The organism is Dactylosporangium siamense, assembly GCF_016862795.1.
Taxonomy (GTDB): Bacteria; Actinomycetota; Actinomycetes; order Mycobacteriales; family Micromonosporaceae; genus Dactylosporangium; species Dactylosporangium siamense.
This window is the reverse complement of record NZ_BONQ01000071.1, coordinates 1-115,343: the sequence shown is the minus strand read 5'-3', so window position 1 is coordinate 115,343 and position 115,343 is coordinate 1. Positions and strand designations below refer to the sequence as shown.

Here is a 115,343-nt window from a genome sequence, read left to right as displayed (position 1 = left end):
TCAAGGGCAGCGACTTCCTGCTGGAGGGCGGCAAGCACGCGGTGCGGCTGGCGTTCTCCGCGGTGCTGACCGACCAGGTCGACGAGGGCGTGAGCCGCCTGGCGGCCGCGATCGAAGCGGTCCGGAAGGGCTGAGTTGAGGCTGTAAGAAAAGCGACACCAAACCGTGATGGTGCGGTGGGTTCCGCAGTCGGCTCCGGATGGCCCAAAATCCAGCCCGGCGCGCTTTGCTGAATCGCGCTGCAGACATCACCCCCCGCCCCCCAACGGCACCGGGTGGGTCGACCGCGCCCCCACCCCCCACCTGCGGTCGACTCACCCGGTGCCTACTTTTGCCATGTAACAAGGGGGTCGCGATGACCGACGAGCAACTGGCTGGCTCACTGTCCAGGGCGCTGGCCCGTCCGGTGCGAGCGATGTCGCGCATGCTGAGTCCGGCCATGCCGGCCACGACGACCGCGGTCCAGCAGGACACGGCCAGTTCGATCGTCGACTGCGCGCTGTACGTCGACGGGGTCCGCCAACCGGGTGACTGGCACTACGCCGAGGCGCTCACCGCGGCCCGCAAGCATCGGCACGCGTTCGTCTGGGTCGGGCTGAAGGAGCCGGGCGGGCGGGAGATGGCCGCGATCGCGGAGACGTTCCAGCTGCACGAGCTGGCCGTCGAGGACGCCGTCAACTCCTCGCAGCGGCCGAAGGTCGAGCGGTACAGCGACATGACCTTCATGACCATGCGGACCGCGCGATACGTGGAGCACGACGAGCTCACCGAGAGCAGCGAGGTCGTGGAGACCGGCGACGTGCTGATGTTCATCGGCGAGCACTTCATCATCACGGTCCGCCACGGCGACGCCTGCCGGTTGACGCCGGTGCGCACGGACCTGGAACGGCGCCGGGAGGTCCTCGCGAGGGGGCCGTGGGCGGTCGCCTACGCCGTTGCCGACACCGTCGTCGACGTGATGGTGGAGGTGGTCGCGGCCATCGAGGAGGACGTCGCGATCATCGAGGACCAGGTGTTCAGCCCCGCCAAACGAAACAAGGCCAAGGGCAAGGGCACGGACCGGATTCAGCGGGTGTACCAGCTCAAGCGCGAACTGATGGAGTTCAAGCGCGCCGTGCTACCGCTGCAGCGTCCCCTGGCCGGTCTGGTCAGCGGCCAGCTCGCGGACGTGCCGGAGGAGATCCGCCGCTACTTCCGTGACGTGAACGACCACCTGGTCCGCACGGTCGAGCAGGTCTTGTACCTCGACGACGTGATCAACTCGGTGCTGCAGGCGCGGCTGGCACAGGTGAGCGTCGACCAGAACAACGACATGCGCAAGATCGCGGCCTGGGCCGGTATCGCCGCGGTGTGGACGTCGGTCGCCGGCGTATACGGGATGAACTTCGACTTCATGCCCGAGACCAAGTGGGTCTTCGGCTATCCCGGCGTGATGACGCTGATGGTGGTGGCATCGGCGCTGCTGTACCGGGCGTTCAGAAGATCCGGCTGGCTGTAGGGACGCACCAGCGAAACGCGGACGGGCCGTCCCCCGTGGCTGGGGAGGCCCGTCCGCGCGCTCGTGCGTCAGGAGCGGCTGTTCTTCGACGCGGCCTGCGGCATCGGGTGCTTTTCGTACTCACCGCTGCCCGAGGGGCCGGTGTTGGTGCTCTTGCTGCCGATCAGGTCCGAGGCGCGGTCCTTGGCCGCCTCGCCCATCGTCTTCGCCTTGTCGATCCCGGCGTCCATCGTGGACTTCGCCGAGTCGAGCATCGAGCCGGTGTCGCTGGTGGTGCGGGTCGAGCCGTATTCGTCCCAGGCCTGGTTGGCCCGGCGGCGCCGCATGAGCGCGGTGGCCGCACCCACGGCCGCGCCCGCCATCAACAGCCCACCGACGGCCATCGGCCAGCGGCGGCGGCTCTCGTTCTTCGTCATCTTCGCTTTCCCCTTGCGCCCTATCTTCTCGGCCTGCTTGCTCGCCTGGCGCGAACGGTCGCGGGCGATGATGAGGATCGTCCCCGCAGCACCGCCGGCCTTTGCGAGGCCAGGCTTGACCGCATTCCGGGCGTTTTCGACGCGCGGCGCCAATGCCCCCGAGGCGCCATCGGCGGCATGCGCCGCGGCCATCCGCAGGTGGCCCAGGCTTTCGCCGAGCTCCTCCTGCATGAGCCGGCGGTGCGTCTTCACCTCACGACGTCCAAACACTTGCTCCACCTCCATGGCCGCGAAACCTCGTTCTCCCCGGGTTACCCAGGCAGAACATTCCGAACCGGTCCGCTGCTGGTCATCCTGCCGCGAACCGACGGCCCGCACACCCGGATCCGCCAGAATCCGCGTCCGATACGGTGATGACGGAATGTCACCAAAGAAAGGGAGAACTGGTGGCCGAGCAACTGTTCGCGACGCTGCACACCAACGTCGGCGCCATCCGGCTGGAGCTGTTCCCCAACCACGCCCCGAAGACCGTTCGCAACTTCGTGGAGCTCGCCGAGGGCAGCAAGGAATACACCGACCCGCGCACGGGCGAGCCGGGCAAGGGCCCGTACTACAACGGCGTCATCTTCCACCGCGTGATCGACGGCTTCATGATCCAGGGTGGTGACCCGACGGGCACCGGCACCGGCGGTCCGGGCTTCAACTTCAACGACGAGATCCACCCCGAGCTCCACTTCAACCGGCCGTTCCTGCTGGCCATGGCCAATGCGGGCATCCGCTTCGGTCAGGGCACCAACGGCTCGCAGTTCTTCATCACGCTCGGCCCGACGCCGCACCTGAACGGCAAGCACACGATCTTCGGTGAGGTCGCCGACGACGACTCGAAGAAGGTCGTCGCCACGATCGGCAGCACCCAGACGGGCCAGATGGACCGTCCCCGCCAGGACATCGTGATCGAGCGGGTGGACATCGAACGGGTCTCATGAAGGGCTGGCTAATCTTGTCAGCATGACTCAGCCGCCGGCGAACGTGGTCCCTCACTGCTACCGGCACCCTGACCGCGAGACGTATGTCCGGTGCACCCGCTGCGACCGGCCGATCTGCCCGAATTGCATGAATGAGGCGTCGGTCGGCTTCCAGTGTCCGGAGTGCGTCCGCGAGGGTGCCAGAACGCAGCGCCCGATCCGGACCGCGTTCGGCGGCGGCCGCGAAGGAGTCACCGGCACGGTGACGATCACGCTGATCGTGATCAACGTGCTGGTGTTCATCGCCTCGGTCATCAGCTCCGGCAGCGCCGAGTCCGTCGCCGGCGGCGGGCTGGGCGGGCTGCTCGGTGGCAGCACGCCACTGCACGAGTGGGGCGCGCTGATCACCTATGGCTACGAGCGGGTGGACGCCGAGCACATCTCCTTCGACGGGGGCGGGATCGCCGGCGGTGAGTACTACCGCCTCGTGACCTCGATGTTCCTGCACTACGGCGTGTTCCACCTGCTGATGAACATGTGGGCGCTGTGGGTGCTGGGCCGGCCGCTGGAGGCCGCGCTGGGCCGGTCCCGGTTCCTCGGCCTGTACATGGTGGCCGGGCTGGGCGGCAGCGTCGCGACCTACCTGCTGGCCTCACCGGAGAGCCTGACCGCCGGTGCCTCGGGCGCGATCTACGGCCTGTTCGGCGCCCTGATCGTGGTCCTGCGCAAGATGCGCCGCAGCATCGCCGGTGTCGTGCCGGTCCTGGTGATCAACCTGGTGCTGACGTTCAGCGTGCCGGGCATCTCGATCACCGGGCACCTTGGCGGCCTCGTGACCGGCGCCGTGGTCGCCGCGGGGCTGGCCTACGCGCCGCAGAAACACCGCACCCTGATCCAGGTCGCCACGCTGGTCGCGGTCGTGGTGGTGCTCGTCATCGCGACGATGGTGCACACCGCGGGCCTGCCGTCGCTCGACGAGTACCTGAGCACCCGCCCGGACTGAACGACCGTTGAAGGCGCCACCCCCCGGATGGCGCCTTCGACGGAAGACGGAAGCAGGAGCAGCTACAGGGTCAGTGACCAGGTGTCGATCCGGCCGGAGTCCCCGGTGGCGGCGTCCCGGACCCGCAGGGTCCAGGTGCCGTTGGCGTCCTCGGCGGACAGGTTGACGGTGAACGTCTGGATGATGTTGTCGGCGCTGCCACCGGACCGGTTCGCCAGGACGTAGGCCGTGCCGTCGGGGGCGACCAGTTCGACGACCAGGTCGCTCTTGTACGTGTGGTAGATCGCGACCGGCACCGCGCTGGAGGCCGACGCCTTGCGGTTGCAGCCGGCGATCTTGATGATGCTCGTGACGGTCGTGTTGTCCGGGACGGCGACGTCGGTGCCGTTGGTGCCGCTGCAGCTGACCGTCCCGACGGTCAGGGAGAAGCTGGTGGCCCGGGTGGCGTTCGGGCCGGTGCCCGTGATGGTGATCGGGTACACGCCCGCCGGCGTCGCGGCCGTCGTCTTGATCGTCACGGTGGAGGTGCCGCCGGCCGAGGTGATCGACGTCGGGCTGAAGGTCGCCGTCACACCGGCCGGCAGCCCCGACGCGGTCAGCGCCACGGTCTGCGCCGCACCGTTGGTCACCGTGGCGGTGATCTTGGTGGTCACGGTGCCGCCGACGGTGGTGATCGAACCCGAGGCGGGGCCGGCGGCGAGGGCGAAGTCGTTGACGGCCGGGCAGGCGGCGTCGCTGCCGGCCACGTTCACCGAGGTCCACGCGGCCTGGACGGCCTTGTACTCGGCCGAGCAGTTGCCGTACAGGTAGGCCGCCGCGGTCAGGGTGTACGCGCGGGCCGTGTTGTCGGGTCTGGTGGCGTTGACATACGTGGTGCTGGAGGTGAAGTTGACGTCCAGCGCCCGGTACCAGATCTTCTCCGCCTTGGCCCGGCCGATGCCGACGACGGCCGGCGCCGAGCCACAGACCTGCGACGTGCCGTAGGCGGTCGCGCCGGTGCCCTCGGCGAGGTTGAAGAAGAAGTGGTTGGCGACCCCGGAGCTGTAGTGCACGTCGACGCTCTTCGTGCTGGTCGACCAGCAGCTGTGGGACGAGCCGTCCAGTCCCGGGTTGTACATGTAGCGCAGCGGGGTGCCGTTGCCGTTGATGTTGACCTTCTCGCCGATCTGGTAGTCGCCGGGGTCGGCGGCGTTGCCGGCGGAGAACTCGACCATGGTGCCGAAGATGTCCGAGGTGGCCTCGTTGAGGCCGCCGGACTCGCCGGAGTACGTCAGGTTCGAGAGCGACTCGGTGACGCCGTGGGTCATCTCGTGGGCGGCGACGTCGAGGGCGACGAGGGGCCGGGCGTTGCCGGCGCCGTCACCATAGGTCATCTGCGCGCCGTCCCAGAACGCGTTGGCGTACGCGTTGCCGTAGTGCACCCGCGACGGCACGCCCATGCCGTTGCCGAAGATGCCGCTCCGGCCGTGGACGTTCTTGTAGTAATCGAACGTCTTGGCGGCGCCGTAGTGCGCGTCGACCGCGGCCGACTGGCGGTTGGCGGTGGTGCCGGTGCCCCACGCATTGTCGGCGTCGGTGAATGTCGTGCAGGTGGAGGTGCCGTTGTTCATGTCGCAGGTACGGCCGTTGCCGCGCGACTGGTCGACCATCTGGTACGTCGAGCCGGACAGGGCCGTCTCGACGGGCACCGTGCCGCCGTAGAGGCTCGCGCCGGTGCCGGCGACCGTCTCGATCTCGTCGAACGCGCCGACGTGGGCGCCGCTGACCGCGTCGGTGATGACGTGCAGCTTCGACGGGGTCTGCCCATCGGGCTGCCAGCCCTGGACCACGGTCTCCCAGGCGAGCCGGCCGGCACCCGAGGACGCGTCGACGAACAGCTCCGCCGCACCGACCGACGTCACGGTGCCGGTGAACCGCGCCCGGGCGGCCGTCGCGGCCTGGCCGGCGCCGATCTTCGGGGTGACGCTCAGCGTCAGCGGCGACGCCAGCGCGCTCGCCGAGCCGCCCCGGGCGCCACCCGGGGTCTTGTGCACGACGAAGTCGCCGCCGGCGACCCGGAGCCCGTGGTAGGTCCGCAGGTACCGGGTGTGCGTGCCGCCGTCGGCGTCCTTGACGACCCGCTGGACGGCATAGGCGTCGGCGGCCGAGGCGCGGATGTCCGACGCACTGGCGCCGACGGCATCGGCCTTGGCCGCCGACCCGCCCGGTGCCGCCACGCTGGATGACGCCGACACCACCACGAACGCCGCCGCCGAAGCGGCGACGCTGACAGCTGCGAGGGTTTTCCTCACTGAATGCTCCTCAACCGGGGGATATGGCCGACATGCTCCTGCGCGGCCACGTTCTCGCAGCTAGAGCCTTCGCCAGCGGGCAGACCGGCGGTAGTGGGGGATGCCCTAGGTTTGCTTTGTTGATCACCCCGAGGTGCGCTGCATACAATCGAGCGGGGGCGATGACGTGACGCTGTTCGGCCGCGATGAGCAATTGGCGATCGTCCGTTCCGCGGTCGATCGGGCCGGCGCGGGATTCCAGGTCATGGTGCTGACCGGACCCGCCGGTATCGGCAAGACCGCGCTGTGGGAGTCCGGCGTCGCCGACGCGGAGGCCGCCGGGCACGCGGTCCTGCAGACCCGTGCCTGCGAGGCGGAGGCGCGGCTGTCCCACGGTGGCCTGAGCGACCTGCTCGAGCACGTGGGCGAGGACGTGCTGGCGGGGCTGGCTCCCCCGCAGCGCCGGGCCGTGGACGCCGCGCTGCTGCGGGACGACAGCGGTCCCGTCGACTCCAGGGCGCTCGGCGCCGGCTTCCTGGCGATCGTCCGCGCGCTGGCCGCCGCCGGTGCCGTGCTGATCGCCGTCGACGACGACCAGTGGCTGGACGCCGCCAGCATCGAGGCGGTGATGTACGCCGTGCGCCGGCTCCGCAACGAGCGGGTCACCGTCCTGCTGACCCGCCGCAGGGACTGGCCGGACGCACCCTACGGCGCGGAGGGTCTGGCGCCGCACCTTGCCGACCTGCGGGTGCGGGTGTCGACGGTGGAGGTGCCGCCACTGCCGCCGGACGCGATCCAGCGCCTGATCGACCGCCCGGTCCCGGCGCGGCTCGCCGGTCGCGTCTACGACCTCTCCGCCGGCAACCCGTACTTCGCGCTGGAGATCGCCGAGGCGCTGCGGCGCGCGGATCAGCCGGTCGGACCCGGCGACGACCTGCCGGTGCCCTCGTCGTTGCAGGCACTGGTCAGCGCGCGACTGGCGGCGGCCGCCCCGGGCACCCGGCGGGCCATCCTGGTGACGGCGCTGGTGAGCAACCCGCGGGTCGGGCTGATCCGGGACGTGCTGACCCGCGACGACGCCGGCGGCGAGCTGGAGGAGTCCGTGGCCGACGGGTTGCTGGTCATCCGGGGCGAGCACGTGCGGCTCGCGCACCCGCTGATCGGTGCGGTGGCCCGGGCCGAGGCGCCGGGCGCGGTGCGCCGGCACCTGCACCGGATCCTCGCCGACCTGGTCGTCGACGCCGAGGAGCGGGTGCGGCACCGGGCGCTCGGCACGCTCCCGCCCGACGCCGCCATCGCCGACGAGCTCGCCCTCGTCGCGGAGAAGACCATCCACCGCGGCGGTCCGCGGGCCGCGGCTGAGCTGGCCGAACAGGCCTGGCGGTTCACGCCGCCGGCCGATCCCGGCGGCGACGAGCGGCTGCTCGCCGCCGCCGATCTGCACCTGCAGTCCGGCCTGGTCGACGCCGGCGCCGCGCTGCTCAGGCCGCACGTGGCGGCGCTGCCGCCGGGCCCGTTGCGAGGGCGGGCCCGGCTCCGGCTCGCGCAGATGAGCGGCGTGGTGGTGCTGACCCAACCGGAGTACGAGGCGATCCTGGCGGACGCCGATCCGCAGTTGCGGGCCGAGACGCTTGCGTATCGGGTGAACTGCGAGGTCTTCGAAGGCTTCGTCCCGGTGTCACAGGGCGCGTTGTGGGCCACGGAGGCGATCGAGGTCAGCGAGGGTCTCGATCCGGCCACCCGCGCCCGGGTCGTCAGCGAGGCGGCCTTCATGGACGCGATGCTCGGCGTCGATCCCGCCCCCCGACTCGCGCTGGTGGGGGTGGACGCGTTGCCGGATCTCGCCTGGTACGACCACCGCGGCCGGATAGACGCGTTGCGGGCGATGTGGCGCGGCGAGATGGCGAGCGCCCAGCGCCTCCTGGGCACACTCCAGCGGCTGGCCCGGGAACGCGGGGAAGAGATCTCGACGGTCGTCTTCACGCTCCACCTGTTCGAGGCCGCGATCCGCGTCGGGGACTGGATCGCCGCCGCCGGACTCCGGCACGACCTCGGCGAGCTCGATCCGGCAATCGTCCCCGCCGAGGTCATGCACCGGGTGGCCGCCGCGGTCGCCGCGGGCACCGGCGACCGGCCCGCCGCCACCGAGGCGCTGCGCTGGTTCGACGAGGTGAGCGGCGGCCAGGTCACCGGGCCGACGTTCTGGCACCAGATGGAGACCCGGCGGGTGGCCGGGCAGGCGGCGCTGTTCGACGGTGACGCGGACACGGCGGCCGCCCTGCTGTCCCGGGTGGTGGCCGACGCGCACGAGCGTGACTACCGCGATCCGGGGGTGTTCCCGGCCGCGCCGGATCTGGTCGAGGCGCTGGTGAAGGCGGGCCGGCCGGCCGAGGCGCAGGCGGTGCTGGACCGGCTGACCGAGACCGCGCAGGCGCAGGACCACCCGTGGGCCCGCGCCGGTGCGGCCCGCGCCCGTGGCATCCTCCTGACCGCGGCGACCCCGGCCGACCCGAAAGCAACGACCGACCCGAAAGCAACGGCCGACGAGCCGGCCGAGGTCGCGCTGGTCGAGGCGGGCGACCGGTACCGCGCCCTCGGCCTGCCGTTCGACGAGGTCAGGACGATCGCCGCGCTCGCCACCCTCCGCCGCCGGCAGCGCCGGTTCCGCGAGGCCCGGACCCTGCTGCAGGACGCCGCCGAGCGGTTCGAGCGCCTGGGTGCGGCCGGCCTCGCCCGCGCGGCCAGGGCCGAGATCGGCCGCTTCGGCGGTCGCCAGCAGGAGCGCGCCGCGACGGCCGGCGGGCTCACCGCCACCGAGCAGCAGGTGGTCGACCTGGTCGTGGCCGGCTGCACCAACCGTCAGGCCGCCGACCGGCTGTTCATCAGCATCAGTGCGGTCGAGGCGCACCTGACCAGGGTGTACGCGAAGCTCGGTGTCACGTCGCGCACCCAGCTGGTCCGCACCCAGGCCACCGCGGAACAGGTCTAGGCGCGCCAGACGCGGCCCTGCAGGAGCGCGTCGGCGCCGACCCAGACGAAGTTCATCATCCGCGTCGCGGTGTGGTCGGGGTCCTCGTCCTCGTGGTCGGCGAGCCAGTCGGCGAGGGACTCCGCGGCGCCGACGTAGGCGTAGGCCATCGCGGTGAAGTCGCCCGGCCGGCCCGGCACCTCCGCGGCCGTCGCGGCGCTGCCCAGCAGGCCGGCCACCACCTCGACGATCCTGGCCCGCATCCCGGCCAGCTCGCCCGCGAAATGCGGCTCGCTGCGGGCCTGCCGGTACAGCACGCGCCACCCGTCGCGGTGGTCGCCGACGAAGGTGAAGAACGCCCGCAGGCCGTGCCACAGCTGCTCGTCGGGCTTGGCGGTGGGCAGCACACCCGCCGCCACCGCCTCCATGAGCCGGGTGGCCTCGCGGTGCAGGCAGGCGATGAACAGCTCGTCCTTGGTGCCGAGGTACGCGTACACCATCGGCTTGGAGATGCCGGCGACCTCCGCGATCTCGTCCATGGACGCGGCGTGGAAGCCACGATGGGAGAAGACCCGCACCGCGGCGTCCAGCATCTGCTGCTCGCGCACCACCCGCGGAAGTCGTTTCAGCACCTTGTCACCTTACCTACTCGTGCGTAAGGTTACGCGTCAGTAGCTTATTTCCGTGAAGACTGAAGGGCATACCGACATGGCCGACCTCGACGCCCTGGGCGACTTCAACAACGTCGACCCGAAGCAGTTCGCGCAGCTGGTGAAGGGCGCCTCCGACGCGCAGCTGGCCGAGCTCATGGCGGGCCCGCAGCGCAAGGCGATCCTGGACACGATCTTCTCCCGCTTCCCGGAGCTGTTCCGCGCCGACCGCGCCGGCGCGACCAACGCGATCATCCACTGGACGATCACCGGCGCGCCCGACGGCGGCGCCGAGACCTACGAACTGGTCATCGCCGACGGCACCTGCGTGCTCTCGCCGAGCCCCGACCAGGAGCCGAAGCTCGCGATCACCGTCGGTCCCGTGGACTTCCTCAAGGTCGTCTCCGGTGCCGGCAACCCCATGATGATGTTCATGACCGGCAAGCTCAAGGCCAAGGGCGACCTGGGCCTGGCCGCCAACATCGCCAACCTGTTCGACATCCCGAAGGCATAACGAGCGATGCCCGAGTTCTCGCTCGATCTGAACGAGGAGCAGCGGGATCTCCGCGACTGGGTGCACGGCTTCGCCAAGGACGTCGTGCGCCCGGCCGCCGCGGAGTGGGACGCCCGCGAGGAGACCCCCTGGCCGGTGATCCAGGAGGCGGCGAAGATCGGCCTCTACGGCTTCGAGTTCCTCGCCAACACCTGGGCCGACCCGACCGGACTGTCGCTGTGCCTGTCCAACGAGGAGCTCTTCTGGGGCGACGCCGGCATCGGCCTGGCGATCTTCGGCACCAGCCTCGCGGTCGCCGCGATCTACGCCACCGGCACCCCCGACCAGATGCTCGAATGGGTCCCGCAGTGCTTCGGCGACGCGGCCGAGCCCAAGGTCGCCGCGTTCTGCACCACTGAACCGGAGGCCGGCTCCGATGTAGGCTCGATGAAGACCCGGGCGCGCTACGACGAGGCGACCGACGAGTGGGTCATCAGCGGCCAGAAGGCCTATGCCACCAACGGCGGCATCGCCAACGTGCACGTGGTGACCGCGAGCATCGAGCCCGAGCTGGGATCCCGTGGACAGGCCGCGTTCGTCGTGCCACCCGGCACACCCGGGCTGAACGGCAGCAGGAAGCTCAAGAAGCTCGGCCTGCGCGCCTCGCACACCGCCGACGTGTTCCTGGACGACGTGCGGGTGCCGGGCCGGTGCCTGCTCGGTGGCAAGGAGGCACTCGATGCCCGGCTGGCCCGCGCCCGGGAGGGTCGCAAGGCCCAGGGGCAGGCCGCGATGCGCACGTTCGAGCTGTCCCGGCCGGCGGTCGGGGCGCAGGCGCTCGGCGTGGCCCGCGCCGCGTACGAGTACGCCCTCGAATACGCCAAAGGCAGGGTGCAGTTCGGCCGGCCGATCATCGAGAACCAGGCGATCGCGTTCGCCCTCGCGGACATGCGCATGGAGATCGACGCCGCCCGCCTGCTGGTGTGGCGGGCCGCCTGGATGGGGCGCAATAACCGCCCGTTCGAGGCCGGCGAGGGTTCGATGAGCAAGCTCAAGGCCGGTGAGGTCGCCGTGGCGGTGACCGAGAAGGCCGTGCAGATCCTGGGCGGGGCCGGTTTCCTGCGGGAGCACCCGGTCGAGCGCTGGTTCCGCGACGCCAAGATCTACACGATCTTCGAGGGCACCAGCGAGATCCAGCGACTGGTGGTCGCCCGCGCGATTTCCGGCACCTACATCCGCTGACTTACGGCGGCGGCCCTCCGCCAGGGGCCGCCGCCGTTTCAAAGGGGAGACATGGACACGCCGTTCGTCCTGCGCACGATGGCCAGCCGGAAGCTGCTCAACCCCGGCAGCCCCGCACGCATCGTCCGCCAGCTCAACGCCCTGCGCCGCTGGGGCTTCGGCCTCTACGGAGAGATGCGCTCGACGGCGGCGCGCGACCCCGACCGGATCGCGGTCGTCGACGAGGACCGCCGGATCACCTACGCCGAACTCGACCTGCGGGTCCGCCGGCTCGCCAACGCCCTGCGGGCCGAGCACGGCGTGCGCGCCGGCGACCGGGTCGGCCTGCTGTGCAACAACTCCGCCGGCATGGTCGAGGCGATGCTCGCCCTGATCGCGCTCGGCGCGCAGGCCGTCCTCGTCAACACCGGCCTCGGCAACACCCAGCTCGAGGCGGTGGCGCACGACCAGTCCCTGACCCTGCTCGTGCACGACGACGACCTGCTCGGCATGCTCGCCGCCGTGCCGCCGCACCTGCCCCGGCTGGCGATGTCGAAGACCGCGGGGCTGATCCACCGGGCGCCGTCCGCCGAGCTCGAGCCGCCGGCCACGGCCGGCTCCGTGGTCGTGCTGACGTCCGGCACGACCGGCGCGCCCAAGGGTGCCCGCCGGCGCAACCCGTCGGGGCTCGGACCGCTCGCCTCGGTCGTGTCCCGCATCCCGCTCTACGCCGCCGAGCGGATGTTCGTGGCCGCGCCGCTGTTCCACACCTGGGGGCTGGCCGCGCTCCAGCTGTGCCTGGCGTTGCGGGGCACGATCGTGGTCGCCCGCCGCTTCACCCCACAGTCCACTGTGGACGCGGTGAACGCCATGGGGTGCACGTCGTTGTTCGCGGTGCCGGTGATGCTGCAACGGCTGCTCGAGGCGCCCGCGGCCATGCCGACGCTGCGGGTCGCGGCGACGTCGGGCTCGGCGCTCACCGGGCCGCTCGCCTCGCGGTTCATGGAGGTGTACGGGCCGGTCCCGTACAACCTCTACGGCTCCACCGAGGCGTCCTGGGCGTCGATCGCCACGCCGGAGGAGCTCCGGGCCGCGCCCGGCACCGCGGGCCGCCCACCACGCGGCACCCGGGTCGCGATCCTGTCCGACAGCGGCACCGAACTCCCGACCGGCGTCATCGGGCGGATCTTCGTCGGCAACGACATGCTCTTCGAGGGGTACACCAACGGCACCGGCCGCGAGTCGCACGGCGACCTGCTGGGCACCGGCGATCTGGGCCACCTGTCCGCCGACGGCCTGCTCTTCGTCGACGGCCGCGAGGACGACATGGTCATCTCCGGCGGCGAGAACGTGTATCCGGCCTCGGTCGAGGACGTGATCGCCGAGCTGCCACAGGTCCGTGAGGTGGCGGTGGCCGGGGTGCCGGACGAGGAGTGGGGCCAGCGCCTGGCGGCGTGGATCGCCCTGCACGACGGCGAGTACGTCGACCCGGACGCGGTGCGGGAGTACGTCCGGCACCGGCTGGCCCGGTTCTCCGTGCCGCGCGACGTGTACTTCGTCGCCGCGCTCCCCCGCAACGCGACCGGCAAGGTCGTCCGCCGCCAGCTCCACACCGACTGAGGCTCAGGGGTACATCGTCAGCGCCGGATCGAGGACGATGTCGATGAGCTGCTGTTCGGTGAGCGGGGTCGGCTGACCCGGGGTCCGCGAGCGGGTCAGCGCCAGCAGCAGCACGCCGTCAGGCCGCACCGCCCACACGTCGATGCCATATTCAGTGCTGCTGCGGATCAGCAGCTCGGCGCCGCCGATCGTGGCGGACCGGCAATGCGCCTCCGGGATCGCGCACTGCTCCCGGGCGAAGGGCCGGTACTGGGCGGGCGTCTCCTCGGACGCCTCGATCTTCACCGACATGACCCCGTTCTGGACGTTGAACCCCGCGTTGTACGCAATCGCCGGAGGCCCCGACCGCTCGACGTTCGCCGGCAGCGGGCTGCCGTCCCGAGCGTTGGTGAACGTCGCACCCGGCACCAGCCCCGGCAGCAGCGCCGTGAGCACGTCGCTGAGCCGGGCGATCGCGGCACCGCAGGATTCCGTGACCGGCACCACCGGCCTCGGCTGGACGGTTTCCTTGCCGCCGGGTGGCACGTTCACCGTCGGCGATGGCGTGACGCAGGCGGCCGGCGACCGGGTCGCTCTTGTCGCCGTCGACGGCGGGGCCAGGCCCGGGCTCTGGCCGGAGGGCTTCTGCGGCAGCAACTGCGGCAGTGCGACCATCCCGGCCGCCAGCGCGGCGGCGACCGCGACCCCGGTGACCGCGTGCAGGCGGCGGGTCCGCCGGCGCTCGCCGGTGATCAGCTGGTCGACGTCGATGCCGGTGGGTGGCGGATTCGCGGTGGCGGCGAGCATGGCCTGGGTCAGATCCACAGCGGGTCTCCCTCCTCGAGGCCGGCCCGCAGCGACTCCAACGCCCGGGCGGCCTGGCTCTTCACGGTGCCCTCGCTGCAGCCGAGCGCCTGTGCGGTCTCCTCGACGGACAGGTCGCAGAAGTACCGCAGGACCAGCACGGCCCGGCGGCGCGGGGGCAGCCCGGCGAGGAGGGAGAGCACGTCGAGCCGCCGGTCGGCGTCGGCAGCCGCGGCGGTCCGGTCCGGCAGCCGGTCGGTGGACGACTCGCGCCGCCACGGGCGCCGCCGCTCGTCCAGCCAGGCGGACATGAGCATGCGTCGCACGTATGCGTCGCGGTGCTCCATCGCCGCCGCGCGCTTCCAGTGCCGCAGCAGCTTGACCAGCACCGTCGACGTCAGGTCGTCGGCCAGGTGCCAGTCGCCGCACAGCAGGTAGGCGGTGCGGCGCAGGCGGTCCAGGTTGCCCGCGACGTAGTCGCGGTAGGCCTGCTCGGTCGACATCCGTGCTCCCTCCCCGTTCGGGTTCACCGGGTGAACGGAGGCGGAGTCACGCGGGGTTGCCTACTTCGCGGGAATCACGACCCTGTCCTGCAGGGCGGCCAGGGCGATGTCGGTGCGGTGCTGCTCGCCGTCGAACGTGACGCCGTCGACGATGCGATACGCCGCTGCGCGCGCCTCGGCCAGGGTGTCGCCGGTGGCGGTGCAGGTCAGCACCCGGCCGCCGCCGGTCACCAGGGCGCCGTCGGCGCGGCGGGCGGTGCCGGCGTGGATGACGCCGGGGACACCGTCGGCGCCGGTGATGACGTCACCCTTGCGGGCCGACTCCGGGTAGCCGGCGCTGGCCATGACCACGCACACGGCCGAGCCCGGGCGCCACGCCAGCGGCGGGTCCTCGGCGAGCCGGCCGACCGCCGCGGCGTGCAGGATCCCGGCGAGGGGCGTCTCGAGGCGGGCCAGGACGACCTGGGTCTCCGGATCACCGAAGCGGCAGTTGTACTCGATGACCTTCGGACCGTCGGCGGTCAGCGCCAGGCCGACATAGAGCACCCCGGAGAACGGCGTGCCGCGGTGGCGCATCTCGGCCAGGGTCGGCTGGACAACGGTCGCCATCACCTCGTCGACCAGGCCCTCCGGAGCCCACGCGAGCGGCGAATACGCGCCCATGCCGCCGGTGTTGGGGCCGGCGTCGCCGTCGCCGATGCGCTTGAAGTCCTGGGCCGGCTGCAGCGGCACCGCGGCGGTGCCGTCGGTGACGACGAACAGGGACACCTCGGGACCGGCGAGGTACTCCTCGACGACGACCCGCTCGCAGGCGGCGCCGTGCGCGAGGGCCTCGTCGCGGCTGTCGGTGACGACGACACCCTTCCCGGCGGCCAGGCCGTCGTCCTTCACCACGTAGGGCGGGCCGAACGCGTCGAGCGCGCCGGCCACCTCCGCCGCGGAGGTGCAGACGAACGAGCGGGCGGTGGGCACGCCCGCCGCCCGCATCACGTCCTTCGCGAACGCCTTCGAGCCCTCCAGCTGCGCCGCGGCCTGCGACGGGCCGAAGCACGCGATGCCCTTCGCGCGGACCGCGTCGGCGACCCCGGCGACCAGCGGCGCCTCCGGGCCGACCACGACGAGGTCGGCCGCCAACTCCACGGCGAGGGCCGCCACCGCGTCCGGGTCGAGCGCGTCGACCTCGGCATTCGTCGCGATGGCGGCCGTGCCCGGGTTGCCCGGGGCCACGATCAGGTCGGTCACGGCGGGGTCGGCGGCCAGAGCTGCGGCGATCGCGTGTTCACGACCGCCGGAGCCGAGCAGGATTACGCGCACGCGACAGATTAAAGCAGGCTGTGACGGACCACGTTCTCGTCCCGGCCAGGGCCCACCCCGACGATCGACACGCGGGTGCCCGCGAGTTCCTCGATCCGCTCGATGTAGCGCTGCGCGTTGGCCGGCAGGTCACCGAACGCCCGCGCCTTCGAGATGTCCTCCCACCAGCCGGGAAGCTCCTCGTAGATCGGGGTCGCGTGGTGGAACTCGGTCTGCGTCATCGGCATCTCGTCGGTGCGCTTGCCGTCGACCTCGTACGCCACGCAGATCGGCACCGTCTCCAGGCCGGAGAGCACGTCGAGCTTGGTGACGACCAGGTCCGTGATGCCGTTGAGCCTGGTGGCGTATTTGGCGACGACCGCGTCGTACCAGCCGGTGCGCCGCTCGCGGCCGGTCGTGGTGCCGTACTCCCGGCCGACCTTGCGCAGGTGCACGCCGAAGTCGTCGAACAGCTCCGTCGGGAACGGGCCCGAGCCGACGCGGGTGGTGTATGCCTTGGTCACGCCGATCACCTGGGTGATCGCGGTCGGCGGCACGCCCGCACCGACGCAGGCGCCGCCGGCGGTCGGGTTGGACGAGGTCACGAACGGATACGTGCCGTGGTCCATGTCGAGCATCGTCGCCTGGGCGCCCTCGAGCAGGACCGTGCGGCCCTCCTCCAGGCCCTTCCACAGCACCTGACGGGTGTCGGTGATGTAGGGCCGCAGGCGCTCCGCGTAGGTGAGGTACTCCTCGACCGTCGCGTCGACGTCGATCTCCTTGCGGTTGTACACCTTGAAGAGGACCTGGTTGCGCTCGCGCAGCACGATCTCGAGCTTCTTGCGCAGGATGCCCGGGTCGAGCAGGTCCTGGACCCGGATGCCCATGCGGGCGACCTTGTCGCCATAAGCGGGACCGATGCCGCGGCCGGTCGTGCCGATCCGCGACGAGCCCAGGTAGCGCTCGACGACCCGGTCCAGGGCCCGGTGATGCGGCATGATGAGGTGTGCGTCACCCGATATCATCAGGCGGGACACATCGACGCCGCGCTCGGCCAGCCCGTCGATCTCGATCAGCAGGACCTTCGGGTCGATCACGACCCCGTTGCCGATCACGATCGCCGCGTTGGGCCACAGGGCCCCCGACGGCATGAGGTGCAGCGCGAACTTCTGTCCATCCGGCGTCACCACGGTGTGACCCGCGTTATTGCCGCCGGAATAGCGCACGACGTAGTCGACGTCGCCGCCAATCATGTCGGTAACCTTGCCCTTGCCCTCGTCGCCCCACTGTGCGCCGATGAGCACGATCGCTGGCATCGTCTGTTGCCCTCTCCAAAGGGTCGGGCGCCCCAGCGGGTCGCCCGGGGTGCCAGGCTAACAACCGCGTGAAAGGCAGGTTGACAACGGTGGTCGACGTGGTGGTGCTCGCGCTCGGCGAAGGCACGTCCTGTGCCTGCGAAAACGGGCACCTCGCTGCGCAGCCCAGTGAGGCGTCCCTTGCCGATTCGTCTCCGCGCGCGTGCGGCACGCGTACTCCCATTCTTGCCTGTCGCGACGCGCTTCGCACCGCAAGCGCTCAGGTCGAGACCGTCGTCGCGCACACGGACGCCGAGATCGACGCCGCGCTGAAGGCCCTGCCCGACGTGCGGCTGATCGTGGCCACCGCCGCCGACGGGCAGCTCCGGGCGGTCATGCGGCGCCTGGTCAGGATGTACGCGCCGGCGCCCAGCAAGCGGTCGCTCGCCGAGGGGACGATCCCGGACGACCGGACCCTGCCGGACCTGCCACCGATCGGTGTCCTGCCGCTGGGCCCCGACTCGACCGACCTCGTCACCCGGCTCGGCCTGCCCCGCAGCCCGGCCGACGTCGCCGCGGCCGTCCTCGGCGGCAACGTCCGCCGCCTCGACCTGCTCCGCAACGACGCCGGCTCGGTCACCCTCGACGGCGTGCTGGTCGGCGGGGTCGACGCGAGCGGCTCGGCCAGCACGTTCCTGGCCCGGGTGGAGGTCGACGACGCCGTCCTCGCCGACGGCACCGAGCCCGTCCTCATGTCCGTGGTCGCCAACGCCTCGCGGTATGCGACCGTCGACGGCCTGCCGCTCGTGCTGTCCCCCGACATGAGCGACGGTGTCCTGGACGTGGCCGTCGCGGTGCCGCGGGCCTCCCGGTCGCTGTTCCGCCGCCCCCGGGTCGAGATCGAGGTCCGGCGCGCGCACGGCCGCGCGGTCGCGATCACGCCCCGCACCGATGTCCCCTTCATCGACGACGGCGCCGAGGGCACCCTCACCAGGAAGCGGTCCTGGTGGATGGAACGCGCCGCTTGGGCTGTCCACGTGCCCTGATGGCGCCGCCTACGCATACTGTGCGGACTCGCATACGGTGGGGAGCAGCGGGAGGGGACCAACTGTGAGCGACGCACTCTGGCCGCCGGACGAGATCATCTCGGGGCGGCGCACCGAACGGCCCGTCAGCGCGGGCCCGGCGCAGTCCGCGAACAACGCCGACGGCACCGAGGTCCTGCACGTCCAGGAGCCGACCACCGGCCCGCCGACCAACGCGGGCGCCGTCGCCGGCCCGCCCGACGCCACCGGCCCCGACCTGCCGGGTGACCCGCCGGTGGATGGGGCCGAGCATGTCGGCTCGCCGTGGTCGCAGCCGCCCGGCCGGCCCGGTCTCGTCTGGTCCGGCCCACCGGCGGCGCAGCAACCCCACGGTGACGTCGGACCTCCCGGGCCGTGGCTCGAGTCACCGCCGGCGTATGGCGACCAGCACGGCGGCGGGATCCAGCACGGCCAGCCGGTCCCGCACGTGCCGGTGTCCGGCGCCCCGGTCCGATCGCCGGCCTCCGGGACCGCTGCTGCGGTGCCGCTCTCCGGCTCGACCGCCGTCCCGGTCGCCGGTGCCGCGGCCGTTCCCGTCCCGGGCGGGCCCGATCGGGACGGGACCTCCCTGCCCGGGGCGGCCGCGCCGCCGACCAACGGTGTGCCCGTGCCCCGGCCGCCGGTCATGCACCCCCCGCAGCCGGCGCCGCCCACACTGCCGCCACCGCCGGCACCCCCGCACGCCGCGCCGAACACCTACGGTCCGCCGTCCGCGTACCCGCCGTACTCCGCGCAGCCGGCGCCGCCGACGCACGCGGCACCGCCCGCGCACCCGACGCCACCGGCGTACCCCGGACCGGCGCCGACGACCGGATACTTCCCGCCGCCGGTCCAGCCCGCGCAGCCGGCCTATCCGACCTATCCCGGTGCGCCCGGCCCGCCGGTGCCCGGGGTGCCGCCGGCCGAGACACTGCCGGAGTTGACCTGGTCGGACGGCAGCACGCCGACCGCGGAGGAGTTCGCCCGGCGCCGGCAGAACCGGCCGGCCGACCCGAGCGCCGCGCGTGGCGTGCGTGGCGCGGTGTCCAAGGGCACGTTCGGCATGCTGTCGTTCGGCCCGGGGCGGCGGGAGCAGGAGTACCGGCTCGACGTCGACCTCGTGCGGCGCAACTTCGGCGGCCTGCGGCAGGTGACCGTGGTCAACCCGAAGGGCGGCGCCGGCAAGACCGTCGCGGTGCTGCTGCTGGCGATGACGTTCGGGCAGAAGCGCGGCGGATACGTGCTGGCCTGGGACAACAACGAGACCCAGGGCACCCTCGGCATGCGCGCGCAGCAGGACTTCCACTCCCGCACGGTGCGCGACCTGCTGCGGGACCTGAACCATTTCAAGGGCGCGCAGGGCCGGGTCGGTGACCTGTCGCAGTACGTGCGGGCGCAGGGCGAGGGCATGTTCGACGTGCTCGCCAGCGACGAGTCCGCGACGGCCGGCGAGATGCTCACGGCGCTGTCGTTCGGGGAGATCCGGGACGTGGTCAGCCGGTTCTACAAGCTGATCGTGGTCGACACCGGCAACAACGTCCGCGCGGAGAACTGGCAGGCCGCGATCGACGCGACGGACCAGCTGGTGGTGACGATGTCGGCCCGCAACGACTCCGCGGAGACGGCGTCGAGGATGCTGGACCACCTGGAGCAGCACGGCCGGCAGCGGCTGGTCCGGCAGGCGGTGACCGTGGTGTCGATGCCACCGAGCCGCCGGCACCTCGACGTCCCGGCGATCACCCAGCACTTCGCGGCGCGGACCAGGACGGTGCTGCTGGCGCCCTACGAACGCGTCATCGACTCGGGCGAGCCGATCCGCTACGCGGGACTGTCGTCCGCGAGCCGCGACGCCTGGTTGAAGGTCGCCGCGGCCATCTCGGAAGGACTCTGAGTCAGCGGAGGGCGGCCGTGGCGGCCGGGTCGCTGTCGTTGAGGAACTGGGCGCAGCGCTCGGCCTCCTCGAACTCCCCGATCGACTCGGCGGCCAGGCCGAGCGCGCTCAGGGCCCGCAGGAAGCCACGGTTGGGCTCGTGCGACCACGGCACGGGACCGGCGCCGCGCCAGCCGCTGCGGCGCAGCTGGTCGAGGCCCCGGTGGTAGCCGGTGCGGGCATAGGCATAGGCCGTCACCGGCTCGCCGTCGGCGAGGGCGATCTCGGCGAGCTCGGCCCAGGCGGCGCTGAACGAAGGATGGGCCGCGGCGACATCCTTGACGTCCTTCTCGGAACCGGCGGCGGCGGCGAGCTTCGCGGCGGCCTCGGGCTCGGCGGGAAGCAACGTCGGTGATGGCTGTGGCAGCAGGTTCTGCATGCAGCCATTCAACCAGGTTGGCTGAACGGTGGAGGGTACGTCCCGCGACCGGGGGGTGTGCCCGGTTCATGCAGGTACTAGAAAGGGAAGTCCGGAGCCTCCCCAGGACCCGGTTACGCGATGGCCCGATCTTCATGGTCGGGTCATCGCCCTTTCCTCCGGCTGGCAAGATGACTGGGTGCCCACACCGCCCCCGCCAGACGTGGTAGCGCTGCACGATCACTCGCCGGACGAGATCGAGTCGCCGGAGGAGCTGCTGTTCCATCTGCGCACCGGTTCGCTGGCCACCAAGATCGTGCAGGGCCTCGACCTGTCCACCGTCGACCTGTCCGCCGTGGACGTGCAGGACACCCTGTTCATCGGGTGTCACTTCGCGGCCCTGGACGCGGTTGTCGACCTGTTGCTGCGCCGGGCCGTGGTGGTCCCCGAGTTCGCCGGCGTGCCCTATCCGACGCACCCGTCGCAGCTGTACGTGCCGGACGACCTCTCCGCCGGGTTCGACTCCGACGGGTTCGCCGGCATGTTCGACACGCTGGTCTATGAGCACTTCCGCTCGACCGGGGGAGCCACGCCGGAGATCCGTGAGGCGATAGTGCAACGGATGCACGACTCCGGCATCGACAACGCGCTGGCCAACGTGACCGCCGGCTGGATCGGCGCCCGGGGACCGGCCGCCGCGATCGGCATCATGGGCGGCCACGCCGTGCCGCGCGGCGCACCCGACTACCGCAACGCCGCCGAGCTGGCCTGGCGGCTGGCCCGCGCCGACCGCCTGGTCGTGACCGGGGGCGGCCCGGGCGTGATGGAGGCGGCCAACCTGGGCGCGTTCCTCGCCGACCGGCCGCTGGACGTCCTCACCGACGCGATCGACCGGCTGTCGGTGGCGCCCGACTTCCACGACCACGACCCGTTCACGCGGGCGGCGCTGGACGTCCGTGCCGCGTTCGCCCGGCCGGTCCCGCCGACCCCGGACTCGGTCGAGCCCGCCGACCAGGTCGCGGTCGACCCGGTGACCTGGGCCCGGCGGGGTGGCCTGGCGATCCCGACCTGGCTGTATGGCCACGAGCCGGCCAACCTCTTCGCCGCGAAGATCGCGAAGTACTTCTCCAACGCCATCCGCGAGGACACGATCCTGCGCCTGTCGCGGGGCGGGATCGTCTTCGCGCCGGGCATGGCGGGCACGGTCCAGGAGATCTTCCAGGCCGCGACGAAGACGTTCTACGCCACCGACGGCGGGAGCGGCCCGTTCGTGTTCCTCGGGGTCCAGCACTGGACCGAGCGCCTGCCGATCCGTGGCCTGCTGGAGCCGCTGCTGGCCGCATCCCCGCTCGGCGACCTGCGCGAGCTGCTGCACATCACCGACGACGTGGCCGAGGCCGCCGAGCTGCTGACCGCCTGAGGCAGACGGAAAAGGCCCGGCTCCATGAGCCGGGCCTTTTCCGACGGAACTACTTGGACAGCGTGGTGCCGGTCGAGCGGAGGTGCTCGCAGGCCTCGACGACGCGCGCGGCCAGGCCGGCCTCGCCCGCCTTGCCCCAGGCGCGCGGGTCGTAGGCCTTCTTGTTGCCGACCTCGCCGTCGATCTTCAGCACACCGTCGTAGTTGTTGAACATGTGGGCCGCGACGGGGCGGGTGAACGCGTACTGCGTGTCGGTGTCGATGTTCATCTTGACCACGCCGTAGTCGAGGGCCTCGCGGATCTCCTCGAGCAGCGAGCCGGAGCCGCCGTGGAAGACGAGGGACAGCGGCTTGTCCTTGCCGTACTTGGCGGCGACCGCGTCCTGGATGGTCTTGAGGATCTCGGGTCGCAGCTTCACGTTGCCCGGCTTGTAGACACCGTGCACGTTGCCGAAGGTCAGGGCGGCCATGTAGCGGCCCTTCTCGCCCAGTCCGAGGGCGTCGACCATGGCCAGGCCGTCCTCGACGGTGGTGTAGAGCTTCTCGTCGATCGCGCCGACGACGCCGTCCTCTTCGCCGCCGACGACGCCGACCTCGATCTCCAGCACGATCTTGGCGGCGGCGGTGAGGGCCAGCAGCTCCTCGGCGATCTGCAGGTTCTCACCCAGCGGCACGGCCGAGCCGTCCCACATGTGGGACTGGAACAGCGGCTCCTCGCCCTTGGCGACGCGCTCCGCCGAGATGGCGAGCAGCGGCCGGACGAACTTCTCGAGGTTGTTCTTCGGGCAGTGGTCGGTGTGCAGGGCCACGTTGATCGAGTACTTCTTCGCGACCTCGCGGGCGAACGCGGCGAAGGCGGCCGAGCCGGTCACCATGTCCTTCACGGTCGGGCCCGAGAGGTACTCGGCACCGCCGGTGGAGACCTGGATGATGCCGTCGCTCTCGGCCTCGGCGAAGCCGCGCAGCGCCGCGTTCAGCGTCTGCGACGACGACACGTTGATCGCCGGGTAGGCGAACGCGCCGGCCTTGGCGCGATCGAGCATCTCGGCGTAGACATCGGGAGAGGCGATGGGCATGACGGCGCTCCTTGGCTGTTTGGATCGTGCGGTGTTTGGAGCCGGGCGTGCGCGGCTCGTCGAGGACCGCGCTGTCCTGCAACGGAGTATCTCGCAGCGCTCGCGGCACGTGTACGGCGGGAGGGTGGGCACGAGGTGAATTGCCCGGCTCAGCAGCGTTACGGCCGATTCGGTCGTACGGTGGGAGAGACCTGAGGGAGGACCCGTATGACTCAGCCCGACGAGGATCTGCTGACGTTCGACGACCGGCTCGACCCCGACGTGCGTGACCCGGAAGCCTCTCCCGCCGACGCCGCGGAGCAGGCACTCCCAGCCAACCCGCAGGACCTCGGGCAGGTGGTCAACCGCACCCACCCGTGGGATGCGAACGAATACGACGCGGTCGAACAGGACCGCGAGGTGGCGATCGACGACGAGTACCGCTGACCGGGGCGCCTCAGCCCACGTACTGCGGGTGGGCCGCGGCCCAGGCCGGCACGGTCCCGTCGTGGAGCGCGCCCACCAGGCCGTCCCCGGAAGGCAGGAGCGTGCGGTCGTGGCCGACCGGCAGTTTCAGCCCGGGCACCCGCGAGTGGTCGAAGCCGGCCAGCATCCCGGCCAGCATCGGCAGTGACATGTCATCGAGGTGCAGGTCGATGGCGCTTCCCGCGACCGGCAGCGCCTTGGCGAGCTTCACCGGATCGGCGAGCTGCCGGGCCAGGGCGGCGAGGTACTGCCGCACGTGCGCGTCGCGGTCCTCGACGCCGTTGGCGAGCGACTGGCGCTGCCGGACGTAGTCCAGGGCCTGCCAGCCGGCGAAGTGCCGGCAGCCCGGCTCGTAGATCACGGGCTGCATCCCGGACCGCAGCGGCACCACACCCTCGGTCGACTGGTCGTAGCCGAGGTGGATGGAGACGGTCTGCTGATCGACGCACAGGTCGACGCCGCCGACGGCCTCGGTGACCCGCTGCATGCCGGCGAAGTCGACGACCGCGCCACCGTCGATCTGGACGCCGAGGAGGTTGCCCACGATGCGGGAGGTCAGCTCGTATCCCCCGAAGACGAACGCGGTCCCGACCTGCTGCGTGCCGAAGCCGGGCACCTCGACGAGCAGGTCACGGGGGATCGACAGCTGATACACGGTGCGGGTGTCGGCGTCGACGTGCAGCACCAGGATCGCGTCGGCACGCACGGTGTCGCCCGCCGCCTCCGGCCGCCGGTCGGTGCCGAGCAGCAGGAAGTTGCCGACGTCGGGGCTGCCCGCCGCCAGCAGCGACTCGGTGTGGACCGGCGGCACCACCCGGTCCGGCAGCGCCAGCGGCATGGAGCCGGCGAGCGCCAGCACGAAGGCGACCGCGCCGGACAGCGTCCAGCGGCGGCGGGTCCGGCGCTTGCGGACCCCGGCGGCGATCGCCGGCCGCAGTGCCGCGGCGACGGGCACATCCTGTTCGTGGCGGGCGAACGCGGCGGACAGCGCGGCCGAGAACGCCGAAGGCTCGGGTGCGCTGCTCATCGGACGTCGCCGATCAGCTCCGGGACGACCTCCGCGCGGAGCGTCACGAGGGCCCGGGAGATCAGTGAGCGGACCGTGCCGATCGCGCAGTCGAGGACCTCGGCGATCTCCACGTCGCTGAGGCTCTCGTAGTACCGGAGCACCAATGCGGCCCGTTGCCGCCTGGGCAGCCGGGCGAGCCAGAGCCACATCTGGTCGCGATCCGCGGACACCTCGGCGTGGTCGGCGACCGGCGGTGGGCCGAGCTGGTCCGGGAGTTCGGCCCGCAGCACCACCCGACGCAGCCATGAGCCGCGATGCAGGTCGATGTAGGCATTGGTGAGCATGCGCTTGACGTAGTGCTCGGGCACGCTGGCGGCGGCGATCCGGCGCCACTTCACCTGCGCCCGGATCATCGTCTCCTGCACGAGATCCTGTGCGGTGTGCGGATCTCCGGTGAGCATGACCGCATAGCGCAGCAGCGCCTGCAACCGCGCCTCGACGAACTCCTCGAACGTCAACCCAGACCCCCTCCCCTGACCCTAATGACGAGTCAAGGGAGGGAACTGTTGCGACGCTCAGGGAATCAACGGTGGGTGATTGGGATCCAACAGTCCGCGGTCGCGCAGCGCCTCGTACAGCGGCGTGGTCTGCGGGTAGTGACCCCAGTGGTGGTCGCCGTCGGTGCCGTTGTCGTGGCCGTGCCCGCCGCCGATGGTGCCGACGCCGCCGAGCAGCTGCTGCTGGACCGGGTTGAGCCCGGACCACCAGGGTCGGTCCGGCAGGCCGGCGACGTCGTCGCGGATCGCGATCCAGCGATACGTGTACCCCAGAAACACGCACTTGCGCGTGATCTCGGAGAGGTTGTCCGACCGCGCGTGCCAGATCCGCCGGTCGAAGAACACGACGTCACCGGCGTCGACGGCGACCTGCCGCGCGCCGTCCGGCGTCGGCCACGGCACGTCGCGGGTCGGCGGGCCGGGCAGCCAGTTGGTGCGGTGGCTGCCGGGGACCAGGGTCAGGTTGCCCCGGCCGGGCGCCGAGACGTCGGACAGCCAGTAGGCGAGCTTCACCGACAGCCGGGGCCGCGGGTCGGTCTCCAGCTCGCGGTTCTGCCGTCCGCCGTCCTGGTGCCAGTGCCACCAGTTCGGCTTCGGCGCGGCCAGCGGCGGGTGCACGTCGAGGTGCGAGTGGTAGATGTGCACGTTCCACCCGAGGATCGACCACACCAGCGGAAACGTCGCCGGGTGGTCGATCAGGTCGACCAGGTCCGGGTAGTTCGTGACCGGGCTGAGCAGGTGCAGTGAGCCGTCGGCGGCGCGCGGGTGCTGCTGGTGCGCGGTCTCGAGCACCGACGCGTAGTGGCGCACCTCGTCCGGGCCGAGCACGCCCTTGAGCACCAGGTAGCCGTCCGCGTCGAACTGTTCGCGCTGCTCGCGGGTCATCGGCGTCCAGGTCGCGGTGCCGTTGTCCGGCGCTGCCGCAATCGCTGACATCCCCGTCTCCAGTTCCGGCGCCGTGCGCAGGCGCCCTCACCGCACCAGACGTGATCCGCCTCCACGACCGTGGTCGACCGTTCGTGTCGCAATTTCTGGACATTCCGCGTGCAACGGTCGAACCCGCCACGGCCGTCTAGAGAGAGATACGGAACGCCGGATAGCCGACGACCCTGTCCTTCGGCCCGCCGGTGTCCGCGGACGTGTCGAGGGCGAGCCGCTCCACCCGCGGTGCCCGGTGCCGGGCCCAGGCGAGCAGCCCTCGCAGCGCGTGCCGGCCGCAGGCGTCGCCGTCGCCGATCCGCTCCGGGGCCAGCTCGCCGATGGCCGCGGCGGTCGCGGCGTCACGCCGCCGGGCCTGTGCCTCGTCGAGGTAGTGCGACAGGTCGGTGCTGCACAACACCACCGTGCCGGGTCCGGCGACCGCGTCGAGCAGCGTGGCGGTCGCCGCCGGATCGCCCGGCCCGACCAGGATCGGCAGCATTTTCCGGATGTGTACGGCCAGCAGCAGCGGCACCTGCACCTCGATGGAGTGCTCCGGCGCGTGCGGCCCGTCGTCGGCGACGGCGAGCCCCCGGTCGACGAGCAGCTGGGCGCCGTCCAGGTCGATGTCGATCGGGCCGAGCGGGCTGGCCCAGGCCTTCGTGGTGGGCACGGCGGCGCCGCGCAGCGGGACGTGGTGGGCGGGGCCGAGCACCACGGCCCGTTCGCAGGGCTCGGCCCGGTCGCGCAGCTCGCGGTACACGTGCGCGGCGGTGGGGCCGGACCAGCGGTAGCCGGCGTGCGGCACGACATAGGCCGCCGCCGTGGTGGCCGGCGGAGGCGCTGGGGCGCCGTCGAGCAGCGTGTCGATCAGCGTGGCGAGCTCGTCGCGGTCCGCCGGGTAGAACGTGCCCGCGACCGCCGCCGGGCGCGTCATGAGAGCGCCACCGGCAGCCGCCGGCGGCCCCAGTCACCGGCCGGGCCGTCGAACACGCCGGGCAGCTGCGCTCCACAGTGGACGCAGTGGCCGTCGTCGGTCAGGTGGTAGGCGCGCAGGTCGTACCAGTCGCGGACGACGACCGGCGCGGCGCAGCCCGGGCAGCGCGTGGTCTGGCCGTCCGGGTCGTGGACGTTGCCGGTGTAGACATACCGCAGGCCGGCGTCCAGCGCGATCCGCCGGGCCCGGGACAGCGTCTCCGGTGGCGTCCGCGGGATGTCGCGCATCTTGAAGTCGGGGTGGAACGCGGAGAAGTGCAGCGGGACGTCGGTGCCGAGGTGCTCCAGCAGCCAGTCGCACTGGCGGTGCAGCTCGTCGTCGCCGTCGTTCTGGCCCGGGATGAGCAGCGTCGTGATCTCCAGCCACACGTCCGTGCCGCGCAGGTAGTCCAAGGTGGACAGGACGGCGTCGAGGCGGGCGAACGTCACCTTCTCGTAGAACTTCTCGCTGAAGGCCTTGAGGTCGATGTTCGCGGCGTCGATGTGCCGGTAGAACTCCTCGCGCGGCGCGGGGTTCATGTAGCCGGCGGACACCGCGACCGCCTTGATCCCGACCGCGCGGCAGGCGTCGGCGACGTCCATCGCGTATTCCATGAAGATGACCGGGTCGTTGTAGGTGAACGCGACCGACCGGCAGCCGAGCCGTTTCGCGGTCTCGGCGAGCTGCTCCGGGCCGGCCGCCGCGGCGAGGGTGTCGATCTCGCGGCTCTTGGAGATGTCCCAGTTCTGGCAGAAGCGGCAGCCGAGGTTGCAGCCGGCGGTGCCGAACGACAGCACCGGCGAGCCGGGCAGGAAGTGGTTGAGCGGCTTCTTCTCGACCGGGTCGACGCAGAACCCGGAGGAGCGGCCATACGTGGTGAGGACGATCTCGTCGCCCTCGCGCTCGCGGACGAAGCAGAAACCGCGCTGGCCCTCGTGCAGCCGGCAGGCCCTCGGGCAGACGTCACACTGCACCCGGCCGTCAGCCAACCGGTGCCAGTGCACGGTCGGCACCGTCGCCATACAGCCGACTGTACGCCGGGCAAAACCGCCTGACCCACCGATAATCCGGACGCGACCATGACGGCGTGCTGCTCACCATCACCACCACCCACCGTCCGGCGACCGACCTCGGTTACCTGCTCGTGAAGCATCCCGACCGGCTGCAGTCGTTCGAGGTCAGCGGCGGCACGGCGCATGTCTTCTATCCGGAGGCGACCGCCGACCGCTGCACCGCGGCGCTCCTGCTGGAAGCGGATCCGGGTGCGGCGCGGACCTCGAAGCAGCCGGACACCTTCACGCTGCGGCAGCACGTCAACGACCGGCCGTACGCCGCGTCGAGCCTGCTGGCCGCGGCGCTGGGCCGGGTGCTGCGCACCGCGCTGCGCGGCGACTCCCGCGACCGGCCGGCGCTCGCCGCCGGGCCGATCCCCCTCGAGCTGCGGATCCCGGCGCTGCGGTGCAAGGGCGACGCGGCGGCGTTCTTCGGGCCGCTCGGCTGGACCGTCGAGGCGACCCCCATCCCGCTGGACGCGGCGCATCCCGAGTGGGGTGCCAGCCGGTACGTCGACCTGACGCTGCGCGGGACCCTGCGGCTGGCGGACGCGCTCAACCACGTCTACGTGCTGCTGCCGGTCCTCGACGACGCGAAGCACTACTGGGTGTCCTCCGACGAGGTGGAGAAGCTGCTGCGGGCGGGGACCGGTTGGCTGGCCGAGCATCCGGAGAAGGCGGTCATCGCCCGGCGGTACCTCGCGCACCGCACGTCGCTGACGAACGAGGCCCTGTCCCGGCTCTCGGAGGCGGTCGACACCGACTCCGTCATCGAGCCCGCACCCCGGCCCGAGTCACTGGCCGCCCTGCGGCGCACCGCGGTCGTCCGGCAGCTGGCCGAGGCCGGCGCGGGCCGCGTCCTGGACCTCGGCTGCGGCCCCGGCGCGCTGCTCGCCGAGCTGATGCGGGACCGGCGCTTCACCGAGATCGTGGGCGCCGACGTCTCCACCGTGGCACTGGACATGGCGGCCCGCCGGCTGCGGCTGGACCGGCTCCCCGAGCGGCAGCAGGCCCGGATCCGGCTGTTGCAGACCGCGCTGACCTACCGCGACGACCGGCTGCGCGGCTTCGACGCGGCGGTCCTCATGGAGGTCATCGAGCACGTCGACCCGCCGCGGCTGCCCGCCGTCGCGGCGAGCGTCTTCGGCCACGCGGCGCCGGCGACCGTCGTCGTGACCACCCCCAACGTCGAATACAACGTCCGCTATCCGGGCCTGCACGAGCACGGCCGGCTGCGCCATCACGACCACCGCTTCGAGTGGGACCGGGCGCAGTTCGGCGCCTGGTGCGACGAGGTGGCGGCGCGGTACGGCTACACCGTGACGCGGCACGGCATCGGCGAGGAAGACCCGGAAGTCGGCACATCCACCCAGATGGCGGTGTTCAAGAAGTGACCACGGTGACGATCCCGGACCTCTGCCTGGTGGCGCTGGTCGGCATCTCCGGCTCCGGCAAGTCGACCTTCGCCCGGCGGCAGTTCGCCCCGACGCAGGTCCTGTCCTCCGACGCGTTCCGCGCGCTGGTCGCCGACGACGAGAACGACCAGTCCGCGTCGGCGGAGGCGTTCGACGCGCTGCACTACATCGCCGGCAAGCGGCTGCGGGCCGGCCGGCTCACCGTCGTCGACGCGACCAACGTGCAGGCGCACGCGCGCAAGGCCCTGGTCGACCTGGCCCGGGCGCACGACGTGCTGCCCGTCGCGATCGTCCTGGACGTGCCGGAGAGCGAGTGCTGGGCGCGCACCGAGCTGCGCCCCGACCGCGACTTCGGCCGGCCGGTCCTGTCCCGCCAGCACCGCGACCTGCGCCGCTCGCTCAGGTCGCTCGGCCGGGAGGGTTTCCGCCAGGTGCACGTCCTGCGGGACGTGGCCGAGGTCTCGTCGGCGGTCGTGGCGTATCAGAAGCTCTACAACGACAAGAAGGACCTGACCGGCCCGTTCGACGTCATCGGTGACGTGCACGGCTGCCGCGAGGAGCTGGAGCTGCTGCTGGACCGGCTCGGCTACCTGCTCTCGCGGGACGCGGCCGGACGGCCCGTCGACGCGCATCACCCGGACGGCCGCACCGCGGTGTTCGTCGGTGACCTGGTCGACCGCGGCCCCGACTCCCCCGGCGTGCTGCGCCTGGTAATGGGCATGGTCGCGGCCGGGCACGCGCTGTGCGTGTCGGGCAACCACGAGGCGAAGCTGCTGCGCAAGCTGCGCGGTGGCACGGTGCGGGTCGCGCACGGCCTGCAGGAGACCCTGGACCAGCTCGACGCGGCCGACCCTTCCCTGGTCGAGGCGGTGCCCGCCTTCCTGGACGGGCTGATCAGCCACTACGTGCTGGACGGCGGGCGGCTGGTCGTCGCGCACGCCGGGCTCAAGGAGGCCTACCACGGGCGGGCGTCCGGCCGGGTGCGCTCGTTCGCGCTGTACGGCGACACGACCGGCGAGACCGACGAGTTCGGGCTGCCGGTGCGCTACCCATGGGCGGAGGAGTACAAGGGCGCGGCCACGGTCGTCTACGGGCACACCCCCACCCCGACGGCGGAGTGGGTCAACAACACGATCTGCGTCGACACGGGCTGCGTGTTCGGCGGCTCGCTGACCGCGCTGCGGTATCCGTCCCGTGAGCTGGTCTCGGTGCCGGCCATCCGGGCGCATTACGAGCCGGTGCGGCCTCTGGTCGTAGCGACTCCGCAGGAACGAGGACTCGACCTCGCCGACGTCATCGGTCGGCGGAGCCTGGTCACCCCCGCGGGGCGGGTGACGGTCGCGGCCGAGAACGCCGCGGCGGCGCTGGAGGTCATGAGCCGGTTCGCGGTCGACCCCCGCTGGCTGGTGTGGTTGCCGCCGACGATGGCGCCCGCGTCGACGTCGAAGGTCGAGGGCTACCTGGAGCACCCGGTCGAGGCGCTCGCCGACTACGCCGCGGCCGGCGTGCCGCGCGTGGTGTGCGAGGAGAAGCACATGGGATCGCGGGCGGTCCTGGTCGTGTGCCGGTCCGCTGCGGCGGGTCTGCGGCGGTTCGGCCTCGAGGCCGCAGGGGTGATCTACACCCGGACGGGCCGGCCGTTCTTCGCCGACCTGTCGCTTGAGACGTCGATCCTGGATCGGGTCCGGGCGGCGGCGGACGCGGCTGGGCTGTGGGATGAGCTCGGCACCGACTGGCTGCTCCTGGACGCGGAGCTGCTGCCGTGGTCCGCGAAGGCCGAACCGCTGATCCGGGAGCAGTACGCGAGCGTCGCCGCGGCCGCCGGTGCCGCGCTGCCGGCCGCCCATTCGGTGCTGTCGGCGGCTTTGCAGCGAGGCATCGACGTGGCCTCGCTCGCGGCCCGGTTCGCCGGCCGCGTGTCGTCGATCGAGGCGTTCACCGATGTGTACCGGCGGTACTGCTGGCCGACCGACGGCCTCGACGGGCTGCGGCTGGCGCCGTTCCACGTGCTGGCCGCCGACGGCGCCTCGTATCTGCGCCAGGACCACGAGTGGCACCTGGCGCTGGTGGACCGGCTGGTCACCGCCGATCCGTCGCTGTTCGCCACGACCCGGCGGCTGGTGGTCGACCCGGCGTCCCCCTCGGATGTCGCGTCGGCGGTGCGGTGGTGGCTGGAGCTGACCGGTGCCGGCGGGGAGGGCATGGTGCTCAAGCCGGCGGTCGACGCCGGCCCACGGGTCCAGCCGGCGCTGAAGTGCCGCGGCCGGGACTACCTGCGGATCATCTACGGCCCGGACTACCTCTCCCGGCTGGACCAGTTGCGGGGCCGTGGGCTGCAGCGCAAGCGCAACCTCGCGCTCCGTGAGCACGGGCTGGGCCTCGCCGCGCTGGACCTGCTCGCCGCCAGCGGCTCCGGGCGAGCTGTGCATCAGCTGGTATTCGCCCTTCTGGCCTGTGAAAGCGAGCCGGTCGATCCCCGTTTGTAGCCGGGCTCACGTACCCTAGGTCGCCATGGAAGAAAAGACTCGCGCCGTCGGCGAGCTGCTCGCCTTCAACCCGCTCGACGCGAAGGGCCTGCTGAACACGTTCGGTGTGATCGGCGTCTGGATCATCATGTTCGTGGAGACGGGCCTGCTCGTGGGCTTCTTCTTCCCCGGTGACTCCCTGCTGTTCCTGGCCGGTGTCGGAGCGTCATCCGTCGCGCAGGAGCTGCTCGGCACGAAGCTGAGCCTGACTCAGCTGCTCATCGGCGCGCCACTGTGTGCGATCGCCGGTGCGCAGCTGGGTCACTACCTCGGTGCCCGGTATGGCCGCCGGATGTTCGACCGGCCCAACTCGAAGCTCTTCAAGAAGGAGTACGTCGAGAAGGCCGAGTACTACTTCGTGAAGTTCGGCCCGGCGAAGGCCGTGGTGCTCGCCCGGTTCATCCCGATCGTCCGCACCTTCCTGAACCCGGTGGCCGGCACCATCGGCATGTCGGCCAAGCAGTTCTTCCTGTGGAACGTGGTCGGCGGCATCCTGTGGACCGACGGCATCCTGCTCGCCGGCTGGGCTCTGGCCAAGCAGATCAGCGACCTGATCCCGCCGGAGAAGATCGACACGTACCTGCTGCCCGCGGTCCTGCTGATCGTGCTGATCTCGGCGATGCCGATCTTCATCGAGATCTTCCGCGGCTGGCGCGAGCGGCGCCGGAACAAGGGGCTGGCCCCCGTGGCGGCCGAGGACGGCCGCGCCGGCGCCCACCGCGCCGCCGACTGACCTCGTTTCGACATCGGACCCGGCCGCCCCTGGCGGCCGGGTCTTTTCACGTCCTCAGCCGGTCCGGGTTGGTGACGGCCTGCCTCAGCTGGTCCGGATCAGGGCCTGCAGGAAGATGTTGCCGATCTGCTCGGGGTCGGTGACCACGAACGACCGGCCACCGGTGGCGGCGGCGATCTCGGCCAGCTCCTGCTGCCGCACGTCGGGCCCGACGCCCAGCAGCACCACGCGCACCGGCCGGGTCGGGTCGGTCGCCCGCTCCAGCTCCAACTTCAGTGTCTCCAGGCTCATCCCGGGCTTGGAGTTGGAGCCGTCGGTGAAGACGACGACGGTGTTCGAGCGGCCCTCCTTGTAGCCCTCTTTCAGCGTCTTGTACGCCGCCAGCACCGTCTCGTACAGGCCGCAGACGTCCGTCCCGACCGCCTTCGCCCCGGCGACGGCCCCGGTCAGCCTGGCCCGCTGCCCCTGGCTGAGCGGGTTGAGGGGGACGACCTCCTGGTAGTCCTTCCCGCCGGGCAGGCCGGACGCGTAGGCCCACAGGCCGAGCTCGCTGTCGTCGGTGAAGAGGCCGAGCCCGTCGGTGGCCGTCTTGCGCAGCACCTGCAGGCGCGCGGGCGAGCCGGCGCCGGCCATCGGACGGTTCATCGAGGAGGTGACGTCGACCAGTGTCAGGACCCGGGACGGTGCGGTGGTGGCGTTCCAGTACCCGAGGATGTCGTTGATCTTCTGCGCTTCGGCGAGGGGCTTGACCGTGACCGGGGCGGTGCCGGCGCCCCGCCCGGCCGGGTAGCCCGCGCTGGTCGAACCGTCGGCGGCGCGGAAGCCCAGCTTCGCGAACAGGTCCCGGTTGCCGTCCGCCGTGAGGGCGGCGCGGAACAGGCCGGCCGCTTCAAGGTTGGCCCTCGGTTTGCCGCTGATCGTGGCGTACGGGTAATCGAGCGTCACCGCCGGATCGATCGGAAGCACGGTGAGCGGCACGGCCGGCCCGGTGGCGTTGTAGGCGATGACCGCCTGCTCGCTCATCGGCGCGACCTGGGCGGGGCCGGTGCTCTTGTTCAGGGCGGCCTGGTCCGCCGCGACCGCGATGGACCGGTAGGCCTTGACCACGTCGACGAGCTTCTTGGGCTCGGTGACGATCGAGTCGTAGAGCAGGCCGGCGCCGGCGAGGCCGGCGGTGCTGCGGCGGGGGTCGATCGCGGCGAGCTGGGCCTGCTTGCCGGCGACCTTGGCGAGCAGCGCGGCGATCTGCGGTGCGCCGGCCGTGCCGGCATTCGCGTTGAGGGCGGCGGCGAGCTGGTCGGGCACGGCCAGGGCGACCGGGCTGGCGGCGACGGACGTGGCGTCGGGCTCGAACGCCTGCCGGCTGACCGCCTGCATCCGCACGATCCACGCGGTCGAGTCGGGGATCCAGACGGTCGGCACGTCGGCGTCGGCGGGCGAGGGCAGGACGGTGGCGGCCACGTTGATCGCGCCGCCGGCCCGCGCGGCGAGCTGGTTGGCGACGTCGGCCGGCTCGGCGGCGCGCACCTGCACCTGGACGCAGTCGCCGCTGACCTGAGGCTTGGTGGCGCTCCAGCGGGCGGCGGCGTCGCGGACGGCGGGCGCGATGTCCGGCGCGGCCGCCACGACGAGCTTGACGCCGCCGGCGCAGTCGCCGTCACCACCGGCCACGGCACGCACGGCGACGACTGTCCCGCCGATCAGGCCCAGCACTCCGACGATTGCCAACGGTGCCCGTAGCGAGCGTCCCCGGCGTTGCGCCACGTGCCCTCACCCTGCCCTTCGTCCGCGCGATCGGACGCCATCGTCCGCGCGATCGGACGAGTGTAGGCGCAGGTCAAGCGGTTGCGGCGGGGCGGTCGAGCCAGTCGGTCGGCACCGGCTGCAGCGTGCGACCCAGGGTTAACGCTCGGTAAGTCAGCTGCGCCGCCTCTTCGAGATAGAAGGCGCGTTTGTGTGCGAGCTCGACCGAGTCGGCGATCACGGAGCAGCCGTGATGGGAGAGGATCACGCAGTTGACGCCGCCGGCGCACGCGGCCGCGGCGAGTTCACCGACCCGGGCATCGCCGGGCGGGCTGAACGGCGTGGTCACGACCTGCCGCAGGTAGAAGGCATGGTCGGTGGTGACGAGCCGGACGGGCTCGCCGATGGCGTCGAGCAGGAGCACCGTCTGTGGGTGCAGGTGCACGATCGCGTTCGCGTCGGGCCGGACGCGGTAGGTCGCGAGGTGGAGCCCGATTTCAGAAGATGGCGCGGCCGTTGTGTCAAGCACCGCGCCATCGCTGATTCGGACCCGAACAAACGAGTCCCGGGAGAGTCCGTCGAGCCAGGTGCCGGCGGCTGTCACCCAGCACTCATCGGAGCCGGGTGCTCGGGCGGACAGGTTGCCGCCCGAGCCCACGACGAGCCCAGCCTGCACGACCGCCTGCCCCAGGAGGGCAAGCTGGTCGCGCAGATCGTCGGGCCGATGCAGCAAGGCCCTACCGAGGAGCCTTCTTGGTCGCCCGCTTGCGCGGCGGCGTCAGAAGGTCGGCGATGGTGCCGATGGCGGCGGGCACCAGGCGGTAGAACGCCCAGACACCCCGCTTCTCGCGCTCCAGCAGCCCAGCCTCGGTCAGGATTCGCAGGTGGTGGCTCACCGTGGGCTGCGAGAGCCCGAGCGGGGCCGTCAGGTCACACACACACGCCTCGCCGTCCGGCGCCGACTGGATCAGGCTCAGGAGCCGGAGTCGGGCAGGGTCGGCAAGTGCCTTCAGGACGCCGGCAAGACGCTCGGCATCGGCGCGGTCAATCGGCTCGCCAGCAAGCGGCGAGATCTGGGGCAGGGTCATCTCAGCCAGCGCAGTTCCCACGTATTCCATCCTTCCACCAACACCATCGACCCGCCTGCATATACGCAGGTCCGAATCGACAATTTTTCAGCCCTATTGGCCGAGGTCGGCCAACGAAAATGCTGAGCGATAGCTCAGCCCCGCGGCGCGGACCGCCTTTTCCGCCCCACGGTCGACGATAACCGCGACACCGACAACTTCAGCGCCGGCCTCGCGCAACGCCTCTACGGCAGTCAGAACGCTTCCTCCTGTCGTGGAGGTGTCTTCGACCGCCAACACCCGCCGGCCTTTGACGTCGGGTCCTTCGACCCGTCGCTGCAGACCGTGAGCCTTGTCACTCTTCCGCACGACGAACGCGTCGAGCTTGCGACCCGTCCCCCGTGCGGCGGCAGCGTGCAACATCGCGGTGGCCACCGGATCGGCGCCGAGGGTCAGCCCTCCCACAGCGTCGAAATCCCAGTCGGCGACCAGATCGAGCAGCACCCGGCCGACGAGCGGTGCACCAGCATGGTGCAACGTCAAGCGACGTAGGTCCACGTACCAGTCGGCTAGTTGTCCGGACGACAGCGTGACTTGCCCTCGGACCACAGCCAGGTCGAGCACGAGTTTCAGCAGGTCGTCACGGTCGGTCATGACCGAAGCGTACGCGCTAAATCTCCCGAGCGAATCGATGACCCGCACTCTTGCAGAAATATAGGTCCGTCAAGGGGACGAGGAGGAATACGAAGGTGATCGCAGCGATCACCACGAGTGACGCGAGGGGTGACGGTGACATGGGTCAACGAAGCACACATGAGGGAGATTCGCGTTGGTTTCGCCGAATCTGTACCCCTCGGCCGACCTGTCACATAGGCCCTGACCTGCGCAAATGCCTGGATGCAGGGTCGGCTGCGCAAGGACTCAGCCCTTCGCCGTCGATTTCCAACCGTTCGGCGACCCCGTGACCTCAATCATGTTCGATGCTCGTCCTACTCAATGATCACCGCGGCCGATGCGGGTCCTGGTGTTCCTGGCGACCCGCCGCACCAGCGCCTGCGGCGCGTGCCGCACCCCGAAGACCACCATCTTGTACTTCCAGTCGGGCACGCTGACCAGCTTGCCCTTCTTCAGATCGCGCAGGCCGTCGCGCACCACGCGGCCGGCGTCCAGCCACAGCCACGACGGGGTCTTGGACGCGTCGATGCCGGCCCGCTCGTGAAACTCGGTGCGCGTGAACCCGGGGCACAGCGCCATCACGCGGACCCCGGTCGAGCGGACCAGCAGCCCGGTCGACTCGCTGAAGTTGGTCACCCAGGCCTTGGTGGCCGGATACGTGGAGCCGGGCATCATGGCGGCGAACCCGGTCACGGACGACACGTTGATGATGCCTCCCCTGCCGCGGGCAGACATGGCGGGCAGGGCCGCGAGCGTGAGCCGCATGACCGCGTTGACGTTGAGTCGCAGCAGGAGCTCCTCCCGCTCCACGGTGGAGCGGGGGAACGGCGTGTTGAGGCTCATCCCGGCGTTGTTGACCAGCAGGTCCACGGCGGTGGCCAGCCGGGCCGCGACCAGGTCGCAGCCCTCCGGCGTCGACAGGTCCGCGGGCAGCACCTCGGCGCCGCCCAGCTCGGCCGCCATCGCCTCGAGGCGGGCCTGGTCGCGGGCCACCAGCACCAGGTCGTAGCCCTGGGCGGAGAGCTCGCGGGCGAACGCGGCCCCGATGCCCGCGGTAGCGCCGGTGACGAGTGCGACTGGCTGGTCGGTCATGCCCGGCACCATACGCGGCAGGGCCCCGGTTGCCCGGGGCCCTGCGTCGTTCAGTGCAACTGGTTCACATCGTTGGCGGCTGGTTCGGGCCGCCCGCCGGCGGCCAGTTCGGGTCGCCGCCCGCGCCCGGCGCCGGCGGCTCCCACTGCGCCTCGACCTTGCGGAAGTACGGGTGCGACGGCGGCAGCGCCAGCGCCACGATCGCGCCCAGGATCGCCAGGATCAGCAGCACGCCCAGGATCGTGGTGACCGGCTGATACCAGCCCGGCACCTCGGAGTAGAGCAGCTCGTTGTACTGATCCCAGGTCGGAAGCTTCGGGTCGTCCTTGCGGAGCGTCTCCCACGAGCTCTTGACCAGGACGCTGGAGCCGAACGCGGCGACGGTGCAGCACGCCGCGATGCCACCGAGGACCCAGGTGAGGATCCGGGCGACCTGCTTGCCCTTGCCGACGTAGACCGCCAGCAGGCCCAGCAGCACGATGATGAGCACGCCGACGATGACCGTGATGGTGCCGGTCGCGCCCTGGCCCAGACCTGCGCCCTCTTGCGAGGTGCCGGCGACGGCCTTCTTCGCGCCGTCGGTGAGGGCCCCGGCGTAGGCCAGTGAAATGATGATGTTGATAAGTTCGATGCCGGCCGCGGCGTAGAGCAGGTAGACGGCCAGGTTGACGGTGGACGGTCGGGCGCGCGGCCCAGACGCTGGGTCGGCGAATGCCATCGGATCTCCTCCCAGGAAACCTTGAGGATCAACCGTATCGATGTGGCGCCGTTCCCGCAGCTACAGTCCTCAGGTGTTGAGACGATCTTGCGCATATCGGGTGAGCGTGGTGGTGCCCATCATGCAGCCGCTGAACGTCGTGACCTCGGCATCCTGCCGGGCGAGGCGCTGCCAGGCGGCCCGGCCCGCCTCGGCGTCGACGTGGGTGAGCAGCTCGGCCGCATAGAGCCGGCCGGCGGGTTTGGCGCGGTCGAGGAGCGCCTCCAGCTTGGGCCTCAGCTCGGCGCCGTGCTGGCGCAGACCCTCCTCGACCGCGAAATAGGCCTTGGTGGCCGGCAGGAGCGTGCCGGCGATGCCGACCCCGCCGAACGCCAGCGTGTCGGCGTCGGCGAGTTGGCGCAGTTCCTCATCGAACGCACCGTTCTTCTTCCACAGCATCGCCCTCGTCCTTATCCGGCGCTGACCGTGAGCGCCTTCTTCTCGTCCGCCAGGTCCACGACGACGCGGTCGCCGTCGCGGATCGTGCCGGCCAGCAACGCCTTGGCGAGCTGGTCGCCGATGGAGGTCTGCACCAGGCGCCGCAGGGGGCGGGCGCCATACACCGAGTCATACCCAAGACTGGCGAGCCAGTCACGTGCCGGATCGGTGACCTCCAATACCAGCCGCCGGTCCGCCAGGCGACGGGCCAGGGCATGCAGCTGGATGTCGACGATCGCCCGCAGGTCGGCGGGCGACAGCGCGTCGAACACGACCATGTCGTCGAGCCGGTTGACGAACTCCGGCTTGAAGTGCTGCCGCACCGAGGCGACCACGGCGTCGCGCCGCTGCTCGCTGGTCAGCGTCGGATCGTCGGCGAGCACCTCGGAGCCCAGGTTGGAGGTCAGGATGAGGATGGCGTTGCGGAAGTCGACCGTGCGGCCCTGCCCGTCGGTGAGCCGGCCGTCGTCGAGCACCGCGAGCAGCACGTCGAACACGTCGGGGTGGGCCTTCTCGACCTCGTCGAGCAGCACCACCGAATAGGGGCGGCGGCGGACCGCCTCGGTGAGCTGGCCGCCCTCTTCGTAGCCCACGTATCCGGGCGGCGCGCCGACGAGCCGGGCGACCGTGTGCTTCTCGCCATACTCACTCATGTCGATGCGTACCATAGCGCGCTCGTCGTCGAAGAGGAACTCCGCGAGGGCCTTGGCCAGCTCGGTCTTGCCGACACCGGTCGGGCCGAGGAACAGGAAGCTGCCCGTCGGGCGGTCGGGGTCGGCGATCCCGGCGCGGGCGCGGCGCACCGCGTCGGAGACGGCCTGCACCGCGGCCTCCTGCCCGACGACCCGGCTGCGCAGCGACTCCTCCATCCGCAGCAGCTTCGCCGTCTCGCCCTCCATCAGGCGGCCGGCGGGGATCCCGGTCCAGGAGGCGACCACCGCGGCGATGTCGTCGGCGGAGACCTCCTCCTTCAGCATCGACCCGGCGGACTGCAGCTCCTCCAGCTCCACCTCGGCCGTGCGCTGCTCCTGCTCCAGGTCGCGAATCCGCCCGTAGCGCAGCTCGGAGGCCTTGGCCAGGTCGAGGTCGCGCTCGGCCCGGTCGGCCTCGCCGCGCAGCTGCTCCAGCTGCTCCTTGATCGTGGAGACCGCGGAGATGTGCTGCTTCTCGTTCTGCCAGCGCTCGGTCAGCGCGGTCAGGTGCTCGCGGCGGTCGGCCAGCTCGGCCCGCAACCGCTGCAGCCGCTCAGCGGAGGCGGCGTCGGGCTCCTTCGCCAGCGCCATCTCCTCGATCTCCAGCCGGCGCACGATCCGCTCGACCTCGTCCACCTCGACCGGCCGTGAGTCGATCTCCATCCGCAGCCGGGACGCCGACTCGTCGACCAGGTCGATCGCCTTGTCCGGCAGGAAGCGGTCGGCGATGTACCGGTCGGACAGCGTCGCCGCCGCGACCAGGGCCGCGTCGGTGATCCGCACGCCGTGGTGCACCTCGTAGCGCTCCTTGAGCCCGCGCAGGATGCCGATCGTGTCCTCGATCGACGGCTCACCGACCACGACCGGCTGGAACCGGCGCTCCAGCGCCGGGTCCTTCTCGATGTGCTCGCGATACTCGTCCAGCGTGGTCGCGCCGACCATCCGCAGCTCGCCGCGGGCCAGCATCGGCTTGAGCATGTTGCCGGCGTCCATCGAGCCTTCGCCCTTGCCGGCGCCGACGATGGTGTGCAGCTCGTCGAGGAAGGTGATGACCTGGCCGTCGGAGCTCTTGATCTCCTCCAGGACGGACTTCAGGCGCTCCTCGAACTGGCCGCGATACTGCGCGCCCGCGACCATCGCCGCCAGGTCCAGGCTGACCAGGCGCTTGTCGCGCAGCGACTCGGGCACGTCGCCGGCCACGATCCGCTGGGCGAGGCCCTCGACGATCGCGGTCTTGCCGACCCCGGGCTCACCGATGAGCACCGGGTTGTTCTTGGTGCGGCGCGACAGCACCTGGATCACCCGGCGGATCTCGGAGTCCCGGCCGATGACCGGGTCGATCTTGCCGTCGCGGGCGGCCTGGGTGAGGTCGACGCCGTACTTCTCCAGGGCCTGGAAGGTCTGCTCGGGATCGGCCGTCGTGACCCGCCGGTCTCCGCCTCGGACCTGCGGGAACGCGGCGACGAGGGTCTGCTCGGTGGCCCCGGAGTCCTTGAGCCGGGTGGCGACCGCGCCGCCGACCCGGGCCAGGCCGGCCAGCAGGTGCTCGGTCGAGGTGTATTCGTCGCCGAGCGGGCGGGCGATCTGCTCCGCGGCCGCGATCGCGTTGGCGAACTCGCGCGCCACGTTGGGCTCCACGACGCTGGATCCCTTGGCGCTGGGCAGCCGGTCGACGGCGTGCAGCGCGGCGCGGCGGATCTCGGCGGGGTTGGCACCCACGGCGCGCAGCAGGCCCGCGGCGGTCGATCCGCCCGTGTCCAGCAGCGACAGCAGCAGGTGCCATGGTTCGACGGTTGCGTGTCCGCGCTGGCTCGCCGCGTCAACGGCGGCCTTGATGACCTCGCGACTCTTGGTGGTCAGGCGTTCGGCGTTCATCGGCTCCTCGTTCCGGTTCGTACCCGTGCAACAGATACGACAGTTCCGAGGTTGAGTCTATTCCACTCAAGTCTTATCGCGCAGTGACAGCGACCTTCGACCAGTCACAAATCTTGTCTTTCACCTCGCACAGCCACACCTCACCCGACTGCTGCGCCGGGTAGCCGAGGATCGCGGTGTCCGACAGCCGGCGGAGCCGGAAGACCAGCCGGCCGCCCTGGTCCCGGGTGCGCTTCTCGTTGTCGACGGTCCAGACGCCCTGGCCGCTGGCGACCAGCAGGATGCCGCCGGGCAGCACCTCAGCGCTGTACACCTCGGCGATCTCTCGCATCGCGTCCGCCTCGACCCAGGTGCCGGCGACGCTGCGGCGGGCCGCGTACTGGTTGCCCGCGAGCCACACGTCGGACCCGTCGGGAGCGACGACCACGTGCGGCTCCACACCACTCTGCTGCGGCAGCCGGGCCGCGCCCTCGGCCCGCCAGGTGCGACCGTGATCGGGGCTGCTCCAGACGCTGACCGTGATCATCGGGGCCACGGTGCTGGAGGTCTCGACGGCCTGCGCCGTCAGCCACAGCTTGCCGTCGGCCTGCGCGACCAGGCTGGTGAAGCGCTGGTTGCCGGCGGGATGGGCCGGCAGCGCGACCCGCTTGCCGTCGTCGGTGATCTCGATCGGCTGCCTGGCCGCACAGTCGACCGTGCCGTCGAGGCACCCGATGCTGAAGCGCGGCTCGGTGAGGTTGACCTCCGGCGGTGCCGGGATGAGCGGGTGCTGCTGGAAGGTGCGGCCGGTGTCGCGGGAGACATACCAGCCGCCGGGCACCGTGCGCAGCAGCAGCACGTCGCCCCGGCCCAACCGCATCTCGACCTCGGTGGCGTCGTCGAAGGGCACCTTGCGGGCCACCCACGACTGGCCTCCGTCGAGCGTGACCACCAGGCCCACCTGGCAGGCCAGGCCGTTGACGCACGTGCTGAACAGGGCATAGCCGGTGTCGGCGTCGGCGAACTCGACCCCGCGCGGCGAGGTGCCCTTCGGCACCTGGACCACCGACTGCCGGTTGTGCGGATCCTCCGAACCGGCCGGCGCCGGCGCCTCCTCCTGATAGGAGACGTCCGGTGCGGGATCCTCGACCGGATCCTTGTCGGGCATGCAGGACCCGGCGGTCAGCGTCATGGTGAGCACCGCGGCCAGCGCCGCGGCCAGGACTGCCCGCTTCACCAACGCCACCGCCAGAACTTCCGCTGGTAGCGCACCTTGACGTTGCTGCTCTTGACCGCGCCGCTGATGTGGAACGTGATGCCCTGGCCCGACGGCTCGACCCGGGACCGCACGTTGCTGGCGTGGGCGTCGACGCCGTCGAGGTCGGCGGTGGACCCGGCGGGCAGGATCAGCTCGACCGAGCTGGACTGCGCCTCGAGCACGATGTCCACCACGTTGGTCCCGAAGATCGCCTCGGTGAAGTCGAGCTTCACCGAACCGACCTGGGTCGAGATCGACAGCCGCCGGGGAACCGTCCAGCGCCCGTGCCGCTTCAGCGACGACGTGCGGTTGCGGATCTCTTTGAAGTCGGGCGCCTTGTACTGCTGCACGGGCAGGTCGCTCACATACGGCTCGATCTCGCCGAACGTGCGGGAGCGCAGCACGCCGTCGACGCGCTCCTCGAACTCCGCGAGGGTGAGGCGGCCCTCCGACACGGCCGTGTTCAGCTGGGCCACCACCTGCTCGCGCTCCGCGTCGGAGATGCGCATGCCGCGATGGTCCGTGCTCACGACGACACTGTAGACCCAGCCGGAACCCATTGATATAGCCCATATCGCGGGCGACTAATCACCATAAAGGCGTTCGTATGGCAGTATCCGGAGAGTAACCGGTCCCTTCGGCTCTTCCGCTGTTGCCAGGTGGCGGGCTAAGTTGGCGCCGACTCCAGGACCTCTGGCGATCACATACCCGCTGGCCACGGGAGCTGACGGTGAGCGTGCAACAAGCGGGATTCCGAGGCTTTGCCAACCCGGTCGACCCTACTCCAGCAGAGCTGCGTGCGTGGGCCTACCACCCTGACGCGTCAGTGCTGCAGACCATGCCGCCGGACTGGGACCTCCTGGTCGCCGGCGACCGGCTGATCGGCACGCTGTTCGACCTGGCGATGGACCCGGCCTGTCCGGCCCGCCGGTTCGCGCTGCACTGCCTGTACATCTACGCCGCCGACGGGATCCGCACGCACTTCCGTGCCCACCCCAAGCGGCGCCTCCGCAAGTTCGTCGAACAGGCGGAGGAGCAGGGCGACGACCAGCTGACGACCTGGGCGCACAACGCCAGGATGCTGCTGGCCCGGCCCGAACTGTTCGAGTATCACGACTGGTGTGAAGGCGGTCTGGTCCGCGCACCGCGCCGGATCAGCTGAAAGGGCGCCGTCAGCGACGGCGCCCTTTCATTGACCACACCCTGCGAACATCCGGTCAGCCCTCCGGATGACCACACCATTCCCTGCCCAGCTGATGCCCGGCCGCGGGGAACGGCAAACACACTATTTCTGGCTGGGCCGCCAGACCACCAGCGCGGTCTGGTGCTGGTGCGTCGGCACCAGGTCCCGGCGGGGAAAGCCGGTCGCCTCCAGGTGCGCCAGCCGGGTCCGGGTGCGGATCAGCTCGTCCTCCAGGTCGGCGACCCGCTGGCGCAGGTCGCTGACGAACCCTTCGAGCTCGATGATCCGCTTGATGCCGGCGAGGTTGACGCCCTCTTCCTGACTGAGCCGCTGCACCTCCCGCAGGAGCGCCACGTCGCGCTCGCTGTAGCGGCGGCCGCCGCCGGAAGTGCGGCCGGGCTGCACCAGCCCCATGCGGTCATACTGCCGCAGGGTCTGCGGGTGCATCCCGGCCAGCCGGGCAGCGATCGAGATGATCAGCACCTTGGCGTCGGAGACCGCCTCGAAGCGGATGAAGACCTCGTGCTCCTCATCATCGTTCATAGCTGCTGCGCTCCCGTGCGATCGCCTCGAGCCGCTCCCTCGGAGCCGGCGGCGCCGCGGCCGCGTAGTCGGACAGTGCCTGCCGGGCGGCGTCGGAGAGCTCCGCCGGCACATGGACGTCGATCGTGACGAGCAGGTCGCCGACCTTCCCGTCGCGCCGGGCGACCCCCTTGCCGCGCACCCGCAGCGTCCGCCCGCTCGGGGTGCCCGGGGGCACCCGCAGCGTGACGGCCGCGTCGAGGGTCGGCACCCGCAGGTCGGCGCCGAGCGCCGCCTCCGCGAAGGTCACCGGCACCGTCAGGGTCAGATCGTCGCCGGTCCGGCCGAAGACCGAGTCGGGACGCACCCTGATCAACACGAACAGATCGCCGGCCGCACCGCCACGCGTGCCCGGCTCACCGCGACCGGTCAACCGGATCCGCTGACCCTCGGCGACCCCCGGGGGGATGCGCACGTTGATCGTGCGGGTCTTGGTCACGCCGCCGCTGCCCACGCACTCCGGGCACTTCTCGTCGACGATCGTGCCCACGCCCTGGCACTCGCGGCACGGCTCGGTGAAGCTGAACGAGCCCTGGTTGCTGCTGACGACACCCTGACCCCGGCAGTTTGGGCAGGTCCGCGGCGTGGAGCCGGGAGCCGCGCCGTTGCCGTGGCAGGTCTCGCAGGTGCCGGGCGTGCGCAGCGTGATCGGCAGCGTGGCGCCCTGCACCGCGTCGGCGAAGTTGAGGACGACCTCGGTCTCGACGTCGCGGCCGCGGCCACGGCGTCCGGGCGGCGCACCCGTGGGTCCGCCGGCTCCACCGCCACCGGAAAAGATCGAGCTGAACAGGTCCGAGAAGCCCGCGCCGCCGAAGCGGCGGTCACCACCGACACCGGCGCCCTGCCCGGCCGCTCCGCCCTGCGCGCCGTTGGCGAACAGGTCGGAGAAGTCGAAGCCGGGACCGCCCGGGCCGTGGTTGCCGGCCCGTGCGTTGCGCCGGAACGCGCCCGCGCCGAAGAGCGACCGCATCTCGTCGTATTCCTTGCGCCGGCCCGTGTCGGAGAGCACGTCATACGCCTCCGACACCGCCTTGAACTGCTCCTCGGCCGCCGCGTTGTTGGGGTTGCGGTCGGGGTGCAGCTCGCGCGCGAGCTTGCGGTAGGCCTTCTTGATCTCGTCGGTGGAAGCGGATTTGGTGACGCCCAGAACCGCGTAGAAGTCCTTTTCCAACCAGTCCTTCGAACTCATTGCGCCACCTCCTCCAGGCGTCTCTTACTCCGGGTCGGCAACGGCGACCAGGGCCGGTCGCAGCAGCCGCTCGCCGAGGAGGTAGCCGCGCCGCATCACGTCGATGCAGGTCGGCTCGGTCACCTCGGCCGAGGTCAGGTGGGCCACCGCCTCATGGCGGGTCGGGTCGAACGGGTCACCCTTCGACCCGAACACGGTCAGCCCGAACTTCGTCAGCGCCGCGGTCAACTGCTCCGCCACCGCGCCGAACGGGCCGACCAGGTCGCCGTGATCCCGGGCCCGGTCCAGGTCGTCGAGCACGGGCAGCAGGGCGCCGAGCACGTTGCCCGAGGCCTGCTCGACCACCAGCGCCCGGTCACGGTCGACCCGCTTGCGGTAGTTGGCGTATTCGGCGGTGACCCGCTGCAGGTCCCGGGTGCGCTCGTCCAGGTCGGTGCGCAGCGCGGCCAGCTCGGCGCCGAGGCCGTGCTGGTGCGCGTCGTCGGTGGTGCCCTGAGCGGCGGCCTCGCCCGGTGCCCCGGACGGAGGTGCGTGGACCGTGAACGCCTCGTCCACGATCTCGCCCTCGACCGGCGTCTCGTCGGTTTCCTCCGCCGACGACCCTGCCGCCGACCCAGTCGCCTCGTCCTTTTCGGCTACGGTCTCGGTCTCCTCGACCTCCACGCCGGCCTCCTCCGCGGTGTGTCCGGCGTCAGGTGCCCCCTCGGGCGAGCCTTCCGGCTTGCCGTTGGCCGACACCTTCCGCTTGTCCTTGATCACAACGCGCTCCGCCGGCCCTTCCGGGCCGGCGGCGCGGGCTTCGTCGGTCACTTCTTGTTGTCCTCGTCGATGATCTCGGCGTCGACGACGTCATCCGGGCCGTTGCCCTGGGCGCCGGCCTGCGTGCCGGCCGAGTCGCCGCCACCGAACCCGGCACCAGGGGTCTCGCCGCCGGCGCTCTGCTGACGCTGCTGCTCATAGAGCGCGCTGCCGGCCGCCTGCGAGACCTGGGCCAGCTTCTCGTGCGCCGACTTGATCCGCTCGGTGTCGTTGCCGCCGAGCGCGCTGCGCAGGTCGCCCAGTGCCTCGTTCATCTGGTCCTTGGCGTCGGCCGGGATCTTGTCGCCGCTCTCGGCGAGGAACTTCTCGGTCTGCCACTGCAGGGCCTCGGCCAGGTTGCGGGTCTCGGCCTCCTCGCGGCGACGCTTGTCGTCGTCGGCGTGGTCCTGCGCGTCGCGCATCATCCGCTCGATGTCGTCCTTCGGCAGCGCCGAGCCGCCGGTGATCGTCATCGACTGCTCCTTGCCCGTGCCGAGGTCCTTGGCGGACACGTGCACGATGCCGTTGGCGTCGATGTCGAAGGTGACCTCGATCTGCGGCACGCCACGCGGCGCCGGCGGCAGGCCGGTCAGCTCGAAGGTGCCGAGGCGCTTGTTGTAGGCCGCCATCTCCCGCTCACCCTGGAAGACCTGGATGAGCACCGACGGCTGGTTGTCGTCGGCGGTGGTGTAGACCTCGGAGCGCTTGGTCGGGATGGTCGTGTTGCGCTCGACCAGCTTGTGCATGATGCCGCCCTTGGTCTCGATGCCCAGCGACAGCGGGGTGACATCGAGCAGCAGGACGTCCTTGACCTCACCCTTGAGGACACCGGCCTGCAGGGCGGCGCCGACGGCGACGACCTCGTCCGGGTTGACGCCCTTGTTGGGGTCCCGGCCGGTGAGCTGCTTGACCAGCTCGGTCACGGCGGGCATACGGGTCGAGCCACCGACCAGGATCACGTGGTCCAGCGTCGAGACGCTGAGGCCGGCGTCCTTGATCGCGCTCTCGAACGGGCCCTTGGTGCGGTCGAGCAGGTCCTGCGTCATCCGCTGGAACTCGGCGCGCGACAGCTGGGTGTCCAGGTGCAGCGGGCCGTCGGGGCCGGCGGTGATGTAGGGCAGGTTGATCGAGGTGGTGGTCGCCGCCGACAGCTCGATCTTGGCCTTCTCGGAGGCCTCACGCAGCCGCTGCATCGCCATCTTGTCGGCGGACAGGTCGATGCCGTGCTGGCCGCGGAAGGTCTTGACCAGGTGGTCGATGACCCGCTCGTCCCAGTCGTCGCCACCGAGGTGGTTGTCACCGGAGGTCGACTTGACCTCGACGACACCCTCGGCGAGCTCCAGGACCGACACGTCGAACGTGCCGCCGCCGAGGTCGAAGACCAGGACGGTCTGCTCCTTCGGGCCCTTGTCCAGGCCATAGGCCAGAGCGGCCGCGGTGGGCTCGTTGACGATCCGCAGCACGTTGAAGCCGGCGATCTCGCCGGCCTCCTTCGTGGCGGTGCGCTGCGAGTCGTTGAAATATGCCGGCACGGTGATGACCGCGTCGGTGATCTGCTCGCCGAGGTAGGCCTCGGCGTCGCGCTTGAGCTTCATGAGCACCCGCGCGGAGATCTCCTGCGGGGTGTACTTCTTGCTGTCGATGTCGATGGCCCAGTTGGTGCCCATCTCACGCTTGACGGAGCGGATGGTCCGGTCCGGGTTGGTGACGGCCTGCCGCTTGGCGACCTCACCGACCAACACCTCGCCGTTTCGCGCGAACGCGACGAGGGACGGCGTCGTGCGCGCACCTTCGGCGTTGGCGATGACGCTGGGCTCGCCGCCCTCAAGGACACTGACCACCGAGTTGGTGGTTCCGAGGTCGATGCCGACCGCACGTGCCATAGCTGCTTGACCTCCAGGATGCAGTCGGTGCGAACGCCCCGGCTGCGAAGTTGAGTGACTGTCACTCAATAGTGCCACGCAACGCTCGATCGTCAAGTCGAACCTTGAGTGAGTCCGGCGCAACTTGTCACACCCACCGGTCCGCTGTGGGAGGTCCTGGGTGAGATTGCGCTGGGTGACATCGATGCTTACGGGCATTGCATGGCGCTGGACAGCGACATCGTGCACGCTTTACCCGTGACCACACAGGGCGAGTCGGTGTCCGCCCGGTCGACGGCCGCCAGCCCTTCGGCGGATGACCCGTCCACCGGTCGGCCTCCACGCGCCCGGGAGCCGGAACGGTCCCCCGTCGCCGACCTCGTCCAGGCCCTCGTCGATCTCCGCGACCTCGGCAAGGCGACCCGTTATGCCCTGCCGCTGCCCAGCGCCGAGCGGGCCACCGAGGTCGCCGCGGCCATGGTCGGCCAGCTCGACGACTATCTGCTGCCCAGGCTCGACCGGCTCGACGCGCCACTGCTGGTCGTCGTCGGCGGCTCGACCGGCGCGGGCAAGTCGACGCTGGTCAACAGCCTGATCCGCACGCCGGTCAGCCCGGCGGGCGTGCTGCGGCCAACCACACGCGCTCCCGTCCTGGTCTGCCATCCCACCGACATGTCCTGGTTCTCCAAGGCCAACGTGCTGCCCTCGCTGACCCGCACCAGTGGCGCCAGCAGCGATGCCCGGACCCTGCAGGTGGTGTCCGCCCCGGCGCTCAGCGCCGGGCTCGCCCTGCTCGACGCGCCCGACATCGACTCCGTCGTGGACGCCAACCGGCAGCTCGCCTCGCAGCTGCTCGCCGCCGCCGACCTGTGGCTCTTCGTCACGACCGCCGCCCGCTACGCCGACGCCGTCCCCTGGGGGATGCTGCGCACCGCCCGCAACCGGGGCACCGCCATCGCGTTGGTGCTCGACCGGGTGCCCGGCGGGGGCGCGGCCGACGAGATCGGCCCGCACCTGACGTCGATGCTGCAGGAGCAGGACCTCGGCGGGGTGCCGCTGTTCATCCTCCCCGAGGCCCGCCTCGACAGTCAGGGCCTGCTCAGCGAGGCGCAGGTCGCGCCGCTGCGGGACTGGTTCGGCAAGCTGGCCCGCTCCGCGGAGGCCCGCGCCGCCGTGGTCCGCCAGACCGTCGGCGGCGCCGTCGACGCACTCACCATGGACGTGGGCGTGCTGGCCTCGGCCGCCGAGGACCAGGTCACCGCCGGCAAGGCGCTCGACGACGCGGTCCGCGGGTCGTATCGGGCCGCCACCTCGTCGGTGGAGCAGGGCATCCACGACGGCGCGCTGCTGCGGGGCGAGGTGCTCGCCCGGTGGCAGGAGCTGGTCGGCACCGGCGACATCATGCGCGCGCTGCAGGCCCGCGTCGGGCGGGCCCGCGACCGGATCATCGCGGCGCTGACCGGCCGCCCGGCGCCCGGCGAGCGGTTCCAGGAGGCGATCGGCTCCGGGCTGGCGATCCTGCTCAAGGGCGCCGCGACCGACGCCGCCGAGCGGGCCGGCGTCGCCTGGAAGGCCCATCCGGCGGGGGCCGCGCTGCTGGACGCCGCGCCCAACCTGACCCGGCCCTCCGACGACCTGGACGATCGGATCGCCCGGCTCACCCGCGACTGGCAGCGCTCGGTCCTCGACCTGGTGCGCACCGAGGCCGGCGACAAGCGGGTGCTCGCCCGGGCCAGCGCCTATGCGGTCAACGCGACCGGCCTGCTGGTGATGGTCTCGGTCTTCGCCGCCACCGCGTTCATCCCGACCGGCCTGGAGATCGTGGTCGCCGGCGGCACCACCGTCACCGCGCAGAAGGTGCTCGAGGCGATCTTCGGCGACCAGGCGGTCCGGTCCCTCGCCGAGCGGGCCAGGCAGGATCTGCTGGAGCGGGTCGGCGCCCTGTTCGACGAGGAAGCCGGCCGCTACCGCAGCGCGCTGGCCGGCGCCGGGATCGACGACGACTTCGCCGGTCGCCTGCGCGCCGCCAGCACCGCAGTGCAACTCGCCCGCGCCGATGTCCGGCTGGAGTCCAAAAAGTGAGCCTGGTGGACAAGATCAAGCAGGCGATCCCGCGGCAGGGCGGCGCGGTGGACGCCGACCGCCTCGCCGACCGGGTCGACGGGCTGCGCCGCTTCGTGCAGGCGACCGAGGACCATGTGCCGGACGCCCAGCTGGTCACCGCCCGCACGGTGATCGACCGGGCCGGGGAGCGGCTCGCCCTGTCGCGGGCGCACACCGTCGTCGCGCTGGCCGGTGCCACCGGCAGCGGCAAGTCCAGCCTGTTCAACGCGTTGTGCCGGTTCCAGCTGTCCCGGGTCGGGGTGCGCCGCCCGACGACCGGCGTCGCGCACGCCTGCGTCTGGGGCCCGCAGGGCGCCGGTCCGCTGCTCGACTGGCTCGGCGTGCCGCCCAACCGGCGCTTCACCCGGGAGAGCGCGCTCGACGGCAACGACGAGGCCGGCCTGCGCGGGCTGGTCCTGCTCGACCTGCCCGACTTCGACTCGATCGAGGCCCGCCACCGGCTCGAGGTCGACCGGCTGCTGCGCCTCGTCGACCTGGTGGTGTGGGTCCTCGATCCGCAGAAGTACGCCGACCGCGTCGTGCACCAGCAATACCTCACGCAGTTCCAGCGGCACCGGGACGTGACCGTCGTGGTGCTCAACCAGGCCGACCGGCTCAACCGGACCGACAGCGAGCGGCTCGTCGCCGACCTGCGCCGGCTGCTGGAGGCCGACGGGCTGGGCGGGGTCCCGGCGTTTCCGACCTCCGCGAAGGGCCAGCCGGGCCTCGACCTGCTGCGTGCCACGCTGGAGCGCACCGTCGAGCGGCGCCAGGCGGCGCTGCAGCGGCTGGCCGGCGACGTGAGCGGCGCGGTCGGCGACCTCGAGCCGCTGGTGGCCGCCGAGGTCCGCGGCGAGAAGATCCAGCCGGCCGCCGTCCATCGGCTCGCCGACTCGCTCGCGGTCGCGGCCGGGGTGCCGATCGTCGTCACCGCGACCGAGCGGACCTACCGGCACCGCGCGACCGGCGTCCTCGGCTGGCCCGTCGCCCGCTGGGCCCGCAAACTCCGGCCGGATCCGTTGCGCCGGCTGCACCTTGATCAGCCTGCCGGCGGTACACCTGCCGCATCGTCGTTGCCGGAGTCGACGGCTGCCCAGAAAGCCGCGGTCGCCCTGGCCTCGCGTGAGGTCGCCGAGCAGGCCGGTGCGGGGCTGCCGGAGCCGTGGCCCGCAGCGGTCACCGCGGCGTCCCGGGCCCGCCTGGACGACGTGCCCGACGCGCTCGACGTCGCGGTCGCGTCGGCCGACCTCGGCATGGACCGCAAACCGTTCTGGTGGCGGCTGGTCGGCGGCCTGCAGTGGCTCGCCGCCGCCGCCGCCCTGGCCGGGCTGCTGTGGCTGGGGGTGCGGGCGGTGTTCGCGTTCCTGGGCCTGCCGGGCGTCGACACCCCGCAGGTCGGACGGCTGCCGCTGCCGACCACGCTGCTCGCCGGCGGGCTGCTGTTCGGCCTGCTGCTGTCGATCGTCGTCCGCCCGATCGTCGGGCTGGCCGCCCGCCGGGCCAGGGCACGCGCCGAGCGCCGGCTGCGGGCCGCGATCGCTGAGGTGGCGGACGTCCACATCGTCGCGCCCATGCGAGGGGTGCTGCGCTCGTACGATGACGCGCGTGACGCGCTGCGAACCGCCGCCCGCTGAGTGGGCGCGCTGATGGACCTGCAGTACCTGAAGGAGCATCCCGCGCAGCTGCCGGTGTTCATCAAGCACCAGCGGATCCGGGAGACCCCGGTGCCGGGCGGGTCGATCTGCACCGCCCAGCGGCTCACCCTCGACGACGGCAGCTCGATCTTCTGCAAGTCCCTCGCGGACCCGCCGGTGGGATTCTTCGCCGCCGAGGCCGCCGGGCTGCGCTGGCTGCGGGAGTCCGGCGCGGTGCCGGTGCCGGACGTCATCGCCGAGCTGCCGGAGCTGCTCGCCCTCGAGTGGATCGAGCACGGCGAGGCCACCCCGGAGGGCGCCGAGCGGCTCGGTCAGCGGCTGGCGGCCCTGCACCGGGCGGGTGCGCCGGCGTTCGGGGCGCCCTGGACCGGGTTCATCGGCACGGCGGCGCTGCCCAACGACGCCTCGGACGGCCCCTGGGCGCCCTGGTTCGCCGAGCGTCGGTTGCTGCCGTTCCTGCGCATCTCGATCGACAACGGCGCCCTGACCGGTGCGGACGTCGCCGGCGTCGAGCGCGTGATCGCCGACATCGAGGGGTACGGCGGCGCCGAGCCTCCCTGCCGCATCCACGGTGACCTGTGGCCGGGCAACGTGCTGTGGGACCGCTCCGGCGACGGCTGGCTCGTCGACCCGGCCGCGCACGGCGGGCACCGCGAGACCGACCTGGCGCTGCTCGGCCTGTGGGGCGGCGCTCCGCACTACGACCGGTTCCTGGCCGCTTACGGCGAGGCGTGGCCGCTCGCGGACGGCTGGCAGGACCGCGTCCCGCTGCACCGGCTCTACCTTCTGCTGGTGCACACGGCGCTGTTCGGGGCCGCATACCGTGAGTCGGTCCGCTCCATGCTTCGAGCCCTCTGAACTGTCATACCGCTGGGGTACCGTTTCGGGCATGACGCTTTCGGAGCCGCCCGGTGCCGGTCTCGCCGACCGTCACGGCCGCGTGGCGACCGACCTGCGGGTGTCCCTGACCGACCGGTGCAACCTGCGCTGCACGTATTGCATGCCCGCCGAGGGGCTCGACTGGCTGCCGAGCCCGACGCTGCTCACCGACGACGAGGTCGTGCGGCTGATCGAGGTCGCGGTCACCCAGCTCGGCGTGACCGAGGTCCGCTTCACCGGTGGCGAGCCGCTGCTGCGCCGGGGACTGCCCGGGATCGTGCGGGCCGTCGCCGCGCTGGAGCCGCGCCCGAGCACCATGCTGACGACCAACGGCGTCGGCCTGGCCCGGCTCGCCGGGACGCTCGCCGAAGCGGGGCTCGACCGGGTCAACGTCTCGCTGGACACCGTCGACCCGGCCAGGTTCCAGGCGTTGACCCGCCGCGACCGGCACGCCGACGTGCTCGCCGGGCTCGCCGCCTCCGCCGCGGCCGGCCTGGTGCCGGTGAAGATGAATGCGGTGCTGCTGCGCGGGGTCAACGACGACGAGGCGGTGCCGCTGCTGCGGTTCGCCCTCGAGCACGGTTATGAGCTGCGGTTCATCGAGCAGATGCCGCTGGACGCCGGCCACACCTGGCGGCGCGAGGAGATGGTGACCGGCAAGGAGATCCTCGGCCGGTTGCAGGAGGCGTTCGACCTGCGCCCGGATCCGGCGCTGCGCGGCGGTGCGCCCGCCGAGACCTGGCTGGTCGAGGGGCATTCCGGCATCGGTGGCGGGCCCGCCCGGGTGGGCGTGATCGCGAGCGTGTCGCAGCCGTTCTGCGGCGCCTGTGACCGCACCCGGCTGACCGCCGACGGATCGGTGCGCTCGTGCCTGTTCAGCCAGGAGGAGACCGATCTGCGCGGCGCGTTGCGGGCCGGGGCCACCGACGGTGAGCTGGCCGACCTCTGGCGCAAGGCGATGTGGGCGAAGCCGGCCGGGCACGGCATCGACGACCCGAAGTTTCTGCAGCCTGCCCGTCCCATGTCGGCGATCGGGGGATGACCGCGGTGCTGCTCGTGCGCTACTTCGCCGGGGCCCGCGCGGCCGCCGGCGTGCCCGAGGAGAAGATCGAGGCGGCGACGCTGGGCGAGCTCGAGGCCGCCCTGACGGCCGGGCGGCCGAAGCTCGCCTCGGTGCTCACGGCCTGTTCGTTCCTCGTCGACGGCACGTCCTGGCGCGACCGCGACGCGGCGCTGCCGGCGACGGCGACGATCGACGTCCTTCCACCATTCGCGGGCGGCTGAGCACGTGTCCACTGCGCTTTTCCTGATCATCGCGCTGCTCGTCGTGCTGCTCGTCGTGGGCGGAATCCACTGGTATCTGTGGAAACGGCTCGTCAAGGACGTGGTGACCACGCGGCGCGGCCGCAGGGTCGGCGCCCTGGTCGTGGTGCTGCTCGGGGTGCTGATCCCGGTGACGCTGGTCGGTTCGCGGGTGCTGCCGCTGCACGCGCAGCCGGTGCTGGCGTGGCCCGGGTTCCTGTGGTTGGCCCTGATGTTCTACCTGCTGGTGACGCTGGCGCTGCTGGAGCTGCCGCGACTGGCGCTGCGCGGCTGGACCCGGCGGACGCCGGTGCAGCCTGTGGATAACTCTGTGGACAACGGCGTGCTGCCTGTGGACACAGGGACCCGACCTGTGCAGGGGGTTGTGGACGAGGCCGCCGGCGCTGTGGAAAACCGGGCGGCCGGCACGGCGGATCCTGTGGACGGCGCGGTGGCCGTGGACGGCGGGAGCGCCGTCGCGGCGGCCCGGTCCTCGTCGGAGCCGCCCCCGGCCGCGGTGGAGGGCCGGTTCGATCCGTCCCGCCGGCTGCTGCTCGGGCGGTCCCTCGCCGCGACGGCGGGGGCGCTGTCCGTGGCGGCCGTCGGCATCGGCACATGGCAGGCGAAGAGCGCGCCGGTGTTGAAGCGGGTGCCGATCCGGCTGGCGAAGCTCCCCGCGAGCATGGCCGGCTTCAAGATCGCCCTGGTGTCCGACATCCACCTCGGGCCGCTGCTGGGCAGGTCGCACACCGAGCGGATCGTCCGGATGATCAACTCGGTCGACGCGGACCTGGTGGCGATCGTCGGCGACCTGGTCGACGGTTCGGTCGCCGAGCTCGGCCCGGCCGCCGAGCCGTTGCAGGACCTGCGGGCGCGCCATGGCAGCTTCTTCGTCACCGGCAACCATGAGTACTTCTCCGGCTACCAGGAGTGGATCGACGAGGTGAACTCGCTGGGTGTCCGGGTCCTGCGCAACGAGCGCGTCGACGTCCAGGGCCTGGACCTCGCCGGGGTCAACGACGTGACCGGCGAGGACGTCGGCGACGGACCCGACTTCGTCAAGGCGCTCGACGGTCGTGACGCGTCCCGGCCGGTCGTGCTGCTCGCCCACCAGCCGGTGCAGGCGCACGACGCGGCGAAACACGGCGTCGACCTGCAGCTGTCCGGGCACACCCACGGCGGCCAGATGGTGCCGTTCAACCTGTTGGTCGGCCTGGAGGCGCCGGTGGTGGCCGGTCTCGGCACGGTCGACGGCACCCAGGTCTACGTGACGCGGGGCGCCGGTTTCTGGGGGCCGCCGGTGCGATTCGGTGCGCCGCCTGACATCTCGATCATTGAGCTGCGCGGCGCGTAGCAGGCGACGGCCGGTGGGCGTGTGACAGGATGCGGCGTGCCTCCGAACGTCGCCGACCACTCGTTCGTCGCTGATCTGCACATCCACTCGAAGTACTCCCGGGCGTGCAGTCGCGACCTCAGCATCGAGACGCTCACCTGGTGGGCCCGGCGCAAGGGCATCACGCTCCTCGGCACCGGCGACTTCACCCACCCGGCCTGGCACGACCACCTGCGTGAGGCGCTCGTCCCGGCGGAGCCGGGCCTGTTCCGCCTGCACCCGGACCGCGAGGCGGACATCCTGCGCCGCCTGCCCGGCCGGCTGTCCGACGGCGCCGAGGGTTCGCCGGTCCGGTTCATGCTGTCGGTGGAGATCTCCACGATCTACAAGCGCGACGACCGGACCCGCAAGGTGCACCATCTGATCTACCAGCCGGACTTCGAGGCCGCCGCCCGGTTCAACACCGCGCTGGGGCGGATCGGCAACCTCGGCTCCGACGGCCGGCCGATCCTCGGCCTCGACTCGCGCGACCTGCTCGAGATCACGCTGACGGCCAGCCCCGACGGATTCCTGGTCCCAGCGCACATCTGGACGCCGTGGTTCTCCGCGCTGGGCTCCAAGTCGGGCTTCGACGCGATCGCCGACTGTTACGCCGACCTGGCCGAGCACATCTTCGCGGTCGAGACCGGCCTGTCGTCCGACCCGGCGATGAACTGGCGGGTGTCGTCGCTGGACCGCTACCGGCTGGTCTCCAACTCCGACGCGCACTCCCCGCCGGCCCTGGCCCGCGAGGCGACCCTGCTGACCAGCGAGCTGGACTACTTCAAGGTCCGCGACGCGCTGCGCACCGGTGACGGGCTCGCCGGCACGATCGAGTTCTTCCCCGAGGAGGGCAAGTACCACGGCGACGGGCACCGCGCCTGCGACGTGAACTGGCTCCCGGCCCAGACCCGCGACGCCGAGGGCCTGTGCCCGGTCTGCGGCAAGGCGCTCACCGTCGGCGTGCTGCACCGGGTCGAGGAGCTCGCCGACCGCGCCGACGGCTACGTGCCGCCCGGCGCGCCCCAGGTCACCCACCTGATCCAGCTGCACGAGATCCTCGGCGAGATCCACGGTGTCGGCCCGAAGTCCAAGACCGTCGACGCGGCGCTGACCTCGCTGGTCGCCGAGCTGGGCTCGGAGCTGGCGATCCTGCGTGAGGTCCCGGTCGAGGAGATCACCCGCGCCGGTGGCGAGCTGCTCGGCGAGGGCATCGCCCGGTTGCGCCGCGGCGAGGTGCACCGCACGCCCGGCTACGACGGCGAATACGGGATCATCAAGCTCTTCGCACCGGAGGAGCTGCGCTCCCGCGGGGTGCAGGAGGACGTGCTGTTCGACGTACCGATGCCGCAGTTGCCGAAACAGCGCAAGGCGGAGTCGGCGCCCAAGCCCGCCGCGAAACGCCGGCGTCCCGCGCCCGCCTCGTCGCCCGAGCCACCCCCACCGATCTCCGCGCCCGCCTCGCCGCATGAGCCGCTCGAGCCGATGCTGGCGGGGATGGAGGAGGTCGGCACGGGCCTGCTCGACCGCCTCGACGCGCTGCAGCGGGTGGCGGCGTCCGCGCCCGGCGGCCCGCTGCTGATCGTGGCCGGCCCCGGCACCGGCAAGACCCGCACGCTCACGCACCGCATCGCGTACCTGTGTGCCGAGCTGGACGTGTACCCGGAGGAGTGCCTGGCGATCACGTTCACTCGGCGGGCCGCGGAGGAGCTGCGGGAGCGGCTGGAGGGCCTGCTCGGGCCGGTGACCGAGGCGGTGACGGTGTCGACGTTCCACGCGCTGGGGCTGTCGATCCTGCGGGAGAACGCCGCCGCGGTCGGGCTGACCCCGAAGTTCCGCATCGCCGAGGAGGCCGACCTGCTGGCGGCCCTCGATCCGCTGTCGGAGCGCGAGGCCCGGCGGGCCCTCGCTGCGATGGAGCCGTCGACCCGCGAGGCCCTGGCGAAGGCGTTGCGGGCGCGGGACATGGTGTCGCTCGACGAGCTGCTGACGCTCAGCGTGCAGCTGCTCACCGAGTCGCCGGCGCTGGTCGACCGCTACCGGGACCGCTGGCAATGGATCTTCGTCGACGAGTATCAGGACGTCGACCCGGTGCAGTACGACCTGCTGCGCCTGCTGTGCCCACCGGGCGGCAACCTCTGCGCGATCGGCGACCCGGACCAGGCGATCTACTCGTTCCGCGGCGCCGAGGTCTCGTTCTTCCTGCGCTTCGCCGTGGACTTCTCCACGCCGGACATCGACGCCCGGGTCGTGCGGCTCACCCGCAACTACCGCTCGTCGGCGCCGATCCTCGCCGCGGCCGTGCAGGCCATCGCGCCGACGACCCTGGTGCCGGGGCGGCGCCTCGACCCGGCCCGGCTGGACCTGGAAGCGCCGATGGTCGGGCTGTATCCGGCCATGTCCGTCGCCGACGAGGCCGACTTCGTGGTCCGCACCGTCGACGAGCTGGTCGGCGGCCTGTCGCACCGTTCGCACGACAACCGGGTCGACTCCCGGGCGGCGATCGGGGCCATGTCGTTCTCCGACATCGCGGTGCTGTACCGCACGGATGCACAGTCGGCGCCGATCGTCGACGCGCTGTCGCGGGCGGGCGTGCCGGTGCAGAAGCGCTCGCACGACCGGCTGCTGGACCGGCCCGGCGTCGCCGCCATCGCGCGTGAGCTGCGCTTCGCGACCGGTCTCGGCGGGTCTATCGCGGCCCGGGTGCGGCTGGCCGGCCAGGTCGTCGCGGGGCGCTGCGGCCAGCTCGACAGCGATGTGATCGGGCTGACCGAGGCCGACGTGTGGACCGCGGTCGAGCTGATGACGCCGCCGGCGTTGCGGGCGGGAAGCGATCTGGACGAGTTCCTGGGCGCCCTCGCGACCGGCGCCGAGGTCGACGGCTGGGACCCGCGTGCGGACCGGGTGACGCTGCTGACCCTGCACGCGTCGAAGGGGCTCGAGTTTCCGGTCGTGTTCCTGGTCGGCTGCGAGGACGGGCTGCTGCCGCTGCGGATGCCCGGCTCGCAGGGCCGGCCCGGCTCGCAGGGCCGCTCCGAGGACGACATCGCCGAGGAACGCCGGTTGTTCTTCGTCGGGCTGACCCGCGCGCAGGACCGGCTCTTCCTTTCGCACAGCCGGACGCGCTTCCGGCACGGGTCGGAGCGCGACATGGCACCGACGCCGTTCCTGTCCTCCATCGACCCCGGGCTGTTGGAGCGGCGCGGTCCCGCGGCCCCCCGCAAGCCCAAGGATCGGCAGCTCCGCCTTATCTGAACCCCGACCTGTCGTGAATCCGTGAGGTGGAAGTGTCGGGGGGTGGCGCTACCGTGGCAACATCGACGCAACTAGGCTGCCTGGAGCTTCGCGGAGCAGGAGGATCATATGTCGGGTTACGGACCGCCGGGCCCGTATCAGGGCCAACCGCAGGACCCCTGGCAGGGCGGCCAGCAGGATCCCTATGGCCAGCCGGACCCGTATGGTCCGCCGCCCGGGCAGTACGGACCGCCTGACCCCTACGGTCAGCAGCCGGATCCTTACGGCCAGCCACCGCAGTGGGGTCAGCAGCCACAGTCCGGTGGACCCTACGGGGGCAACTACCCGCAGACCGGGACCTACCAGCAGCCCGCCTACGGCCAGCCGCCCGGTCCCGCCCAAGGCGGCACGCAGCAGTGGGGCCCGCCGGTCGCGCCGCCCCGCCGCAGGGGTGCCGGCGGCACGGTGGCGCTGGTCGTCATCATCGTGCTGGTCCTGTGCGGCGCCGGTGGCTTCGGCATCTGGTATGTCACGAAGGACAAGAAGTCGTCCCCGACGACCACCTCACCGACGACGAAGACCAGCACCTCCGCCAAGCCCTCAGGCAGTGCGGCGCCGAGTGGCGCGTCCTCATCGGCGCCCGGTGGCGTGCAGGCCGGCGACGCCAAGACGGTGAAGGTCGGCGAGTGCCTGGTCAACCAGGGCACCCCGCAGGCGCCCAAGATGGTGAAGGCCACCTGTGCGCCGGCAACGTTCGAGGTGCTCAAGCGCATCCCGAACACGACGGACAAGTCCAAGTGCAACGGCGTGACCGGTTACACGCACGACTACTTCTACGACAGCACCCTCGACAGCGAGGACTTCGTGCTGTGCCTCAAGCTGAGGAACTAACCGCTCCCGGACGCGTTCGTGGGCCATGGTGGGGTACCCCGCCGTGGCCCACGTTCGTTTGCACGGTAGGTTGACTCGAACGTTTGTTTGACCCCCCTTGCGCGGCGCCCCCGAGGGCGTGTAGTACATTAGTTCGAGCGTGGCGGACAGGTGTTCGATGGCCTGATCTATGCCTCTCTTGCGTGTGCCCTAGACTTTGCTAGATAAGGCACGACACGCCACAAGGGCTCTCTATGCGGTTCTAGCGTTCTGGCTAGAGACGCCGATACTCTGCGATCGTGGATCCTGTTCGGAACCCGTATGCGCCCGGCGCCGGGCAGCGGCCCCCTGAGCTGGCCGGCCGCGACCGTGAGCTCCAGGCATTCGAAGTTGTCCTCGAGCGCGTCGCCCGTGGACGCCCCGAGCGCTCACTGATGCTCACCGGCCTGCGTGGCGTGGGCAAGACCGTGCTGCTCAACACGCTGCGCTCGCAGGCGATCTCGCGCCTGTGGGGCACCGGCAAGATCGAGGCGCGGCCCGACCAGTCGCTGCGCCGGCCGTTGTCGGCGGCGCTGCACATGGCCATCCGCGAGCTCGCCCCGCACCACCGGGCGCCCGACCGGATCGACGAGTTCCTCGGGGTGCTGAAGGCGTTCGCGGTCCGGGAGGACCCCAACAAGCCGCCGGCGAAGCTCCGGGACCGGTGGCAGCCCGGGATCGACGTCCCGGCGACCACCGGCCGCGCCGACTCCGGCGACATCGAGATCGACCTTGTCGAGCTCTTCACCGACGCCGCCAGCGTCGCCACCGATGTCGGCACCGGCGTGGCGATCTTCATCGACGAGATGCAGGACCTGTCGGCCGACGACATCTCGGCGATGTGCGCGGCGTGCCACGAGCTGTCGCAGACGGGTGCGCCGCTGATCGTGGTCGGCGCCGGACTGCCGCACCTCCCGGCCCTGCTCACCGCGTCGAAGTCCTACTCCGAGCGGCTCTTCCGCTACCAGCGCATCGACCGGCTCGACCGGATCGCGGCCGACCTCGCCCTCACCGCACCCGCGTTGCGGGAAGAGGTCGAATACGAGGCCAAGGCGCTCGACGCGCTCTACGAGGCCTCGGGCGGCTACCCGTACTTCGTGCAGGCCTACGGCAAGGCGACCTGGGACCACGCGCCTCACTCGCCCATCACCGCCGCGGACGTCCGGGTGGCGGCCCCGGAGGCCGAGGCGGAGCTGGCCGTCGGCTTCTTCGGCTCCCGCTACGAGCGGGCCACCCCGGCCGAGCGCGAATACATGCGCTCGATGGCGACGCTCCTGCCCGCCGTCGACGTGTCCGAGGCGGTGCCGACGGCGGAGATCGCCCGCTCGCTCGGCCGCCGCCCGGCGAGCCTGTCACCGGCCCGCGACGCCCTGATCAAGAAGGGCCTCATCTACTCGGGCGAGCGGGGCACTGTCGCTTTCACGGTGCCGCACTTCGCCCGCTACATCCGCTCGCAGCCGTCCGACTAGGTCTTCTTGCCCGCTTCCCCGCTTCGGCGCCGCTCGCCCTCTCGGTCTTCGGCCGCTCGCCTCTTCCCTTCTTCTTCCCTCTTCTTTCCCGCTCGCACGCTCGGCCTTCGACCCGCTCGGTCTTCGACCCTCCCGCTCGTCGGGTGCCGTGTTCTCCCGCTCGTCGGGTGCCGTGTTCTCCCGGTCGTCGGCGCTGTGCTCTCCCGGTCGTCGGCGCTTTGCGTTCGATCTAGGCTTTTGCTCGTTCGATGACGCCTCGCAGGTCCCGGCGTTCGATGGCGGCGGCCATCAGGTCGGGGAAGACGTCGGGCGTGCAGGCGAACGCCGGCACCCCCAGCGCCGCGAGCGCCGCCGCGTTCTCGTGGTCGTAGTCCGGGGCGCCCTCGTCGGACAGCGCCAGCAACGCGATCACCTGCACGCCGGCGGAGGTCATCGCGGCCACCCGCCGGAGCATCTCCTCGCGCACGCCGCCCTCGTACAGATCGCTGATCAGCACGAAGATCGTGTCGCGTGGGCGGGTGATGAGCTGCTGGCCGTACGCGATGGCGCGGTTGATGTCCGTCCCACCGCCGAGCTGGGTGCCGAACAGCACGTCGACCGGGTCCGCGAGCTGGTCGGTCAGGTCAACCACGGCGGTGTCGAACACCACGAGCGACGTCTTCAGCGACCGCATCGAGGCGAGCACCGCGGCGAACACCCCCGAGTACACGACGGACGCGGCCATCGAGCCGGACTGGTCGACGCACAGCACGACGTCACGCTGCACCGACTGGGCCCGGCGGCCGTACCCGACCAGTCGCTCCGGGACGATCGTGCGGTGCTCGGCCTGGTAGTGCTTGAGGTTCGCCCGGATGGTCCGGTTCCAGTCGATGTCGTGGTGGCGGGGCCGGTTGATCCGCGCGGCCCGGTTGAGTGCCCCGGCCAGCGCGGTCCTGGTCGGCTGCGCGATGCGCCGCTCCAACTCGGTGACGACCTTCGCGACGACCTTGCGTGCGGCCCGCTTGCTCTTGTCCGGCATGACCCGGTTGAGCGACAGCAGCGTCCCGACGAGATGCACGTCCGGTTCGACGGCGTCGAGCATCTCCGGCTCCAACAGCAGCCGGGTCAGGTCGAGCCGCTCGATCGCGTCCGCCTGCATCACCTGGACGACCGTCGACGGGAAGTACTGCCGGATGTCACCGAGCCAGCGAGCGACCCGTGGCGCCGAGGCGCCGAGCCCGGCACCGCGTTGGCTGCCGGTGCCTTCGCCACTGTCGTACAGTGCGCCGAGCGCCGCGTCGATCGACACGTCGGCGCCGGTGAGGCTGTGACCGGTGCCTTCGCCGCCGGATGCCCCACCCAGCGCCAGCCGCCACCGGCGGAGGCGCTCGTCGTGCTGGTCTTCGGCGTGGTCGTCGTGGCTTTGACCCGGGCTATTGCCGTGGCCTTTGCTCTGGCCGTTGTCATGACTCAGGCTCTGGCCGTGGCTCGCGCCGTGGCTCGGGCTCGCGTCGTGGCTCTGGCTCGCGCCGTGGCTCGGGCTCGCGTCGTGGCTCGGGCTCGCGTCGTGGCTCGGGCTCGCGTCGTGGCTCGGGCTCGCGTCGTGGCTCTGGCTCGCGCCGTGGCTCTGGCCGTTGTCATGACTCGGGCTCTGGCCGTGGCTCGCGCCGTGGCCGTGGTCGTGGCTTTCGCTCTGGTCGCGGCTCTGGTCATGCATGGTGCGGCTCCTTGCCCAGCAGCTGTGCCACAACCGGAAGCAGCAGCGCGCCGCGGTCCGGGTCGACCTGGTCGTCGTGCTCGCCGGCTCGGGGGCGTCCGCCGGAGCCCAGGTGCGCGGCCCGTTCGCCGATCATGCGGCGCTGCGGTGCGGGGTACCCGCTGAACGTCCGCCGGAGCAGCGGCAGCACCTCGACGAACCCATCCGCCGGAATGCCGGTCAACCAGGCGTCGACCAGTGCCAGCAACCGCTCGTCGTGGACCAGCAGCAGCCCGTCGCCGGCGAGGAACCCTTCGATCCACGCGGCGGCCTTGGCAACCGGCACGCCGACGGTCAGCACCAGCGCCATCCTTGCGCCGATCTCGTCGGCGTCCACGGTGCCCGCATCGAGCAGCAACCGGCTCATCCGCCCGGTGAGCAGCCCGTGCAGGTCGTCACGGGTGGACAGACCGCCGAGCAGCGCCTGCCACCGCTGGCTGGCGTCGACGTCGTCGATCAACGCCAGCGCGCCCTGCACCCCGTCGATCCGGTCGCGCATCACCGCCGCCGCCGCGTCGTCGAGCCCACCGACCGCCGCCGGCAGGCCGACACAGACCCGCGTGATCATGCCGTGCGTCACCGAGCGCAGCGCTGACAGGTCGGTGCCGCGCACATCGCCGTACCGCAGCGTGCGAGCGAGCGCGGGCAACGCGTCCATCAGGTGCGCGACGTCGGCGTCGAGCGCCATCCGCTCGTCGAGCGCGTCGAGCACTCCCGGCAGCGCGTCCGGCAGGTCCGCCAGCAGGCACCGCTCAACCAGCGCCGTCACGTCGGCAAGGGTCTCGGCCTCGGCGGCCTGCTCAGCGACCCGGGCGGTGGCCGCCTCACGGACCGTGGTCCCGTACACGCCGGCCTCGACCAGATCGACCGCGAACTCCGGCTGCCACGCGATCTGCCACGACTCCCAGAACGTGCCGCGCCCTTTCCGGTTGGCCAGCACCTGACCCCAGTCCACCCCCAACAACCGGAGCCGGTGCAGCAACTGGCTGCGCTGCAGGTCCAGGTCGCGCCGCAGGTCCAGGTCGATCTCGCGGCTGCTCACCGCCGGCTGGAGCCGCAGCCGGCGCTGGCTGCTGGCCACGTCCCGCGCGATCGGCACCCCGGGGGTCTGGTCCGGCACCCGCCCGAGCCGGTCACCGACCACCAGCCGCCGGTTGATCAGGCTGAGGCGCAGGTCGTCGCCGTCGCAGAGCACCGCGTGCGCCGCGTCGGTGACCTCGGCCAGCCCGGCGAGCGGCCGCCCGCGCATCGTCGCGAGCGCCTCGGCCAGCCGGGTCGCCTCGATGACGTGCGCGCTGGACACCGGCACGCCGTCCTTGCGCAGCACACCCGCGGCCCGCACCAGCCACCGCGCCACCACGTGCTCGTCCACCGCCGTGAACAGATGGTGATACCAGCCGGGCGAGCGGACGCCTGCGCCGTACCCCTGCCAGGACGCCAGCCGCGCATGCGTCCACGGCACCCAGGTCATCGCGACCTTGACCTTCGGCAGCCCCTTGAGCACCGCGGCATCGGACGACGCACTGGGCAGCGGCGCGGTCAACGCCGGCACGTGCCACGCCCCGCACACGACGGCCACCCGGTCGAACTCCTTCGTCGCCGCCCGGAGCGCCTGCCGCATGTGCGCCTCGCGCCGCTCCTCGTCGACCCGCTCGGCCTCGGGCGGCGCCGGCGCATGGGCCCTGACCACGGCCATTGCCTCGGCGATCGCCGCGAAAGGTGCGACCGCCGCCGCCAGCCGCTCCTCGTCGATGTCGGGCTCCGCGGCGAACAACGACCCCGGCCCACCCAGCCCTTCGGCGGCAACTCCCCCGGCACTGCCCCCACCCGCGGTCGCCCCGCCGCCAGCACCTCCGACCCCGGCCGCACCAGCCCCGGCCGGGCCAGCGCCTCCAGCACCAGCCCCACCGTCAGTGGCCATGCCTGCGGTTACCCCGCCCGCGCCAGCACCTCCGACACCAGCCATACCCGCGCCAGCCCCGCCCGCGGTGGTCCCGCCCGCACCGACGCCTCCGGCACCGGCACCGGCACCGGCCCCACCGTCACGGGCCCCGCCCGCGGTGGTCCCGCCCGTGGCTGTCCGGCCCGTCGACCTGTCCGTGGTGCGGCCGAGGTCGTGGGAGACGGGAATCCCGGTGGTGTCGGTGACTGTGGTCGTCCATGCCGGCTGGGTCTCCTGCCGGTGCTCGACGACGTCCTCCCACCACCGCTCTGGATCGTCATACCCGGCCGCCTCGGCCAGGGCGCCGATCGGGTCGATGCGCACCGTGTCGTCGGCCGGAGTCGGGGCGGCCGGGGTGCCGGAGGCCAGCCGGACCGCTGCCGGCAGGTCGATGAAACGCACCGGGATCTCACACGCGACCGCCCAGCGGATCGCCTGCCACTCGGGGGAGAACTCGGCGAACGGCCAGAACGACGCGCGGAGCTTCGGGTCGGGGTTGTCGGCTGGGTACGCCAGCAGCGCCACCGGAGCACGCATGTCCTCGTCGCCGGCGAACGGCACCAGCGGGTCGGCCTCAGGGGGGCCCTCGATGAGGATCACGTCGGGCTGGAACGCGGCGAGGGCACGGCGGACCGCCCTCGCCGACCCGGGCCCGTGGTGGCGCACCCCGAGCAGCAGCGGCTCACTCACCGCGACGGGCCGCCCGGTAGAAGTCGCGCCAGCCTTCTCGCTCTCTGATGACGGTTTCCAGGTACTCCTGCCAGACGACCTGATCGGAGACCGGGTCCTTGACGACCGCGCCCAGGATGCCGGCGGCGACGTCGCCGGCACGGAGCACCCCGTCGCCGAAGTGTGCGGCGAGTGCGAGGCCGTTGGTGACGACGGAGATCGCCTCGGCCGTCGACAGCGTGCCGCTCGGTGACTTCAGTTTGGTGCGCCCGTCCTCGGTGGCGCCGTTGCGCAGCTCGCGGAACACGGTCACGACCCGGCGGATCTCGTCGACCGCGGGCGGCAACTCGGGCAGCTCGAGCGCCTTGCCGAGAGCGGCAACCCGGCGGGACACGATGTCGACCTCTTCCTCGACCCCGCCCGGCACGGGCAGGACGACGGTGTTGAACCGGCGGCGCAGCGCGGAGGAGAGCTCGTTGACGCCGCGATCGCGGTCGTTGGCGGTGGCGATGACGTTGAACCCCTTGCGGGCCTGCACCTCCTCGCCGAGCTCGGGGACCGGCAGGGTCTTCTCCGACAGGATCGTGATCAGGCTGTCCTGCACGTCGGACGGCACGCGGGTCAGCTCCTCGATCCGCGCGATCCTGCCGTCGGCCATGGCGCGCAGCACCGGGCTGGGCACGAGCGCGGCCCGGCTGGGGCCGTCCGACAGCAGGCGGGCGTAGTTCCAGCCGTAGCGGATCGCCTCTTCGGGGGTGCCGGCGGTGCCCTGGACCAGCAGCGTCGAGTCCCCGCTGACCGCCGCCGCCAGGTGCTCGGACACCCAGGTCTTGGCGGTGCCGGGGACGCCGAGCAGCAGCAGCGCCCGGTCGGTGGCGAGAGTCGCGACCGCCACCTCCATCAACCGGCGTGAGCCGACGTACTTCGGGATGATCACGGTGCCATCGGCGGCGGCCCCGCCGAGCAGGTACGTCACCACGGCTGCTGGGGACAGCAGCCACCCCGGCGGCCGCGGGCGGTCGTCGCCGGCGGCCAGTGCGGCCAGCTCGGCGGCGAACTCGTCCTCGGCGTGCCGCCGCTGGACTGCCTGCGCTTCGACTGTGCTGGTCACGCGAGCTCCTCGAGCATGTCTTGTCGGAACCGGAGGGTGTCGGCGAAACGGCCGACGATGGAGGACATCGGATCATCGGACGCCAGGCCGGCAGCGAACTTGACCGCCCGGTCCGCGGCGTCCGCGGGCAGTCGCAGCGCGGCCAGCTCGCACAGCCCGGCCAGCCGCCACCCCGCCGAACGACGTCCGCCGAGGTCGTCGAGCGCGGCGAACACCGCCTCGACGAGCGCCGGTGGCCACGGTCGCGGGCACAGCTCCAGCACGTGCTCGACGCCGACCGCGGCCGCGCCGGCGAGGCCGCGACGCAGGACTTCGACCGCGATCGCGGACAGCGCGTCGGACGGCAGCGCGTCATAGAGCGCCTCGAGCAGCAGCCGGTCGTCGGGCCGTCCACCGGCCGCGACCTCCTCGGTCAGCTGGCCGGTCAGCGCGGTCGCCCACCGCGCGTCACGCTGCCCTGCGGCGGCCCGGGCCAGCCCGCGGCGCAGGACCGCGGCCCACTCGTCGGTCACGGGCAGGCGCAGGAACGCGTCCGGCTCGCCCCACACCCGCAACGGGGTCCGGGTGAGCAGCTCCTCCAGCCACCAGGCCCGCTCGCCGACGCCCACCGGCGGGCGCGGCGTGATCCCATCGCGGCGCATCGCCTTGTCGCACGCGGCCGGTGGCGCGACCACGATCCGGCCACCGTTGACCAGCACGCAGGCTGTCGAACGCTCGGCCATCCGCCGTGCGTAGGCACTGTCGGGCAGGAGTGCGAGCAGCTCGACCGCGGCCGCCCGCACCTCCTTGCGCCGGTCGTCGAGGGCCGTCTCCAGGACGGCCTCGTCGGCGTTGGACAGCCCGGTGACCAGGGCGCCGAGCAGCGCCGCCCGGTCGTCGGGTGTCTCGGTCGGCCAGGCGGTGCGCAGCAGGTCGCGGGCCGCGTCGGGATCCCGGCGCCGCAGCGCGGTCAGGAACCCCACCCGCCGCCCGATCGACCCCAGCTCCCACGCGCTGCCGTCGTCGGCGGGCCCGTCGATCGGCGCGGTGACGAGGTAGCCCCAGTCGGGTCGTTGGGCGGCCAGCCACTCGGCCCGCGGCCCGCCCACCGCGGCGATCAGCGTCCGCAGAATCCGGTGCCGCCGGCCGACCTCCAGCAGCGCGGGCAGCAGGTCGCCGGGCACCCGTCGCGGTCCGACCGCGCCCAGCCACTCCGCGAGCAGCTCCAGCCGGCCGTCGGCGTCACGCACCGGTGTCGCGTTGCTGGAGCCGTAACCCGCGGCGTCCACCGCGAGCAGGTCCGCGGCGCGGGCCGACGCCGGCCATGGCACCAGCGGGATCCCGGAGTCGTCGGGTGCGGGCTGCGGCACCGTGACCCCGGAGCGGGCGGCCACGCCGGCGCGTCGATACATCGTCAGGGCAGCCGCGGCGTCGAGCAGGACCTCGGCGGGGTCGCCGTCGCCTGCCGGAAGATGCCGCCGCTGCGTCCCGACCAGCGCCGTCGCCAGGACGTCGCCCCAGTCCGGCAGCTCGCTCACGCCGTCACCTCCGCTGCGCTCCGACACCGACCCGAGTTCCGCCGGCGTCCATGACCGCCGGCGGGCGTTGCGTGGCGGTGTGAGTGGTCCGGCACATCGTGGCGGCGCCGCGCCCCATCGACAGGGCGCACAGCCAACCGCCGACCGCTGAAAGACGACTCGCCGCACTGCGACCAACGCCGGCACCACGCCCCGCCAACAGCGATCGAACCCTGCGCACCCAACCAACGGCCACTGAAAGACGACTCGCCGCGCCGCGACCAACGCCGGCACCACGCCCCGCCAACAGCGATCGAACCCTGCGCACCCAACCAACGGCCGCTGAAAGACGACTCGCCGCGCCGCGACCGACGCCGGCGCCACGCGTCGCCACCGCACCCCGAACCGCTCGCGCCGCCACGCTCCAGCGCGAACCGGCCGACGCAACCCTCTACACCGCTCACAGGCGCACCAACCGCCCTTCGGACCAGGCGCCGAGAGGGCGCAGGCCCCCCGCGGACCACTCGCCGGTGACGGTCGTCGGGCGGCCGCCGGTGATGGCGAGCAGGCGCCAGGGATCCCCGGAGGCGGGGTCGAGCGGCAGGGCGAACCCGTCGGCGTCGACCAGATGCCAGGTGCCGCCGTCGCGGGTGGGGCAGACCCCGTCGACGGTCATCGGCCAGTAGTCCAGCCACGGATCCTCGGCGAGGGCCGCGGCGTGGGCACGCAGGTTGGCCTCGATGCCGGTGGCGCCCGCGACCGCGGGCATGCGGGCCGGGGGGCCGTGCCGCTTCGCGATCAGGGCGCGGGCCGGCTGGCCGCCGGGATAGAGGCAGATGTCGGCGTCGATCTGGGTGCCGGGAAGCAGGTCGATCGGCAGGGACTGTCCCGCGACGGCGAACGACAGCACCAGCACGGGCTTCGAGGTCGAGGCGCCGCGCAGCCAGGCCCGGCGGACGGTGAGCTGGTCCTCGATCTCGTCACGGACACCGTGGACCTGCCAGCGGTCGCGCAGGACGGGCCCGGCGAGGACGGTCTCGGTGGCGATCGGCAGGCCGACCCGCATGCGGACGCTCGCGGCGAGGTCCTCGGGCAGGTCCGCCATCCGACGGTAGCCGCCGACCAGCAGGTGGAGCCGGGCCAGCTCGCCGAGCAGCCGCTCGGGGGAGCTGGTGACCGCCGAGGTGCGGCGCAGGATGCCGGCCGCGCCGGCCGCCTGGGCGTCGACGAGCCGGGCGGCCATCGTGTCCCAGTGCGCATAGCCGCTCTTGGCGACGCTGGCCAACCCGGCGCGGGCCTGGTCGGCGAGCCAGCGGTCGAGCTCGTCGAGCCCGGCGGAGATCCGGTCGGCCCGGCGGGCCTGCGCCTTCTCGCCGGGGGCGGCCCGACCGCCGCCGCCACCACCGCCGTCAGGCGCGGTGGCCGAGGTCGGTGCGGGTGCCGTGCGCCGGGCGGCGCGCGAGGACTGCCATTCCTGGACCCAGCCGGGTGCGGTGGCGTCGTTGACGCTCCCCGCCGACCAGCGCAGCAGCAGGGCCAGGGCGTGCTTGCAGGGGAACTTGCGGCTCGGGCAGGTGCACTTGAACGCGGGCTCGGTGAGATCGACGGCGGTCTGATAGGGCGTGCTGCCGCTGCCCTGGCAGAGGCCCCAGATCGTCGGCGGGACGTCGTCGGTGGCGCTGAGTCCGGACTCCAGCCATGCGCGGTCGCCGGCCATGCCCCTGGCCGCCCGCTGTGCGGACGAGTCGGGTGCGAGTGCCATGACCTGGTCGGTGGTCCAGACCGTCGTCTCCGTCGAAGTTTCGGCCATGCTGCGAAGCGTAGTGAGGGGGTACGACATTCCGTGGTTGGGTATGAACCCGGCATGAGACCCGTGCGCACCGCGGCCCGCTCGATGCTTGCCGCGATCTTCGTTATTCAGGGCTGGGCCGCGTTCCGTGACCCCGCGAAACTCGCCGAGAAGGCGCGGCCGGTCACCGACCGGTTGGAGCCGACGTTGAAGGCGGTGCATCCGAGCCTGCCGACCGACGCGGAGACGCTGGTGCGGGTCAACGGTGCGGCCCAGGTCGCCGGCGGGCTCCTGCTGGCGACCGGGCACGCGACGACCCCGGCGGCGCTGGTGCTGGCCGGTTCGCTGGTGCCGACGACCCTCGCGGGGCACGCGTTCTGGGAGATCGACGACCCGGCGCAGCGCAACCAGCAGCGGATCAACTTCCTCAAGAACCTCGGCCTGATCGGCGGACTGCTGTTCGCGGCGCTGGACAACGAGGGCCGGCCGAGCCTCGCGTGGCGCAGCCGCAACACGGCCCGCGTCGCCCGCCGCGGCGCGGGGCACACCGCCCGCACCGCCCGCCGGGAGGCCCAGCACGTGGTCCACACCGCGCAGCGGGAGGCCAGGCACGTGCTGCGCGACGCCAGGATCGCCAGGATCGCCGCCCAGGCGGGACGCCGTCTGCCGTGACGGCTACGGACAGTTGACCCATTCCTCTTCGCCATCGGTGAAGACCTGCCGCTTCCACACCGGCAGCCTGGCCTTCACCTCGTCGACGAGCCGCGCGCACAGCAGGAACGCGTCCGCCCGGTGCGATGTGGAGATCGCCGCCGCGAGTGCCACATCGCCGATCTCCAGCCGGCCGACCCGGTGCGACACGGCGAGCGCGTGCACGGCGGGCTCCGCGGCGATCTCCGCGGCGATCTCCGCAAGCACGTCACCGGCGCTCGGGTGGCCCTCGTATTCGAGCTCCACGACGCCGCGCCCGCCGTCATGATCACGCACCACGCCCGCGAATGACACGACCGCACCCGCGGCACGGTCGGAGACCGCCAGCTCGTGGGAGGTCACATCGATCGGCTCACCGGTCACCAGCACCGTGATTCGGTCGGTCACACCCGCTCCCCATCCAGAATTGGCAGTGGTACGAGCAGCGCCGGCGTCCCCGCAAGCCCCCGCCCTCCGGGCGGAATGATCGCGAAGCCGATGGAGTTGGCCAGGCCCCTGAGCATCGAGGAGCCGGCATGGGCCACCGGATATCCCATCCCGTCCAGTGGATCGCGGCGAACCAGCGCGAGGTGTGTGTAGTCGCCGCGGCCAGGGATGTCGGCACCCAGTTTGATCGTGGAGTGGGCCGGTTGGGCACGTCCCGTCAGTCCGGCCAGCAGTGGCAGTACCAACGACACCAACGCCACGAACGTCGACTGTGGATTGCCGGGCAGGCCCGCGACGAACTGTCCGCCGGGCAGCTGCGCGACGAGCATCGGGAAGCCGGGCCGGACCGCGACGGTGTTGACGATGTAGGTGGCGCCCAGCTCGGCGAGCGCCGGGTGCAGGTGGTCGACGGGGCCGTGCATGGTGCCGCCGGTGGTGCAGATGACTTGGGCGCCGGCGTTGACGGCGGCCCGGAGCGCGGCGACATGCTCCTCGAGGGTGTCGGCGACGGGCGCGCGGTGGTGCACGACGTCGGTGCCGGCCCGGCGCAGCCACGACGGCAGCGACGGGCCGAGCGCGTCACGGACCCGCCCGCCGCCGGGAACCCCGTCGGTCAGCAGCTCGTCACCGAAGACCAGCAGGGCGCTGCGCGGCTTGGGGCGGCACGACAGCGTGTCGTAGCCACAGGCGGCGGCAAGGCCGATGACACCGGGCGTGATCGGCGTGCCGGCGGGCAGGAGCTCTTCGCCGAGGGCGGCCTCTTCGCCGGTCAGCCGCCAGTCGGGGATCTTGCGGGGCTCGCCGGAGACGACCCGCCGACCCTCGACCGTGGAGTCCTCGGTGCGCACGACGAAGAGGGTGCCCTCGGGCACCATGCCGCCGGTGGCGATCTCGACGCAGGTGCCCTCGGCGGTCAGCGGCTCGGCGTGGTCGCCGGCGAGGACCCGGCCGACGATCTGCCAGGGTGCCGGGCCGCGGACGGCCCAGCCGTCGACGCTCGAGGTGGGAAACGCGGGCAGTGCGGTGAGTGTGGTCAGCGGCTCGGCGAGCGTCAGCCCGTCGGACTCGACGAGGGGGACGGGCACGGGGCTCGACGCGACCGCCGAGCCCGCCTCGAACACCGCCTCGCGGGCATCGGCCCACGCGATCGGTAACGTCACGCGTCGAGCCTAGACCGTGGGGACGTGGTCGCCGCCGCGGAGTTGGTCGACGGCGTGGGCGAGCACCGGACCGAGCACGGCGAGACCATCCTTGGCGCCACCCTTCGAGCCGGGCAGGTTGACGATCAGCGTGCGGCCGGCGACCCCGCTGAGCCCGCGGGACAGGATCGCGGTCGGCACCTTTGCGGCGCCGGCTGCCCGGATGGCCTCCGCGATGCCGGGCACCTCGTAGTCCAGCACCCGCCGGGTCATCTCCGGGGTGGCGTCGGTAGGGGTGACGCCGGTGCCGCCGCTGGTCAGGATCACGTCAGTGCCGGCGGCGACCGCGGCGCGCAGCGCCTCCTCGACCGGCGGGCCGTCCGGGACGACGACCGGGTCGCCCACGTCGCAGCCAAGCTCGCGCAGCCCGGCGACCAGCAGGGGCCCGCTGGTGTCGGCGTAGACACCGGCCGAGGCGCGGTTGGACGCGACGATCACGACGGCCTTCACGAGGCACGCTCCCAGAGACCGGTCTTGCCGCCTTCCTTGCGGAGCACCCGAACCCCTTCCAGCGAGGCGGCCGGGTCGACCGCCTTGATCATGTCGATGAGGGCCAGACCTGCGGCGGCGACGGCGGTGAGCGCCTCCATCTCGACCCCGGTGCGGTCGGCCGTGCGGGCGGCAACCTCAATGTCCACCGAGTCGTCACGCAACGTAAGGTCGATCGTCACCCCATGCAGGGCGATCGGATGACATAACGGGATGAGATCGGGCGTGCGTTTGGCACCCATGATCCCGGCGATCCGCGCGACCGCCAACGCGTCGCCCTTAGGTAACGCACCGTCGTGCAGCAACGCTATTACTGCGGCCGTCGTGCGGACGGAACCAGCCGCAACCGCACGCCGGACGGTGATTTCCTTGCCGGCGACGTCCACCATCCGGGCGGCGCCGCTCTGGTCGACATGGGTCAGCTCGTGTGCCACGACATCACCTTATCGATCGTGCAGTGGAGATCTGTTTGATCATGCACGCTAGTGGGAACATGCGTCGATTCAGATGCACGGAGAGTAACTTTCACGTTACCAAAATATGACAAGCCCTGCCTTTCTTCGCAAACTATGAGTCGACAGACAAATGGGTATAGGCAACTTGCGATATGCACCCTAGGCTTCGTTCAACGCAAGGGAATTCGATATGTATCGATGCCCGAGCGCCACGGGGGTCGTTAACCGCGAAAACGACCTTGGGGGCAGCAATGCGCATTCACGAGTGGGGCTGAAAAATCCGGCCTTGACAAAGGCACACGACCATCGGCAACGATGAGCAGACCGCGATGCAAAGACCATTGGGTACCGACGACGCGACCGACCGGCGCCTCTGGCGTCTTGTTGGTCCCGTCGTCGTCGGTGCAGCCTTGGCGGTCCTCGTAGCACTTTGGCTGATCAAGGACCAGGGCCGACTGACCTTGCTGCTACCGCTGCCGACACTGCTCGTCGCCAGCGGGAGATACATGCGGGTCCAGATGCGGATCCGATCGGCACTGCACGTCTCGACGCCCGTATCGGCCGTCATCATCGCCGCGTCGGTGTTCCTGCCGCCGTCGTTGGTGATCCTTTCCATCGCGATCGGGAAGCTCACCGACCAGTTCCTGAATCCGACACACGTGCCGGTGAAGATCAGTTTCAACGCCGGCAAGGAAGTGCTCGCCGGCACTGCGGCAACCGCAGCCGTCGCCCTCGCCGGATTTACTCCGATTCTGACCGATTCGCACCACATCGGATCGGCTGGTGCCGCACTCATCGCCACTGTGGTCGCCTGGGCTGCGTACACCATCGTCGACGAGCTCGTGTCGCAAGCGTTGTTCGCCATGCTGACCGGGACGCCCTACCACCAGCGGCTCGTCGCGGACTGGGGCATTCTCACCGTCGTTCGCGCAGGCACGTTCGGCATCGCCGTCGTCACCGTGATCGCGTACGACATCAACTACTGGCTCCTGCTGCTCCTGCCGCTGCTGCTGTGGTGCATCCACCTCGCCTCCGGCAACCGGGTCCGCGCCCGCCAGGGCAATGAGGCCTGGCAGCGGCTGGCCGAGGCCACCGACGAGTTCAACTCCGTCGACGAGACCGCCGTGCTGCACGCCGCCGTACGCAAGGCCGCCGAGCTCTTCTCCACCGACGAGGTCGAGGTCCAGATCCGCCCGCAGACCGGCGAGGAGCGCCTGGTGCGCAGCAACGGCCGCGACATCCTGTTCGACGGCCACCCGAACGACGCGCCCGCCGCGACCGGCTTCGTCATCCCGATCGGCCTGGAGAGCTACCGCGGCGACGCCGACCTGGGCGAACTCCGCCTGCGCTTCCGCGCCCCGATCAAGCTCTCCGAACGCGAGGGCTACACGCTGCACACGTTCGCCGCGGCGCTGTGCACCGCCCTGCGCAACGCCGCCACGTTCGCCGAGACGCAACGCCTCGCCGACAGCCACGCCCGGGCCGCCGCCCAGGACCCCCTCACCCGGCTCGCCAACCGGCGCAAGCTGCAGCAGTACGGCGACGAGGTCCTCGCCACCGGCATCGTCGGCGTCCTGCTCATCGACCTCAACCACTTCAAAGAGGTCAACGACACCCTCGGCCACTCCGCCGGCGACCGGGTCCTCATCACCGTCGGCGAGCGGCTCTCCGCCGCCGTCCGCGAAGACGACCTGGTCGCGCGGTTCGGCGGCGACGAGTTCGCCGTCATCCTCGCCAACCTCAGCGCGCCCGCCCTCGCCGAGATGCGCGCCCACACGATCCTCGACGCCCTCGCCCCACCCATCCAGCTCGACGACATGCGCATCAGCGTCGAGGCCAGCTGCGGCGTCACCACCGCCAGCGGAGGCACCATCGGCGAGCTGCTCCGCCGCGCCGACGTCGCCATGTACCAGGCGAAACAGGACGGCCAGCGGGTCGTCGTCTACGCGCACGCCCGCGACACCGCCGACATCGGCACCCTCACCCTCGGCGGCGACCTCGCCCGCGCCGTCGCCGAAGACCAGTTCGTCGTCAACTTCCAGCCGATCGTCGACCTCGCCACCGGCCAGGTCATCGGCGCCGAAGCACTCACCCGCTGGAACCACCCCGACCGCGGCGACCTCGCCCCCGACCGGTTCCTGCCCGCGATCGAACGGTCCGGGCAGCTCTCCGCGTTCGCCGACGCCGTCCTCGACCAGGCGCTGACCGCCGTCTCACAATGGGCCGACGCGGGCCACGCCATCCCCGTCGCCGTCAACGTGTCGCCCCGCAGCCTGCTCGACCCGTCGTTCCCCGACGCGGTCGCCCGCCGCCTCGCCGCCCGCGGCGTCCAGGCCTCGTCGCTCGTCATCGAGCTCACCGAATCCGTCACCCTCAGCAAGCTCGAGGTCGTCGACGACGTCCTCGCGGCACTGCGCAACCAGGGCATCCGGCTCGCCCTCGACGACTTCGGCACCGGCTTCTCGTCACTGGCCACCCTCGCCCGGGTCGCCGTCGACGAACTCAAGATCGACCGGAGCTTCGTCGCCGCGATGAACGCCTCCGCCCCCGGCGCCGTCGTCCGCTCCACCGTCGACCTCGGCCGCAGCCTCGGCCTCATCGTCGTGGCCGAAGGCATCGAACGTGAAGACCAGCGCCAGCAGCTGTGGGAGCTCGGCTGCCCCGCCGGCCAGGGCCACCTCTTCGCCCGCGCCATGCCCGCCGACCGGCTCCTCGCCGCACTGCGACGCGGCCACGACGGCCAGCCGGGCCTGCTCGCACCGCCACTGCACGACACCGACACCGTCATCCGCCTGCCGCGCAACCGCCGGTCCCGCCGCGCCGGCATCGGCGAGCCCGGACAAGAATGGGTGCCATAGCCACCTCATCACGCGCCCGGACCAGCGACGCCGTCCTCTACGGACTGTCTGCCGTGTTCGCCGCGATCACCGCGTTCACCTCGACCCTGCTGCCGCACCGCGCCTGGGGCGAGATCGCCTGGTGGGGCTACGCCGCCGCGTTCCTGATCACGCTCGTCGTGCTCCGCCGGCTCCTGCTCACCTTCGCCGTCTTCGCGGCGGTCACGCTCGTGCCCCTGATCACGCAGGCCGTGCAGCGCGCCGGCGGCCGCACCGACCGGGCGCAGGAAGAAGTCCTCGTCGTCGAGCAGATGGGCCGGCGGCTCCTCCACACCGGCACGCCCTACCTCGACCGCCCCGACATCGCCGCACTTCCGGCGGAGGACCGGTTGCTGGGGTATTCGCCGTACCAACCCGGCATGTCGATCTTCGGCATCCCCCGAGCACTGTTCGGCAACCACTGGTGGACCGACGCCCGCATCTGGTTCGCCGTCGCCACCGTCGTCGCGCTGCTCTGGACCCTGCGACTGCTCACCGACCTGGTCGCCCCGCCCGGCCTCGTCCTCGTCGCCCAATCCGTCGCCGTCCTGCCGATCTGCACCCTCACCCTGACCACCGGCGGCGACGACCTGCCAGTGGTCAGCCTGTCACTGCTCGCCATGGCCTTCACCGCCAGACACCGCTGGGCCGCGGCCGGCATCGCCATCGGACTGGCCGGCGCACTCAAACTGTTTGCTCTTCCTGCGGCGTTGGTACTGCTGGTGCTCGCCTGGCGCACCACCGGCAGCGCTGGTGATTCCGAGCGGCGCGGAGCCGCTGTTGCAAACCTGCGCAACGTCGCTGTCTTCGCCGCCGGCGCGTTCGGCCTGCCGATCCTGGTGATGCTGCCCGCCCTGGCCGTCGCCCCCTCCGCGTTCGTCGAAAACGTCCTGCGCTTCCCGGCCGGCCACGGCCTCGTCACCAGCCCCGCCCAGTCGCCGTTGCCCGGGCAGCTCATCGCCTCCTCGGCGGACGCGGGGCGCACCATCGCCCTGTCGCTCCTGCTCATCGCGGGCATCGCCATCGGCGTCTGGCTCCTGCGCCGCCCACCTCAGGACACCCGATCCGCCGTGCTCGTCGTCACCGTCGGCCTCACCGCGGCGATCCTGCTCATCCCGTCGACCCGCTTCGGGTACCTCCTCTACCCGGCCGCCTTCGCCGCCCTCTGGTGGGCGCTGCGCCCACCGTCCACCGCACCGCCCACCGCACCCGGCTCCCCCGGCGGGCCCGCCGGCCGCCGGTCAGCATCCTCAGGAGCGGCGTAGCCCTTCCGCAGGAGTGGCGTCGCCGCGCATGATTCGTCCCGGCCGGTCCGTCAGTCGCTGGTCAGCGTCCTCGGGCACGGCGTAAACAGGAAGCATGGCCTTCCGGGACCGCCAAGAAGCCGGAGCCGCTCTCGCCGCGCTCCTCACCGGCTACGCCGACCGGCCGGACGTCATCGCCCTCGGCCTGGTCCGCGGCGGCATGCCCGTCGCCGCCGAGGTCGCCAGCCGGCTCCGGATCCCGCTCGACGCCATGGTCGTGCGCAAGCTCGGCGTCCCGTGGGCACCCGAGGTCGCCTTCGGCGCCATCGGCCCCGGCGGCGTCCAGGTCCTCAACACCGAGATCCGCCTCGAACCGCACGAGATGGCCCCGATCATCCGCCACGAAACCGCCGAACTCCGCCGCCGCGACCGCCTCTTCCGCATCGGCCGCGACCCGCTGGACCTCACCGGGCGGGTCGCCCTCATCATCGACGACGGCCTGGCCACCGGTGCCACGGCCGGGGCGGCGATCGCGGTCGCCAAGGCGCTGTCGGCCGCTCGCGTGGTGCTGGCCGTCCCGGTCGGTGCGACCCAGGCCCTCGAACGCCTGGCCCACACCGCGGACGAGGTGGTCTGCCCTTTGATGTCCGAATACTTCGGTGCGGTCAGCCGCTACTACGACGACTTCCACCAGGTCCCGGACGCCGAGGTCGCCCGCCTCCTGAGCCACCCCTGACCCTCGCCCACCGCGCACGCCCGATCCGGCATTTCCCATGCCCGAACAGGGCTCTTTGCGAGCTCGCTCCGCGCTGTTGTGGCAGATCGAAGTCGTCCCGTGGTCGTCCGGACGGCCGGTCCCCATCACGATGGGCTGGTGAACGCCCCGGGCCGGCGGCCACAAGCCCAGGACCCGGTTGCGCTGGGCGGGGCGATCTTGCGGACATGATCGAAGGACGGCACTGATCGAAGCGCTGCTCCGCAGGTGGCGCTGCTCCGCGAGTGGCTGCGACAGTTCGGTCGTGATCCAAGGCGCGACGCCGCCGGACGTGCACCAGCGGGCGCAACCCACCTTCGATCAGCCCGGCGATTGGTCGCACCCTGCACAGCCGCAGACCCCCACCACCAAACCACCACGAGGCAGACCACCCACAAGGCAGACCACCACAAGGAGGACCGCTCGGCGCACCGCGTCGAACGCCTCGCGGCCGAGCGCCCCGGTCCAGCGACATCAGCTGGTTCTGCGCGCCGTGCCCCGCAGAACCGTGCCCAACGCACCCTGCCCCGCACACCCGTACCCCGCACAGCCATACCCAGCACAGCCATACCCAACGCAACCGTGCCCAGCACAGCCATGCCGCATCGGCGATCAGCGGCGATCGCGGCTCAGATGGCCATGTCGACGAAGCGCGACAGGTGCAGCTGTGCGGCGACCGTGATCGTGTCGGTCGGGCCGTTTCGGTGCTTGGCCACGATGAAGTCGGCCTCACCGGCGCGCGGGGATTCCTTGTCGTAGTAGTCGTCACGGTGCAGAAGAATGACGACGTCGGCGTCCTGCTCGATCGAGCCCGACTCACGAAGGTCGGACAGCTGCGGTCGCTTGTCGGTGCGCTGCTCCGGGCCACGGTTCAGCTGGCTGACCGCGACTACCGGGCACTCGACCTCTTTCGCCAGCAGCTTCAGACCACGCGACAGGTCGGCGACCTCCTGCTGCCGGCTCTCGGTCCGCTTCGGGCTCGTCATCAGCTGCAGATAGTCGACGATGATCAGCTTCAGGTCGTGCCGCTGCTTGAGCCGCCGCGCCTTGGCCCGGATCTCCATGAGGTTCATGTTCGGCGTGTCGTCGACGAACAGGGGCGCCTCGCTGATCTCGCCCATCCTGCGGGCCAGCTTGGTCCAGTCGTCGTCGGACAGCTGCCCGGACCGCAGCACGTGCAGCGGCACCCGAGCCTCGGCCGAGAGCAGTCGCATGACGATCTCGACCTTCGACATTTCCAGACTGAAGATCGCGCTCGCCATGTTGTGCTTCACCGACGCCGCCCGGCTGAAGTCCATTGCGGCGGTGGAGTTGTGGGTCGGGATCATTGAGCGCCCTGCCAGGTAGAGGTGGGCGTCGTTGTCGACCTGCACGCACCGGACCGGGACGCTTGCAGTGGGTCTGACATCGACGATGTACCTGGCACCGGTCCTCGACGTGCTGAGGCTGCGCCGCCGGTCCTGATGCGCGGACCGCTTCCGCTCCAACCGGAACAGGTCGTCGACCGTGGTGAAGTTCAACGTGTAGGCGATCGAACTGGCCGGAGTACGGCCTTTTACCTGCTTGATCGTCACCGTGCACCGGTATCCGAGGCTGACGACCAGTTCGCGTACGTCACCCGCGAGCCGCGCCGAGGTGGACGTGAACTGCGCGTTGCCAGTGCTCGTCACGGTGCCGTCGGTGTCCAGCAGGCCGGCGAGCAGCGCTCGTCGTTGCCGCTCCGAACCGCGCAGATACACGGATGGAATGTGCTTGTTGTTGAGAACGCCGAGCACCCGAAGGCTGCTGACCAGTGCGGGTCCCCGCTCGCCTGAGCGGCCGATGCCATACAGCATCGGGTGCGCGGAGCTCGGCCTGATCTCGAATCCGTCATCGGCGATGTTGGCAACGATCTGAGGGTCGGCTGTGGTGATGCGGCCGGCCGCGGAGTGGCCATCTCCCAGCCACGCACCGAGAGTGTAGGGCGGCACGAGCAGATCACGCTCCGGCAGCTGCAGCGCGCGGCAATTTTCTACGGCGTGGTTGAGGCGGCCGTCTGTCGGATGCCGGAGGGTGTTCGCAATGTCCTTGGTGGTCACGACGCCCTCGTGCCTGGCGGTCGTCTCGGCGTTCATGGTTCTGTTGAGCCGCCGGTGCAGCGTCGTGAGCAGCGCGTGCGTGGAATAGGCCTGAATTGAACGCCGCCATGACTTGCCCGCTCGCTGATACTCGCGGACGACCTGACCCGACGTTCCGACCTCGCTGCCCACAACGTGGAGCACATGCCGGAATTCGGGTCCGACGAGCTGAACTGCCTCGCCGAAGGTCACCAGCGAGTCTCGCTGCGTCGTGGAATGAGCCAGCACCGATGCCACCTGGTTGCGCGCCGCGGCGGGCCATTGCGGTGACTGTGTGGTCTCGGAGCGCTGTCGTCGGGCAGCTCTCGTTGTGGTCTTCCAGAGATGTTCGGCGTCGGCGACGATCACGCTGCCGTCGGAGAACTCCACCTCGAAGCAGGGGCGATCGTGCAGCACGTCGAACGCGTTGACGACGGTCGTCGGCCGGCCGGCGGCGTCGAGCAGCTGGTCACCCGCCTTGACCTCGCCCATCGTTGTCCAGCCGTCGGGCGTCGGCAGTGGCGTGTTGAGCGCCAGGGCCTTGCCCAACCCAGGTCGACCGGCAACGATGACCAGCTGGCCGGGGTGCAGGCCGTTGAGCAGGCGGTCGAGGTCGCTGAAGCCGGTGGGGACGCCGGTCATGACGCCGCCTTGGGCGCCGACGGCTTCGATCTCGTCGAGGGTCGGCTGCAGCATTTCGGCGAGGATGGCGAAGTCCTCGCTGACGCGCTTCTCGGTGACGTCGTAGATGGCCTGTTGGGCGAGGTCGACGACGTCGTCGACGTCCCGGCCGCCGGGGCCGGCGGAGCCGTAGCCGAGCTGGACGATGCGGGTGCCGGCTTCGATGACCCGGCGCAGGACGGCCCGCTCGGCGACGATGCGGGCGTAGTAGGACGCGTTGGCGGCGGTGGGCACGGCCGCCATGAGGGTGTGCAGGTAGGCGGCGCCGCCGACCTTGGCGATCTCGCCCGCGTCGGTCAGCGCGGCGGCGACGGTGACGGCGTCGGCGGGCTCGCCGCGGCCGTAGAGGTCGAGGATCGCGTCGAAGACGACCGTGTGGTTGGGCCGGTAGAAGTCGTGGGACTTGAGGATCTCGACGACGTCGGCGATGGCGTCCTTGGACAGCAGCATGCCGCCGAGGACGCTCTGCTCCGCGGCGACGTCCTGCGGTGGGGTGCGTTCGAAGGTTTCGGCGCCGCCGGAGGGCCGCTCAGATCCCTTGGACTGGTCCTTGGGGGGTTGCCGGCGCGGCTCGGCCGGGGTCGCGTCGTCCCAAGGGTCGCCGCCCTGTATGTCTTCGGTGATCGACACTCGCCCCTCCAACGTCATACCCGCACCAACCAGTAGACCTCGCGGGTATGACAAAACCGCTCTGAAAACAGGGGCGCCCTGCGCAACGGTATGGAGCGGCAGGCGTTCGTCAAAACCGGCCGGTGGACAACCCTCGGGACAACCTGTGGACCACGGCCCACAAACGGGGGATCAGCTGTGCACAGTCCTGTGGATAACTCCACGTCCGGGATCCACAGATGGCCCCTGAGCTGCTTGTTCGTAATCCACAGCCTGTGTGCGAAAAATAGTCGCCCAATCGAGTGATGTGACGGGCCGGTGTTTTCCGGCTGGACGGACGATGGCGGGCTCCGCACGGGCGAGTGACGCTGCGGCCGTGGGTTACCCGGAGTGGGACAGATCACGTGAGCCGGGTCGTCGTGACCACGCTCCGCGGTCGGTCCGACGACAGGACGAGGAAGAGGACGAGTCCACCGACTATGCGGGGGCGTTCATCGCCACCGGTTGCTGGTACGTCGTGCCGCTCATCGGCTACGTGATCTGGGCGGCGACACTGTCGTCGGAGCCGCGGCCGGGTTGCGTGGACGCGTTCGGGGCGCAATGTCCGGCGCCGCGGTCCGAGGCGTTCACGAATCTGCTGGACGGGGTGCCGCAGATCGCCCTGGCACTCGCGCTGGGGATCACGGTGGCCATGTTCCTGGGTTGGGCGACGTCCGGATGGCGGGCGTGGACCATCGGTTTCGCCTCCGCGGTGCTGGGTGCGGGCATGTCGACGGTGATCTTCGCGGTGCTCGCGACGCAGTTCTGATCCGATCGGTTCCCGTCGAAGGGTCACAGCATCCTTGCGAGATGATCACCGATGCTCACGCTTGGGTCTCTGTCCGGTTACGCTCGGAGCCGATCACAGGCGGGTCGGCGTCTGACTGGCCAAACACCTTCAGGGAGGCCCCCATGGTCAGTCAGTACCGTGTCGCCGCCGTCGCCGTGATCGCCGCGTTGTGCCTGACCGCGTGCAGTGCGTCCGAAGACGGTCCCAGTTCCGGTGCCAAGGCGCCGGCAAATGCGGAGAACGGTAAGCCCGGTCCGCCCGTGACCGGTGAGCTGGCGGATGAGGCTCCCGGCGAGCAGTCGGCGTCGAACCAGCCGGTGTCGACGTTCGCGGTCGATGTGGACACCGCGTCCTATGGCTACGCGAAGCGGCAACTGTTGTCGGGGCAGCGGCCCTCGGCGAGCACGATTCGTCCGGAGGAGTTCGTCAACTCGTTTCGGCAGGGGTACCGGCAGCCGACGGGCGACGGCTTCGCCGTGTCTGCTGACGGTGCGCGGCTGCCTCGGACGCACCTCAACCCCAGTGATTCGGCGCGGTTGCTCCGGGTTGGGCTGCAGACGAGAGCCGAGCCTGAGGGGCAACGTCTCGACGCGTCGCTGACGTTCGTCGTGGACGTGTCCGGTTCGATGGCGGAGCCCGGCAAGCTCGACCTGGTCAAGAGCGGTTTGCATACGCTGGTGGATCAGTTGCGGACCACGGATTCGGTGGCGTTGATCGCATACTCCGACGAGGCCGACGTCCTGCGGCAGATGACGCCGGTGCGGGACCGGTCGGCGTTGCACAGTGCGATCGACCGGTTGCGCGTGTCGGGGAGCACGAACCTGGAGGCGGGGCTGCGGCTCGGGTACGAGACGGCGCGCAAGAGCTTCCGGTCGGGTTCGACCAATCGCGTCATCCTGCTTTCCGACGGCCTGCCGAACGTCGGCTCCACGAACGCCACGTCCCTGGTCCGTGAGGTGCAGGAGGCGGCGGCCAAGCAGATCACGATGATGGGCGTCGGGGTCGGCAGTGACTACGGCGACAAGTTCATGGAGGAGCTGGCCGACAAGGGCGACGGCTATGTCGTCTACGTCAGCGACACCGCCGCGGCGAACAAGGTGTTCGTCGAGCAGTTGCCGGCCACGCTCGCGGTCCGGGCGTTGGACGCGAAGGCGCAGGTGGAGTTCGATCCGGCGGCCGTGGCGTCGTACCGGCTGATCGGTTATGAGAACCGGACGCTCTCGGCGTCGGCGTTCCGCAACGACAGGGTCGACGGCGGCGAGGTCGGCCCGGGCCATGCCGTGACGGCGCTGTACGCCCTGCATCTCCGGTCCGGCGCCGAGGGGCATCTGGCGGATGTGCGGGTGCGGTGGCAGGACCCGCAGACGCGGGAGCCGAGCGAGCAGAACCTGTCGGTGACGGTGGCGTCGCTGGATCGCGAGTTCACGTCGGCGGCGCCGCAGCTGCAGGTCTGCTACACGGCGGCGTACTTCGCCGAGGTCCTGCGGGCCAGCCGCTACGCCGAGGAGGTCCGGCTCGACGACCTGCTGCGGCTGGCGAAGGGCTTGTCGGAGGAGGACAAGCAGGTCGCTGAGCTCGCCGACGTGATTCAGGCGGCGGTGAAGTTGTACCGGTAAGAGACAGCAAGAGAGGCTCGCTTCACCTGCGGGCCCTTGTCCCGGCGGCGGCGAGGTTCTGCCGGTAAGCGACGGCAAGGGGCTTGTCCCGGCGGCGGGGAGTTCACCGGTAGGAGACAGCAAAAGGGGCCCGCTCCACCTGCGGGCCCCTTTTGTCTGCAGCGGTGTTACTTGGCGGCCGTGACCTTCAGCGTGAAGGTGGCAGCGACCTCGGGGTGCAGCTTGATCTGCACCTTGTAGTCGCCGACCGACTTCACGTGGCCGGGCAGCTCGAGGCGGCGCTTGTCCAGGGACGGACCGCCGGCCTTCTGGACGGCGTCCACAACCTCGGCCGGAGTGACCGAGCCGTAGAGCCGGCCGCCTTCGCCGGCGCGAACGGCCAGCTTGACGGTGAGGTTCTCCAGCTGGGCCTTGACCTCGTTGGCGTGGCCCAGGTCGCGGATCTCGCGGGCCCCACGGGCACGCTTGATGGTCGCGATCTGCTTCTCGCCGCCCTTGGTCCACGGAATCGCGTAGCCCTGCGGGAGCAGGTAGTTACGCCCGTAGCCGTCCTTGACCTCAACCACATCGCCGGGGGTCCCGAGACCGGTGACCTCCTGCTTCAGGATGATCTTCATGTCAGCCTCCCCTTATCGCGCGGTCGCGGTGTAGGGGAGCAGGGCCATCTCGCGCGCGTTCTTGACGGCACGCGCGATCTGCCGCTGCTGCTGAGCGGTCACGCCGGTCACCCGCCGAGCGCGGATCTTGCCGCGGTCGGAGATGAACTTGCGCAGCAGCGCGGTGTCCTTGTAGTCGATGTAGGCGATGCCCTCCTTGTCGAGAGGGTTCACCTTCTTCTTCGGTTTGCGCAGGGCCGCAGCCTTCGCCATTGCTCTTGCTCCTGATGCCATTAGAACGGGGGCTCGTCGTCGAAGGATGAGCTCGACCTGCCGCCGCCGCTTCCAGCGTTCGCCGGCTGCGCGCTGGCCCACGGGTCGTCAAACCCGCCGCCACCGCCTCCGCCGCCGCCACTACCGCCGGATGAAGCGCCGAAGCCTCCACCGCCACCGGAGCGCTGCATCTTCTGCACCTTGGCAGTCGCGTAGCGCAGCGAGGGGCCGATCTCGTCGACCTCCAGCTCGATGACAGTGCGCTTCTCGCCCTCGCGCGTCTCATAGGTCCGCTGCTTCAGGCGGCCGGAGACGATCACGCGGGCACCGCGCTGCAGCGACTCGGCGACGTTTTCCGCCGCCTGGCGCCACACCGTGCAGGACAGGAACAGCGGCTCGCCGTCCTTCCACTCGTTGGAGGCCTTGTCCATGAACCGGGGGGTCGATGCCACCCGGAACTTGGCCACGGCTGCTCCAGACGGAGTGAAGCGCAACTCGGGGTCGTCGGTCAGATTGCCGATGACCGTGATCGTGGTGTCTCCTGCTGCCATATTGAGTCAACTCCTCGCGCACTGGGGTACGGCCCACCTTGTCACAGGGGTATGACAATTCCCGGTGACGTGTGGCCGGCGAAGCAGGTCGATCTCGCCCGGATCCGCTTAGCGGACCTCGGGCCGGATGACCTTGGTGCGCAGCACGGACTCGTTGAGTCGCAGCTGACGGTCCAGCTCGGCCACCGACTCCGGCGATGCCTGGAGGTCGATGACGGCGTAGATGCCCTCGGTCTTCTTGTTGATCTCGTACGAGAGGCGCCTGCGGCCCCACACGTCGAGCTTCTCCACCGAGCCACCCGACGTCCGGATCACGTTCAGATACGTGTCGAGCGACGGTGCGACGGTGCGCTCCTCGAGACTTCCATCGAGGATCACCATGATTTCGTAATGACGCAAGACGTTCTCACCTCCCACGGGCTAAGCGGCCGCGGTCCATCCGCGGCAGGAGGTCGTGCGTCGTCTGCCCTCCGATGGACGGCAGACCGAGCAAGAGTACACGGTGTGTGTACACGCAAAGACCGCGGGGCGCGTCATCCGCTTCTCTGGGTGGGACCTGGGGAGGAACGACCACACCGGTGCGTTGGATGACGGCGCCCCGCGGAGCTACCTAATTGTACCTTAAGCGAAGCTAGCGCGCGATGACCGCTGCGCAATAATAGCCCGAATTGCGGCGATTCCAACGCCCACCACGCAGACCGTCGCGACCAGTGCCAGCAGGCCCGTGGGGGCGTTCGTGGCCGGGCCGCTCGCGGCGACGGGCTCCTCGACGTATACCCGCTCGTCCGTCGACGCACTCGGGTTGACATTGGCCCCCGCAGCCGGCGACGCGGTCGCGTCCGGGCCGAGCAGCGACGGGTCGACCGGCTCGGTGCCGGTGCCGTCCGCCTCACCGGTGCTGCCCGACGCGGTCGTCGACGGCTTCCGGGTCGAGCGGCCGGTCGGCGACGGGTTGATGGCCTGGTTGGCGGCCGCTGCCGCGGCGCCGGCCGGCCCGCTCGTGCTTGCCGGGCGGCCCGCCTGGCCCGCGCCCTGCCCCGCCGCGGGTGCGGCGGGCGGCGCGGTGACCCCGACGGAGACCGGCTTGAACTGCTCGACCACGCCGACGCCGCAGGAGAACGTCATGGCGACGTTGACCGGGCCCTTCTTGAACACGACCGGGACCGCCTGGTTGGGCTCCACCGTCGAGACGGCCTTGCCGTCGACCTTGAGGGTCGCGCCCTGGCCGAGCCGGTTGACGAAGTTGACCCGCGACTCGGCCGGCACCGAGACGCTGCCGGTGCTGGGCTCCGACTTGCACACCAGCAGGCTCAACACGCTCCCGCCGCTGAACTCGACGGTCGGGGTGGAGGGTGCGGCGTGCACGGGGCTGGCGCCCACGGTCAGGGCCGCGGCGAACAACGCGGCGGCGGCTGCCGCCACGCGGAAAGCCGGTCGGTGTCCAGACAAGGTAGCCATCCAAGGTTGAGGATTGATCAGATGCCGTTCCATCGAGGCCACGCGATCACGGGCGGCCCAGTTGCGTAACGACGCGGCCGACTGGACGGTGACGGAAGCCTGGCATTCCGGACCCTTCGGTCGGGTTACCCGCCGGCCCAGGGGGCCGGGTCGCGCAAACTGTCGGTCCCACGTCGTAGGCTCTGCGGCATGCGAATCGGTGCTCACGTCGACCCCGCTGAGCCACTGGCCGAGGCCGCGGCGCGCGGTGCTGACCTGGTCCAGTTCTTCCTGACCGACCCGCAAAAATGGATCGACCCCAAAGACCGTCCCGACGCGGAGGCGCTCATCGCCTCCGACGTCGACATCTACATCCACGCGCCGTATCGGATCAACGTCGCGTCCTCCAACAACAGAATCCGCATTCCCAGCCGCAAGCTGCTCTTCAGCCATGCGGCGGGAGCCGCGAAGGTCGGTGCCAAGGGCCTGATCGTGCACGGCGGGCACGTGGAGAACGCCGACGGCCTGGACGCGGGCTTCGACAACTGGCGCAAGACCTTCGCGTATGCCGCCGAAGAGGGTGGCTTCGCGACGCCGGTGCTGATCGAGAACACGGCCGGCGGCGACAACGCCTGCGCCCGCCGCTTCGACGCGCTGGCCAGGCTGTGGGACGCGGTCGGCGAATACGAGGTCGGGTTCTGCCTGGACACCTGCCACGCCCACGCGGGTGGTGAGGATCTGCTGGACATCGTCGATCGGGTCAAGGCCATCACCGGCCGGATCGACCTGATCCACGCCAACAACTCGCGGGACGGGTTCGACTCGGGCCGGGACCGGCACGACAACCTCGCGGCCGGCGAGATCGACCCGGAGCTCATCGTCGCGGTGATCCGGGCCGCCAACGCGCCGGCCCTGGTCGAGACGCCCGGCGGAGCCGACGGGCAGACCGCCGACATCACCTACCTGCGGGAGCGGCTGGCGTGAGCAATGTGTCCGAGACCGAGAAGGACCCGGAGGCGGAGCCAGCCGCCACCAGATCCGAGAAGCCGGAGCCAGCGGTGACGGTCCGCGAGGAGTCGGCCTCCGGCAACGGGAAGCCGGCAGCCAGGGGCACGGCAGACCCCGAGGAGGGGGCCCCGACCGCGGACGCCGAGAGCACCGCGAACGCCGAGAGCACCGCGGAGGCCGAGAGCACCGCGAACGCCGAGAGCACCGCGGAGGCCAAGGGCACCGCGGACGCAGCCAGCACCCCGAAGACAGCCCCCAGCACGGACGCAGCCAGCAGCACGGACCCGGCCAGCACGGACGCGGCATCCAGCACGGATGCGGCGACCGGGCCGGTTGGGGCAGCCGGCGGCAAGGAAGGCGAGAAGGGGGCCGCGCAAGACGGGAAGGCCGCCGCGACGGCCGACCAGCGGGTGAGCCTCGTCAAGGTCAAGGCCGAGGATCCGTTCGGCTCCTTCGCGCCCGTCCCTGAAGCGGTGCCCAGCCGTGCCCGCCGGGTGGTGGCACGGGTCGGCAACGCCGTCGGGGGCTTCCTCGGTCACGAGTGGACGATGGCCGCGGTCGGTTCGGTGCTGCTCGCCGCGGTCATGACCTGGCCGACCCTGCAGCACCCGGCGACCACGATCCCGGAGGACACCGCGGACCCGACGCTGCAGGCCTGGCAGATGTCATGGGGCGGGCACATCCTCACCACCAACCCGGCGCAGCTGTGGAACGCCAACGCGTTCTTCCCCGACAAGTACAGCTACGCGTTCTCGGACACGCTGCTCGGCTACGCACCCGCCGGCATGATCGGCAGCGGACCGATGGCGGCGCTCGTGCGGTACAACATCATCTACGTGCTGATCTTCGCGCTCGCGTTCTTCGGTGCCTATGTGCTGGCCCGGCAGTTGGGCGCCAGGCCGACCGGTGCGGTCGTCGCCGGCGCCGCGTTCGCTTATGCGCCGTGGCGGCTGGGGCAGGCGGGTCACCTGCACGTGCTGTCGATCGGCGGGATCGCGCTGGCACTGGCGATGCTCGCCCGCGGGCACGGCTTCTCGCTGCGGGACGGCTACCAGCCGGACCGGCGGCGGTGGGGCTGGGTGCTCGCCGGCTGGCTGGTCGCGGCCTGGCAGATCAGTCTGGGCTTCGGCATCGGCATCCCGTTCGTCTATGCGCTGCTGCTGATCGTGGTGGTCACGGCGGTGTCGTGGGGTTACCGGCACGTGCGGAAGTGGGGAGTGACCCGGCCGTTCGGCTGGAAGCTGTTCTTCGCCAATCTCGGCGGCGGGGCCATCTTCGCCGCGGTCGGCGGGCTGATGGCGTATCCATACCTGCAGGTGCTGAAGGAGCATCCGTATGCGCGACGCAGCGAGGAACTGGTCGGGCTGTTCTCCCCGCCGTTGAAGGGGTTCTTCATCGCCCCGCCGGAGTCGTGGCTGTGGGGCGAGGCGTACCGGGCCGCCCGCGGCACGCTGACCTGGGCGCCGGAGATGGCGCTGCTGCCGGGCTTCTTCCTGTACGGGCTGGCGTTCGCCGGGCTGTTCGTCTCGACGTGGCGGATCAAGCACCGGATCTGGATGCTGGTCGGCGTCGTGGGCACGATCGCGCTGGCGATGGGGACCAACGGCTTCGGCAAGGGCGAGTTCGGCTACCTGGCGCTGTATCGGGCGCTGCCGGGCTTCGACGGCATCCGCACGTCGGGGCGTCTGGTGGTGTGGACGACACTCTTCCTGGCGCTGCTCGCGGCCGGGGCGGTGAGCGCGTTCGCGGAGCGGGCGGTGGAGCTGTTCGCCGACCGGACGCAGACGGAGCGCCGCGACCGGGCCGGGTTCTTCCCGCGCCTGGCCACGTTGATCCCGGTGATGCTGGTGCTGTTCGAGGGCACGCACAGCACCCCACATCCCGTGGTGCCGACGGCGCCGGTGGCTATGAGCACGGTGCAGGGTCCGTTGATGGTGCTGCCGAGTCATGAGCTGTTCGACATGAACGTCATGCTGTGGAGCACCGACGGGTTCCCGAAGATCGTCAACGGTGGCAGCGGCTTCACGCCGATGGACCAGCAGGAGCTGCGGCTGACGATGCAGCAGTTCCCGGACGAGGGGACCGTCGCGTTGCTGCGGGAGCGGGGCATCCGCACCGTGGTCGTGGTTCGCAGCCAGGCGCTGGGCAGCGCCTATGAGCGGGCAATCGACGCGCCGATCGACGGTCTGGGCCTGACCCGCACGGAGCAGGGCGACGTCGTGCTCTACCAGGTCGAGGACCGCTGACCAGGGGCAGGACGTAGCAACACGAAGGGCCGGCGGAATTCCGCCGGCCCTTCGTTCGATTTGCTACAGCGTCTTGACGAGCGGTGGCGGAACGATCAGTGGTGGCTCGACCTCATCACGGTTGAAGACCCCGCCGTCGGGATCCTCGCCTTCGTAGGTCTCCCGCACGACATCGAACTCCGGGTGCAGGATGTCGCGAATCACGTAGCCGACCAGGACCGCGAGCGTGACCAGCCGCAGGATCGAGGCGAGCACGAACACGCCTTCCGGAAACACCTGCCGGCCCGAGGCGCCCATGAGCTCGCCGTAGAACGACACGAAGTAGAGCACCTCGGCCGCCTGCCAGGCGAGGAACGCACCCCATCGGGGACGGGCGAGCACCGCGAGGGGGATCAGCCACAGGACGTACTGCTGGGACCAGACCTTGCCGGTGATCAGGAACGCGGCGACGATCAGGAACGCGAGCTGGGCCAGGCGCGGCGGGATCGGCGCCCTCAGGCCGATGATCAGGATCCCGACGCAGGAGAGCAGGAACAGGCCGAGGTACAGCACGTTCAGGGTGGCGTGCTCAGGGTCCAGGTCGAGGTTCTGGAAGTAGGGGAACCCGTACTGCCCGGAGCCGCGCGGGAAGTGCGCTCCGATGTACCAGAGGGTGCCCCAGTCGATGCCGCGCTGGGAGTTGAAGTCCCAGAACTTGATCCACGATTCCCAGTAGAGGATCGCGACCGGCACGTTGATCGCCAGCCAGGTGGCGGCGCCGACACCGAACGTGGCGAGGGCTTCCTTCCACTTGCCGGTGCGTATGCACAGCACCAGCAGGGCGCCGAGGATCAGCACCGGATAGAACTTCGCGGCCGTCGCCAGGCCGAGGAAGAGACCGGCGAGCAGTGGTCTTCGTCTGGCCCAGAATGTGATCGAGATGGCGGCGAGGCCGACGCAGAAGAGGTCCCAGTTGACGGTCGCGGACACGAACAGCGCGGGTGCCGCGGCGAACATCGCGGCGTCCCAGGGCCTTCGTCGGCGCACCGCGATCGTGGCGGCGACCGCGGCGATGCCGAACGCGCTGAGGACCACGGCGTTGAGGTCGTAGAAGGTCTGGCCCGGGTTGTCGATCGCCCCCTGCTGGCCGAGGGAGTGCACGGGCAGGCCGAGGACGCCCATGAACGCGCCGGTCAGGACCGGGTACTCGACCTTGTGGTCGGCGTAGGGGACCTGGCCTTCGTTCAGCCCCTCGGCGTAGTACAGGGCCAGCACGTCGGTGTAACAGAAGTACTTGTACTGCTTCATGTCCGCCCAGGCGCCGTCGCGACAGGGGGACTTCTGCATCCAGGAGAAGCTGAGCATGGCGCAGATCAGCAGCAGGACCACTCGTGCGGGGGTCCAGAAACGGCTCGACGTCCGCACTGCGTGACTGCCCAGGGGCCCACCGATCGACTCGGAGAGGCCACCGACGAAGCGGTCGGAGGTGGCGGGCTCGTCACTCAGGCGGTGCTCGGGTCGCACAGTCGGCGGCATCGCATCACCGTACCGTCGCTACCTCGGAGGCGGGTGCACCACCCGACGTGGTTTGCCCGTCGATCCGCCGGATCGGCAGTGCGAACAGCAGCACCGCGGCGAGCAGCACGTACCAGTTCTCGATGAAGAAGCCCAGGACGCCCTTGCCCCAGGGGTCGACGGGCAGGCCCTGGTCGTACAGCGACACCATGCCGACGCCGACGGTGACCGCGATCAATACCGCCAGCCATCGCCGGCCCGCGTCGACGAGGACGACCAGCGCCGGCACGAACCAGTACAGGTGGTGGATCCAGGTGATCGGGCTGGCCAGGCAGCCGACGAAGCCGGCGATGGTGAGCCCGACGAGCTCGTCGCCGGCGAGCGCGGCCCGGCGGGCGCGCCAGAGCCCCACGGCGACGACGGCCAGGACCAGCAGCACCCACAGCCACCCGGGCGCGTCGTAACGGGCAAGGAGGCCACGCAGCGACTGGTTGGGGATGTAGGCCTTGTTGCCGATCCCGTCACCCTTCCACAGGGTGTCGCTCCAGAAGTCCCACGAGGCGCGGGGTGCGACCGCGGCGGCGAGGAGCGTCGCGACCGCGGCGCTCACGATCGCCGTGATGCCGGCCCGGTATCGCCGGCTGACCAGCAGATACACGATGAAGATCGCCGGGGTCAGCTTGATCGCGGCGGCAAGGCCGATGAGCACACCTGCCCACCGGCTCTCCCGGGGCAGCAGGATCAGCAGGTCGGCCAGGATGAGCACGATGAGCAGCACGTTGATCTGGCCGAAGCTGAACGTTTCACGGATCGGCTCCAGCGTGCTGAACACGACGGTCGACAGCACCAGCATGAACGGCAACGACCAGCCGTGCCGGCGCACCACCGGGGCGACCAGCCAGTAGCTGGTGACAAGCAGCCCGGCAACGGCGATGACGGCGTAGACGGTCACGGCGGCGTTCTTGGTCAGGAGCGCGAACGGGACCAGCACCATCGCGCCGAACGGCGGATACGTGAAGCCGAGCGCGCCCTGCGTGTCGTCCGGTTTGGTGAACGTGTAGAGGTCGTGCCCGTCGAGCCACCAGTCGATGGCCAGGCGGTAGATCGTGAGGTCGTAGAAGTGGTGCCGGATGCCATACCACCAGTGCGCATAGGCCACCAGCGCCACGAACAGCGCGAGCAGCCCCCACCGGACGGCCTTCAGCCTGCCCGCTTCCAAGCCACACCCCCAACGACAGCGGCCACGGTCCCGGCGAACATACCGCCGTTACCGTGGCCGCACATCTTCGGCCCGCCCCGATCAGCGCCTTCGGGTCGGCGTGACCGTCGGGATGATGCCGCCGCCGTTGCCGCCGCCGCCGTTGCCACCGTTGCCGGGGGTCTGGGTGTTGCCGGGGCCCGGGAAGCCGGGACCGCCGCTCGGCAGGTTCGGGTCGACCGGCATGCTCGGCTGCGGCGAGACACCGGTGCCGACCTCCAGGTTGCCGACGTTCTTCGGCCCCGGGAAGTTGATCTTCGGCTGCTTGATGATCGCCTCGGCCTTGTCCATGTAGTCCACCCAGATCGGGCCGGGCAGGCTACCGCCGATGACGCCCTTGCCGTTGCCGTCGACGATCTTCTGTTCCTCGGCCTTGTTGCCGACCCACACCGCGGTCGCCAGGCCCGGCGACTTCTTGCCCGGGTCGTAGGCGGTGTAGCCGACGAACCACGCATGCGCGTTGGAGGTGGTCTGGCCCAGCTGCCAGGTGCCGGTCTTGCCGGCGATCTGGCGGCCGTCCTTGAGCTTCAGGCTGTAGTGCTTCGGCACGCCCTGCAGGACGGTGTTGAGGTCGTCGGCCATCTGGTCGGTGAAGCCCGGAATGCGCTTCGGGTTGATCACCTCGCCGTAGGTCTTCTTGCCGTTCTCCCACACCTCCTTGAGGAAGTGGGTCTTCGCCGCGACGCCGCGGGCGGCGAAGGTGGCGATGCCGCCGGCGTGCTCGAGGACGGTCACCGGGTACTGACCGAAGGCGACCTCGGTGTTGAAGTACTTCGGGAACACGTCGGAGCCCTTGTTGGCGACCAGGTCGATCTTCTTCGACTTGCCGTCGACGTTGGCCCACATGTCGGTGATGCCGGCCGCGCGAGCGGTGTCGATCACCTTGGCCGGGCCGACCTTCTCGGCGAGCGCGAAGAACGGCACGTTGAGCGACATGACGGTGACCTCTTCCAAGGTGCACCACTTGCCGTCGCCCGACTTGCACTTCGGCGAGGAGACGTTGCCCTCACCGGCGTTCTTGACCGGGTTCTTCGCGGTTCGACCACTCGCCGGGAACTGCTGCGGGGAGTCGCCGTTCCAGTAGGAGTCGATCCGGTAGCCGTTCATGAGACCGGTCGCCAGCGTGTAGACCTTCATCGTCGAGCCCGGCGGGTGGCCGCCGCAGCAGCTGTCCTCGCCGTTGCTGAGCACCGGGTCGTTGTAGTAGCCGGCGAAGTCACCGCCGTTGCCACTGTCGCCGCCGTAGTAGGCCTTGACCGCGCCGGTGCCCGGCTCGACCGACACGAGGGCGGCCTGCAGGTTGCCCGGATACTTGTTGATCCGCGACTCGGGGTTGCGGCTGGCCTCCTGAACCGCGGCCTGCTGCAGCTTCTGGTCGATCGTGGTGACGATCTTCAGACCGCCGTTGGCGATCTTGTCGAAGTTCTTGCTGCCGTCGGCGTCGACACCCTCGTAGAGCAGGGCGCCGGTCTTCGGGTCGGTCAGCTTGGCCACCTCGTCGAGGACGTGGTGCACGATCAGGCCTTCGGGCTTGTCCATGCTGCCCTGGGTCTTGATCGCGTTGGCCCTGGACTCGGCCGGCGTGATGACCTTCGCCGGGTAGGCCATCTTCGCTTCGGCCTCTTCGGACTTCACGAAGTTCAACTTGATCATCTGGTTCTTGATGTAGTTGAAGCGGTCCGTGGCCTGCTGCTTGTCGACGTTCGGGTCGAAGGGGCTGCCCTTGCCGCCGGAGCTGTCGGGGCTCTTGATGATGCCGGCGAGGACCATGCCCTCAGCCATCGTCAGGTCCTTCGCGGGCTTGTTGAAGTACGCGATGGAGGCGGCCTGGATGCCGTATGCCCCGCGACCGAAGTAGACGATGTTGAGGTACATCGTCATGATCTGGTCTTTGGTGTAGTCCTGGTTGAGCTTCAACGCGATGACGGCCTCGCGCAGCTTTCGCGCGTAGGAGACGCCCTCGAGCTCGGCCCATTTCCTGGCGTACTGCTGGCTGATCGTCGAGGCGCCCTGCCGGTCCCCGCCGGTGACGTTGTTCCACGCCGCGCGGACGACGCCTTTGTAGTCGACGCCGTCGTTGGTGTAGAAGGTGTTGTCCTCGGCCGCGACGACGGCGTGCTGCACGTCGGGCGGAATCTGGTCGAACGGGATGACCGTCCGGTTCTTGTCGCCGATGCGGCCCATGGGCGTGACGCCGTCGGCGTAGTAGATCGTGGTCGACTGCTCCATCGCCAGGTTCTCCGGCAGGGCGACCTGGTCGAAGTAATACGTGCCGCTGACCATGCCGATGCCGGCGATCATGATGAACGCGGCGACCGCGGCGATGACGATGTTGCGGCGGCGGCGGCGCTTCGCCTTCGCGCTGCCGCTCTTGCCCCTGCCACTGCCGCTGGAGCCGTCGGGACCACCAGGCCCGCCGGGGCCGCCAGGGCCACCGGGTCCGCCCGGACCGTCGCCGAAGCCGTCGGCACCGGAGGACATGGAGACCGATGCACGGCCGACCGTCGCGCGGCCGACCGTCGCCCGACCCGCCGGGGATCCGCTGCCGGGCACCGACGCGGAGCCGGACACGGAGGCCGAACCGGAGACGGACGCGGAGCCGGACACCGACGCGGAGCCGGATGCACCCGGCACGGGCACGGAGGCCCGCCCGGTGCGCGGCTCGTCGCCGGGGCGGCCACCTATGCTCGCCCGACCAACCGTCGCCCGGCCCGCCGCACCGCTGCTTGCGCTCGGCGGTGGGGGCAGGGGAGGAGGCGGCGGCAGCGGGGGGCCACCGAAGGGGTCATCACCGTCTGGTCCCGGAAACGATCCAGGAACCTGCGCCCGGCCCGAGGGGGAGTTGGTCGGGTCACCGTAGTTCATTCGTCCCACCTTGCCGGTTGCGTCGTTGTCGCATGCTCCGTCGCCACCATGTCTGTGAGCTGAGCCACTCGTCGGTCAGGTCTCAAGTCTGCGGTCTGTGCGGTCAAGTGGCCGTGAGGCCGCTGGCCGCGCCGGCGGTGGTCACCGCCGGTGAGGGCTTCGATGCAAATCGACCCGCCACGATTGCGGGCCAGGTTCACTCGGCCGCCCCTCCTCGGACCCGCGTCGACGACCGACCGCCGGCTCCATCGTCCGATCCGGCCGCAAGGCCGTCCCGACCCAGCAGATACTGCTCCACGAGGTGATTCCAGCCGCAGTCGCGGCAGACCTCCACCACGTAGACGTGAAACTCACTCAGCGTCATCGCCAGGAGTGGCAGCTCCGTCAGGCGGCGGGCCTGACCGGACGACTGCCGCAGCTCATCCCCATAGATGTAATGCACATGGGTGAGGTTCTCCCGGCGGCACACCGGGCACAGCTCGTCCGTCGGCTCGCCGTGGAATTTCGCTGCGCTCTTCAGGTATGGCGACGCGTCGCACACCTCATAGGTGCCGACGCGCCCGGAATGCACCTCACGCAGCAGGGCGCGTCTCCGCAAGGAGAAGTCGACCACCTGACGCTGGGTACGCATGCGCCCGAGGGTACGCGGTCCCGCGCCGCTCGGCGACATCGGTCACGATCGGTAACCGTCGGATAGACGATCAGCGCTGTGGCCTAGGCCACTTGGTCAGCTCCGTTGCGCCCGTTCGGTCATGCGCCTACCGTTGCGATGTATCGGACCGATACATCGGCCGGGTGAACGGAGGGAGGCTGGGAATGCTCGAACTGGCGATCCTGGGCCTTCTCCATGAGTCCCCGATGCATGGCTATGAGTTGCGCAAGCAACTCACCACCAAGCTGGGCGCGTTCCGGGCCGCGATCAGCTACGGATCCCTCTACCCAACGCTGCGTCGGCTCCAGACCGACGGCTGGATCTCCGAGGGTGCGCCGCCGGCGGGCATGCCGGCGTCAGCCGACGAGGTCCCGCTGCTGACCGGTAAGCGTGGCCGCGTGGTCTACACGATCACCGCGGAAGGCAAGGAGCGCTTCCAGGAGCTGCTCACCGCCGCCGGCCCTGAGACCTATGACAGCGAGGCCGGTTTCGGGGTCCATTTCGCGTTCTTCGCGCGGACCGACCCGGCAACCAGGCTGCGGATCCTCGAGGGCCGCCGCCGCCGGGTCGAGGAGCGCCGCGAGGGCATGCGTGACGTGCTGAGCCGGGCCGCGGAGCGGCTCGACGCCTACACCCTGGAGCTGCAACGCCACGGCCTGGACGCGTGCGAGCGCGAGGTCCGCTGGCTCGAAGAACTCATTGCGAACGAACGCAATGGCACCACCCCTCAGCCGCCTTCGGCAGATCCGGAGCGGTCATCGTGAACAACAAGAAGGAGGCATCCGCGATGGGCTCCGTCCGCGTTGCCATCGTCGGTGTCGGCAACTGCGCCTCGTCCCTGATCCAGGGCGTGGAGTATTACCGCACCGCCGACCCGAATGACCGGGTACCGGGTCTCATGCACGTCAAGTTCGGCGACTACCACGTCGGTGACGTGCAGTTCGTCGCCGCGTTCGACGTCGACGCGAAGAAGGTGGGCCAGGACCTGGCCGCCGCGATCAGCGCCAGTGAGAACAACACCATCCAGTTCTGCGACGTGCCGCCCACCGGCGTGACCGTCCAGCGTGGCCCGACCCTCGACGGCCTGGGCCAGTACTACCGCGAGATGGTCGACGAGTCCGACGAGCAGCCGGTCGACGTGACCGCCGCGCTGCGCGACGCGCAGGTCGATGTGCTCGTCTGCTACCTGCCGGTCGGCTCGGAGCAGGCGGCCAAGTTCTACGCACAGGCCGCCATCGACGCGGGCTGCGCCTTCGTCAACGCGCTGCCGGTGTTCATCGCCTCCAACCCCGAGTGGGCGCAGAAGTTCACCGACGCCGGGCTGCCGATCGTCGGTGACGACATCAAGAGCCAGGTCGGTGCCACGATCGTGCACCGGGCGCTGGCGAAGCTGTTCGAGGACCGTGGCGTCGAGCTGCTGCGCACGTACCAGCTCAACTTCGGCGGCAACATGGACTTCATGAACATGCTGGAGCGCACCCGCCTGGTCTCGAAGAAGATCTCGAAGACCCAGTCGGTGACCTCGCAGATCCCGCACGAGATGGCGAAGTCCGACGTCCACATCGGCCCGTCGGACCACGTGCCGTGGCTCGACGACCGCAAGTGGGCCTACATCCGGCTCGAGGGCAGGTCCTTCGGCGACACCCCGCTCAACGCGGAGCTGAAGCTCGAGGTCTGGGACTCCCCCAACTCGGCCGGCGTCATCATCGACGCGCTGCGCGCCGCGAAGATCGCCAAGGACCGGGGCGTCGGTGGTCCGATCCTGTCCGCGTCGAGCTACTTCATGAAGTCGCCGCCGGTGCAGTACAACGACCACGACGCGCACGCGTCGGTCGAGCAGTTCATCAAGGGTGAGATCGAGCGCTGAGCTCGTTCCTTATACCTGCACGCAACGCCGAACGCCCCTTCCTCCGGAGGGGGCGTTCGGCGTTGTTCCACAAACGCGCCTAAAGCAGGCCGAACTCCCGCTCGATGCGGACCTTCGCCTCCAGCTCGAGCAGCACCTTCTTGCGCCAGATCCCGCCGCCGAAGCCAACCATCTTGCCGTCGGCGCCGACCACCCGGTGGCAGGGCACGATGATCGGCAGCGGGTTGCGGTTGCAGGCGACCCCGACCGCGCGGGCCCCGTCCGGCTCGCCGACGGCGGCGGCGATCTGGCCGTAGGTGCGCATCTCCGCATACGGGATGGCCCACAGCGCCCGCCAGACGGACCGCTCGAACTGCGAGCCGCCGGACACGGACAGCGGGACCGTGAACGGCGCCGAGTCGCCGGCGAAGTAGGCGGTCAGCTCCTCGACCGCCCGCGCGAGCACCGGGTCGCCGCTGGCCAGCGGGCCGGCCGCGCCCCCGAAACGGACCGCGCACACGCCGGTGTCATCCACCGCGATCCCCACCGCATCAATCGGTGCCTGCATCTCCGCCCAACGCACGCAACCAATTGTGCCCGAAAACGTGAGTGTCAGATTTGCGTCGTATAGATACCCTCCAGTTGCCAGCGGGACGGGGGAGGGGGCCGGCAGTGGATGTGCTGTTTCTGATCATCGGTGGGCTCGGTGTCCTGGTCCTGGCCCTGTCGCTGCTGATCGGCGACCTCCTCCACTTCGATGTCGACCACCCGGACGCCGGCGGTGTGTTCTCCCTGCCGGCCATCGCCGGGTTCATCGGCGCCTTCGGGTTCGGCGCGGCCATCGTGTCGGCGCTCGGCGTCCCCGGGGGCACGATCGTCGCGGTCATCGGTGGCGTCGCCGCCGCCGTGCCGACCGCCTGGCTGGCCACGCGCCTCGCCCGCATGGCGATGAACATGCGCACCGACGCCACCCCGACACAACGGGACATGATCGGGACCCTGGGAGTCGTCGTCACCCCGATCACCGTGAACGGCTTCGGCGAGGTGCGGATCTCCCTCGGCGGGCAACCGGTGAAGCTCAGCGCCCGTGCCGACCACCCGATCCCGCTCGGCACCCGGATCCTCGTGATCGAGGCAACCAGCTCCACGAGTGTGATTGTCGAAGAAACCCCTTTATAGAAGGGACGGACATATGAATACGGTCCTGCTCATCGCAATCGGTGGCGCTGTCCTGCTGGTCCTCTTCCTGATGCTGTTCGTCGTGTCGCGGATCAAGGTCGCCGGTTCCAACGAGGCGTTCATCATCACCGGCCGCAAGGGCAAGTCGGTGCAGGGGCTCGACGGGTCCCGCTCCACCGACCTGTCCGGCCAGAAGGTCGTCATGGGCGCCTCGGTGTTCGTGGTGCCCATCGTGCAGAAACTGCAGGTCCTCGACCTGTCCAGCCGCCGCATCCACGTCGAGATCACCGGCGCGGTCAGCAAGCAGGGCATCCGCGCCAACCTGCAGGGCGTCGCGATCGTCAAGGTCGGCGGCACCGAGGACGCGATCCGGGCCGCCGCCCAGCGCTTCCTCAACCAGCAGCAGGGCATCGACCTGTTCACCAGCGAGGTGCTCGCCGGTGCGCTGCGCTCGATCGTCGGCCGGCTGACCATCGAGGAGATCATCCGCGACCGGACCGCGTTCGCCAGCGCGGTGGCCGAGGAGGCCGAGCACTCGCTGACCAACCAGGGTCTGGTGCTCGACACCTTCCAGCTGCAGGACATCTTCGCCGAGGGGTCCTACCTGCAGGACCTCGGCCGGCCGGAGGCCGCCAGGGTGCTCCGCGACGCCGCGATCGCGGAGGCGCACGCCCGCCAGGCCGCCGAGTCGGAGCGGCTCAAGGCCGAGGAGGCCATCGCCGAGGCCAACCGCAACCTGTCGCTCAAGCAGGCCGGGATCCAGGCCGAGATCGACGCCGCGAAGGCCCGGTCCGCCGCGGCCGGTCCGCTCGCTCAGGCGGAGCGGGAGCAGATCATCCTGGCCGAGCAGCAGAAGGTGGCCGAGCGCAACGCCGAGCTCAAGCAGCGCCAGCTCGACACCGAGGTGCGCAAGCCGGCCGACGCCGAGCGTTACCGGGTCGAGCAGGAGGCCGAGGCGGCGAAGAACGCGGCGATCTTCAAGGCCGAGGCGCAGCGGCAGTCCGTCATCGCCGCCGCGCAGGGCTCGGCCGAGCAGGCCCGGCTCACCGGTGAGGGCGAGCGGTCCCGGCGGGCCGCGCTCGCCGAGGCCAACGCGATCGAGGGCGCCAAGGAAGGCGAGGCCGAGCAGCGCCGGCGCGTCGCGATCGCGGAGGCGCTGGAGCGCGAGGGTGCCGCCGAGGCGTCGGCGATCCTGGCCCGCGGCCAGGCCGAGGCCGAGGCGATGAAGCTCAAGGCCGACGCGTTCGCCACCTACGGCGAGGCCGCGATCCTGGACCTCCTGGTGCGGGTGATGCCCGAGGTGGTCAAGGCGGCCAGCGAGCCGATGGCCAACATCGACAAGATGACCGTCATCTCCACCGACGGCGCGTCGTCGCTGACCAAGTCGGTCGCCGGCAACGTCGCTCAGGGTCTGCAGCTCAGCAACGACCTGACCGGCATCGACCTGGCGAAGCTCCTCGGCCGGCTCAGCGGGATGGCCGTGGACGAGCCGGTCAACGGCCGTGCGGCGGTCGAGCCACCGAAGGCCTGACAAGCTCTGGGCAGGTGCACCCACAGAAGGACGGGTGCACCTGCCTGAACGGGCCGTAGGCTTTTGCCGTGTCCACCGTCACCGCCGCCGCCCATCCGCAGTCCCATTTCGTGCGGGCAGTCCTGCGGCAACGTGGCTTCCGCCGCCTGCTCGGCGTGCGGATGGTGGCGCAGATCGGCGACGGGCTCTTCCAGGGCGCGCTGGCCGGCACGGTGTTGTTCAACCCGGAGCAGCGCGCCGACGGGATGGCGATCGCCGCCGGCTTCGCCGTGCTGCTGCTGCCGTATTCGCTGATCGGGCCGTATGTCGGGGTGTTCCTCGACCGGTGGCGGCGGCGCACGATCATCTCCCGGACCAACCTGCTGCGCACGGTCCTGGTGCTGCCGATCGCGCTGTACATCTGGCAGGGCCACGAGTCGCCCACACCGTTCCTGCTGGCACTGGTGGTGACCGGGTTGAACCGGTTCTTCCTGGCCGGGCTGTCCGCGGCGACCCCGCACGTGGTGGACGATCACATGCTGGTGACCGCCAACTCGTTCTCGGCGACGCTCGGCTCGCTGAGCTTCTCCGTCGGCATCGGCACCGGCGCGGCACTGATCAAGACGGTGCTGGCCACCTCGTTCCACGGTTACGCCCTGGTCGCCGCGATGGCCGCCGGCTTCTACCTGGCCTCGGCGCTGCTCGGCAGGTCCTCGTTCACCGCCGACGAGCTCGGGCCCGACGCCGCGCAGCAGACCAAGAGCTCGATCCGGCAGGCGGTCGGCGAGGTCAACCGCGGCACGGTCGCCGGCGTCCGCCACCTCGCGGCGAAGCGCGGCGCCGCCTATCTCGTGCTGGCGCAGGCCGTGTTCCGGTTGCTCTACGGCGTCGTGCTGCTGGCCTGCTTGTTGCTGTTCCGCACCGTGTTCAACACGGGCGACGAGGTCAGCGACTCGTTCAGTACCATCGCCAAGGCCTTCGTCGCGGGAGGAGTCGGCATGCTGCTGGCGTCGTTCGTGACGCCGCCGGTGGCCCGCCGGATCGGCGGCTGGCGCTGGGTGACGGCGGTGCTGGCGACGACGGGCGCGGCGATCCTCGGCTTCGGACTGCCCTTCGACCCGTCGCTGCTGCTCGGTGCGGTCTTCGTGACCAGTGTGGCGGCGCAGGCCATCAAGATCGTCACGGACACGTCACTGCAGCACGAGTGCGCGGACGAGTTCCGGGGGCGGGTGTTCAGCATCAACGACACCGCGTTCAACATCATGCTGGTCGCCGGCATCTACATCGGCGCGCTCACCCTGCCCTACACCGGGCAGTCGGCGGTCGTGCTGGGCATCGTCGCGGTGGGCTATGTGCTGGCCGCGGCCGCCTACGCGGTGCTGGGCGGCCGGTGGGCCCGCCGGGTCGGCGACGACATCGCGCAACCCGACGGGACCTCCGTGGCATTGATCAGCCGCTAGACGTGCGCTTCGCGGTCGCCTGGATCTGCGTGCCGCTGAACGTCAGGCTGTCACCGTTGCAGGTGTACTTCGCCGGGTTGTCGTCCGCCTCGAACGGCTCGGTCTCGCTGTAGCCGATCGACGGCGCCGTGGTCAGCGTGTTGCCGCTCGTCTTCACGTTGGAGTAGACGATGCTGCCGCTGGCGGTCTGGATGTCCGAGTTCACGGTCGCGTTGACGGTGATCGTGATCGGCACCTTCTGGCCCTGGATCGTCGGGCTGCCGCTGTACACGCTGTCCTGGTAGGTCTCGGTCAGCTTGCCGTCGGGCGTGAACTTCAGCGTCGAGCCGTTCTTGGTCAGGCTGATCGACACGCCACCCTCGACGCCGGCCATCGCGGCGGTCTGGGTGAAGGTCGAGGTCTGCCAGGTGCCGACGAGGCACTTGTCGATCTTGGACTCCGCCGGCGTGCTCGCTCCGCTGGTCGAGCCGGCGGACTTGCCCGGGTCCGCGCTGGTCTTCGGGTCGTCCTTGCGCAGGGCGACCACGGCGACGATCGCGATCACGAGGACCACCACCACACCGGACAGCGCGATCAGCGGCACCATGAAGCGGTTCTTGCGCGGCGGGGTCGGCGACGCGCCGTACTGCCCGCCGTAGGTGGTCGGCGGGAACGCCGGCGGGCCGCTGACCTGGCCCGGATAGCCGGGACCGCTGGTCTGGCCGGGGTAGCCGGGGCCACTGACCTGCTGATCGGGGAACGAGGGTCCACTGGCTTGGTAGCCGGCATAGGGCGCGCCACTGTACGGGTCGCCACTGTATGGCGTTCCGCTCACCGGCGGTTGCGGCGCCTGCGGGACGCCTCGATAGGTGCGGCACTGCGTGCAGTAGCCGTTCATATCAATGCCCATGCCGCCGCAGGTAGGACACGGCTGCATGTCTGCCTCCAGATTTCAGGGGTGGCCAACCCAGGTGCTCGGTGCGGCCGTAAGGGGGGATCGTGTAGCGACGGTAGCTGACCTCGTCTACGCGCAGAACCGACCGAATCGCCACATGCACGACGCAACGGTGGTCAGAGTTCCGACAGCGTTGAACCGGCCACCCACCCTCCAGGAGAATGAGCGCCGTGCCTCAGCCGCTGGTCGTCGTTTTCGCCGGAACGTCGTGGGACGGGGTGACCGGCTCTGACCGGCTGCTCGCCGCCGCTCTCACCCCTCACGCCGACATCCTCTGGGTCGATCCGCCGATCTCGGCGGCCACCCCGGACCGCTACCGCTACGGCGCATCCCGCCTGGGCGTCGCGCCGCAGATACGTCTGGTCTCCGACGGTGTGACCCGGCTGACCCCACGGGTGCTGCCACTGCACACGCGCCCGTACATCAAGGTCAGCACCGCGGCGCTGATCCGCTCGCAGACCCGCTGGGCGCTGCGCAAGCTCGACCGGCGTCCGGTCGCGGTGGTCGCCTGCAACCTCGTCGACGTGCTGCGCAGCTGGGGACCCGGTGTGTCCAAGGTGCTCTACGGCACGGACGACTATGTCGCGGGCGCGGAGCTGATGGGGCAGGACGCCGCGCGGGTCGCCGAGGACGAGCGCCGCCAACTCGACAACGCCGACCTGGTGGTGGCGGTTTCCACGGTACTGGCAGAGCGTTGGACCGCGCTGCGCGCCAAGCGGGTCGAGCTGATCCCGAACGGGGTACAGACGTCGGCGTACCGCGTCCCGGGCGAGCCGGCCGTGCTGCCGAAGCCGCTCGCCGGACCGGTCGCGGGAGTGATCGGCCAGTTCTCCGACCGCACCGACTTCGAGCTGCTCGCCGCGCTGGCCGACGACGGCATCTCGCTGCTGCTGGTCGGGCCGCACGACGCACGCTGGGAGCCGGAGCGGTTCGCGGCGCTGACCGAGCGACCCAACGTGGTCTGGGTCGGCCGGCAGCCGTTCGAGTCGCTGCCGTCCTTCCTGCGGCACATCGACGTCGGGGTCACGCCGTACCGTGACACGCCCTTCAACCGGGCGTCGTTCCCGCTCAAGACGCTGGAATACCTCGCGGCGGGCAAGCCACCGGTGAGCACCGACCTGCCAGCCGTGCACTGGCTCGACTCCCCGCTCGTGCGGGTCGCCAGCACCCCGAAGGAGATGGTGGCCGCGGTGCGTGAGGCCGCCGCCGAGTCCGGCGATCCGACGCAGATGGCCGCCAGGCAGGCGTTCGCCGAGCAGCACTCGTGGGCGGAACGGGCGAAGGCGTTGGCGGCAGCGCTACCACTTTGAGCTGTATGTAATCGTATGATCACATAATGTCATCACCTCCACCACCTTTGTCTGCTTCGTCGCCGGATCCCGATTCCAGTCGCCGCGCCCAGCGCAGGTTCGAACTGGAGTCGGGGCCGCCGGCACGACCTTCGTTGCCGTCCCGCGCATACGAACCGCCGGCTTCGGAGCCGGGCTACGGCGACTTCGAGACGGGCTACGAGCACGCGAGCTACAGCGAGCCGCCGGACTACGAGCCGCCGCGGCCCGGAGCACCGCGGCCGCCCGAGCTGGCCGAGCCGTTGCCGCCCTCGGCGCCCGATCCGACCCTGCCGGCCTGGCTGCGGCCGGCCGCGCCCGCGGGAGAAGACGTGCCGGACTTCCACCCGCCGGGGGAGTCGACGTTTCCCGATCCCGACGACCCGGGCGTGGGCCGCGCACCTCAAGGCCCACCTCAAGGCCCACCTCGTGGCACGCCCCCGAACGCCGGGACCGGCTTTCCGGCCGCGCCCTCCGGTGCGGCGCCGGTCCAGCGCAAGCGGCGGTGGCTGCTTCCCGTCGCCGGCGGGATCGCCGCGCTGCTGATCCTCAGCGGCGCCGGCACGGTCCTGCTCTACCTGCGGGCCAACGACGCGGTCGACACCTCCGCGGGGCCGGTCGTCTCGGTGGCGGCATCCACGGCCGAGACCACCCCTGGGGCGCCGGCGAGCGCCGACAACGGCACCAGTCGCGGTCCCGCGGCCGGCCCGACGGGCGCGATGCCACCCGCGGGGACGGGCGTGCCGTGCGCGTACTCCCCGGCCGACCGTGGCGGTGGCGATCCCCGCCTGGTGGCGACGCCCGCGCCGCGCTCGACGCTGACCGGGAAGCCGACCGCGACCCTGGAGACCAACCTCGGCGCGATCGGCATCCAGCTCTACGCGGACCGGGCGCCGTGCACGGTCAACTCGTTCGTCCATCTGGCCCGGGACGACTTCTACAGCGACACGCCCTGCCACCGGCTGACCACCGAGGGCCTGTGGGTGCTGCAGTGCGGCGACCCCGGCGGGACCGGGACCGGGACGCCGGGCTACCAGTACGGCGAGGAGAACCTGCCGACGACGCTGCCGCCGTACCCACGGGGCACGCTCGCGATGGCCAACGCCGGGCCGGGCACCAACGGCTCACAGTTCTTCGTCGTCTACAAGGACAGCGACATCCCGCCGGACTACTCCGTGTTCGGGCAGGTGACCAGCGGGCTGGACCTGCTCGACCGGATCGCCGCCGCCGGCACCACCACCGGAGGTGCCGACGGTCCGCCGAAGCTGGCCGTGCAGATCACGGAGATCAGGGTTTCGTGAGGCCCTCGGCGGCAGCCCAGCGCAACAGCTCGGCCTCGGCCTCGTCCCGGTCGAGCGGCCCGCGCTCCAGCCGCAGCTCCTTGAGGTGCCGCCAGGCCCGACCCACCACGGGGCCGGGCGGCACTCCGAGCAGTTCCATGATCGCGTTGCCGTCGAGGTCGGGCCGGACCCGGGCCAGGTCCTCCTCGGCGGCAATCCGCGCGATGCGGGTCTCCAGCGCGTCGTAGTCGGCCGCCAGCTGCGCCGCCTTGCGCCGGTTGCGGGTCGTCACGTCGGAGCGGGTCAGGCTGTGCAGGCGGGTCAGCAGCGGTCCGGCGTCGGTGACGTAGCGGCGCACCGCCGAGTCGGTCCATTCGCCCCGGCCGTACCCGTAGAACCGCAGATGCAGCATGACCAGCTCGGAGACGTCCGAGATCACGTCCTTGGGGAACTTGAGCGCCTTCATCCGCTGCTTGGTCAGCCGGGCACCGACGACCTCGTGGTGGTGGAAGCTCACCCCGCCGTCCGTGCCGACCGCCTTGGTCGCCGGCTTGCCGACGTCGTGCATCAGGGCGGCCATGCGCAGCGTGAAGTCCGGCCCGTCGGCCTCGTGGCCGATCGCGTTGCGGACCACGATCAGGGTGTGCTCGTAGACGTCCTTGTGCTGGGCGTGCTCGTCGATCTCCAGCTTCAGGCCGGTCACCTCGGGCAGGAACGTGTCGGCCAGTCCGGTGTCCACCAGCAGCCGGAGCCCGGTGATCGGGTCGGCGCCGCACATGAGCTTGACGAACTCGTCCCGGATCCGCTCGGCGGTGATCCTCGACAGGTCCCCGGCCATGGCGGCCATCGCTGCCCGCACCTCCGGCGCAACGCTGAACCGCAGCTGTGCGGCGAACCGGGCGGCCCGCAACATGCGCAGTGGATCGTCGGCGAAGGAGTCCTCGGGCGCGCCCGGGGTGCGCAGGATCTGCTCGGCGAGGTCGTTGAGGCCGCCATACGGGTCGGTGAACTCGTGCCCGGGCACGGACACCGCCATCGCGTTGACCGCGAAGTCGCGGCGGCGCAGGTCGTCGACGAGGTTGTCGCCATACCGCACGATCGGGTTGCGGCTGACCCGGTCATACGCGTCCGCGCGGAACGTCGTGACCTCGATGCGCAGGCCGTGGCGGGCGAGCCCGATCGTGCCGAACTCCTGACCGGTGGTCCACACCGCCTCGGCCCAGCCGTCGATGATCCGCAGCGTCTGCTCGGGCAGCGCGTCGGTGGTGAAGTCCAGGTCGTCGCCGAGGCGCCCGAGCAGCGCGTCGCGCACCGAACCGCCGACGAGGTGCAGCTCGTGCCCGGCCGCTGCGAACCGGCGGCCGAGTTCGTCGGCGACGGGAGAGACGCGCATCAGCTCGTGCACGGCACGGCGCTGGGCGTCGGTGAGGGCGCGTGTGGTTTCGGACATCGGTCGGTGAGCCTATCGCGAGGAAGTGAGCGGCCAGCGCAGCGGCTCGGGCCGCTCACCAGCATTTGCAGTTGTTGGCTCAGGCCGACGCCGCAGCGCAGCGGAGGTGGCGGCCTGAGCGGCCAGCGCAGCGGCTCGGGCCGCTCACCAGCATTTGCAGTTGGTGGCCTGAGCGGCCAGCGCAGCGGCTCGGGCCGCTCACCAGCATTTGTAGTTCTTGGCTCATGTAGTTCTTGGCTCAGGCCGACGCCGCAGCGCAGCGGAGGTGGCGGCATGAGCGGTGAGCAAGGAACGGACACCCGAGGGTAGTGGCCGGGTCGGCATCGGGTCGCGCGATTTGTCGGTGCAACGGTGGGACGGCGGAAATGTCGGGGGGTGCCACTATGGTCTGTGCTGCGAGCTGAAGCACGGCCGAGTTGGGGTGTGGCGGATGGACCCGGCAGACGACGGGCGCTGGAGCAACGAGCCGACCGCAGTGCTGCGTCCGGTCGGTGAGGGCGCGCACCGGGCGCCGGATCCGCATGGCGAGCTGCCGACGCAGCCGCTCGACCCACGGCTGACGGACCCCGCCAACGCGCCGACGGTCCACCTGCCGCTCGTGACGCCGCGGCCCCAGGTCGTGGCCGACGCGCCGAGCGTCGAGCAGACGGCACCGCCGCCGGGGCCCGGTGACGACGAGAGCACCGGCACGGTCGTGCGCAACAGCAGCACGATGGCGATCCTGAGCCTGGTGAGCCGGGCCACCGGTTTCCTCCGCGCGGCGGCGATCGCGGCCGCGATCGGCGGGTTCGCCGTCGGCGACGACTACACGCTCGCCAACAACCTGCCCAACCAGATCTATGAGCTCCTGCTCGGCGGCGTGCTCGCCAGCGTGCTCATCCCGACGCTGGTGCGGGCCCGCAAGGAGGAGCCGGACCGCGGCGAGGCATATGCGCAGCGCCTGCTGACCCTGGCCGTGGTCGCGCTCGGCGCGGCGACGCTCCTGGTGGTGCTGGCCGCGCCGCTGCTGACCGCCGTCTACACGCTCGGCAACGACAAGGTCACCACGACCGACCGCGACCTGATCACGTTCCTGGCCTATCTGCTGCTGCCCGAGATCTTCTTCTACGGGTTGGCCGGCATCTTCGCGGCGATCCTCAACGTGCGAGGCCACTTCGCCGCGCCGATGTGGACCCCGATCCTCAACAATGTCGTGATCATCGCCACGGCCGGCGTGTTCTTCCTGGTTCCCGGCCCCGCGCTGCCGACGCCCGACAAGATCACGCTGGCGCAGGTCCTGGTGCTCGGCATCGGCACCACGCTGGGCATCGTGGTCCAGTCGCTGGGGCTCTGGCCGGCGCTGCGCAAGGCCGGCTTCCGCTGGAAGTGGCGCTTCGACTTCGGCAAGCTCAACCTGCGGGAGCTCGGCAGGCTCGGCTCCTGGATGCTGCTCTACGTCGGGGTCAACCAGATCGGCATCACGATCGTGATGGCGCTGGCGAAGAACAACGCCGTGCGCGGCGGCGACGGCCCGGCCGTGTTCAACAACGCGTTCCTGATCTTCATGATGGCCCACGGCATCGTCGCGGTGTCCGTGATCACCGCCCTGATGCCGCGGATCTCCTCCGCCGCGGCCGACGGTCGCTTCGGCGACGTGACCGACCAGTTGTCGCAGGGCACCCGGCTGGCCTCGGTGATCCTGATGCCGGCCGCCGCGGTGTATGTGGTGCTGGGCCAGCCGCTCGCGGTGACGCTGTTCGACTGGGGGCAGTATGACTACGACACCGCCCTGGCCACCGGCTGGGTGGTGAGCGCGGCGGGCCTGGGCCTGCTGCCGTTCGCGTTGAGCCAGATGCAGACCAGCGTGTTCTATGCGATGCGCGACACCCGGACGCCGGCGCTGGTCAACATCGGTGTGGTCGGTATCCGGCTGCTGCTGGATGTCGCGTTCTACTTCATCTTGCCGATCGCGGCCGTGACCGCGTCGCTGATGCTCGGCACGGCGCTGTCGTTCGTGGCGGCGCTGGTGATGGGTTACTGGCTGCTGCGGGTGCGGCTGGGCCGGCTCGGCCTCGCGAAGATCGCCGACACCCTGACGCGTCTTGCGGGGGCGGCGGCGGCCGGCGGCGTCCTGGCGTTCGCCGTCTCGTGGGGGATCGGGAAGGTGCTCGACCCGGGCAAGATCCTCGGCGTGGTGCAACTCATCACAGGCAGCGCCGTCCTTCTGGTGACCTACGCGGCGGTGGCGCTGGCGCTGCGCGTGCCCGAGGTCCGCCAGTTCGCCGGTCTGATCAAGGGCAAGCTCGGCCGATGATCCGGACAGCATGCTCTGACGCGCCCGCGCGGGGGGACGGCGGGTTCACCGCCGCACCCGGCCGCGGCTGTTTCCGCTCCGACGGACGGCCCGTCCGAGGAACCGGCGAAGCAGTGGAATATGGGTGAAAGGTATATGACCGCTATGTCCTGGCATGGGTGATCAATTGGCATCGCCCCGGGTGGTCCGGAGAAGATGACGTGTCGGAACCCGCAGAGCTGACCGGTAAGGTCAACCTCGACGCCCCGCCGGAGCGCTTAGGCTTAGTGACTGCGACTCGCGTTACGACGCACGCCTCAGGTGAGCACACGGATCGGAAGGGAGGACGGGTGGCTGAGCTCGACGAAGGGCTGGAGACCTCGGGAGGAATTCCGCAGGTCCTGACCTTCGGCACCCCATCCGTCGGTGAAATCCTTGCCGAGCGATACCAGCTCGAAGAGCACATCGGCAACGACTCATTGGGTCGCCAGCTGTATCGCGGGATCGACGTGATCCTGCGGCGGCCGGTGGCGGTCGTCCTGCGCTATCCCGGTGGGGAGAGCGCCAAGGAGATGCTGGGCGCGGCCGTGGCCGCCAGCCGGATCGTCCACCCGCACCTCGTCGGTGTCTATGACGCGATCGACGAGGGTGGCCGGGCCTATGTGGTCCGCGAGTGGGTCGACGGGATCGCGCTGCGCGACATCGTGGCGTCGGGCCCGCTGGACGCCGGCCGGTCGGTGGCGATCGCCTGGGCGGTCACGGACGCTGTGGCGTCACTGCACGGCACCGGCATGGCGCACGGCAACGTGCACCCCGGCACGGTCCTCGTCGCGCACGACGGGCGGGTCGTGCTGACCGACGCCCGGGCCGACGACCTGGCGACCCCCGAGACCGACATCCGCTCGATCGGCGCCGTGCTCTATTGCGCGCTGACCGGCTACTGGCCGCACCGTGAGGCGGGCACCTATTCGGTGCCGGACGGTGTGCGCGACAACTCCGGCGCACTCGCCGCGCCACGGCAGGTGCGCGCCGGCGTGCCGACGCACCTGGACTCGCTCGTGACCGACCTGCTCAACCCCGACCTGCCGCTGCCGTCCGCGGAGTCCCTTGCCGGCGAGCTCGCCTCGTTCGGGCAGTTCGAGGACGGTGACCTCGCCGAAGCCGGATCCGGCGGCGGGGACAGCGCGCTCGACTTCGAGGCCTTCGACGCGGCGTCGCAGTCCACCGCGCCGCCGAAGCCCGCCGGGCGGAAGCTGGCCGTGGGCGTGGTCGGTCTGCTCGTGCTGGCCCTGGCGGGCACCCTGGCCGCCGCGAAGGTTCTCGGCGACCCGGCCGTGCCCGGCGAGACCCCGCCGTCGGCGACCAGCAGCGGCGCGCCGCAGCAGGCCAAGCCGGCCGGGCAGCCGAGGGTGCTGCCGATCACCCCCGCGCAGGTCCGGATCGTGAGCCCGAAGGGCCAGCGGGACAACACCGAGGACGCCGGGAAGGTCGTCGACGGCAACCCGGCGACGGTGTGGAGCACCGACCGCTATTCCAACAAGGCCAACTTCGGTGGCCTCAAAGACGGCATGGGCATCTGGATCGACCTCGGCAAGGCCGAGCAGGTGGTCTCGGTCCAGGTTGACCTGGCCACCCCCGGCGCCAGCGGTGAGCTGCGCACCGGCACGGCCGACCTGGGCAGCGGCACCGATCAGGACAAGCAGACGGTCGAGCAGTACAAGGTGATCGAGGGCACCACCAAGGACGGCATGGGCCCCACGAACCTGTACTCGGGCCCGGCGGAGCCGACCCGCTACCTGCTCGTCTGGATCACGAAACTGCCGAAGGAAAGCAGCAGCGGTCGCTACCGGGTTTCGGTCGCGGAGATAACCGTTCGAGTCCAGTAGCCCCCACAAGTCGCTCGCGGTCGATAAGGTGCCAGCCGTGGAGGCGGAGCCGGGCGTGCGTGAAACGCCGGATGACACCGCCCTGCTGCATGCCCACGCCGCGGGTGACCCCTATGCGTTCGCCGAGATCGTCCGGCGGCACCGGGACCGGTTATGGGCGGTCGCCCTGCGGACGCTCGGCGACCGCGAGGAGGCCGCTGACGCCCTCCAGGACGCGTTGCTGTCCGCGTTCCGGGCCGCGGGCAACTTCCGGGGCGAGTCGGCCGTCACGACCTGGCTGCACCGCATCGTGGTCAACGCGTGCCTCGACCGGATCCGGCGCCGCCAGTCCAGACCGACCGTGCCGCTGCCCGAGACCGACATCACACCCGCTCCGGTCACCGACCGCGACACCGCCATGGACGTGCAGCAGGCGCTGCAGCAACTCGCCGTCGAGCAGCGCTCCGCGCTCGTGCTCGTCGACGTCCAGGGGTATTCCGTGGCCGAGGCCGCAGTGATCCTCGGCGTGGCGGAGGGCACCATCAAGAGCAGGTGCGCTCGCGGGCGCGCCCGCCTCGCTGTGATGCTCGGCCACCTGCGGAACCCCGTCGGCAGCGGCGGCGTCCCATCACCGAACAGCGCTGAGGCAGCGACCGGGGCGGCAGCGAACAGGAAGGAGGGCGGCGCGTGACGACCTTCTCCGACGCCGACTTCGACCTGCTCGCCGACTTCGTCGGCGGGGCGCTCGACGGCACGCCCGAGGCCGACGACGTGCGCCGCCTGGTCAGCACCGACGAGGCCTGGGCCGAGGCGTATGGCGCGCTGGTGACCGCCGAAGTCGCCGTCCGCGACAGGTTGACCGCACTGGGCGCCGAGCCGCTGCCCGTGCCCGCGGATGTGGCGCACCGGCTGAACGCCGCACTGCAGGACGCGGTGGTCGCCCCCCGGCCGGGCGCTCCCGTGCTGGACCTCGCCCGCGCCCGCGAGGCCCGCCGGCATCGCCGGCAGCGGTGGGCGATCGGCCTGGCGACCGCGGCCGCCGTGCTGATCTGCGGTGGGTTCGGCGTGCCCCTCGTCGTCAGCGGGCAGCACGACAAGGGAGACACCGTCACCTCGAACGCCGACGGCGGCGGCAAGGGCGAGGCGGCCCCGCAGTCGGCGCCGTCCCCCGTGGGGTCGGGTGGCACCAGGTCGTCCATACGGTCCGACGCCGCCCTGGTGGCCTCCGGACAGGACTACGGGCCGGGCACGGTCGGGCAACTGGCCAAGGTGTCGCCGCCGGCCGCGGCGATGGCCGGCGAGGGCAGCGGCAACGCGGACACCAGCAAGAGCGGGAAACCCGAGGACGTGCCCGCGGAGCTGCGCCGCCTGAGGGACCCCGTGGCCAGGGCCGCCTGCCTCAACGCGGTGGTCGGGGAATACGGTGGGCAGGTGGCACTGGTCGACTACGCCCGTTTCGAAGGCCAACCGGCCCTGGTCGTCATCGTCGACGGCACCCGGCTGGGCGCGGGCAAACGCCTGGTCATCGCGGTCGGACCGGACTGCGGTATCGGTGGGGCGATCGCCGACGAGCTGTACCGTGGCGTTGCCTGACCGTAGTGGTGATGTGGCACACGCGTCACCCCGCACCGGGAATCATCGGTTCGTAGGATGACGTTTTGCTGGCACAGGCTTAACTCGAGGAGTCGACCGTGGACGAGGTCCGCAACCTGATCATCGTGGGGTCCGGCCCCGCCGGGTACACGGCTGCCGTCTATGCGGCCCGGGCCAACCTCAAGCCGCTGGTGATCGAAGGTGTCACGTCCGGTGGTGCGTTGATGACGACCACCGAAGTGGAGAACTACCCAGGCTTCCCCGACGGCATTCTCGGCCCCGAGCTCATGGACAACATGCGCAAGCAGGCCGAGCACTTCGGGGCGGAGTTCGTCACCGACGACGCCACCCGGGTGGCCCTGGAAGGCCCCGTGAAGAGCGTGTGGGTCGGCGAGACCGAATACCGGGCCCACGCCGTCATCCTGTCCACCGGCTCGGCCTGGCGCCCGCTCTCCGTCCCTGGGGAGCAGGAGCTGCTCGGTCGGGGCGTGTCGTCCTGTGCCACCTGTGACGGCTTCTTCTTCCGCAACGAGGACATCGTGGTCGTGGGCGGCGGTGACTCGGCGATGGAGGAGGCGACGTTCCTCACCCGGTTCGCCAAGTCGGTCACCATCGTGCACCGGCGGGACTCGTTCCGCGCCAGCAAGATCATGGCGGAGCGGGCGCTCACCAACGAGAAGATCAAGGTCCGGTGGAACAGTGTGGTGACCGAGGTCCTCGACCGCGGTGGCCGCGTCGGCGGCCTGCGGGTGCAGGACGTCAACACCGGCGAGGACACCGACCTCGAGGTCGCCGGCGTGTTCGTGGCGATCGGCCACGACCCGCGCAGCGAGCTGTTCCGCGGTCAGGTGGAGCTGGACGACGCCGGCTACGTGAAGGTGGCCGCACCGAGCACCCGCACCAACGTCGAGGGCGTCTTCGCCGCCGGCGACCTGGTCGACCACACCTACCGGCAGGCGATCACCGCCTCCGGCACCGGTTGCGCGGCGGCGCTGGACGCCGAGCGCTACATCGCGACGCTGTAGTTTCAACACAGGTAGAGGGAGTGCGTATGGGAGCCATCCAGCCGGTCAGCGACAAGACCTTCGAGGCTGACGTCCTCAAATCCGATATTCCGGTTTTGGTGGACTTCTGGGCTGAGTGGTGCCAGCCGTGCCGGAAGATCGAGACGATGCTGAACGAGATCGCCATCGGTGACCTCGCCGACAAGGTGAAGATCGTCAAGGTCGACATCGACAGCAACCCGGAGACGGCCCGCGCCTACCAGGTGCTCTCCGTCCCGACACTCACCGTCTTCAAGGACGGCGAGCCGTTCAGGTCGGTCGTCGGCGCGAGCCCGAAGAGCGCCCTGGTGCGCCTGATCGAGTCGGCGCTCGAGCCCGCCTGAGCCCAGCTCCAAGCATTGACGCGCCCCGCCTTCAGCCAAGGCGGGGCGCGTTTTGTACAAAGGCCGCGTGATGACGCGTCTCTGAGCCGTGAGCGGTACGCTGCGGTGCAATCGCAGGCACTTTCAGGAGGACACATGCGGGCAATCCGGCGCGGGGCGCGGGGCGCGGCAGTAGCCGAGATCCGCAGCATTCTTGTCGTGCTGGACCTGCTGGTCGACGCACCATCTCCCGGGATGAACACCGATCCCGAGTTCGATGCCGACACGGAGCGTGCGGTCCGCGCCTTCCAGCAGAGCCACGGGCTCACCGTGGACGGCGAGGTCGGCGACGAGACCTGGCGGTCGCTGGACGCGGCCCGCTGGCGGCTGGGGCAGCGGGCGTTGTTCCACACCGTCGGCGACCCCTACATCGGCGACGACGTCCGGCAACTGCAGGAGCGGCTGCTGGAGATGGGCTTCAACCCCGGCCGCGCCGACGGCATCTACGGCAGTCGCACGGCGCACGCCGTCGCCCAGTTCCAGCGCGAGGTCGGGCTGCGTCCCGACGGCGAGTGCGGACCGGCGACCGTCGGCGCGCTCCGCCGCCTCGGCCGCAAGGTCATCGGTGGCCGGCCGCAGCTGCTCCGCGAGGCGGAGACCTTCCGCGACTCGGGTCCGACGCTGCTGGGCAAGCGCATCGTCATCGACCCGGGACACGGCGGACCCGACACCGGCAACGTCGTGCCCGACGGTCCGCTCCGGTGGACCGAGGCGGACCTCGTATATGACCTCGCAGCCCGTCTGGAAGGCCGCCTGGCGGCCGCGGGGATGCGGGTGAACCTCACCAGGGGTCCGCAGCCTTCAGCGGCTCTCAGTGACCGTGACCGGGTTCAGCTGGCCAACGAGCTCGGCGCCGACCTCCTGATCTCGATCCACCTCGACGGGCACCGCAACCCCGAGGCCGGCGGCGTCGCCACGTATCACTACGGCACCGTCTCCGGGCCGACGTCCATCGTGGGCGAGCGACTGGCGAAGCTCGTGCAGCGCGAGATCGTCGTGCGCACCGGCCTGCGGGACTGCCAGACGCACGCGAAGACGTGGGAGCTGCTGCGGCTCAGCCGGATGCCGGCCGTCCGGGTCGACGTGGGCTACCTGACGTCGCCGTCGGACCGGGAGCGGCTCATCGACCCCGCGTTCCGCGAGCGGGTCGTCGAGGCCATGATGGCCGCGGTGCAGCGGATGTATCTGCCCGTCGAGGCCGACGTGCCGACCGGCTCGATCGACGTCAGCCTGCTGCGGGCGCTGACCAACAACGCCGTCTGACCCTCTGGTCGCCCGGCTGACCTTCTGGCCTTCTGCCTGACCTTCTGGTTCGAACAGCACCGGTTCGAACAGCCTTGTTTCGCCGAGCGCCCTGGACACACTCGTCCAGGGCGCTCACACGTTTCAGTCGCTGCATGCTCCAGTGCTCGCGCGTTCAGCCGCTGCATGCTCCAGTGCTCGCGCGTTCAGTCCTGGCACGCTCCGGGCCGGTCGCACAGTCAGGGCTGCACGCTCCGGGCCGG

Annotated in this window: 97 protein-coding genes (1 of these 97 running past the window's edge); 47 read left to right on the top strand and 50 right to left on the bottom strand. The window is 70.9% G+C overall.

What is annotated here, in order from left to right; genetic code table 11:
• Nucleotides 1-134 carry the final stretch of an aminotransferase-like domain-containing protein gene (locus tag Dsi01nite_RS22920; protein ID WP_203848271.1) on the top strand. Its footprint begins 958 nt before the window's first position, so only the last 134 of its 1,092 coding nucleotides appear in the window; the start codon falls outside the window, past its left edge; its stop codon occupies nucleotides 132-134.
• Between the two features lie 221 nt (nucleotides 135-355).
• The gene (gene corA, locus Dsi01nite_RS22915) at nucleotides 356-1,498 is read left to right on the top strand and encodes a magnesium/cobalt transporter CorA (protein ID WP_203848270.1); all 1,143 of its coding nucleotides are present in this window, start codon (nucleotides 356-358) and stop codon (nucleotides 1,496-1,498) included.
• Between the two features lie 68 nt (nucleotides 1,499-1,566).
• On the opposite strand, the gene Dsi01nite_RS22910 is transcribed toward corA, so the two are convergent.
• Complete coding sequence (locus tag Dsi01nite_RS22910) at nucleotides 1,567-2,199, bottom strand: hypothetical protein (RefSeq protein WP_203848269.1); 633 nt, start codon at nucleotides 2,197-2,199, stop codon at nucleotides 1,567-1,569.
• A 161-nt stretch (nucleotides 2,200-2,360) separates the two neighbouring features.
• Between Dsi01nite_RS22910 and Dsi01nite_RS22905 the strand changes: the two genes are divergently transcribed.
• Both Dsi01nite_RS22905 and Dsi01nite_RS22900 read left to right on the top strand, forming a co-directional pair.
• Nucleotides 2,361-2,900, top strand: a complete 540-nt coding sequence (locus tag Dsi01nite_RS22905) for a peptidylprolyl isomerase (RefSeq protein WP_203848268.1) — start codon at nucleotides 2,361-2,363, stop codon at nucleotides 2,898-2,900.
• 22 nt (nucleotides 2,901-2,922) lie between these two features.
• Nucleotides 2,923-3,882 (top strand): rhomboid family intramembrane serine protease, encoded by a 960-nt coding sequence (locus tag Dsi01nite_RS22900; protein WP_203848267.1) that lies wholly within the window; start codon nucleotides 2,923-2,925, stop codon nucleotides 3,880-3,882.
• Nucleotides 3,883-3,944: 62 nt separating this feature from the next.
• Here the strand turns inward: Dsi01nite_RS22900 and Dsi01nite_RS22895 are convergent, their stop codons facing one another.
• Nucleotides 3,945-6,173: a M4 family metallopeptidase gene (locus Dsi01nite_RS22895; RefSeq protein ID WP_203848266.1), complete on the bottom strand. Its 2,229-nt coding sequence runs from the start codon at nucleotides 6,171-6,173 to the stop codon at nucleotides 3,945-3,947.
• Nucleotides 6,174-6,306: 133 nt separating this feature from the next.
• Here Dsi01nite_RS22895 and Dsi01nite_RS22890 point away from each other — a divergent pair, with 133 nt between their 5' ends.
• The gene (locus Dsi01nite_RS22890; protein WP_308442088.1) at nucleotides 6,307-9,141 is read left to right on the top strand and encodes an AAA family ATPase; all 2,835 of its coding nucleotides are present in this window, start codon (nucleotides 6,307-6,309) and stop codon (nucleotides 9,139-9,141) included.
• On the opposite strand, the gene Dsi01nite_RS22885 is transcribed toward Dsi01nite_RS22890, so the two are convergent.
• On the bottom strand, nucleotides 9,138-9,713 hold the full coding sequence (locus Dsi01nite_RS22885; RefSeq protein ID WP_203848341.1) for a TetR/AcrR family transcriptional regulator: 576 nt from the start codon (nucleotides 9,711-9,713) through the stop codon (nucleotides 9,138-9,140). The two genes, Dsi01nite_RS22890 and Dsi01nite_RS22885, sit on opposite strands and share 4 nt — an antisense overlap.
• 115 nt (nucleotides 9,714-9,828) lie before the next feature.
• Between Dsi01nite_RS22885 and Dsi01nite_RS22880 the strand changes: the two genes are divergently transcribed.
• The 3 genes from Dsi01nite_RS22880 to Dsi01nite_RS22870 are packed head-to-tail and all read left to right on the top strand — an operon-like array spanning nucleotide 9,829 to nucleotide 13,104.
• Nucleotides 9,829-10,284: an SCP2 sterol-binding domain-containing protein gene (locus tag Dsi01nite_RS22880; protein ID WP_203848340.1), complete on the top strand. Its 456-nt coding sequence runs from the start codon at nucleotides 9,829-9,831 to the stop codon at nucleotides 10,282-10,284.
• Between the two features lie 6 nt (nucleotides 10,285-10,290).
• Nucleotides 10,291-11,505 (top strand): acyl-CoA dehydrogenase family protein, encoded by a 1,215-nt coding sequence (locus Dsi01nite_RS22875; RefSeq protein WP_203848264.1) that lies wholly within the window; start codon nucleotides 10,291-10,293, stop codon nucleotides 11,503-11,505.
• A 51-nt stretch (nucleotides 11,506-11,556) separates the two neighbouring features.
• The gene (locus Dsi01nite_RS22870; RefSeq protein ID WP_203848263.1) at nucleotides 11,557-13,104 is read left to right on the top strand and encodes an AMP-binding protein; all 1,548 of its coding nucleotides are present in this window, start codon (nucleotides 11,557-11,559) and stop codon (nucleotides 13,102-13,104) included.
• Nucleotides 13,105-13,107: 3 nt separating this feature from the next.
• On the opposite strand, the gene Dsi01nite_RS22865 is transcribed toward Dsi01nite_RS22870, so the two are convergent.
• From Dsi01nite_RS22865 to Dsi01nite_RS22850, 4 genes are read right to left on the bottom strand one after another with little or no spacing between them, the layout of a single operon-like run.
• Nucleotides 13,108-13,908, bottom strand: a complete 801-nt coding sequence (locus Dsi01nite_RS22865) for a hypothetical protein (protein ID WP_203848262.1) — start codon at nucleotides 13,906-13,908, stop codon at nucleotides 13,108-13,110.
• Entirely contained in the window at nucleotides 13,899-14,390 is a 492-nt protein-coding gene (locus tag Dsi01nite_RS22860; protein WP_203848261.1) for a SigE family RNA polymerase sigma factor, read from the bottom strand. Before Dsi01nite_RS22860 ends, Dsi01nite_RS22865 begins: the two co-directional genes overlap by 10 nt.
• Before the next feature lie 60 nt (nucleotides 14,391-14,450).
• Nucleotides 14,451-15,704: a phosphoribosylamine--glycine ligase gene (gene purD, locus Dsi01nite_RS22855; RefSeq protein ID WP_203848260.1), complete on the bottom strand. Its 1,254-nt coding sequence runs from the start codon at nucleotides 15,702-15,704 to the stop codon at nucleotides 14,451-14,453.
• Between the two features lie 8 nt (nucleotides 15,705-15,712).
• A complete protein-coding gene (locus Dsi01nite_RS22850; RefSeq protein ID WP_203848259.1) occupies nucleotides 15,713-16,999 on the bottom strand; it encodes an adenylosuccinate synthase in 1,287 nt (428 codons plus the stop codon).
• 89 nt (nucleotides 17,000-17,088) lie between these two features.
• Here Dsi01nite_RS22850 and Dsi01nite_RS22845 point away from each other — a divergent pair, with 89 nt between their 5' ends.
• On the top strand, nucleotides 17,089-18,024 hold the full coding sequence (locus Dsi01nite_RS22845; RefSeq protein ID WP_203848258.1) for a diacylglycerol kinase family protein: 936 nt from the start codon (nucleotides 17,089-17,091) through the stop codon (nucleotides 18,022-18,024).
• A 64-nt stretch (nucleotides 18,025-18,088) separates the two neighbouring features.
• Nucleotides 18,089-19,933: a chromosome partitioning protein gene (locus Dsi01nite_RS57445; RefSeq protein WP_239136101.1), complete on the top strand. Its 1,845-nt coding sequence runs from the start codon at nucleotides 18,089-18,091 to the stop codon at nucleotides 19,931-19,933.
• 1 nt (nucleotide 19,934) lies between these two features.
• On the opposite strand, the gene Dsi01nite_RS22835 is transcribed toward Dsi01nite_RS57445, so the two are convergent.
• Complete coding sequence (locus Dsi01nite_RS22835; RefSeq protein WP_203848257.1) at nucleotides 19,935-20,351, bottom strand: DUF3151 domain-containing protein; 417 nt, start codon at nucleotides 20,349-20,351, stop codon at nucleotides 19,935-19,937.
• 178 nt (nucleotides 20,352-20,529) lie between these two features.
• On the opposite strand from Dsi01nite_RS22835, the gene Dsi01nite_RS22830 reads away from it, so the two are divergent.
• Nucleotides 20,530-21,750, top strand: coding sequence for an LOG family protein (locus Dsi01nite_RS22830; RefSeq protein WP_203848256.1), 1,221 nt, complete (start codon nucleotides 20,530-20,532; stop codon nucleotides 21,748-21,750).
• 49 nt (nucleotides 21,751-21,799) lie between these two features.
• On the opposite strand, the gene fbaA is transcribed toward Dsi01nite_RS22830, so the two are convergent.
• The gene (fbaA, locus tag Dsi01nite_RS22825; protein ID WP_203848255.1) at nucleotides 21,800-22,825 is read right to left on the bottom strand and encodes a class II fructose-bisphosphate aldolase; all 1,026 of its coding nucleotides are present in this window, start codon (nucleotides 22,823-22,825) and stop codon (nucleotides 21,800-21,802) included.
• Nucleotides 22,826-23,032: 207 nt separating this feature from the next.
• Here fbaA and Dsi01nite_RS22820 point away from each other — a divergent pair, with 207 nt between their 5' ends.
• On the top strand, nucleotides 23,033-23,251 hold the full coding sequence (locus Dsi01nite_RS22820; protein WP_203848254.1) for an Rv3202a family protein: 219 nt from the start codon (nucleotides 23,033-23,035) through the stop codon (nucleotides 23,249-23,251).
• Nucleotides 23,252-23,261: 10 nt separating this feature from the next.
• Here Dsi01nite_RS22820 and Dsi01nite_RS22815 read toward each other — a convergent pair whose 3' ends face one another.
• The 5 genes from Dsi01nite_RS22815 to amrS form a co-directional block, all read right to left on the bottom strand.
• Nucleotides 23,262-24,317 carry an LCP family protein gene (locus Dsi01nite_RS22815; RefSeq protein WP_203848253.1) on the bottom strand — a complete coding sequence of 352 codons (1,056 nt, stop codon included), beginning with the start codon at nucleotides 24,315-24,317 and terminating at the stop codon, nucleotides 23,262-23,264.
• Nucleotides 24,314-24,817, bottom strand: coding sequence for a SigE family RNA polymerase sigma factor (locus Dsi01nite_RS22810; RefSeq protein WP_203848252.1), 504 nt, complete (start codon nucleotides 24,815-24,817; stop codon nucleotides 24,314-24,316). Before Dsi01nite_RS22810 ends, Dsi01nite_RS22815 begins: the two co-directional genes overlap by 4 nt.
• Before the next feature lie 57 nt (nucleotides 24,818-24,874).
• Nucleotides 24,875-25,792 carry a phytanoyl-CoA dioxygenase family protein gene (locus Dsi01nite_RS22805; protein ID WP_203848251.1) on the bottom strand — a complete coding sequence of 306 codons (918 nt, stop codon included), beginning with the start codon at nucleotides 25,790-25,792 and terminating at the stop codon, nucleotides 24,875-24,877.
• A gap of 136 nt (nucleotides 25,793-25,928) precedes the next feature.
• Entirely contained in the window at nucleotides 25,929-26,711 is a 783-nt protein-coding gene (gene amrB / locus Dsi01nite_RS22800) for an AmmeMemoRadiSam system protein B (protein ID WP_203848250.1), read from the bottom strand.
• On the bottom strand, nucleotides 26,708-27,772 hold the full coding sequence (gene amrS, locus Dsi01nite_RS22795) for an AmmeMemoRadiSam system radical SAM enzyme (protein WP_203848249.1): 1,065 nt from the start codon (nucleotides 27,770-27,772) through the stop codon (nucleotides 26,708-26,710). The genes amrB and amrS overlap by 4 nt, the downstream gene beginning before the upstream one ends.
• Before the next feature lie 65 nt (nucleotides 27,773-27,837).
• Between amrS and Dsi01nite_RS22790 the strand changes: the two genes are divergently transcribed.
• From Dsi01nite_RS22790 to Dsi01nite_RS22780, 3 genes are read left to right on the top strand one after another with little or no spacing between them, the layout of a single operon-like run.
• Nucleotides 27,838-29,196, top strand: coding sequence for a 3' terminal RNA ribose 2'-O-methyltransferase Hen1 (locus Dsi01nite_RS22790; RefSeq protein ID WP_203848248.1), 1,359 nt, complete (start codon nucleotides 27,838-27,840; stop codon nucleotides 29,194-29,196).
• A complete protein-coding gene (locus Dsi01nite_RS22785) occupies nucleotides 29,193-31,703 on the top strand; it encodes a polynucleotide kinase-phosphatase (RefSeq protein WP_203848247.1) in 2,511 nt (836 codons plus the stop codon). Before Dsi01nite_RS22790 ends, Dsi01nite_RS22785 begins: the two co-directional genes overlap by 4 nt.
• Before the next feature lie 25 nt (nucleotides 31,704-31,728).
• Nucleotides 31,729-32,475 (top strand): DedA family protein, encoded by a 747-nt coding sequence (locus tag Dsi01nite_RS22780; protein WP_203848246.1) that lies wholly within the window; start codon nucleotides 31,729-31,731, stop codon nucleotides 32,473-32,475.
• Nucleotides 32,476-32,559: 84 nt separating this feature from the next.
• Here Dsi01nite_RS22780 and Dsi01nite_RS22775 read toward each other — a convergent pair whose 3' ends face one another.
• The 10 genes from Dsi01nite_RS22775 to Dsi01nite_RS22730 form a co-directional block, all read right to left on the bottom strand.
• Nucleotides 32,560-34,203 (bottom strand): VWA domain-containing protein, encoded by a 1,644-nt coding sequence (locus tag Dsi01nite_RS22775; RefSeq protein ID WP_203848245.1) that lies wholly within the window; start codon nucleotides 34,201-34,203, stop codon nucleotides 32,560-32,562.
• A 109-nt stretch (nucleotides 34,204-34,312) separates the two neighbouring features.
• The gene (locus tag Dsi01nite_RS22770) at nucleotides 34,313-34,951 is read right to left on the bottom strand and encodes a class II aldolase/adducin family protein (protein ID WP_203848244.1); all 639 of its coding nucleotides are present in this window, start codon (nucleotides 34,949-34,951) and stop codon (nucleotides 34,313-34,315) included.
• Nucleotides 34,952-34,955: 4 nt separating this feature from the next.
• The gene (locus Dsi01nite_RS22765; RefSeq protein ID WP_203848243.1) at nucleotides 34,956-35,336 is read right to left on the bottom strand and encodes an ArsR/SmtB family transcription factor; all 381 of its coding nucleotides are present in this window, start codon (nucleotides 35,334-35,336) and stop codon (nucleotides 34,956-34,958) included.
• Nucleotides 35,337-35,399: 63 nt separating this feature from the next.
• On the bottom strand, nucleotides 35,400-35,939 hold the full coding sequence (pyrE, locus tag Dsi01nite_RS22760) for an orotate phosphoribosyltransferase (RefSeq protein ID WP_203848242.1): 540 nt from the start codon (nucleotides 35,937-35,939) through the stop codon (nucleotides 35,400-35,402).
• A 339-nt stretch (nucleotides 35,940-36,278) separates the two neighbouring features.
• On the bottom strand, nucleotides 36,279-37,052 hold the full coding sequence (locus tag Dsi01nite_RS22755; RefSeq protein ID WP_239136100.1) for an SDR family NAD(P)-dependent oxidoreductase: 774 nt from the start codon (nucleotides 37,050-37,052) through the stop codon (nucleotides 36,279-36,281).
• Between the two features lie 64 nt (nucleotides 37,053-37,116).
• Complete coding sequence (locus Dsi01nite_RS22750) at nucleotides 37,117-37,770, bottom strand: hypothetical protein (protein WP_203848240.1); 654 nt, start codon at nucleotides 37,768-37,770, stop codon at nucleotides 37,117-37,119.
• 69 nt (nucleotides 37,771-37,839) lie between these two features.
• A complete protein-coding gene (locus Dsi01nite_RS22745; RefSeq protein WP_203848239.1) occupies nucleotides 37,840-38,208 on the bottom strand; it encodes a hypothetical protein in 369 nt (122 codons plus the stop codon).
• Between the two features lie 11 nt (nucleotides 38,209-38,219).
• Nucleotides 38,220-40,814, bottom strand: coding sequence for an ATP-dependent chaperone ClpB (clpB, locus tag Dsi01nite_RS22740; RefSeq protein WP_203848238.1), 2,595 nt, complete (start codon nucleotides 40,812-40,814; stop codon nucleotides 38,220-38,222).
• Between the two features lie 73 nt (nucleotides 40,815-40,887).
• Nucleotides 40,888-42,030, bottom strand: a complete 1,143-nt coding sequence (locus Dsi01nite_RS22735; RefSeq protein WP_203848237.1) for a sialidase family protein — start codon at nucleotides 42,028-42,030, stop codon at nucleotides 40,888-40,890.
• Entirely contained in the window at nucleotides 42,027-42,581 is a 555-nt protein-coding gene (locus Dsi01nite_RS22730; RefSeq protein WP_203848236.1) for a DUF1707 SHOCT-like domain-containing protein, read from the bottom strand. The genes Dsi01nite_RS22735 and Dsi01nite_RS22730 overlap by 4 nt, the downstream gene beginning before the upstream one ends.
• A 200-nt stretch (nucleotides 42,582-42,781) precedes the next feature.
• Between Dsi01nite_RS22730 and Dsi01nite_RS22725 the strand changes: the two genes are divergently transcribed.
• Nucleotides 42,782-43,213: a hypothetical protein gene (locus Dsi01nite_RS22725; RefSeq protein ID WP_203848235.1), complete on the top strand. Its 432-nt coding sequence runs from the start codon at nucleotides 42,782-42,784 to the stop codon at nucleotides 43,211-43,213.
• Nucleotides 43,214-43,336: 123 nt separating this feature from the next.
• Here the strand turns inward: Dsi01nite_RS22725 and Dsi01nite_RS22720 are convergent, their stop codons facing one another.
• Genes Dsi01nite_RS22720 through dnaK form a run of 4 tightly spaced genes read right to left on the bottom strand, consistent with a single transcriptional unit; the run spans nucleotide 43,337 to nucleotide 47,686 of the window.
• Nucleotides 43,337-43,777 (bottom strand): heat shock protein transcriptional repressor HspR, encoded by a 441-nt coding sequence (locus Dsi01nite_RS22720; RefSeq protein ID WP_203848234.1) that lies wholly within the window; start codon nucleotides 43,775-43,777, stop codon nucleotides 43,337-43,339.
• The gene (gene dnaJ, locus Dsi01nite_RS22715; RefSeq protein ID WP_203848233.1) at nucleotides 43,767-45,005 is read right to left on the bottom strand and encodes a molecular chaperone DnaJ; all 1,239 of its coding nucleotides are present in this window, start codon (nucleotides 45,003-45,005) and stop codon (nucleotides 43,767-43,769) included. Before dnaJ ends, Dsi01nite_RS22720 begins: the two co-directional genes overlap by 11 nt.
• 24 nt (nucleotides 45,006-45,029) lie before the next feature.
• The gene (gene grpE, locus Dsi01nite_RS22710) at nucleotides 45,030-45,815 is read right to left on the bottom strand and encodes a nucleotide exchange factor GrpE (protein WP_203848232.1); all 786 of its coding nucleotides are present in this window, start codon (nucleotides 45,813-45,815) and stop codon (nucleotides 45,030-45,032) included.
• Nucleotides 45,812-47,686, bottom strand: a complete 1,875-nt coding sequence (gene dnaK / locus Dsi01nite_RS22705; RefSeq protein ID WP_203848231.1) for a molecular chaperone DnaK — start codon at nucleotides 47,684-47,686, stop codon at nucleotides 45,812-45,814. Before dnaK ends, grpE begins: the two co-directional genes overlap by 4 nt.
• 237 nt (nucleotides 47,687-47,923) lie before the next feature.
• Here dnaK and Dsi01nite_RS22700 point away from each other — a divergent pair, with 237 nt between their 5' ends.
• From Dsi01nite_RS22700 to Dsi01nite_RS22660, 9 genes are all read left to right on the top strand, one after another.
• Entirely contained in the window at nucleotides 47,924-49,747 is a 1,824-nt protein-coding gene (locus Dsi01nite_RS22700) for a GTPase family protein (protein WP_239136099.1), read from the top strand.
• 5 nt (nucleotides 49,748-49,752) lie between these two features.
• The gene (locus tag Dsi01nite_RS22695) at nucleotides 49,753-51,402 is read left to right on the top strand and encodes a GTPase family protein (protein WP_239136098.1); all 1,650 of its coding nucleotides are present in this window, start codon (nucleotides 49,753-49,755) and stop codon (nucleotides 51,400-51,402) included.
• Between the two features lie 12 nt (nucleotides 51,403-51,414).
• Nucleotides 51,415-52,281 (top strand): fructosamine kinase family protein, encoded by an 867-nt coding sequence (locus Dsi01nite_RS22690; RefSeq protein ID WP_203848230.1) that lies wholly within the window; start codon nucleotides 51,415-51,417, stop codon nucleotides 52,279-52,281.
• Between the two features lie 31 nt (nucleotides 52,282-52,312).
• Nucleotides 52,313-53,344 carry a GTP 3',8-cyclase MoaA gene (gene moaA, locus Dsi01nite_RS22685; protein WP_203848229.1) on the top strand — a complete coding sequence of 344 codons (1,032 nt, stop codon included), beginning with the start codon at nucleotides 52,313-52,315 and terminating at the stop codon, nucleotides 53,342-53,344.
• Nucleotides 53,341-53,586: a MoaD/ThiS family protein gene (locus Dsi01nite_RS22680; RefSeq protein ID WP_203848228.1), complete on the top strand. Its 246-nt coding sequence runs from the start codon at nucleotides 53,341-53,343 to the stop codon at nucleotides 53,584-53,586. Before moaA ends, Dsi01nite_RS22680 begins: the two co-directional genes overlap by 4 nt.
• A gap of 4 nt (nucleotides 53,587-53,590) precedes the next feature.
• Nucleotides 53,591-54,958, top strand: a complete 1,368-nt coding sequence (locus Dsi01nite_RS22675; RefSeq protein WP_203848227.1) for a metallophosphoesterase — start codon at nucleotides 53,591-53,593, stop codon at nucleotides 54,956-54,958.
• Nucleotides 54,959-54,979: 21 nt separating this feature from the next.
• On the top strand, nucleotides 54,980-58,231 hold the full coding sequence (locus Dsi01nite_RS22670; protein WP_203848226.1) for a UvrD-helicase domain-containing protein: 3,252 nt from the start codon (nucleotides 54,980-54,982) through the stop codon (nucleotides 58,229-58,231).
• A gap of 108 nt (nucleotides 58,232-58,339) precedes the next feature.
• Nucleotides 58,340-59,101 carry an LppU/SCO3897 family protein gene (locus Dsi01nite_RS22665; RefSeq protein WP_203848225.1) on the top strand — a complete coding sequence of 254 codons (762 nt, stop codon included), beginning with the start codon at nucleotides 58,340-58,342 and terminating at the stop codon, nucleotides 59,099-59,101.
• 278 nt (nucleotides 59,102-59,379) lie between these two features.
• On the top strand, nucleotides 59,380-60,588 hold the full coding sequence (locus Dsi01nite_RS22660) for an ATP-binding protein (protein WP_203848224.1): 1,209 nt from the start codon (nucleotides 59,380-59,382) through the stop codon (nucleotides 60,586-60,588).
• Between the two features lie 229 nt (nucleotides 60,589-60,817).
• On the opposite strand, the gene Dsi01nite_RS22655 is transcribed toward Dsi01nite_RS22660, so the two are convergent.
• From Dsi01nite_RS22655 to Dsi01nite_RS22635, 5 genes are all read right to left on the bottom strand, one after another.
• Nucleotides 60,818-62,284, bottom strand: coding sequence for a VWA domain-containing protein (locus Dsi01nite_RS22655; RefSeq protein WP_239136096.1), 1,467 nt, complete (start codon nucleotides 62,282-62,284; stop codon nucleotides 60,818-60,820).
• Entirely contained in the window at nucleotides 62,277-64,955 is a 2,679-nt protein-coding gene (locus Dsi01nite_RS22650) for a DUF5682 family protein (protein WP_203848223.1), read from the bottom strand. Before Dsi01nite_RS22650 ends, Dsi01nite_RS22655 begins: the two co-directional genes overlap by 8 nt.
• Entirely contained in the window at nucleotides 64,948-66,045 is a 1,098-nt protein-coding gene (locus tag Dsi01nite_RS22645) for an ATP-binding protein (protein WP_203848222.1), read from the bottom strand. The genes Dsi01nite_RS22650 and Dsi01nite_RS22645 overlap by 8 nt, the downstream gene beginning before the upstream one ends.
• Complete coding sequence (locus Dsi01nite_RS22640; RefSeq protein WP_203848221.1) at nucleotides 66,042-67,562, bottom strand: DUF5691 domain-containing protein; 1,521 nt, start codon at nucleotides 67,560-67,562, stop codon at nucleotides 66,042-66,044. Before Dsi01nite_RS22640 ends, Dsi01nite_RS22645 begins: the two co-directional genes overlap by 4 nt.
• A 439-nt stretch (nucleotides 67,563-68,001) precedes the next feature.
• Nucleotides 68,002-69,351 (bottom strand): SWIM zinc finger family protein, encoded by a 1,350-nt coding sequence (locus Dsi01nite_RS22635; RefSeq protein WP_203848220.1) that lies wholly within the window; start codon nucleotides 69,349-69,351, stop codon nucleotides 68,002-68,004.
• A gap of 54 nt (nucleotides 69,352-69,405) precedes the next feature.
• On the opposite strand from Dsi01nite_RS22635, the gene Dsi01nite_RS22630 reads away from it, so the two are divergent.
• Entirely contained in the window at nucleotides 69,406-70,002 is a 597-nt protein-coding gene (locus Dsi01nite_RS22630; RefSeq protein ID WP_203848219.1) for a DoxX family protein, read from the top strand.
• 3 nt (nucleotides 70,003-70,005) lie between these two features.
• Here Dsi01nite_RS22630 and Dsi01nite_RS22625 read toward each other — a convergent pair whose 3' ends face one another.
• From Dsi01nite_RS22625 to moaC, 4 genes are read right to left on the bottom strand one after another with little or no spacing between them, the layout of a single operon-like run.
• On the bottom strand, nucleotides 70,006-70,428 hold the full coding sequence (locus Dsi01nite_RS22625) for a molybdenum cofactor biosynthesis protein MoaE (RefSeq protein WP_203848218.1): 423 nt from the start codon (nucleotides 70,426-70,428) through the stop codon (nucleotides 70,006-70,008).
• Nucleotides 70,425-71,627 (bottom strand): molybdopterin molybdotransferase MoeA, encoded by a 1,203-nt coding sequence (locus Dsi01nite_RS22620; protein WP_203848217.1) that lies wholly within the window; start codon nucleotides 71,625-71,627, stop codon nucleotides 70,425-70,427. Before Dsi01nite_RS22620 ends, Dsi01nite_RS22625 begins: the two co-directional genes overlap by 4 nt.
• A gap of 9 nt (nucleotides 71,628-71,636) precedes the next feature.
• Nucleotides 71,637-72,131, bottom strand: a complete 495-nt coding sequence (locus Dsi01nite_RS22615; RefSeq protein ID WP_203848336.1) for a MogA/MoaB family molybdenum cofactor biosynthesis protein — start codon at nucleotides 72,129-72,131, stop codon at nucleotides 71,637-71,639.
• Nucleotides 72,113-72,589, bottom strand: coding sequence for a cyclic pyranopterin monophosphate synthase MoaC (gene moaC / locus Dsi01nite_RS22610; protein ID WP_275423410.1), 477 nt, complete (start codon nucleotides 72,587-72,589; stop codon nucleotides 72,113-72,115). The genes Dsi01nite_RS22615 and moaC overlap by 19 nt, the downstream gene beginning before the upstream one ends.
• A gap of 539 nt (nucleotides 72,590-73,128) precedes the next feature.
• On the opposite strand from moaC, the gene Dsi01nite_RS22605 reads away from it, so the two are divergent.
• The 3 genes from Dsi01nite_RS22605 (at nucleotide 73,129) to Dsi01nite_RS22595 (ending at nucleotide 77,466) form a co-directional block, all read left to right on the top strand.
• On the top strand, nucleotides 73,129-75,468 hold the full coding sequence (locus Dsi01nite_RS22605) for a putative bifunctional diguanylate cyclase/phosphodiesterase (RefSeq protein ID WP_373318812.1): 2,340 nt from the start codon (nucleotides 73,129-73,131) through the stop codon (nucleotides 75,466-75,468).
• 53 nt (nucleotides 75,469-75,521) lie between these two features.
• Entirely contained in the window at nucleotides 75,522-76,751 is a 1,230-nt protein-coding gene (locus tag Dsi01nite_RS22600) for a glycosyltransferase 87 family protein (protein WP_239136095.1), read from the top strand.
• 94 nt (nucleotides 76,752-76,845) lie between these two features.
• Complete coding sequence (locus Dsi01nite_RS22595) at nucleotides 76,846-77,466, top strand: phosphoribosyltransferase (protein WP_203848214.1); 621 nt, start codon at nucleotides 76,846-76,848, stop codon at nucleotides 77,464-77,466.
• A gap of 647 nt (nucleotides 77,467-78,113) precedes the next feature.
• On the opposite strand, the gene dnaB is transcribed toward Dsi01nite_RS22595, so the two are convergent.
• Nucleotides 78,114-80,909 carry a replicative DNA helicase gene (dnaB, locus tag Dsi01nite_RS22590; RefSeq protein WP_275423409.1) on the bottom strand — a complete coding sequence of 932 codons (2,796 nt, stop codon included), beginning with the start codon at nucleotides 80,907-80,909 and terminating at the stop codon, nucleotides 78,114-78,116.
• Between the two features lie 337 nt (nucleotides 80,910-81,246).
• Between dnaB and Dsi01nite_RS22585 the strand changes: the two genes are divergently transcribed.
• Both Dsi01nite_RS22585 and Dsi01nite_RS22580 read left to right on the top strand, forming a co-directional pair.
• A complete protein-coding gene (locus Dsi01nite_RS22585; protein WP_203848213.1) occupies nucleotides 81,247-81,678 on the top strand; it encodes a hypothetical protein in 432 nt (143 codons plus the stop codon).
• Nucleotides 81,679-81,719: 41 nt separating this feature from the next.
• Nucleotides 81,720-83,315, top strand: coding sequence for a vWA domain-containing protein (locus Dsi01nite_RS22580; protein ID WP_203848212.1), 1,596 nt, complete (start codon nucleotides 81,720-81,722; stop codon nucleotides 83,313-83,315).
• Nucleotides 83,316-83,482: 167 nt separating this feature from the next.
• On the opposite strand, the gene rplI is transcribed toward Dsi01nite_RS22580, so the two are convergent.
• The 5 genes from rplI to Dsi01nite_RS22555 form a co-directional block, all read right to left on the bottom strand.
• Nucleotides 83,483-83,932, bottom strand: coding sequence for a 50S ribosomal protein L9 (gene rplI, locus Dsi01nite_RS22575; protein WP_203848211.1), 450 nt, complete (start codon nucleotides 83,930-83,932; stop codon nucleotides 83,483-83,485).
• 12 nt (nucleotides 83,933-83,944) lie between these two features.
• Nucleotides 83,945-84,184: a 30S ribosomal protein S18 gene (gene rpsR, locus Dsi01nite_RS22570; RefSeq protein ID WP_033359945.1), complete on the bottom strand. Its 240-nt coding sequence runs from the start codon at nucleotides 84,182-84,184 to the stop codon at nucleotides 83,945-83,947.
• 20 nt (nucleotides 84,185-84,204) lie between these two features.
• Nucleotides 84,205-84,735 (bottom strand): single-stranded DNA-binding protein, encoded by a 531-nt coding sequence (locus tag Dsi01nite_RS22565; protein ID WP_203848210.1) that lies wholly within the window; start codon nucleotides 84,733-84,735, stop codon nucleotides 84,205-84,207.
• 108 nt (nucleotides 84,736-84,843) lie between these two features.
• Nucleotides 84,844-85,134: a 30S ribosomal protein S6 gene (gene rpsF, locus Dsi01nite_RS22560; RefSeq protein WP_033359943.1), complete on the bottom strand. Its 291-nt coding sequence runs from the start codon at nucleotides 85,132-85,134 to the stop codon at nucleotides 84,844-84,846.
• Between the two features lie 222 nt (nucleotides 85,135-85,356).
• On the bottom strand, nucleotides 85,357-86,157 hold the full coding sequence (locus Dsi01nite_RS22555) for a hypothetical protein (protein WP_203848209.1): 801 nt from the start codon (nucleotides 86,155-86,157) through the stop codon (nucleotides 85,357-85,359).
• A gap of 225 nt (nucleotides 86,158-86,382) precedes the next feature.
• On the opposite strand from Dsi01nite_RS22555, the gene Dsi01nite_RS22550 reads away from it, so the two are divergent.
• Nucleotides 86,383-87,156 (top strand): deoxyribonuclease IV, encoded by a 774-nt coding sequence (locus Dsi01nite_RS22550; RefSeq protein ID WP_203848208.1) that lies wholly within the window; start codon nucleotides 86,383-86,385, stop codon nucleotides 87,154-87,156.
• Nucleotides 87,153-89,426, top strand: coding sequence for a brain acid soluble protein 1 (locus Dsi01nite_RS22545; protein ID WP_203848207.1), 2,274 nt, complete (start codon nucleotides 87,153-87,155; stop codon nucleotides 89,424-89,426). Before Dsi01nite_RS22550 ends, Dsi01nite_RS22545 begins: the two co-directional genes overlap by 4 nt.
• Before the next feature lie 63 nt (nucleotides 89,427-89,489).
• Here Dsi01nite_RS22545 and Dsi01nite_RS22540 read toward each other — a convergent pair whose 3' ends face one another.
• From Dsi01nite_RS22540 to Dsi01nite_RS22525, 4 genes are all read right to left on the bottom strand, one after another.
• Nucleotides 89,490-90,941, bottom strand: a complete 1,452-nt coding sequence (locus Dsi01nite_RS22540) for a glycosyltransferase family 87 protein (RefSeq protein WP_203848206.1) — start codon at nucleotides 90,939-90,941, stop codon at nucleotides 89,490-89,492.
• Between the two features lie 4 nt (nucleotides 90,942-90,945).
• Nucleotides 90,946-92,139: a glycosyltransferase 87 family protein gene (locus Dsi01nite_RS22535; RefSeq protein WP_203848205.1), complete on the bottom strand. Its 1,194-nt coding sequence runs from the start codon at nucleotides 92,137-92,139 to the stop codon at nucleotides 90,946-90,948.
• Between the two features lie 81 nt (nucleotides 92,140-92,220).
• Entirely contained in the window at nucleotides 92,221-94,659 is a 2,439-nt protein-coding gene (locus Dsi01nite_RS22530; protein ID WP_203848204.1) for a transglycosylase domain-containing protein, read from the bottom strand.
• 580 nt (nucleotides 94,660-95,239) lie between these two features.
• Entirely contained in the window at nucleotides 95,240-95,674 is a 435-nt protein-coding gene (locus Dsi01nite_RS22525) for a DUF5318 domain-containing protein (RefSeq protein WP_203848203.1), read from the bottom strand.
• Nucleotides 95,675-95,859: 185 nt separating this feature from the next.
• On the opposite strand from Dsi01nite_RS22525, the gene Dsi01nite_RS22520 reads away from it, so the two are divergent.
• Nucleotides 95,860-96,459 (top strand): PadR family transcriptional regulator, encoded by a 600-nt coding sequence (locus Dsi01nite_RS22520; protein ID WP_203848202.1) that lies wholly within the window; start codon nucleotides 95,860-95,862, stop codon nucleotides 96,457-96,459.
• Nucleotides 96,460-96,482: 23 nt separating this feature from the next.
• Nucleotides 96,483-97,562 carry an inositol-3-phosphate synthase gene (locus tag Dsi01nite_RS22515; RefSeq protein ID WP_203848333.1) on the top strand — a complete coding sequence of 360 codons (1,080 nt, stop codon included), beginning with the start codon at nucleotides 96,483-96,485 and terminating at the stop codon, nucleotides 97,560-97,562.
• A gap of 79 nt (nucleotides 97,563-97,641) precedes the next feature.
• On the opposite strand, the gene Dsi01nite_RS22510 is transcribed toward Dsi01nite_RS22515, so the two are convergent.
• The gene (locus Dsi01nite_RS22510) at nucleotides 97,642-98,124 is read right to left on the bottom strand and encodes a methylated-DNA--[protein]-cysteine S-methyltransferase (protein ID WP_239136094.1); all 483 of its coding nucleotides are present in this window, start codon (nucleotides 98,122-98,124) and stop codon (nucleotides 97,642-97,644) included.
• 89 nt (nucleotides 98,125-98,213) lie between these two features.
• Between Dsi01nite_RS22510 and Dsi01nite_RS22505 the strand changes: the two genes are divergently transcribed.
• The 3 genes from Dsi01nite_RS22505 (at nucleotide 98,214) to Dsi01nite_RS22495 (ending at nucleotide 101,690) form a co-directional block, all read left to right on the top strand.
• Nucleotides 98,214-98,720 carry an NfeD family protein gene (locus Dsi01nite_RS22505; protein WP_239136093.1) on the top strand — a complete coding sequence of 169 codons (507 nt, stop codon included), beginning with the start codon at nucleotides 98,214-98,216 and terminating at the stop codon, nucleotides 98,718-98,720.
• Between the two features lie 13 nt (nucleotides 98,721-98,733).
• Nucleotides 98,734-100,251: a flotillin family protein gene (locus tag Dsi01nite_RS22500; protein ID WP_203848201.1), complete on the top strand. Its 1,518-nt coding sequence runs from the start codon at nucleotides 98,734-98,736 to the stop codon at nucleotides 100,249-100,251.
• A gap of 68 nt (nucleotides 100,252-100,319) precedes the next feature.
• Nucleotides 100,320-101,690 (top strand): MFS transporter, encoded by a 1,371-nt coding sequence (locus Dsi01nite_RS22495; protein ID WP_203848200.1) that lies wholly within the window; start codon nucleotides 100,320-100,322, stop codon nucleotides 101,688-101,690.
• On the opposite strand, the gene Dsi01nite_RS22490 is transcribed toward Dsi01nite_RS22495, so the two are convergent.
• Nucleotides 101,680-102,579 carry a hypothetical protein gene (locus Dsi01nite_RS22490; protein WP_203848199.1) on the bottom strand — a complete coding sequence of 300 codons (900 nt, stop codon included), beginning with the start codon at nucleotides 102,577-102,579 and terminating at the stop codon, nucleotides 101,680-101,682. The two genes, Dsi01nite_RS22495 and Dsi01nite_RS22490, sit on opposite strands and share 11 nt — an antisense overlap.
• 206 nt (nucleotides 102,580-102,785) lie before the next feature.
• Between Dsi01nite_RS22490 and Dsi01nite_RS22485 the strand changes: the two genes are divergently transcribed.
• Complete coding sequence (locus tag Dsi01nite_RS22485; protein ID WP_203848198.1) at nucleotides 102,786-103,934, top strand: glycosyltransferase; 1,149 nt, start codon at nucleotides 102,786-102,788, stop codon at nucleotides 103,932-103,934.
• Nucleotides 103,935-104,068: 134 nt separating this feature from the next.
• Nucleotides 104,069-105,253, top strand: coding sequence for a peptidylprolyl isomerase (locus Dsi01nite_RS57440; RefSeq protein ID WP_239136092.1), 1,185 nt, complete (start codon nucleotides 104,069-104,071; stop codon nucleotides 105,251-105,253).
• Here Dsi01nite_RS57440 and Dsi01nite_RS22475 read toward each other — a convergent pair.
• A complete protein-coding gene (locus Dsi01nite_RS22475) occupies nucleotides 105,240-106,682 on the bottom strand; it encodes a CCA tRNA nucleotidyltransferase (protein ID WP_203848197.1) in 1,443 nt (480 codons plus the stop codon). The genes Dsi01nite_RS57440 and Dsi01nite_RS22475 overlap by 14 nt on opposite strands.
• 430 nt (nucleotides 106,683-107,112) lie before the next feature.
• Between Dsi01nite_RS22475 and murJ the strand changes: the two genes are divergently transcribed.
• The 7 genes from murJ to Dsi01nite_RS22440 all read left to right on the top strand — a co-directional run bounded on the left by murJ (nucleotide 107,113) and on the right by Dsi01nite_RS22440 (nucleotide 115,101).
• Entirely contained in the window at nucleotides 107,113-108,975 is a 1,863-nt protein-coding gene (gene murJ / locus Dsi01nite_RS22470) for a murein biosynthesis integral membrane protein MurJ (protein ID WP_203848196.1), read from the top strand.
• A gap of 329 nt (nucleotides 108,976-109,304) precedes the next feature.
• The gene (locus Dsi01nite_RS22465) at nucleotides 109,305-110,840 is read left to right on the top strand and encodes a protein kinase family protein (protein WP_203848195.1); all 1,536 of its coding nucleotides are present in this window, start codon (nucleotides 109,305-109,307) and stop codon (nucleotides 110,838-110,840) included.
• Between the two features lie 28 nt (nucleotides 110,841-110,868).
• The gene (sigM, locus tag Dsi01nite_RS22460) at nucleotides 110,869-111,510 is read left to right on the top strand and encodes an RNA polymerase sigma factor SigM (RefSeq protein ID WP_373318811.1); all 642 of its coding nucleotides are present in this window, start codon (nucleotides 110,869-110,871) and stop codon (nucleotides 111,508-111,510) included.
• Nucleotides 111,507-112,412 carry an RsmA family anti-sigma factor gene (locus Dsi01nite_RS22455; RefSeq protein ID WP_203848194.1) on the top strand — a complete coding sequence of 302 codons (906 nt, stop codon included), beginning with the start codon at nucleotides 111,507-111,509 and terminating at the stop codon, nucleotides 112,410-112,412. Before sigM ends, Dsi01nite_RS22455 begins: the two co-directional genes overlap by 4 nt.
• A 98-nt stretch (nucleotides 112,413-112,510) precedes the next feature.
• Entirely contained in the window at nucleotides 112,511-113,437 is a 927-nt protein-coding gene (trxB, locus tag Dsi01nite_RS22450) for a thioredoxin-disulfide reductase (protein ID WP_203848193.1), read from the top strand.
• 26 nt (nucleotides 113,438-113,463) lie between these two features.
• The gene (gene trxA / locus Dsi01nite_RS22445) at nucleotides 113,464-113,799 is read left to right on the top strand and encodes a thioredoxin (RefSeq protein WP_203848192.1); all 336 of its coding nucleotides are present in this window, start codon (nucleotides 113,464-113,466) and stop codon (nucleotides 113,797-113,799) included.
• Between the two features lie 135 nt (nucleotides 113,800-113,934).
• Nucleotides 113,935-115,101, top strand: a complete 1,167-nt coding sequence (locus tag Dsi01nite_RS22440) for an N-acetylmuramoyl-L-alanine amidase (protein WP_203848191.1) — start codon at nucleotides 113,935-113,937, stop codon at nucleotides 115,099-115,101.
• Nucleotides 115,102-115,343: the final 242 nt, after the last annotated feature.

What these genes read in the sequence shown, in the direction of transcription:
- corA (WP_203848270.1), top strand. Translation starts at nt 356, where the DNA reads ATGACCGACGAGCAACTGGCTGGCTCACTGTCCAGGGCGCTGGCCCGT.
- Dsi01nite_RS22910 (WP_203848269.1), bottom strand. Translation starts at nt 2,199, where the DNA reads ATGGAGGTGGAGCAAGTGTTTGGACGTCGTGAGGTGAAGACGCACCGC.
- Dsi01nite_RS22900 (WP_203848267.1), top strand. Translation starts at nt 2,923, where the DNA reads ATGACTCAGCCGCCGGCGAACGTGGTCCCTCACTGCTACCGGCACCCT.
- Dsi01nite_RS22885 (WP_203848341.1), bottom strand. Translation starts at nt 9,713, where the DNA reads ATGCTGGACGCCGCGGTGCGGGTCTTCTCCCATCGTGGCTTCCACGCC.
- Dsi01nite_RS22880 (WP_203848340.1), top strand. Translation starts at nt 9,829, where the DNA reads ATGGCCGACCTCGACGCCCTGGGCGACTTCAACAACGTCGACCCGAAG.
- Dsi01nite_RS22875 (WP_203848264.1), top strand. Translation starts at nt 10,291, where the DNA reads ATGCCCGAGTTCTCGCTCGATCTGAACGAGGAGCAGCGGGATCTCCGC.
- Dsi01nite_RS22870 (WP_203848263.1), top strand. Translation starts at nt 11,557, where the DNA reads ATGGACACGCCGTTCGTCCTGCGCACGATGGCCAGCCGGAAGCTGCTC.
- Dsi01nite_RS22860 (WP_203848261.1), bottom strand. Translation starts at nt 14,390, where the DNA reads ATGTCGACCGAGCAGGCCTACCGCGACTACGTCGCGGGCAACCTGGAC.
- Dsi01nite_RS22850 (WP_203848259.1), bottom strand. Translation starts at nt 16,999, where the DNA reads ATGCCAGCGATCGTGCTCATCGGCGCACAGTGGGGCGACGAGGGCAAG.
- Dsi01nite_RS22835 (WP_203848257.1), bottom strand. Translation starts at nt 20,351, where the DNA reads ATGCAGAACCTGCTGCCACAGCCATCACCGACGTTGCTTCCCGCCGAG.
- fbaA (WP_203848255.1), bottom strand. Translation starts at nt 22,825, where the DNA reads ATGCCCATCGCCTCTCCCGATGTCTACGCCGAGATGCTCGATCGCGCC.
- Dsi01nite_RS22820 (WP_203848254.1), top strand. Translation starts at nt 23,033, where the DNA reads ATGACTCAGCCCGACGAGGATCTGCTGACGTTCGACGACCGGCTCGAC.
- Dsi01nite_RS22815 (WP_203848253.1), bottom strand. Translation starts at nt 24,317, where the DNA reads ATGAGCAGCGCACCCGAGCCTTCGGCGTTCTCGGCCGCGCTGTCCGCC.
- Dsi01nite_RS22805 (WP_203848251.1), bottom strand. Translation starts at nt 25,792, where the DNA reads ATGTCAGCGATTGCGGCAGCGCCGGACAACGGCACCGCGACCTGGACG.
- amrB (WP_203848250.1), bottom strand. Translation starts at nt 26,711, where the DNA reads ATGACGCGCCCGGCGGCGGTCGCGGGCACGTTCTACCCGGCGGACCGC.
- amrS (WP_203848249.1), bottom strand. Translation starts at nt 27,772, where the DNA reads ATGGCGACGGTGCCGACCGTGCACTGGCACCGGTTGGCTGACGGCCGG.
- Dsi01nite_RS22780 (WP_203848246.1), top strand. Translation starts at nt 31,729, where the DNA reads ATGGAAGAAAAGACTCGCGCCGTCGGCGAGCTGCTCGCCTTCAACCCG.
- Dsi01nite_RS22765 (WP_203848243.1), bottom strand. Translation starts at nt 35,336, where the DNA reads ATGGAATACGTGGGAACTGCGCTGGCTGAGATGACCCTGCCCCAGATC.
- pyrE (WP_203848242.1), bottom strand. Translation starts at nt 35,939, where the DNA reads ATGACCGACCGTGACGACCTGCTGAAACTCGTGCTCGACCTGGCTGTG.
- Dsi01nite_RS22755 (WP_239136100.1), bottom strand. Translation starts at nt 37,052, where the DNA reads ATGACCGACCAGCCAGTCGCACTCGTCACCGGCGCTACCGCGGGCATC.
- Dsi01nite_RS22750 (WP_203848240.1), bottom strand. Translation starts at nt 37,770, where the DNA reads ATGGCATTCGCCGACCCAGCGTCTGGGCCGCGCGCCCGACCGTCCACC.
- Dsi01nite_RS22745 (WP_203848239.1), bottom strand. Translation starts at nt 38,208, where the DNA reads ATGCTGTGGAAGAAGAACGGTGCGTTCGATGAGGAACTGCGCCAACTC.
- clpB (WP_203848238.1), bottom strand. Translation starts at nt 40,814, where the DNA reads ATGAACGCCGAACGCCTGACCACCAAGAGTCGCGAGGTCATCAAGGCC.
- Dsi01nite_RS22720 (WP_203848234.1), bottom strand. Translation starts at nt 43,777, where the DNA reads ATGAACGATGATGAGGAGCACGAGGTCTTCATCCGCTTCGAGGCGGTC.
- dnaJ (WP_203848233.1), bottom strand. Translation starts at nt 45,005, where the DNA reads ATGAGTTCGAAGGACTGGTTGGAAAAGGACTTCTACGCGGTTCTGGGC.
- dnaK (WP_203848231.1), bottom strand. Translation starts at nt 47,686, where the DNA reads ATGGCACGTGCGGTCGGCATCGACCTCGGAACCACCAACTCGGTGGTC.
- Dsi01nite_RS22690 (WP_203848230.1), top strand. Translation starts at nt 51,415, where the DNA reads ATGGACCTGCAGTACCTGAAGGAGCATCCCGCGCAGCTGCCGGTGTTC.
- moaA (WP_203848229.1), top strand. Translation starts at nt 52,313, where the DNA reads ATGACGCTTTCGGAGCCGCCCGGTGCCGGTCTCGCCGACCGTCACGGC.
- Dsi01nite_RS22680 (WP_203848228.1), top strand. Translation starts at nt 53,341, where the DNA reads ATGACCGCGGTGCTGCTCGTGCGCTACTTCGCCGGGGCCCGCGCGGCC.
- Dsi01nite_RS22665 (WP_203848225.1), top strand. Translation starts at nt 58,340, where the DNA reads ATGTCGGGTTACGGACCGCCGGGCCCGTATCAGGGCCAACCGCAGGAC.
- Dsi01nite_RS22655 (WP_239136096.1), bottom strand. Translation starts at nt 62,284, where the DNA reads ATGCATGACCAGAGCCGCGACCAGAGCGAAAGCCACGACCACGGCCAC.
- Dsi01nite_RS22635 (WP_203848220.1), bottom strand. Translation starts at nt 69,351, where the DNA reads ATGGCCGAAACTTCGACGGAGACGACGGTCTGGACCACCGACCAGGTC.
- Dsi01nite_RS22630 (WP_203848219.1), top strand. Translation starts at nt 69,406, where the DNA reads ATGAGACCCGTGCGCACCGCGGCCCGCTCGATGCTTGCCGCGATCTTC.
- Dsi01nite_RS22605 (WP_373318812.1), top strand. Translation starts at nt 73,129, where the DNA reads ATGCGGATCCGATCGGCACTGCACGTCTCGACGCCCGTATCGGCCGTC.
- Dsi01nite_RS22595 (WP_203848214.1), top strand. Translation starts at nt 76,846, where the DNA reads ATGGCCTTCCGGGACCGCCAAGAAGCCGGAGCCGCTCTCGCCGCGCTC.
- dnaB (WP_275423409.1), bottom strand. Translation starts at nt 80,909, where the DNA reads ATGACGTTGGAGGGGCGAGTGTCGATCACCGAAGACATACAGGGCGGC.
- Dsi01nite_RS22580 (WP_203848212.1), top strand. Translation starts at nt 81,720, where the DNA reads ATGATCACCGATGCTCACGCTTGGGTCTCTGTCCGGTTACGCTCGGAG.
- rplI (WP_203848211.1), bottom strand. Translation starts at nt 83,932, where the DNA reads ATGAAGATCATCCTGAAGCAGGAGGTCACCGGTCTCGGGACCCCCGGC.
- rpsR (WP_033359945.1), bottom strand. Translation starts at nt 84,184, where the DNA reads ATGGCGAAGGCTGCGGCCCTGCGCAAACCGAAGAAGAAGGTGAACCCT.
- Dsi01nite_RS22565 (WP_203848210.1), bottom strand. Translation starts at nt 84,735, where the DNA reads ATGGCAGCAGGAGACACCACGATCACGGTCATCGGCAATCTGACCGAC.
- Dsi01nite_RS22550 (WP_203848208.1), top strand. Translation starts at nt 86,383, where the DNA reads ATGCGAATCGGTGCTCACGTCGACCCCGCTGAGCCACTGGCCGAGGCC.
- Dsi01nite_RS22540 (WP_203848206.1), bottom strand. Translation starts at nt 90,941, where the DNA reads ATGCCGCCGACTGTGCGACCCGAGCACCGCCTGAGTGACGAGCCCGCC.
- Dsi01nite_RS22530 (WP_203848204.1), bottom strand. Translation starts at nt 94,659, where the DNA reads ATGTCCTCCGGTGCCGACGGCTTCGGCGACGGTCCGGGCGGACCCGGT.
- Dsi01nite_RS22525 (WP_203848203.1), bottom strand. Translation starts at nt 95,674, where the DNA reads ATGCGTACCCAGCGTCAGGTGGTCGACTTCTCCTTGCGGAGACGCGCC.
- Dsi01nite_RS22520 (WP_203848202.1), top strand. Translation starts at nt 95,860, where the DNA reads ATGCTCGAACTGGCGATCCTGGGCCTTCTCCATGAGTCCCCGATGCAT.
- Dsi01nite_RS22515 (WP_203848333.1), top strand. Translation starts at nt 96,483, where the DNA reads ATGGGCTCCGTCCGCGTTGCCATCGTCGGTGTCGGCAACTGCGCCTCG.
- Dsi01nite_RS22500 (WP_203848201.1), top strand. Translation starts at nt 98,734, where the DNA reads ATGAATACGGTCCTGCTCATCGCAATCGGTGGCGCTGTCCTGCTGGTC.
- Dsi01nite_RS22490 (WP_203848199.1), bottom strand. Translation starts at nt 102,579, where the DNA reads ATGGGCATTGATATGAACGGCTACTGCACGCAGTGCCGCACCTATCGA.
- Dsi01nite_RS22485 (WP_203848198.1), top strand. Translation starts at nt 102,786, where the DNA reads ATGAGCGCCGTGCCTCAGCCGCTGGTCGTCGTTTTCGCCGGAACGTCG.
- Dsi01nite_RS22475 (WP_203848197.1), bottom strand. Translation starts at nt 106,682, where the DNA reads ATGTCCGAAACCACACGCGCCCTCACCGACGCCCAGCGCCGTGCCGTG.
- murJ (WP_203848196.1), top strand. Translation starts at nt 107,113, where the DNA reads ATGGACCCGGCAGACGACGGGCGCTGGAGCAACGAGCCGACCGCAGTG.
- trxA (WP_203848192.1), top strand. Translation starts at nt 113,464, where the DNA reads ATGGGAGCCATCCAGCCGGTCAGCGACAAGACCTTCGAGGCTGACGTC.
- Dsi01nite_RS22440 (WP_203848191.1), top strand. Translation starts at nt 113,935, where the DNA reads ATGCGGGCAATCCGGCGCGGGGCGCGGGGCGCGGCAGTAGCCGAGATC.